The sequence below is a fragment of the Nocardioides nanhaiensis genome, assembly GCF_039542785.1.
Taxonomy (GTDB): domain Bacteria; phylum Actinomycetota; class Actinomycetes; order Propionibacteriales; family Nocardioidaceae; genus Nocardioides; species Nocardioides nanhaiensis.
In genome coordinates, this window is record NZ_BAABIM010000001.1 from 1,313,141 (window position 1) to 1,426,600 (window position 113,460).

Consider the following 113,460-nt stretch of genomic DNA (forward strand, 5'->3'; position numbering starts at 1 on the left):
ACCGCTCGGTGAAGTCCTGGATCAGCCCCACGGTCACGTGCGCTCGAACCGCAGCGATGGTGAAGGTGTGCAGTCGAGTCAGTCCCCAGCTCAGACGGAAGTCCGAGCGTCGGGCGACCAGCACGTCATACCCCGGGACAGTCGCCCGCTGCGTGCTGCATCCGTCGGCCAGCAGGCGCTGTTCGAGGCCCTGCACGTAGCCCTCGAGGTCTGTGGTCACCCGGAGATCTTGCCAACCGCGGTCAGGCAGGTCGTGGCCACGTCGCCGGGTCGACCTCGAGGCGACCGTCGCGCAGGGTGACAGGTGTGTCTTGACGCGGGTGGGCGAGGCGTTGCAGCGGTGCGGTGCTGTGGTCGCCGGTCTGGCCGGGTGGTCCGTTGCGTTCGTGCGGGACGACGTGGTCGAGGTCGGGTGGTCGACCGGTGCGGTGGGTCCTGCGACCGGATCGTCCATTCCGCCGTGCGCGTCGGTGAGCGCGGTTACTGTCCGGTCAGCCGACCGAGGAGCCCTGCGTTGAACCGTCCGCTGACCCTGCGCCTGGCGGGAGCCGCCGTCGCGTCGGCCCTCGCAGTGACGCTCGTCCCCGTCACAGCCTCCGCCACGATCGGCTGGGAGCCGGGCGCGTTCGCCTTCCCGGAGGGCACGCTGAGCGAGCACATGAGCCGGATGGTCGTCGACGACGACGGCGACCGCCACGTCGTGTTCCGCGACGCCGCCTTCGACCTGAAGCTCGTGGAGATCCCCGCCACCGGCCAGGCCGAGCCGCCGGTGACGCTGTCGGACTCCGACGTCAGCGGCAGCGCCATCTACCCGGAGCTGGTCGTCGACGCCGAGGACCGGGTGACGGTCGTCTGGCAGGCCAACGACCGAGGCGCAGCGTCGGTCATGGCGCGCACCGTCGCCCCCGACGGCACGCTCGGCGCGCTGCACACGCTCTCCCGGGCCGGCGAGATGGCCTACCGCCCCCAGGTCGCCCTCGACACGGCCGGGGTCGCGACCGTGGTCTGGCCCGTCGAGGGCGGGTTCCAGGCCGCCGACGACACCCTGCAGATGCGCCGGCTCGACACCACGGACGACACGGCGCCGGCCCCGGTCGTGGTCCTGGACGCGCCGCAGGGTCCGGCTCCCGACTACGCCTACGTCCGCAGCCCCGCCCTGGCCGTGGACGGCGAGGACCGGGTGACGGTGACGTGGGTGCGCGACGCCGGTGGGAAGGAGCGGCAGGCCTCGCTGCGTGCCCTGCGGGTCGCCGCCGACGGGACGCCGGGTCCGACCGCGACGGTCTCGGACGCAGCGACCACGAGGCTCGACCTCCCCGAGGTCGCCGTGGCTCCGGACGGCACCGCCACGGTCGTCTGGACCGGCTTCACACCCTCGCCGCGCACGTGGGTCAACCGGCTGGCGCCCGCTGACGGGAGCCCCGGGGAGCCCGTCGTGGTCTCGGCCGCCGGCACCACCAGCGTCGACGACGCCGTCGTGACCGTCGATCCGCAGGGGCGCGCCACCGTGGCGTGGCAGGCCCTCGACGCAACCGGCGTGACCATGCTGCACACCCGCAGGCTGGCCGCCGACGGTGCGCTGGAGGCCGTCCGCCCGACGCTCGGACCCATCGCCCTGACCACCGGGCGCTTCGGGATGTTCGACGCCGCTGCAGACGCCGCGGGTCGGGTCACGGTGGGCTTCGTAGGGGCTGAGAGCGCGGGCCCCCGCATCCACGCCGTGCGGATCGGTGAGGACGGCACCGCCAGCACGACGCACCGCCTGGGGCGCACGGGCACCTTCGGAGGCTTCGACGAGTTCCTCGACGTGGGCGTCGACGCGGGCGGGCGCGCCTCGGTCGCCTGGGTGCTGGACGGGGCGGTCCGCGTGCGCCGCTCCATGCCGCCCGGCGCGCTCGTGAGCGCCGACACCCTGGTCCTGGCCGGGCCCGCCGAGGGCGGCGCCACGACCGACACCACACCGACCTTCGCGGTCGAGGGCGACACGGTGCAGTCGACGCTGGAGTGCCGCATCGACGCCGCCGCCTGGGGGCCGTGCTCCTCGCCGTGGACCTCGCCGGCCCTGGCGCTCGGCCGGCACCTGTTCGAGGCGCGCGCCACCGATGCGGACGGCACTGCCGCGGACGCCACGCCGGCCGCACGTACGTTCACGGTGACCCGGGCGACCCCTCCGCCGGGGCCCAGCCGCGCCTGCCGCGAGGCCCGCGCCGACCTGGCCCAGGCACGCAAGCGCGTGCAGCGGATCAAGCGCAGCGACCTGCCGCCCCGGGTCAAGCGAGCCCGCCTCCAGACCGCCCAGCAGAAGGTGGTCCGGGCCCAGCGCGCCGTCCGCCGGGCCTGCTGAACGGCAGGACGCCGCCGAGCTGACCTGGACCGTGATGTAGACATCCGGCATGCCTGCCGAGCTCGCCGACCTGACCCGTGACCGCCTGACCGAGCTCGCGCGTGAGCACGACGTGCCCGGTCGCTCGGCCATGACCAAGGCCGAGCTGGTGGATGCCCTCGTCGCCCGCGGGGTCACGGGCGACGTCGAGGCCGACGAGCCCCAGCCGTTCTCGCGGATGGCCGCGTTCCGCGACCTCGCCCAGCAGCGCGCGGCCGGCGCCATGGTCTTCCTGCCGCGTCACCTGACCGGGCACGAGCGACGGCGGCACGTGCGCCAGACGATCCGCGAGGACCACGAGACCCGCATCTCGAGCCGCAGCCACGACGCGGAGGCGAAGTTCGAGAAGCTGTACGGCTCCTGCTTCTCCTTCTTCCGCGGCACCGGCCTGCTGTTCTACCGCGACATGGCGGGCGAGGACGCCGAGATGCCGACCGTCCTGACCCTCGGCGACGTGCACCCGGAGAACTTCGGGGTGATGCCGAGCCGCGACAACGTGCCGATCTTCGGCGTCAACGACTTCGACGAGGCCTACTACGCGCCCTTCACCTGGGACCTCAAGCGTGGCGCCGTGGGCTTCGTGCTCGCCGCCGAGGAGGAGGGGCAGCTGGGGGAGAAGCAGCAGCGCAAGATCGTCCGGGCCTTCGTGGAGGGCTACATCGAGGCGATGCGCAGCTACGCCACCGACGCCACCGAGCAGGCAGGGCAGATGCGGCTCGACAACGCCCCTGCGATCATCCGCGACCTGATCGAGTCCGCGCTGGAGGATCGCGAGGCCTGGCTGGACCGCAAGTACGCCGACGAGCAGCGCCGTGGCTTCCGGGCCGACGACGAGCACGTGCCGATCACCAGCCGCGTGCCGCAGTTCCAGGAGGTGCTCGACCGGTTCGTCGCCGAGAGCGGCCTCGAGGTGCCCGAGCGCGCTGCGGGGATGCGGGTCAAGGACGTCTGCGAGCGGCACGGGCAGGGCACCGCCTCGCTCGGCCTCCCGCGCTACTACCTGATGATCGAGGGCCCGGCCGCCGATGGCACCGACGACCTGCTCATCGAGTTCAAGCAGGCTCGTCGCTCGGCCCTGGCCGGCCTGGTACCGCCGTCGGACTTCGAGGTCGACGGCAACGCCGAGCGCATCTCGCACGCCCAGGGCGTGCACCTCGTGCGGGGCGACCGCTTCTACGGCGCCGTCGAGATGGACGGGTTGAGCTTCATGACGCGCGAGCGCGCCCCCTACCGCGACAGCATCGACCTCGACGACCTCTCGAAGAAGCAGTGGCGCACCTACGCGCGGGTGTGCGGGGCGTCGCTCGCGCAGTCCCACGCCCTCTCCGACGAGGCGGGGCTCGTCGACCACGACATCGAGCCCGACATCCTGGCCGCCATCGGCCCCGAGGAGCTCTTCGTCGAGGACCTGCTCGGCTTCGCCGTGGAGTCGGCCGCCCGGGTGCGCGCCGACCACGCCCACTTCCGCGCTGACCACGAGCTCGGTGCCTTCCGCTTCGTCGACCGGTTCTACCGGTGAGCCCGGTGAGCCGGCCCCTGCGTCGCGACGACGCCGTCGAGGCCTCGGTCGTGGTGCGCGCCGCCCCCGCCGCGGTCCGCGCGGTCGTGGCGGACCCGCTGCGCTTCCCCGAGTGGAGCCCCGAGTGCGTCCGGGTCACCTGGCTCGATGCCCACCGCTTCCGCGGCTGGAACCGACGGGGGCTGGGGGTGTGGTGCACGACGGCGCGAGTCGTGGCCCGCGAGCCGGACGAGTTCGCCTTCGTGGTGCGGCTGCTGGGTCGCGACTTCACCCGCTGGAGCTACCGCACGCAGCCGCACCCCGACGGGACGCTGCTGACCGAGGAGGTGCGGATGTGCCTCGACCTGCCCGTCCCCGTGCGCGCCTTCGAGGTGGCGCTGATGGGCGTGCGCGACCGGCGGGCCGACCTGCAGCGCAACCTGGAGCAGTGCCTGCGGCGGATCCGCGACGTCGTCGAGGGCTCTCAGGCCTCGGCGAGCACCGCGGCGAGCTCGGGGGAGTCGTAGAAAGGCGCCAGCCGCGCGCGCACGATGCGCTCGAGGTCACCGCTCTGCTCCGCGGCGGAGAGCACCCGCGGCACCAGCGACTGCGCGCGGGCCACGAGGTCGTCCCGGGTGAGGTCGAGGTCCTCGACCAGGGTCGCCACCGGCAGCTCGCCGTAGGTCTCCCACAGGCCGGCCACGACGGCGTCGACGAGCGCGAGGACCGGTGCCGAGACGGCGGCGTCGATGACGACGTCCTGCACGGTGCCCGCCACGGCCAGCACCTCCTCGCGCTCGGCGACCTCGTGCGCGCCCCGGACCGGCCGGTCGGCGTAGCGGTCGTAGGCCTGCAGCACCGCCTCGCGCGTGGTCGGGTGGCGCAGCGTCTCGACGACCACGACGTTGAGGCGGCGCATCGCGAACCCGGCGCCCTTGCCTGCCGTGTCACCGAGGACCGACTCGATCTGCTTGTCGGCGGCACCGAAGACCTTGCCGGCGGCACCGGCGCCGAACGAGACGAGCCCGCCGACACCGGGGATCTTCTCGGCCGCCGCGCGGTTGGCCTGCAGCACCCCCGTGGCCACCTGGACCACGAACCGCGCGGCGAGCCCCGCCACCAGCGGGTTGTGGCTCAGGTCGTCGAGCAGTGCGTGCACGAGGTCGGTGCGGGCCAGGCCCGCGTCCACCAGCGCCGCCACGTGGTCGCGGTCGACCACCTCGGCCAGCGTGAACGACTCCTCGGGCCCGGCGTGGGCGCGGTCGGCCAGCACCTCGACCAGCGTGGCGGTCAGCGTGCTGGGCGGCACGCGCTGCGCCAGCAGCCGCGTCACCTCGCCCACCTGCTCGACCCCGACCAGCTCCTCGAGGCGGATCCGGGTCCCGGCGTCCAGCAGCTCGTCGACGACGTCGGCGGTCAGGTCGGGCAGGCCGGGCCCGGTCATCTGGCCCACCGTCCAGGCGACCTGGGCGTCGAGCAGGCGGGCGGCGAGCGGGGAGGCGGGCACGGCGCCAGTGTGCGACACCCGGCGTGACTACAGTGAGCCGGACCCCGACCCCAGAGGACCCCACCCGTGCCCACGCGAGTCCCGAGCTCCGCCCAGAGCAGCCCCGTCAGTGTCATCGTCCTCGCCGCCGGGGGCGGCACGCGGATGCGGTCGAAGACCATGAAGGTGCTGCACCGCGTGGCCGGCCGCAGCATGGTCGAGCACGTCCTGGTCGCCGTCAGCGCGCTCGAGCCGGCCCGCGTCGTCGCGGTGGTCGGGCACGGCCGCGAGCAGGTGGGGCCGCACATCCAGCAGGCGGCCCCGCACGCGCTGCTCGCGGTCCAGGAGGAGCAGCACGGCACCGGTCACGCCGTCCGGGTGGCCGTCGAGGCGGTCACGGCCGTCGACGAGCGGCTCCAGGGCACGGTGCTCGTGGCCTACGGCGACACGCCCCTGCTCACGGGGGAGTCGCTGAGCGCCTTCGCCGCCGAGCACGAGGCGGCGCAGTGCGCCGTCAGCATCCTCTCCGGCGAGGTGCCCGACCCCACCGGCTACGGCCGGGTGGTCCGCGACGAGGACGGCGAGGTGCTCGCCATCGTCGAGGAGAAGGACGCCGACGCCGACCAGCGCCTGATCCGCGAGATCAACTCCGGGATCCTCGCCTTCGACGCCGAATTCCTCGCCGAGGCCCTGCCGCAGATCGGCAACGACAACGCCAAGGGCGAGTACTACCTCACCGACGCCGTGCAGCTGGCGCGCGACGCCGGCCTGACCGTCGGTGCCTACCCGATCGAGGACTGGCTGCAGACCGAGGGCGCCAACGACCGCAAGCAGCTGGCCGACCTGGGCCGGATCATGAACCAGCGCATCGTCGAGCGCTGGATGCGGGAGGGCGTCTCGGTGATGGACCCCGCCACCACCTGGATCGACGCCGACGTGGTGCTGGCGCAGGACGTGACGATCCTGCCGGGCACCCAGCTGCTCGGTGCCACCGTGGTCGGCGAGGACGCCGTCGTCGGGCCCGACACCACGCTGCAGGACTGCGAGGTCGGCGCCGGCGCCCGGGTGGTGCGCACCCACGGCGAGCTGGCCGTGGTGGGGGAGGGGGCGACCGTCGGTCCGTTCTCCTACCTGCGTCCGGGCAGCGTGGTGGGGGCCGCGGGCAAGATCGGGGCCTTCGTGGAGACCAAGAACGCCACCATCGGCGAGGGTGCCAAGGTGCCGCACCTCTCCTACGTGGGGGACGCCGAGATCGGCGAGGGCGCCAACATCGGCGCCGGCACGATCTTCGCCAACTACGACGGCGTGGCCAAGCACCGCACCCGTATCGGTCGGCACGCCAAGACGGCCTCCAACAACACCTTCGTGGCGCCGGTCGAGGTGGGCGACGGCGCCGGCACGGGCGCGGGGACCGTGGTGCGCCGTGACGTGCCGCCGGGCGCGCTCGCCGTGAGCAGCGGCCCCCAGCGCAACCTGCCCGGCTGGGCGCAGACCCGGCGCGCCGGCACCCCCCAGGCGGAGGCCGCCGAGCAGGCGGCCTCGCATGACCGATCTCACGATGGCGACGGCGGATTGGGCTGATCGGCACTCCGGCGGCAGAATCGGGCGACGACCCGCCCGGCGACCTCAGGAGCAGCACGTGACCGGATGGAAGAAGACCACCGAGAAGAACCTGATGGTCTTCAGCGGGCGGGCGCACCCGGTGCTGGCCGAGCAGGTGGCCGAGCTGCTCGACACCGAGCTGGTGCCGCAGTCGGCCTACGAGTTCGCGAACTCCGAGATCTACGTGCGCTTCGAGGAGTCGGTGCGCGGCTGCGACGCCTTCGTGCTCCAGAGCCACACCGCTCCGATCAACGAGTGGATCATGGAGCACCTGATCATGGTCGACGCCCTCAAGCGGGCCAGCGCCAAGCGGATCACCGTCGTCATGCCCTTCTACGGCTATGCCCGCCAGGACAAGAAGCACCGCGGCCGCGAGCCGATCACGGCCCGGTTGATGGCCGATCTGTTCAAGACCGCGGGTGCGGACCGGCTGATCGCGGTCGACCTGCACGCCGACCAGGTGCAGGGCTTCTTCGACGGTCCGGTCGACCACCTGATGGCGATGCCGATCCTCGCCGACTACGTGCGCGAGAAGTACGGCGACCAGAGCCTCGCCGTGGTCTCGCCCGACGCCGGTCGCATCAAGGTCGCCGAGCGCTGGTCGGCCCGGCTCGGCGGCGCACCCCTGGCCTTCATCCACAAGAGCCGCCGCACCGACCGGCCGAACGAGACGGTCGCCAACCGCGTGGTCGGCGACGTCGAGGGCCGCATGTGCGTGCTGGTGGACGACATGATCGACACCGGCGGCACGATCGTGAAGGCCGCCGACGCCCTGATGGAGGAGGGGGCGGCGGGCGTCGTCATCGCGGCCACCCACGCCATCCTGAGCGACCCCGCGGTCGACCGGCTCAAGAACTGCTCGGCGGCCGAGGTGATCGTCACGAACACGCTGCCGATCCCCGCCGACCGGGAGTTCGACAAGCTCACCTGCCTGTCCATCGCGCCGCTGGTCTCCCGCGCGATCCGCGAGGTCTTCGAGGACGGCTCGGTCACCAGCATGTTCGACGGCCATGCGTAGCGGGAGCTGAGCAGTCCCGATTGGCGTACCACCCGACCCGAGCCGTAGGCTTGGGAAGTTGCCTCGGCGAGGGGCCCCGCAGTGCGGGAGCCCGTGATCGACTGGGCGGGCTCTCGTGCCCACCGGATCACGTCGTGGCGCCACCGACATCCGATCCGCAGCCCCAGCACGAGGAGAGCACCACCATGTCGACCGAGAACATCAAGGCCGAGACGCGCACCGAGTTCGGCAAGGGTGCCGCCCGCCGGATCCGCCGCGAGCACAAGGTGCCGGCGGTGCTCTACGGGCACGGCAACGACACCCGTCACGTCACCCTGCCGGGTCACGAGACCATGATGGCGCTTAAGCACGGCGGCACCAACGCCCTGCTGGAGCTGGAGATCGACGGCGAGAAGCAGCTGGCGCTGACCAAGCAGGTCCAGGTCGACCCGATCCGCCGCACGCTGGAGCACATCGACTTCGTGGCCGTGCGCCGTGGCGAGAAGGTCACCGTCGAGGTGCCCGTCTCCATCGTCGGCGACGCCGCCCCCGAGACCCTCGTGGTCGTCGACACCAACGAGATCGAGCTCGAGGCCGAGGCCACCAACATCCCCGAGACCATCGAGATCGACATCGAGGGCTTCGAGGTCGGCACCCAGGTGCTGGCCGGCCAGCTCACGCTGCCCTCCGGCTCGACGCTCCTGCTGGACCCCGAGACCCTCGTGGTCAACGTGACGGCCGCCCCGACCGCCGAGGAGGTCGAGGCCGAGCTGGAGGAGGCCGAGGCCGAGGCCGGCATCGAGCGCGACGAGTCCGACGAGGAGAAGGCCGAGGCCGCCGAGGGCGCCGAGGACGAGCAGGGCGACGACGACAAGGGTGGCGACGAGGAGTGATCCTCGGCCGGCTCAGGTGGTTCCTGGGCCGAATGGTCTCACCGGCGTCCGCGGGCGCGGCGCCGGTGGGACACCCCGACCCCGCAGGAGAGCAGGAGGTTGACGTGGCCGACGTCTGGGTCGTCGTGGGGCTCGGCAACCCCGGCCCCGGCTACGCCGGCCACCGCCACAACGTGGGGTACCTGGTGCTCGACGAGCTCGCCTCGCGACTGGGCAGCGGGTTCCGGGCCCACAAGTCCGGCCGCGCCGACGTCGTCGAGGGTCGCCTCGGTGCCCCCGGCTCCGCGGAGGCCCCGCGCGTGGTGCTGGCTCGTCCTCGCTCCTACATGAACGAGGTCGGCGGACCGACCAAGGCGCTCACCACCTTCTACAAGGTGCCCGTGGAGCGCGTGGTGGCCATCCACGACGAGCTCGACATCGGCTTCGGGACGCTGCGGGTCAAGCGCGGGGGTGGCGACAACGGCCACAACGGGCTGAAGTCGCTGCGCTCCTCGCTGGGCAGCGGCGAGTTCTACCGGGTGCGGGTGGGCATCGGCCGCCCGCCAGGTCGCAAGGACCCGGCGGACTTCGTGCTCTCCGACTACTCCGGCGCCGAGCGCAAGGAGCTCCCCTTCCAGGTGGACCGGGCAGCGGACGCCGTCGAGTCGCTGCTCGAGCACGGGCTCGAGCGCACCCAGCAGCAGTTCAACAGCTGACCCCCGCTGACTCCCCGCCTGGATCTGCCCAGGTCACAGGCCCTGTGAGGCCTGCGTCACCCTCGTAGATGCCAGGGCTGGTATTCGTTACCCAGGCTTGTACCAAGTGTGGAGGAACGTGACGGTTCGCTCGCCGTCCCGTGGGCCGCTCCTGCGTAATGTCGTCCTCGTTCCCAGCCGGCCAGTCAGGGCCGCTGCGGGGAAGAGGACATGGGGTCCTCGGTGATCACACAGGGGGTCGTGCAGGCATGTCGCACGTGGCACACGGGCACTCGCCCGCCGAGGTCGAGGTGGCTGCGGCCCCCGTGACCCTCGGGTCGCCCCTCGTGCGCGTCGCGACCCCCGTCCAGGCACCTACCCAGGCTCCCACCCAGGCACCGGCACCCGCCGGCCTCGTGGCGCGCCTGGCTCGTCGGCTGCCCCTCGAGGCCCTCGCCATCACGCTGCTCGGCGTCACGGCGCTCGCGCTGTTCCGTGGCACGACGCCCGTGCTCGCCGCCCTGGTCGCGGCGGTGCTCGGCGTGCAGGTGCTGCGCTCGGTGCCCCCGGCCGGTGTCCGACTCGGCGCCGCCTTCGGCCGCGTCGCCCGCTCGCTGCTGGTGCCCGTCGGCGTGCTCGCCCTGGCCCTGCACGTGCTGACCGCGCCGCGCCGCCTGATCGACGACGTGCTGCTGCTCGGCGTCCTGGGAGCCGTCGTCGCGGGCCTGGTCGCCGCGCTGGTGTCGCTGCGCTCCGTGCCGCCGCGCGTGGTCGTCGTCGGCGACCTGCCGCAGGTGCGTGGGCTGGTGGCGCGGTGGATCGATGAGCGCAGCGTGCACGTCGTCGGCGGTCTCGTGGTCGGCTCGCCGGCCGAGCTGGCCGAGGCGGGGCTCTCGGACCTCGGCATCGTCGCCGTCCCCTCCGTGGCCGAGGTGGTGGGTCACGTCGAGCGCTACCAGGCCGACCTCGTCGTCGCAGCCCCCGGTCCGGCGGTCAACGCCGACGCCGTCCGCGAGCTCTCGTGGGCACTGGAGGCATCCCCGGCCCGCCTGGCCGTCATCGGTGCCACCGAGCACGTCGCCCCGCACCGCATCGACCTCGACCTGATCGCCGGCTCCACCATGTCGGTGCTGGCCCCGCCCCGCGCCTCGCGGGCTGCGGCCCTCGGCAAGTCCCTGGTCGACCGGGTGCTGGCCGGGCTCCTGCTGCTGGCCGTCTCGCCGCTGCTGGTGACGTTGGCCCTGCTGATCCGCCTCGACTCGCCCGGGTCGGCGATCTTCACCCAGCAGCGCGTGGGCCGTGGTGGACGCCTGTTCCGCGTCTACAAGCTGCGCACCATGCGCGCCGACGCCGAGTCGCTCAAGGCCGAGCTGCAGGTGCTCGACGAGGGCAACGGCGTGCTGTTCAAGATCCGCGAGGACCCCCGGGTCACACGACTGGGTCGGCTGCTGCGGCGCAGCTCCCTCGACGAGCTGCCGCAGCTGCTCAACGTGGTGCGGGGCGAGATGTCGCTGATCGGCCCCCGCCCCGCCCTGCCGGAGGAGGTCGCCCGCTACACCCAGCTCGAGCGCCGTCGCCTCGCCGTGCGCCCCGGCATCACCGGGCTGTGGCAGGTCAGCGGTCGCTCCTCGCTCAGCCGCGAGCGCTCCATGCGGCTCGACAGCTCCTACGTCGACAACTGGCGCGCCCGCGGCGACGTCGCCATCGCGCTGCGCACCGTGCACGCCGTCGTGAGCAAGAGGGGCGCGTACTGATGGGCGCACTCGACCACGGCCGGACCACCTCCGGTCGTCCCTCCGTCGTGCTGGTCGTGCTGGCCGCACTGGTGCTGGTGCTGAGCTCCTGCGGTGGTGACGCCGAGACCGACGCCGGCCGCGACCCGCTGCTGTGGCCCTACCCGGCCGACTCGATCTGGAACCACCCGCGCGGCGACGCCGCCCGGCTGGTGCCCTTCGCCCTCGACCCGCGCGCGTCCACGCTGAGCGCCGAGGAGGACGTGATCATCGCCGAGCCCGACGCCGAGGGCCGCGACGTCGTCTCCACCACCGCGGGCTGGCAGCCGGGTGCCTCGCGCTGCAACGAGGCCACCGGCGAGGTGCTCGTGGAGGACTTGCCGATCCCCGAGGACTGGTACACCGACCCGGGCTACCGGGGGAAGACCCCCAACCAGGCTGCCGCCATCGTGATGCCCGACATGACGCTGGTCGAGACCCAGCCGCTGCACGTGTGCGAGGACGGCACCGCCGTCTCCCAGGAGGCCCAGCCGGCCTGGCAGGGCAGTTCGCTGCTCACCGGCGCCACGGCCGAGGAGCCCGGCAGCGGCGCCCACGGCGGCTCGGGCATGACCGCCTTCGGCGGCACGATCCGCGTCGGCGAGTGGGTGCCCGGTGGCGAGATCCCGCACGCGGTCAAGATGACCGTCGACGCCACCACGCTCTCCTCGTTCGCCGGCGGCTTCCGCTGGCCGGCCACCAACGCCGACCTGTACGCCGACGACCCGGTGCGCGGCTACCAGGGCTCGGTGCCCGCGGCCCGGATGGGCAGCCTGCTCACCCTGCCGCCGTGGTTCCAGATGGACAAGATCGAGACCGAGCCCGCGCGCATCCTGGCCGAGGCGCTGATGGAGCACGGGGCCTACGTCGTCGACGACACCGGCTGGAGCACCGTCGGCCTCTCCGTGGAGTGGGGCCCGAACGGTCGCGTCACCGACGAGTTCGAGCAGGAGTGGGGCTTCCCCATGACCGGTCACATCGGCAACGTCGGTGGCGAGCAGCTGCAGTTCCTCGAGGACCTCAAGCTCATGTACTCCGTCATGCACGTGGTCGACGACAATGGCCCCGACGCCGTCGGCGGTGCCGGCGACCCGATGGCGCCCTTCGCGCCGCCCCTGGCCGGTGCCTGATGAGGATCCTGCACGTCAACAAGTTCCTGCACCGCCGCGGCGGTGCCGAGGCCTACATGCTCGACCTGGCGCAGGCACAGCGCGCCGGCGGCCACGACGTCGAGTTCTTCGCCATGCAGCACCCGGAGAACGACGCCGACCCGAACCAGGACCTCTTCCCGGCGCGGATGGAGCTCAACCCGCCGCCGTCCGGTGCCCGGGCGCGCGTGCGCACCGCGGCACAGATCCTGCACCGCCCCGACGCGCGGGCCGGCATGCGCGAAGTGCTCGACCGGGTGCGTCCCGACGTCGTGCACTTCCACAACATCTACCACCAGCTCTCGCCGTCGGTGCTCAAGCCGGTGCACGAGCGCGGCATCGGCTCGGTCATGACGCTGCACGACTACAAGCTGATCTGCCCCACCTACCAGCTCCTCGACGACGGCAAGATCTGCGAGGCGTGCCTGCCAGGTCGCTTCGGCCAGGCCGTCAAGCGACGCTGCAACCGCGGCTCGCTGGTGGGCTCGGCGCTCTCGGCCCTCGAGCTCACCGTGCACACCCGCACCGGCGCCTACGACGGGATCGACGCGCTGCTGTGCCCCAGCGAGTTCCTCCGCGCCAAGATGGTGCAGGGCGGGATCGCCGAGGAGCGGCTGGTCCACCTCACCAACTTCTGCGACCTCACCAGCGTGCACCCGGCCACGGGCCCGGGTCACGGCGTGCTCTACGCCGGACGGCTCTCGCCCGAGAAGGGCGTCGACGTGCTGGTCGACGCCGTCGAGCACCTGCCCGAGGGGCTGCCCGTCACGGTGGCCGGTGACGGCGCCGAGCGCGCCGCCCTCGAGCAGCGCGCCGCCGACCGCGGCGTCGCGCACCGGATCAGCTTCCTGGGCCGGGTGCCGGCCGATCAGCTGCACGCCCTGATGCGGGCCTCGAGCGTCGTGGTGGCCCCGTCGCGCTGGTACGAGAACCAGCCCATGACTGTCCTCGAGGCCTTCGGCTGCGCCCGCCCGGTGGTGGCCTCCGACCTCGGTGGGCTGCCCGAGCTCGTCACCGACGGCGTCTCGGGTGCGCTGGTGGCGCACGAGGACCCCCGGGCCCTCGCCGCAGCCATCACCGCGCTCACCGCGGACCCCGCCGCCGCCCACCGGATGGGCCTGCGCGGGCGCGAGGACGCCGTGCGCCGCCACGCCATCGACGCCCACCTCGACCAGCTGCACGCCGTCTACGCGCGTGTGGTCCGCTCCCGGCAGGAGACCTTCGCGTGAACCGCCGCACCCCCCACACCTCCGGCTCGACCAGCCGCACCGGCCTGCGCATCGCCATGCTCGGCAGCCGTGGCGTGCCCGCCACCTTCGGCGGCGTCGAGCACCACGTCGAGCAGATCGGCAGCCGCCTCGTCGAGCGCGGCCACCAGGTCACGGTCTACTCCCAGAGCCGCTACGTCGGCTCGGACCGCACCAGCAAGCACCTCGGCATGGACGTCGTGACGCTGCCCTCGCTGCCGGTGCGCGGCGCCGAGGCACTGGCGCACGCGGGCCTGAGCACGGTCCACGCGCTGGGCCGCGGGCACGACGTGTTCCACTACCACGCAGTCGGCCCGGGCCTGGTGGCCCCGCTCGCACGGTGGGGCTCGCGGGCCGCGGTCGTGCAGACCGTGCACGGCCTCGACGCCGACCGTGCCAAGTGGGGCGGGGGAGCGCGGACCGTGCTCAACCTCGCCACCTGGATGAGCGCCCGGGTGCCGCACACCACCGTCACCGTCTCGCAGGCGCTGGCCGACCACTACGCCGTGCGCTACGGCCGCGAGGCCGTGCACGTGCCCAACGGGATCAACCCCAAGCCGGCCCGGCAGGCGCGCCTGATCACCCAGCGCCACGGTCTGCAGGGCGACGACTACCTGCTCTTCGTGGGCCGTCTGGTCCCCGAGAAGCGCCCCGACCTGCTGCTGGAGGCCTTCCGCGGCCTGAAGACCGACCTCAAGCTGGTCCTCGTCGGCGGCTCGAGCCACACCGACGAGTACGTCGCCGAGCTGCACCGCCTGGCCGAGGACGACCCGCGCGTGATCATGCCCGGCTACGTGTACGGCGACGAGCTCGACGAGCTCTTCACCAACGCCGCCGGCTTCGTGCAGCCCTCCGCGCTCGAGGGTCTGCCGCTCACCCTGCTCGAGGCGATGGGCGCCGACCTGCCGGTCGTGGTCAGCGACATCGACCCGCACCTGGAGGTCGTGGGTGCCGACCGCCCCGGCGCCCGGGTCTTCGCCGACGGCGACGTGGAGTCGTTGCGCGCGGCCGTGCGGCGCCTGCTGGAGGACCGCGGTGCCGAGGTGACCGACCTGGCCACCGCCCGCGCCGGTGCTCGCACCCTCGGCTTCTACGACTGGGACGCGGCCACCACGGCCCTCGAGTCCGTCTACCTCTCCGCCCTGCGCCGCCCGCGCGGATCGCGGATCACCGCCATCGACACCGCGGGGACCCCCGTCGGTGCTCACCACCACCAGAGGATCCCAGCATGACCAGCCTGACCCGCAGCACTGTGCTCCCCTCCTCGCGTCCGCGCCTGCGGTCCGGTCTCGCCGGCCTCGCCGCTGCCGCCATCGCGGTGTCCGGCCTGGCCCTGGTGACCACCGCACCCGCCGCCCAGGCGGCCCAGGACGTCGTCGTCAGCCCGACGCCGGCCCCGCAGGCGCCGCGGGTGGCCAACGGTCGCGTGTACGCCATCGACACCTACGGCGACCTCGTCGTCGTCGGCGGCAGCTTCACCAACCTGCGCCCCGGCGCCGGCGGCGCCGACATCCCGCGCCAGTGGATCTTCATGTACCGGGCCAGCACCGGCCAGCTGGTCGACTCCTTCCAGCCGCAGCTGGGCGGCCCGACGCCGGAGCCCACCAACGGCCTGGTCAGGGAGCAGCCCGGCGTCGAGGCGGTGCAGTTCGCGCCCGACGGGCAGTCGGTCTACGTGGGCGGCTGGTTCACCACGGTCAACGGCACGGCCCGCAACCGGATGGTGCGCCTGAACCTCGACGGGTCGCTCGACACCCGGTTCAACGCCAGCTTCAACAACACCGTCATGGACGCCGAGCTGGTCGACGGCCGACTGGTGGTGGGCGGTCGCTTCGGCCAGGTCAACAACCAGCCGAACCGCGCCCTGGTGGCGCTCGACCCCACGACCGGTGCCCGCCAGACCGACTTCAACCTCCCCGCCACCGAGGCACGCAACCAGTACGGCTCCTTCGTCCGCGAGATCGACTCCTCCGACGACGGGCGCCTGATGGCCGTCTCGGGCAGCTTCAAGCAGGTCGGCACCGCGGCGCGCAACCAGCTGGCCGTCCTCGACCTCACCGGCACGCCGAGCGTCGCCAACTGGTCGACCGACCAGTACGCGGCCAACTGCAGCGGTGCCTCGACGGACGCGGGTGACTACATCCGCGGCCTGGCGTTCTCGCCCGACAGCTCCTACCTCGTCGTCAGCACCACCGGCGCCTACTTCGGTGAGGACCGGCTCTGCGACACCGCCACCCGGTGGGAGATGCCGCCGGTCGCCACGGGCGACAACCAGACCTTCACCTGGCGCGACCACACCGGTGGCGACACGTTGTGGGCCGCCGAGGTCACCGACGCGGCCGTCTACGTCGGTGGGCACCAGCGGTGGATGAACAACCCGCGCCCCTCGCCCGGCGGCGACAACGACGGACCGGGCTCGGTCTCGCGCCCCGGCATCGCGGCGCTCGACCCGCTGACCGGCGTCCCGCTCTCCTGGAACCCCGGCCGTGACCGCGGCCGTGGCGCCGAGGCCATCCACGCCACCGACGACTACCTGTTCGTCGGCCACGACACCGACCTGTGGGGCGGCGCCATCCGCCAGCGCCTGGCCCAGCTGCCCGTCGCGGGCGGCAGCACCAACACCCAGCCGACGACCGTCGACCTGCCGGTGACCCTGTACATGAACGACGGCGCGACACTGCGCCGGGCCGCGTTCGACGGCGCGACCGTCGGGGCCCCCAGCGCCGTCTCCAGCACGGAGAACTGGTCCACCGCCCGTGGCGGCTTCGTGCAGGACGGCAAGCTCCACTACTTCGGGCCGAGCAGCAACTTCTACTCCCGGCCCTTCAGCGACACCACCATCGGGAGCGCGACCAACCTCTCCGAGACCGTGGGCTACCTCGACACCAACTACAACCTGACCCCGGACGACCAGCCGTACGGCATCGCCGAGACGGTGGCGGCCGCCTACCAGCCCGACACCGGCAACATCTTCTACCTCAAGCAGGGCGACAGCCGGCTCTACCAGCGCGGCTACTCGCTGCAGAGCGGGATCATCGGCGCCTCCGAGTACGTCGCCTCGACGGCCGACTGGAGCGGTGCCCGGGCCCTGACCTTCATCGGCGACTGGCTCTATGCGGCCTGGAGCGACGGCCGCCTGTACCGGTACTACGCCCCCGAGGGCCGGGTCCGCGTCGGCACGCGCACCCAGGTCGACGGCGGCGCGCAGGTGAACTGGGCCAACGCGCGGACCCTGTTCGCCACCCGCGGCACCGGCACGGCCGTGCCGCCCACCGCACCCGACGCCGTCACGTGCTCGGGCTCCACGCCCTGGCGCGCGGCCTACTACGCCAACAGCACGCTGGCCGGCACGCCGAACCTGGTGCGCTGCGAGGCCGAGATCGCCAACGACTACGGCTCCGGCGCCCCCGCGGGCACCGGCCTGCCGGCCGACAACTTCTCGGTGGAGTGGCGCCGCCAGGTCGACCTGACCGTCGCCGGCTCCATCCGTGTCGACGCCACGACCGACGACGGCGTGCGCGCCTTCGTCGACGGCGAGCGCGTGATCGACCGTTGGATCGACCAGGGCCCGACCGCCTCCACGGGCACCTCCTCGGCCCTGCAGCCCGGCGCGCACACCGTGCGCATCGAGTACTACGAGCGCGGCGGCGGGGCCGTGGCCCGTGCCACCACCACGGTGGTCGACGCGGCGCCTCCGACCCCCGAGCCCGACAACATCGCCCCCGACACCGCGATCGACACCCCCACGCAGAACGAGGTCCTGCGCAGCGGGGCGCTGACCAGCACCGGAACCGCCACCGACAACGTGGGCGTCACCGAGGTGCACGTGGGCATCTACAACCGTGACGACGCCACCAACCGCTGGCTGCAGCCCGACGGCAGCTGGGGCCCGGGCTACGCCTACCGCCAGGCCACCGTCGCCGCCTCGGGCGCGGCGTCGACCGGGTGGACCCTCTCCGGCGTCACCCTGCCCGAGGGCAACTACGCCCTCGACGCGCGCTCCTTCGACGCCCGCGGCAACGAGGACCCCGACCGGGCCTGGCGGCCGTTCTCGGTGAGCACCGCCCCGGCGGACACCCAGGCACCCACGGTGGGCATCACCTCGCCGGCCAAGAACTCCACGGTCACCACCAACGCGTTCACGGCCAGCGGCTCTGCCACCGACGACCGCGGCGTGCGACAGGTGCGGGTCGGGATCTACAACCGCGCCACCCCCTCCACCCCGTGGTTGCAGGCCGACGGCACGTGGGGTGCGCGCTACGCGTTCCGCACCGCCGACCTCGGCTCGGCCGACTCCGCCAGCAGCCCGTGGTCGATCGGCGAGAACCTGGGCAACGGCCTGTACGCGCTCGACGTCAAGGGCGTCGACACCGCGGGCAACGTGAGCGGCTCGACCTGGTGGCCCTTCACCGTCAACGCGCCGACGGCCGGATCGGCCCCCACGGCGCGGGCGGCGCGCAGCGCCACCACGGTGTCGGGTTCCACGGTGCGCCTGCAGGGCACGGCGTCCGACGACCGTGCGGTCTCCTCGGTGCTGGTCTCGGTGCAGCGCAAGGGTGCGCCGGCGGCTCGGCGGTGGTTGGCCTCCGGTCAGCGCTTCGCCGACCGCGAGACCTTCCGCGTGGCGCGCCTGGCCGAGCCCGGCAAGCGGGTCACCGGCTGGAAGCTGGCGCTGCGGCTGCCGCGCGGGCAGTACGTGGTCACGGTGCGCTCGCTCGACCACCGCGGCACCGTCTCGCGGTCGGCCTCGCGGCTGACCGTGCGCGTCACCCGGTGACGTAGGCAGTGCGCCGATCCCCCCGTCGGGGCACCGCTGTCGCCCGACAGACCGACCGACAGGCCGACCAGCCCAGCCTGGCCCGTGACGGGGGCCGGGCGGTGCTGGGCTCGGTGGTGAGCAACGCCTGCAACGTGCTCGTCATCCTGGTCCTGGCGCGGCTGCTGGGCGGCGCGGAGGTGGGTCAGTACACGATCGCGTTCGCCGTGCGCGCCCTGCTCCTGCTGCTGTGCGGCCTGGGCATGCGCACGGCGCTCACGCGCTTCGTGGCCCACTACCTCGCGCACGGGCAGCCGGGCACGGTGCACGGGTCGGTGCGCACCGGGCTGCTCCTGCCGGGATTGCTGGCCGTGGGTGTCGCAGGGGTGTGGATGCTGCTGGCGGAGCCCATGGCCACCCACGTGTTCCGCGACGCCTCCCTGACCCTGCCGCTGCAGCTGTTCGCCCTGAGCCTGCCGTTCTTCGTGGTCACCGACACCGCGCTGGCCGCGACCCAGGGCTTCCAGACGATGCGCGCCTACACCTGGGTGGGGCAGGTGCTGGAGCCGACGCTGCGCCTGGTGCTGACGACGGCGGCCGTGCTGCTCGGGGGCGGCATCGTGGGTGCGTCGCTGGCCTTGCTGGCGAGCAGCGTGTTCTCCAGCCTGGCCGCGCTCGCGGCGCTCAACCGGCTGCTCGGCACCCTCGCCGACGAGCACCGGCGCACGCCGTGGCGCGAGCTGGGCTCGTTCGCCGCGCTCAGCTGGGTGGCCTCGATGGCGACCCAGGGCCTGCTGTGGGCGGACGTGGTGATCCTCGGGGCGATGGTCTCCTCCGGCGAGGTCGGTGCCTACCAGGTGGCCGCCCGGGTGGTGCTGATCGCGATGTTCGTGATCACCCCGCTCACCGCCTCGATGGCGCCCCGGATCGCGCACGCCTGGGCGCACGAGGACCGCGCGCTGGTGACCAACCGCTACTCCGCGGTGGTCCTGTGGACCTCGCGCCTGAGCTTCCCGCTGCTCGCGGGCCTGCTGGCGGTGCCCACCGCACTGCTCAACGTCTTCGGCGACGACTTCGGCGGCGCCACCGCGGTGATCCTGATCCTGGCGGTGGGAGCGGTGGCCGAGGCGGTGGGCGCGCCGTCGTCGGTGCTGCTCAACCAGATCGGCCGCAACCGGCTCAACATGGTCGTCAACGTCTCGGCGCTGGTCCTCAACATCACGCTGAACGTCGTGCTGATCCCGGTCTACGGCATCGAGGGCTCTGCGGTCGCCTGGGCGGTCACGCTGGTGGCCGGTGCGCTCGTGCGGATCGTGCTGGTGCGTCGGGTGGCCACCGACCGCTGGCCCTTCTCGCGTTCGTTCCTGGTGGCCGTGGTCGCCGCGGTGCTGGCCTGGGCGGCCGCCGCGGGCCTGACCCTGCCGCTGAGCGACGCCCCCTGGCTCGAGCTGCTCGTGGCGGCACCGGCGGTGCTGCTGGTCTACCTCGCCGCCCAGCTGGTGCTCGGCGGGCTCGACCGCGAGGAGCGCACCGCGCTCTCGCGCACGATCAGCCTGCGGCTGCCGTTCCTGCGGCGCTGGGTGCTCGGCTGGCGGCAGCGCGGAGCCCCCGGGCAGGGCGCCGAGCTGGTCATCGACGAGCTCGTCGCGCCCTACCGCTTCGACATCTGGGCCCGCGCCGACCTCTTCCGGCTCGCCCGCGAGCACGCGGAGCTGCGGCGTCGTGACCCCGCGGCCTTCCTCGCGCTGGCTGGTGAGAGCCGTTACCGCGACTGGTTCGACCACGTCCTGGTGCCGCGCGGGCACGTGCCCGCCCAGCCCGGGGCGGCGCAGGAGCGGGCCTTCCGCGACATCGTCACCGCGAGCCTGCAGCTGATGGACCGGCACGACCGGCACGGACGCGAGTCGCTGGGTCGGGTCTCCGTGGCCCTGGTGCCGGCGGGCACCGACGTCGGTGGGTGGACCCTCGCGCAGGACCGGTGGGCGCTCCTCGACGGCGGCCACCGCACGGCCCTGGCGCTGCTGGCGGGCCAGACGACGTTGGGCCCGGGCGACTACGTCGTCGAGCGAGGCGTCCTGCCGCCCAACAACACCCGGGCACTCCTCGACGCCGGCGTCGTCGAGCCCCGTGAGGCGCTGGCCTTCCTGGCGCGCGGACTCACCGGCTCGGCGACCACCGAGCAGGTGGTGCCGGCGACCTGGGAGGAGCTCTGCGAGCGCATCGAGGACCCCGACCAGCGCGCGGCGGCGGCCGCGTGGCCCGGGCTCAGGAACGGGTCGGCCACCGCACACCCGTGAGGGACTCCAGGTGCGGGAGGTCGTCGGCGATCCCGGCCAGCACGGTGGCGCGGAACGCCTCGGGGATCGCCTCCTCCTGCAACGCCTTGTGCGGCCGGTAGTCGGCGGAGGTGTGCGCGGGCAGGCCCAGGTGCTCGAAGACGCGCGCCATGACCGCCGCGGGGTCGGCGAAGAGCTGCTCGCTCTGCAGCACCAGCACCTGCTCGGGGTCGAAGTGCTCGTGCAGGCGGCGCAGCTGCTCGGCGTAGCGGCTGCGGCCCACGTAGCTGAAGTGCCGGTGGTGGTACCAGCGGGTCGTCTCGTCGGGGTCGGCCAGCCGCTGCGCCTCGGCGGCCAGGGCCTCGTCGGCCGGGAGCGACTCGAACCCCCGGGCCACCTCGTAGCGGTAGTGCGACCAGGCCCGCTCCACCGGGTCGCGCAGCATCAGCAGCAGCCGCGCGTCGGGGACGTCGGCGGCGATCCGTCCGGGGGCCTCGGGGTGGTAGCAGTAGTACGGGCTGGACTCGCCGACGATCGGGCGGGCTCCCAGGCGTGCCTCGGCGCGGTCGAGCGCGGCGCTGCGCGGCAGGTGGGAGCGGAACCACGCCGGCCCCCGGTGGTAGTTGACGTCGTAGTACCGGCAGCCCTTCTCCACGAGGCCGCGCAGCACGAGCGGGTGGTCGACCACGTACTCGTCCAGCGAGGTGGTGCCGCCGCGCTTGACGCCCACCACGAAGTAGCGCGGCAGCTCGCGCTCACCGGGACGCAGCGCCTGCACCCGGCGACGCACCAGGTGCGCGGCGCGCCGGCTCACGGGCGGCAGCAGCGAACGCGACGACACGGGGGTCCTCCGGAGGGTGTGGGGGTGGTGGTGCGGGTCGGGTGTGGTCAGGTGGTGGGTCGGGCGAGGGTGAGCTGCTCGGGCTCGGCGCGCAGCGCCCAGCCGGCGGCGGCGAAGAGGGGCAGCGCGGTCCACAGGAACGTGACGTTGTCGATCAGGTTCTCACCCGCTGCCGCGGCTGCGGCGGCCAGCGCGTAGGCGAAGATGCCGGCGAAGAGGGCCTCCACCCAGGGGTGCGCGGCCGCGGCGTCGGGGTCGCTGCGGGCCAGGCGCCGCACCCGGCGCAGCGCCCGCCACGCGACGACGATCGCGCCGATCACGAACACCAGGTAGGCGGCGAGGCCGAGCACGCCGGTGTCGACCAGCATCTTCATGTAGTCGTTGTGCGCCTCCTTGCCGGTCAGGAGCACCGCCGTGCCCGGGCCGCTGCCCAGCACGGGGGAGTCGTCGGCGGCCGGCCACAGGCGCGCCCACTGGTCCAGGCGCCAGGTGAGCGAGTTCTCGGCGTAGGGCTGGTCGGAGTCCGGCTCCAGGTCGGCGAGGCGGGTGTTGACCTGGGGCACGAAGAGCCCGGCGAGCACCACCCCGGCCAGGCCCACGAGCAGCAGCTTGCGGTTCAGCAGCACGCACACGACCAGGACGCCGACCAGCGCACCCAGCCATGCGCCGCGCGTCTGGCTCAGGATCAGCTCGGCGCCCACCAGGGCGCAGAAGGCGAGCGCGAGCACCCGGTCGCGCCCCTGGCTGCGCAGCACGTAGGCCGCGCCGATCACCAGCAGCGGCACGAGGAAGTGCGCGAAGTTGTTGGAGAGGTAGAACACCGACTTCAGCGCCGTGAAGCCGTCCTTCTGGTGGGTCACCTGCACGCCGAGGACCCCCAGGAAGGGGTAGAGGAGCGGGATGGCCGCGACGGCGAGCACCAGCTGGACGACGTCGCGCAGGCTCAGGCGCCGGGTGACCAGGAGCAGGTCGACGACGAAGAACACCGCGATGCCCGCGGTCATCCGCAGCGTCGAGCCCAGCCCCTCACCCAGGTCGGGGCTGCCCAGGGTGGAGAGGGTGAAGATCGCGATGATGGCGAGCAGGGCGAGCGGCAGGGGCGCCACGACCCGCTCGACCAGCAGGCGCCGCTGGGTGAAGAGCCACAGCAGCATGACCGCGAGCACCGCGATCCCGAAGATCTCGGTGACCGACACCCCTTGGCCGCGGGGCCCGGCGGTCAGGTCGACCAGCGGTCGCAGCAGGCAGGCGGCGACGAAGAAGTGGACGAAGCGGCGGAAGCCGGTGGCGATGGCGATGACGCCGAAGGCACCCGCCACGAGCAGGGCCACCAGCACCCCGAAGTCACCGGTGGTGGAGGCCAGGACGACCGAGACGCCGAGCGCCACCGATCCCGCGACCACGGCGCGGCGGCTGACCGGGTCCCCGGGCGCGACGGGTCCGGGCGGCTCCGCGGGGATGAGCGGCTCCTCGGAGCCGGTGTGGTCGGCGCGGCGGCGCGCGGTGGTCCGGTCGGGCAGGTCAGTAGCCATGCGAGCGCCTCCGAGGGGCGGTGATCATCGAGACCAGACGTCGTTGGCCGGCGGGCATCCGCCGCGACCACTCGTCGTCGCGCCGCAGCTGCACCGGTCCCGAGCGCACGCGGTTGGGGTTGCCGGCGGCGGCGTGCGAGGGGGCGAGGTGCAGGCCGTCGGCGTGCACCAGCGACCCGGCAGCGGGCACGGGGAGGTCCGCGAAGGCGGCGACGCCGGCGAGCACGCCGGCCGGGTCGTCCACGAGGTCCTCGTAGCGGACCACGTGCGCGCGGCGCCCCCCGCGGGCCGAGAGGGCCGCCACGCTGGCGGTCGACTCCAGCCACATCAGGGAGGACTTGACCGGCGAGAAGCGCTCCATCTCCTCCTCGAAGCCGCTGACCTGGCCCGAGGCCTGGGCGCGCTGCCAGGACCAGGCGACCGCCCGGGGGTCGCGGACGAGCTGGACCGGGCGCACGTCGAGCAGGTCGCTGCGGGCCACCAGGGCGCCGAAGGGGGCGAGCTTGGAGGAGTCGACGACGACCTCGGCCCCGGCGACGTCGGCCAGCGAGGCGAGCAGGGTGCCGAACACGGTCACCAGCTCCTCGACCTCCGGGGACGTGCGCCCGGCCAGCCACCAGGCGGTGCGGCGCGTGCGGACGGCGTCGGTGAGGCGACGGTCGAGCGCGGCCGCCTCGGCAGGCGTCGGGAGGTGCCCGAAGGTGCGCTCGAGCGCGGGGACCCACACGGGGCACTCGCGCACGGGCCGGCGGCAACCGCAGAAGCCGTCCTCGGCCAACCCGCGCCGCATCGCCAGCTTCACCTCGCCGACGTGCAGGGCGCCGGGCAGCGAGCCGAGCGCGTTGCCGAGCAGGGTGGAGCCGCTGCGGCCGGTGCCGGCGACGTAGACCACCCGCGTCGTGCCCCGCGTCCCCATCCGTGCGCCCACCTGTCGCCGTCGTCCACCGCTCGGCCGAGGAAGGCCCGTGTGGCCGTTGTGTCGTCTCGGGCCCGGTGCTGGCCCTATCCTAGGCGGTCGCGGCCGTGGTGGCCCGATCTGACTCGAACCACTCCGGCCACCGGTGCCGGCACAGGGGGAAACGGCACTGATGAAGGTCTGGAACAGGTCCTGGGGCTGGCTGGACCCGGTGCGCAGGCTGCTGTGGCTCCCGATCGTGGTCGGCGTCCTGGCGGGCGTCGCCGTCGCCGCCACCACCGAGGCGTCGGTCGAGGAGACCACCAGCGCGGTCGTCAACACCCGCGCCGCCTCCGCGCTGCCCAACGACCGGCTCGACCTGATCAACGACCTGGTGGCGGTGGCCGGCCTGACCACGGTCACCAACCCCGTGGCGCGCGAGAACGGCCTGAGCGGTCCCGCGCTGCGCGCGGGTCTGAGCGTCGAGCGCGTCGAGGCCTCCACGCTGACCCGCCTGACGCTCTCGGCCCCCGGTGACGACGAGTTCCGCCGCCAGGTGCTGAGCGACTTCCTCGCCGCCGCGCAGGACTACCTGACGCCGGAGACCCCCAGCCCCTCGCTGGTGGCGGCCCGCGCCGAGGAGCGGGCGGCGATCACCGCCTACTACGAGGCCCTGGCCGAGAACAACGGCCAGAACCCGGTCGAGACCTTCGACCGGCTCAGCCAGCGCATCGTCGACGCCCAGGTGGCGGGCAACACGCAGCTGCAGAACAGCCTCGAGTCCTTCGTCCCCCGCGCCACCCGCCGCGCCTCGGAGTTCGCCACCATCACCGCCCGCCGCAGCACCGCCGAGGCCACCGTGCGCAACCTCGCCACCTCCGAGGCCACCCAGACCCGCGGCGGACCGGCTGCGCTCAGCCTCAGCTTCATCGCCTCCACCGCCGAGCCCGGCCTCACCGACTCCGTGCCGCTGCGCCGCGGCCTGGCCGCGGGCCTGGCGGCCGCCCTCGTCGTCGCCGGTCTGCTGCTGCTGCTCGCCCGGGGACGCCGCCTGCGGTGAGCCGGACGGCGGACGGGTCGGTAGGTTGACGCCCGTGACCGACATCTCCGCCGCACCTCCCGTCGACGCCGACGACCACACCCTCGCCGCCTGGCTGGCCCAGGTGGCCGGGGCGCGCCTGCTCGAGGTGCGCGCGCAGGGCTTGGAGGGCCGTGCGCTCAAGGACGCCGGCGACGCCGCCGCGCAGGCCGTGCTGGCGCAGCTGCTGGCCGAGCACCGGCCCGCCGACGCCGTCCTGAGCGAGGAGGCCAAGGACGACAAGCTGCGCCTCGAGGCCGACCGGGTGTGGATCATCGACCCGCTCGACGGCACGCGCGAGTTCTCCGAGCCGCCGCGCGACGACTGGGCCGTGCACGTGGCGCTGTGGGAGCGGCACGCCGACGGCGCCGAGGGCCCCGGTGGCGCCGGCGACCTCACCGCGTGCGCCGTCGCCCAGCCCGCGCTGGGCGAGGTCTTCACCACGGGTCGCCCGCCCGTCGTCCCGGCCCGCACGGCCCCGCGCCCGCGCATCGCCGTCTCGCGCAGCCGGCCGCCGGAGTTCGTGCACGCCCTGGCCGCCGAGCTCGACGCCGAGCTCGTGCCGATGGGCTCGGCCGGCGTCAAGGTGCTCTCGGTGGCCCGCGACCTCACCGACGCCTACGTGCACGCGGGCGGTCAGTACGAGTGGGACTCCGCGGCCCCCGTGGGCGTGGCCCGCGCCGCCGGCCTGTTCACCAGCCGCGTCGACGGCTCGCCGCTGCGCTACAACCAGGACGAGGTGTACCTGCCCGACCTGATCGTGTGCCGGCCCGAGCTGGCCGAGCAGATCGTGGCCTTCACCCGCGCCCACGGCGTCGGCTGAGAGCTGGCGCGGTGGAGTCGCCGCAGCAGCTGCTCCTGGACGCCGACGGCGTCCTGCAGCGCCACCCGGACGCGGTGACCGACCTGGTGCGCCGCGTGGTGGGCAGCGGACCCGACGAGTGGCTGGTGGCCCGCTACGCCGACCGGGCACCGGGCCTGGCCGGCGACGGTGACCTGCGCCTGCCCTGGCGGGAGCGGGTCCGGGTGCTCGGACCCCGCGCCCTGCCGCTGGAGGTCCACCGGCGGGTCTGGCTGCGGGTGCACACCCACACCGAGGTGCTCGACCTGGTGGCGCAGCTGCGTCGTGGGGGTCTACCGGTGCACCTGGCCACCAACCAGCGCGCGCACCGCGGTGCGCACATGCGCGAGGTGCTGGGCTACGACGCGCACTTCGACTCCTGCTGGTACTCCCACGAGCTCGGGGTCGCCAAGCCCGCCCCTGCCTACTTCGAGGCCGTGGCGGCCGGGATAGGGGCGCGCCCCCGGGACTGCCTGCTGGTCGACGACAACGCCGCCAACGTGCGATCCGCCGCCCGACTGGGCATGCGCACCGTGCGGTGGACCACGCGGGAGGGTGTCCCGGCGCTGCGCGCCCGGCTCGCGGCCCACGGAATACCCGTCGACAGCCGGGCCTGAGCCGCGGCAGGCTGCCGCGATGGCCTCCCTCGTCTCGCACACCTCGATCGACTGCGCCGACGCCTACGCCCTCTCGGAGTGGTGGCGCTCCACGCTGGGCTACACCGACGACGCGGGGGATCCCAACGATCCAGGCGACGAGGAGTGCCTGATCCTGGACCCCGACTCCGGGCACCGGCTGCTGTTCATCGAGGTGCCCGACGCCGCCGCGGCCAAGCGCGGCAAGAACCGGCTCCACCTCGACCTGCGCCCACGCGAGCGCCGTCGCGACGACGAGGTCGGGTGGCTGCTGACCCGGGGCGCGACGCTGGTCGCCGACCACCGCGGCATCCACGGCCTCGGCACCGGCTGGGTGATCCTGGCCGACCCGGAGGGCAACGAGTTCTGCGTGCTGCGCTCGCAGCGGGAGCTGGACCGGCAGGACGATGACGACGAGGTCGTCGCTCCCTCCGGCCCGTAGACTCGACACGTAGGCACCCACCCCTGTCCGAGTCGGGCAGGGGTGCTCGTGCGTGCCGCCCCACCCACCGGTCCTCACCGATCACGGAGCTCTCGTGCCACTCACCGGTCTCGTCGACACCGTCCTCGCCGACCCCACCCTCGCGAGCCTGAGCCGTCGCGCCCGCGAGGGGGCGGCCCCCACCCTGGAGCTGACCGGTCCGGAGGCGCTGCGGGCGTTCCTGGTGGCCGGGCTGGTGCGGGCGGGGCGTCCGGTGCTGGCGGTCACGGCCACCTCGCGCGAGGCCGAGGACCTGGTGGGCGCGCTGGGGGAGCTGATGGACCCCGAGGTCGTGGGCTACTACCCGAGCTGGGAGACGCTCCCGCACGAGCGACTCAGCCCGCGCAGCGACACCGTGGGCAAGCGCCTCGCGGTGCTGCGGCGGCTGTGCCACCCCGGCACGCAGCCCGGCACCGGACCGCTCTCGGTCGTGGTCGCCCCGGTGCGCTCGGTGCTGCAGCCGCAGGTGCCCGGGCTGGGCGAGCTGGAGCCCGTCGAGCTGGTCGCCGGCGACACCGCCCCGCTCGAGGAGCTCGTCGAGCGGTTGGCCGACGCCGCCTACACCCGGGTCGACCTGGTCGAGAAGCGCGGCGAGTTCGCGGTGCGCGGCGGCATCCTCGACGTCTTCCCGCCCACCGAGGAGCACCCGCTGCGCGTCGAGCTGTGGGGCGACGAGGTGGAGGAGATCCGGTGGTTCGCGGTGGCCGACCAGCGCACCCTCGAGAAGGCCGAGCGACTCTGGGCGCCCCCGTGCCGCGAGCTGCTGCTCACCCCCGAGGTGCGTGAGCGGGCCGCCGCGCTGGGCCGCGAGCACCCCCAGCTGCTGGAGCTGACCGACAAGATCGCCGCGGGCATCGCCGCCGAGGGCATGGAGTCGCTGGCGCCCGCGCTGGTCGACGGCATGGAGCTGCTCGTCGACCTGGTGCCGGCCGACACCCACGTGCTGGTGCTCGACCCCGAGCGCGCCCGCAGTCGCGCCCAAGACCTGGTCGCCACCTCGGAGGAGTTCCTCGGCGCCTCGTGGGCGGCCGCCGCCGGCGGCGGCTCGGCGCCCATCGACCTCGGCGCCGCCTCCTACCGCAGCCTCGGCGAGGTGCGCGAGCACTCCCGCGAGCGCGGCCTGGCGTGGTGGACGCTCAGCCCGTTCGGCCTCGACGACGCCGATGAGGTCGGCGGGGCCGAGGGCTCCGGCGAGGGCACCGCTCTCCCGCACCGCCCCGTCGACCTCTACCACGGTGACGTCGAGCGGGCCATGACCGACCTGGAGCGGTGGCGCAGCGACGGCTACCGCACGCTCGTCGTGCACCCCGGGCACGGTCCCGCGCAGCGGATGGTCGAGGTGCTGGGCGAGCGGGACGTGCCGGCGCGCCTCGAGGAGACCCCGGGCACCGAGCCCACCGGCGTCGTCGAGGTGACGTGCGGTCGGCTCACCCACGGCTTCGTCGACGACGTCAACCGCCTGGTGCTGGTGACCGGCGAGGACATCTCGGGGCAGAAGGCCTCGACGCGCGACATGCGCGCGATGCCCGCGCGCCGCAAGAAGCAGATCGACCCGCTGGAGCTCAAGACCGGCGACCACGTGGTGCACGAGCAGCACGGCGTCGGGCGCTTCGTGGAGATGAAGCAGCGCGAGGTGCAGGGCGCCATCCGCGAGTACCTGGTGCTCGAGTACGGCGCCAGCAAGCGCGGCGGACCGCCCGACCGCCTCTACGTGCCGGCCGACGCACTCGACCAGGTGACCCGCTACGTGGGTGGCGAGCAGCCCAGCCTCGACCGGCTCGGCGGCGCCGACTGGACCAAGCGCAAGGCCCGTGCCAAGAAGGCCGTGCGCGAGATCGCCGCCGAGCTGATCAAGCTCTACGCGGCCCGGCAGGCCACCAAGGGCCACGCGTTCGGGCCCGACACGCCCTGGCAGCGCGAGCTCGAGGACGCCTTCCCCTTCACCGAGACCATCGACCAGCTGACCACCGTCGAGGAGGTCAAGTCCGACATGCGCCAGACGGTCCCCATGGACCGCCTGGTGTGCGGCGACGTCGGCTACGGCAAGACCGAGATCGCCGTCCGGGCGGCGTTCAAGGCGGTCCAGGACGGCAAGCAGGTCGCCGTCCTGGTGCCGACGACGCTCCTGGTGACCCAGCACCTCTCGACGTTCACCGAGCGGATGAGCGGCTTCCCCGTCGTCATCAAGGGCCTGAGCAGGTTCCAGACCGACGCCGAGGCCGCCGCGGTGATCGAGCAGCTGCGCGAGGGCAGCGTCGACATCGTGGTGGGCACCCACCGCCTGCTCAACCCCGACATCCGGATCAAGGACCTCGGGCTGATCATCGTCGACGAGGAGCAGCGCTTCGGCGTCGAGCACAAGGAGCAGATGAAGAGGCTGCGCACCTCGGTCGACGTGCTCAGCATGAGCGCGACGCCGATCCCGCGCACGCTCGAGATGGCGATCACCGGCATCCGCGAGATGTCCACGATCACCACGCCCCCCGAGGAGCGCCACCCCGTGCTCACCTACGTGGGCGCCTACGAGGACCGGCAGGTGACCGCCGCGGTGCGGCGCGAGCTGCTGCGTGACGGCCAGGTGTTCTACATCCACAACCGGGTCAGCTCGATCGAGAAGGCGGCGGCGCGGATCAAGGAGCTGGTGCCCGAGGCGCGGGTGGCCACCGCCCACGGCCAGATGGGCGAGCACCAGCTGGAGAAGGTGATGCTGGACTTCTGGGAGAAGCGCTTCGACGTGCTGGTGTGCACCACCATCGTCGAGTCCGGACTCGACGTCTCCAACGCCAACACGATGCTGATCGAGCGCGCCGACACCCTGGGCCTGAGCCAGCTGCACCAGCTGCGCGGCCGCGTCGGCCGCTCGCGCGAGCGCGCCTACGCCTACTTCCTCTACCCGGCCGAGAAGCCGCTGACCGAGACCGCGCACGAGCGGCTGGCGACGCTGGCCCAGCACTCGGACCTCGGCGGAGGCATGGCGATCGCCATGAAGGACCTCGAGATCCGCGGCGCCGGCAACCTGCTCGGCGGTGAGCAGTCCGGCCACATCGCCGACGTGGGCTTCGACCTCTACGTGCGCCTGGTCGGGGAGGCCGTGCAGGACTTCCGCGGCGACGCCGAGCCGGAGCTCGCCGAGGTGCGCATCGAGCTGCCGGTCGACGCCCACCTGCCGCACGACTACATCACCAGCGAGCGGCTGCGGCTGGAGATCTACAAGCGCCTCGCCGAGGTGCGCACCGACGCCGACGTCGACGCGATCGGCGAGGAGCTGCAGGACCGCTACGGCGAGCCGCCGCAGGAGGTCACCTCGCTGATGCTGGTGGCACGGTTGCGGGCACGGGCCCGTCAGGCGGGGCTGGGCGAGCTGACCATCGCGGGGCGCAACGTGCGCTTCGCGCCGGTCGACCTGCCCGAGTCGCGGGTGGTGCGGCTGCAGCGGCTCTACCCGAAGTCCATCGTCAAGACCTCGGTGGGCACCGTGCTCGTGCCGCGGCCCGGCACCCCCGGTGCGACCGGGCGCCCGCTGGCCGGCGTCCCCCTGCTTGAATGGGCGCGCGGTGTGATCGACACGATCATCGACCCGCGCGATCCGTCCAGCACAGGCAGTGCAGCCAGCTCGTCCAGCTCGTCCAGCAAGGAGTCCGCGTGAACCCGGTGTCCCGTTCCTCTCGTCTGGTCCGCCTCCCGCTCGTGGCGGCGACCGTGCTGGGCCTGGTTCTCGTCTCCGCGTGCGGTGTCGGGCCGGAGGTGCTGGCGCCGACCACGGCCGCCCAGGTGGGCGACGACCGGATCTCGGTCGACGAGGTCGACCAGGCCACCGACGACCTGTGCACGATGCTCGGCCAGCTGGTCGAGGCCGGCAACGACGCGGCGGTGCCCGGCGGGGTCGCCCGACAGGACATGGTCTCGGCGCTGAGCCTGCGCTCGCTGGCCGACCAGCTCTCCGCGGAGTACGACGTCGAGGTCGGCGAGGCCGTGGCTGCCGCGGCGGACGCCCAGGAGCAGCAGCTCAGCGGCGCCGGGGTCGACGCGGACGCCATCGAGGCCGTGCTGCCGCAGATCACCGCGGGGGCCTACTTCGCCGAGGTGCTGGTGGCCATCGGCCGCGAGGAGCTCGGCCTGCCCGACACCGACGACAACGCGAGCGAGGCGCTCGACGCCGGGCTGGAGACCGCGGTGGCCTGGCAGGAGGAGAACGGCTTCGAGGTGAACCCGCGCTTCGGCACCATCGAGCTCGCGGTGGGGGAGCAGGGCCTGGTCCGCGGCCTCTCCGAGACCTCGGTGGCGGTCAGCATCGAGGCGCAGGCCGGTGTCGACGGCGAGACCAACGTGGGCGACCTGCCCGCGTCGCAGCGCTGCGGCGCATGACCGCAGCGGGCCCGCAGGGCTCGTCGGGATCCTCGCTGGAGGAGCTGGTGCGGGTGATGCGCCGGCTGCGTGCCGAGTGCGCGTGGAAGGCCGAGCAGACCCACACCTCCCTCGTGCCCTACCTGCGCGAGGAGACCGAGGAGCTGGTCGAGGCGATCGCCGAGGGCGACCCCGCCCACGTGTGCGAGGAGCTCGGCGACGTGCTGCTGCAGGTGGTCTTCCACGCCGCCGTGGCCGAGCAGGCCGGGCAGTTCACCATCGACGACGTCGCCGCCGGGCTGGTCGCCAAGCTGCGCCGTCGCAACCCGCACGTCTTCGACCCCGCCTCGCTCGGCCGCACCCCGGACTCCCCACCCCTCAGTCCCACCGAGATCGACGCCATCTGGCAGCAGGTCAAGCGCACGGGCGGCTGAGCCCGGACGTTGGTCGGGTGCGCGACGCGGCGACCGGGCGGCCCTGCTGGTTGAGCCGTGCGAGCGTCAGCGAGTGCGTGTCGAAACCCGGGGCGATTCAGGGCGCCTCACGGCTCAACCCGCGATGGGGGTGGTTCGACCAGCGGGAAGGTCAGGAGGTGACGATGAGCGACTCGTCCTCGCAGCCGTCGGTGCGGCAGGGGACGTCGGCCCAGCGCTGCGCGGGGCCCAGGCGGCCGTCCTCGGCGAGCATGACGTCGACGGCCCAGCTGTCGGGTTCCATGTCGCCCGTGAACCAGTCTGGGTTGCGCAGCAGGACGAGGTCGTCGTCGCCGTCGCCGTCGACGTCGGAGATGGAGGGGGTGCTCTGGGTCGAGGTGTCGGCGCGGTGCGACTCGGTGCCGATCACGGTGCCCTCGCCGATCACGCCGTCGACGACGTCGTGGACGAGCACCTCGAACCCGGCGCCCTTGACGCCGCGGTATCCCAGCAGCTCGTCGGTGCCGTCGCCGTCGACGTCGGCGGGCACGAGCTGGGCGTCCCAGTTGCCGATCCTCGTGGGCGGTACCTCGAAGACGTCGGCGTCGGGGGCGAACTCCCGACCCTCCTCACCGTCCTCGGAGATGGCGATCTGGGTGCGCTCGGTCGGGGCGAGGGCGCTGACGGAGATCACCAGGTCGTCGTCCCCGTCACCGTCCACGTCACCACCGAGCACGGGGTGGAACTGGCCGATGGAGATGTCGTCGCTGGTGAGCCACGCCGTCGGGACCGTGCCGGGCTCGAGCGCGAGGCCGTCGGGACCACCCGGGACGACCGTGAATCCGGTGCCCTCGGCCACCTCGGGCCTGAGCAGCACGTCGCCGTAGCCGTCGCCGTCGAAGTCGCCGCCCTGGGCGATCGGGTCGCTCAGGTAGCGACGGATCACACCCGTGCGGGGGATGTCGAGCTGCTCGGTGCGGCCGTCGGCGTAGACGACGTCGACGACGACCTCGCGCTCGTCGTCGTCGTCGTAGGCGGCGATGCGGTCCAGCGCGCCGTCGCCGTCGATGTCGCTGAGGCTCTCGCTGGTGCCGGGCAGCCTGCGGCTCGTCGTCGGGGCGGCGAAGCTCTCGCCGTCGGAGGTGAGCAGCCACGACTGCGAGGCGCTGGAGTCCAGGGAGAAGTCGAGCCAGCTCAGCGTGAGGTCGCCCAGACCGTCGCCGTCGGCGTCGCCGGTGACGAGCTCGACCGGTCCGCTGGGCGCCGCCGGCGCCGGATCGTCACCGGCGCCACGGCCCTCCCGGATCCACCAGCCGACGCCCGCCAGCAGCGCCAGCGTGAGCGCGACGGCGCCCGCGGCCAGCAACGGGCGAGAGCGGCGCTCTCTGTCGGTGGCTCGACGGCCGGGACCGGGTGGCTCCTCGACCGCGGAGGGTGCCGTGGCCACGGGGACGGGGGTGCCGCCGCGCAGGCGCGTCACCTCGCGCGGTGTGACCGCGGACGCGGAGACGGCGCGCGGACGGAAGGTCGGTGGCGGCGAGCCCAGGTCGAGGAGTGCGGCCTGCAGCTCGGCGGCGTCCTGCCAGCGGTCCTCGGGGGTCTTGGCGAGGGCGCGGGCGAGCACGGCGTCGAGTCGGCGCGTGAAGTCGTCGTCGCCCTCCAGGTGGGGCACGGGCTCGGAGACGTGACCCATCACCACCTCCGCGTCGGAGCCGGTGTAGGGCGGGGCGCCCGTGAGGCAGGCCCACAGCAGGCAGCCGACGGCGTAGAGGTCCGAGGCCGGGGTGGCGGGCGCGCCGCGCAGCCGCTCGGGGGAGAGGTAGGCCCAGCTCCCGGCGGCCGAGGAGGTGTGGGTGGCGGCGCCGTCGCTGAGCGCGATGCCGAAGTCGGCCAGGTAGACGTGGGGGCTCGCGCCCGCGTCGCCGATCTGGCGGCTGCGCAGCAGCACGTTGGCCGCCTTGACGTCGCGGTGCACCACGCCGGCGCGGTGGGCGTCGGCCAGGGCCTCGGTCACCTGCGCGGCCACCTGGAGCCCGACGGCGGGCGGGAGCGGACCGCTGGCCTCGAGCAGGTCGCCGAGGTCGCCGCCGGCCACGTACTGCGTGGCGATGAACGGCACGCCGTCGTGCTCGCCGTGGTCGTAGATGGCGATCACGTGCGGTGAGTCCAGCCGCGCCAGCACCCCGGCCTCGCGCTGGAAGCGACGACGGAACTCGTCGTCGCCGGCCAGCTGTCCCGCGATCACCTTGAGCGCGACCAGCCGGTCCAGCACGGTGTCGCGCGCCGCGTACACCACGCCCATGCCGCCCATGCCCAGGCGCCGCTCGATGCGGTAGCGGCCGAAGTCGGCCCCCGCACCGGGGGGCTGGCGACGCACGGGATCCAGGTTCTCCATCAGGGCTCCATCATCACCCACCCGCCCTGACCTGCGGCCGGCGGACGCGGTCCCGGTTACCCGTGGGTCGCCACTAGGGTGCGGGCATGGCATCGATCGAAGCAGTCGGAGCCCGCGAGATCCTGGACTCGCGCGGCAACCCCACCGTCGAGGTCGAGGTCGCCCTCGACGACGGCGCGTTCGCCCGGGCCATGGTGCCCAGCGGCGCCTCCACCGGCGCGTTCGAGGCGGTGGAGCTGCGCGACGGCGGCGACCGCTACCTCGGCAAGGGCGTCGGCAAGGCCGTCGACGCGGTGATCTCGCGGATCGGCCCCGCCGTCGAGGGTCTGGCGGCCGACGACCAGCGCGTCATCGACCAGACGATGCTCGACCTCGACGCGACGCCGAACAAGGCCGAGCTGGGCGCCAACGCCATCCTCGGCGTCTCGCTGGCCGTGGCCCGCGCCGCCGCCGACTCCGCCGGCCTGCCGCTCTACCGCTACGTGGGCGGGCCCAACGCCCACCTGCTGCCCGTGCCGATGATGAACATCCTCAACGGAGGCTCGCACGCCGACTCCAACGTCGACGTGCAGGAGTTCATGATCGCGCCGATCGGCGCCCCCACCTTCCGCGAGGCGCTGCGCCAGGGTGCCGAGGTCTACCACTCGCTCAAGTCGGTGCTGAAGAAGCGCGGCCTGGCGACGGGGCTGGGGGACGAGGGCGGCTTCGCTCCCGACCTGGAGTCCAACCGCGCGGCGCTCGACCTGATCGCCGAGGCCGTCAGCGGCGCCGGGCTGCAGCTGGGCACCGACATCGCGCTGGCCATGGACGTGGCGGCCAGCGAGTTCTACAGCGACGGCTCCTACGCCTTCGAGGGCGGCTCCAAGTCGGCCGAGGAGATGACCGCCTACTACGCGACGCTCTGCGAGGACTTCCCGATCGTCTCGATCGAGGACCCGCTGGACGAGGACGACTGGGAGGGCTGGAAGGCGATGACCGACCAGCTCGGCGGCCGCATCCAGATCGTCGGCGACGACCTGTTCGTCACCAACGTGGAGCGACTGCAGCGCGGCATCTCCGGTGGCCAGGCCAACGCGCTGCTGGTCAAGGTCAACCAGATCGGCTCGCTCACCGAGACCCTCGACTCCGTGGACCTCGCGCACCGCAACGGCTACCGCTGCATGATGAGCCACCGCTCCGGCGAGACCGAGGACACCACCATCGCCGACCTCGCGGTCGCCACCAACTGCGGTCAGATCAAGACCGGCGCTCCGGCGCGTTCCGAGCGCGTGGCCAAGTACAACCAGCTGCTGCGCATCGAGGACGAGCTGGGCGAGGCGGCACGCTACGCCGGTGCGGCCGCGTTCCCGCGGTTCGGCGCCTAGAGCGGGCAGACTGGGGCCCGTGCCTGCCGACCGCCCCCACGCTCCGCGCCCCGGCCGGGCTCCCCGACGTCGTCCGGGAGCCGGCCCGGGGCAGGGACGACCCCGAGGTGCCCGTGGCGCGCGTCCGCGCACGACGTCCGCCGGCGCGGCGGCGGCAGCCGCCCCCGAGAAGACCTCGACGACGCCCCGCCGCCTGCGCCTGAGGCCCCGGATGACCGGCCGGGCCGCCGTGCTCGTGGTGGTGCTGGCGGTGCTCGCCGTCAGCTACGCCTCCTCGTTGCGCGCCTACCTGCAGCAGCGCTCCCACATCGGCGACCTCAAGGCGCAGATCGAGGAGCGCCAGGAGGGCATCGCCGACCTGCAGCGCGAGAAGGAGCGGTGGAACGACCCCGCGTTCGTCGCGGCCCAGGCGCGCGAGCGCTTCGGTTACGTCGAGCCCGGCCAGACCTCCTACGTGGTGCTCGACGAGGACGGCGAGCCGCTCGAGCCCGAGGCCGAGCTGGGTGACCCGAGCGCGGTCGACCCCGAGGAGCCGACCGCCGTCTACGAGGACCTGTGGACCTCGGTGCAGCTGGCCGGCAACCCGCCGGCCCCCGGGCGCCCTCCGCGCAGCGAGATCGGCGCCGTCGAGGGCGAGACGGGCGAGAGGTCCGCGGAGTGATCTCTCCCGAGGACGAGTCGGTGGTGCACCGCCAGCTCGGGCGGCCCCCGCGCGCCATCGCGGCGGTGGGACACCGCTGCCCCTGCGGCAACCCCGACGTGGTGACCACCCAGCCGCGGCTGCCCGACGGCACGCCGTTCCCCACGACCTTCTACCTCACCTGCCCGCGTGCGGCCTCGATGATCGGGACCCTCGAGGGGTCGGGCCTGATGAAGCAGATGCAGGCGCGCCTGGGCGAGGACGAGGAGCTGGCGGCGGGCTACCGCGCCGCCCACGACGCCTACCTGGCCGCCCGCGCCGAGCTCGGCGAGGTGCCCGAGATAACCGGCGTCACCGCCGGGGGCATGCCCGACCGGGTCAAGTGCCTGCACGTGCTGGCCGGCCACGCGCTCGCGGCCGGGCCCGGCGTCAACCCGCTGGGCGACGAGGTGCTCGACCGGCTGGGCGCGTGGTGGGCCGAGGGTCCCTGCGTGCCCGCCGACGAGCCCGCCGACGAGCAGACGGAGCCCGGCGCCCCGTGAGCGGAGCGGTGGCCGCGATCGACTGCGGCACCAACACGATCAAGCTGCTGGTCGGCGAGCCGCCGCACGCGGTCCTGCGCGAGATGCGGATGGTCCGGCTGGGGGAGGGGCTCGACGCGTCGGGTCGGATCGGCGAGGCCGCCCTGGGGCGGGCCTTCGCCGCCATCGACGAGTACGCGGCGATCATCGCCGAGCACGACGTGCCGACCGAACGGATCCGCTTCTGCGCCACCTCGGCCTCGCGCGACGCCGAGAACGCTGCGCAGTTCGTGGCCGGGGTCCGCGCGCGGCTCGGCGTGGCGCCCGAGGTGCTCAGCGGCGCCGAGGAGGCAGCGCTCTCCTTCACCGGCGCCGTGCGCCACCTGCGCGCAGAGCCCGCGTGGCCGGTGCTGGTGGTCGACATCGGCGGCGGGTCCACCGAGCTGGTGCTGGGGGACCGGTCCGGTCCGCAGAGCGCGCACTCCATGGACATCGGCTCGGTGCGCCTGCACGAGCGGCACCTGGCCGACGACCCGCCCACGGCCGCCCAGGTGGAGGCGCTGCTGGCCGACGTCGACGCCGCGCTCGCAGCGTGCCCGGTGCCGGCCGCAGAGGCGGCCACGGTGGTGGGGGTGGCCGGCACGGTCACGACGGTCGCGGCCGCGGTGCTCGACCTTGCGGCCTACGACCGCGCGGCGCTGGACCAGCAGGTGCTCGATGTCGACGACGTGCACGCGGCGGTGCAGCGCCTGGTGGGCCTGAGCGTGGCGGAGCGCCGCGAGCTGCCCTACCTGCACCCGGGCCGTGCCGACGTCATCGGCGCGGGCGCGCTGATCTGGTCGAGGGTGCTGGAGCACGCGGGCGTGCGACAGGTCGTGGTGTCCGAGTGCGACATCCTCGACGGGATCGCGGCCAGCATCGGCTGAGACGTCGGGGGCGTGCGGGTTTCGACGACTCCGCGGTGGCTACCGGGGGCTCATGAGCGAGACCACCACGACCAGCGGCGCGCCTGCGTCCCGACCGCCCTCGGAGGAGACGCTGGGTGGCCTGGTGCACCAGCTCTCCACCCAGGTGCCCGAGCTGATCCGCAGCGAGCTCCGGCTGGCCCAGGCCGAGGTGACCCAGAAGGGTCGCGACGCCGGCAAGGGCCTGGGTGCCTTCGGCGCAGCCGGGCTGCTGGCGCTGTACGGCGTGGGTTGCCTGCTGGCCGCCGCGATCCTGGCGCTGGCCCTCGCGCTGCCGGCCTGGGCCGCTGCCCTGGTCGTGGGCGGTGTGCTGCTGGCCGTCGCGGGGATCGCCGCTCTGCTGGGTCGCAACGCGGTCGCGAAGGCCACCCCGCCGGCGCCCGAGCGGGCGATCGCCGGCCTCAAGCAGGACGTCGAGACGTTGAAGGGCGGCAACCGATGAGCACCTCCGAGCCCGAGCGGCTGGCCGCCGAGGTGGAGGCCCAGCGCGAGCAGCTGGCCGAGACCGTCGACGAGCTGCAGGCACGCCTGGACGTCAAGGCGCGCGCCCACGAGACAGCGCACGACGTCGCCGACCGGTTGACCACCGACCAGGGGCGGCCGAGCCCCGCGGTGATCGCTGCCGGCGCGGGAGCGCTGCTGCTGGTCGGTCTGCTGGTGTGGCGACGACGCCGCTGAGCGACCCCGCGCCGCTGCCGCACCCCGGCACCGGGCAGCCGTTCGACTCTCCGGTGCCACCGGGCGCTGGGTGGCCGGGGGATCCGGTCGACGTCGCGGAGCAGGAGCCCGGCGACCGTCTGGCCGCGCTCGGTGCCCGGATCAGCACGTGTCGTCGCTGCCCGCGACTGGTGCGGTGGCGCGAGCAGGTGGCGGCCGAGAAGCGTGCCGCCTACGCGGAGGAGCCCTACTGGGGGCGGCCGATCGCCGGGTGGGGCGACCCCGAGCCGGCCGTGCTCGTGGTGGGTCTGGCCCCGGCCGCCCACGGCGCCAACCGCACCGGCCGGGTCTTCACCGGCGACCGGTCCGGCGACTGGCTCTTCGCCTCGCTGCACCGGGTCGGGCTCGCCAACCAGCCCACCAGCGTGCACGCCGCCGACGGGCTCGCCCTGCGCGGCACCCGGATCGTGGCCGCCGTGCGCTGCGCGCCGCCAGACAACAAGCCGACGACGGCGGAGAAGGCGCGCTGCGCCCCGTGGCTCGACCGCGAGCTGGCTCTGCTGGCGCCGCACGTGCGCTGCCTGGTGGCGCTCGGCTCGATCGGGTGGGACGCCACGCTGGGGGCGGCACGCCGCGCCGGCTGGGAGGTGCCGCGGCCCAAGCCGCGCTTCGGCCACGGTGCCGAGTCCGTGCTGGGCGGCCCCCACGGGGAGGTGGTGCTGCTCGGGAGCTTCCACCCCAGCCAGCAGAACACGTTCACCGGGCGCCTCACCGAGCCGATGCTCGACGCCGTCCTGGGTCGGGCGGCCGGGTTCGTCGACCGCTGAGCCGAGCGGCGTCAGCGGGACTACGGTGAGTCGCGTGTACCTGGAGAACATCGTCCTCGACGCCGTGGACCCGGGGCGTCTGGGCCGCTTCTGGGAGGCGGCGCTGGGCGGGGAGCGGCTGACCGACGAGCCGGCCGGCTTCGAGACGCACCTCGACCTGGGTGGTGGGCTGGGGCTGGACCTGTGCCTGCAGAGGGTGCCCCTGCCGCCGAGCGAGCCGCTGCGCCTGCACCTGGACCTGCTGGGGAGTGAGGCCGCACAGCAGGCCGCGGTCGTGGATCGCCTGCTGGGGCTGGGCGCCCGCCACCTCGACATCGGCCAGCACGCGGGCGACGGGGTGCCGTGGGTGGTGCTCGCGGACCCCGAGGGAAACCCGTTCTGCGTGATGGAGGAGCGCGAGGCCTACACGGACACCGGGCCGATCGCCGCCCTGCCCTTGGACTCCGCCGACCCGGACGCCGACGCCGAGCTGTGGCGCTGGCTCACCGGGTGGGAGGACGTCGAGGGCTACGCGCCGCGGTCCCTGCGGGCTCCGTCGCGGCGCGGCCCGCTGCTCGAGCTGTGCCCGGAGCAGGAGCCGGCCGCCGGCAAGAACCGGCTGCACCTGGACCTGCGACTGGAGAGCGGTGATCTCTGGGACGAGGTCGAGGAGGGGGTGCTGGCACGTGGTGGACGGCGCGAGCACCCGGCCTGGGAGTCCGAGGTGCCGTGGCGGATGTACGCCGACGGCTCCGGCAACCACTTCTGCCTGCTGCCCGCCCGCGGCTGACCGGGGCGGGAGAGTGCGAGGATGGTGCCGTGAGCCTGCACGCCATCACCGTCCTGGGGCACGACCGCCCCGGCATCATCGCCGAGACCACCGAGCAGCTGGCCGGGCTGGGCCTCAACATCGAGGACTCCACGATGACGCTGCTGCGCGGGCACTTCTCGATGATGCTGCTCTGCGCCGGGGACGCCGAGGAGCACGCCATCGCCGCGGCGCTGCAACCGCTGGAGACCGACGGCACGCTGTCGGTCGCGGTGCGCGCCGTGCCGGTCGAGGACCGGGTGCCGCCGCGGGGGAGCGCCTGGGTGCTCACCGTGCACGGAGGTGACCGCTCCGGCATCGTCTCGGGTGTCATGGCCGCCGTGGCGGGAGTCGGCGGCAACGTCACCGACCTCACCACCCGTTTGGCCGGCGGTCTCTACCTCCTGGTGGCGGAGATCGACCTGCCGGCCGACGGCGGCGCGGCGTCGCTGCAGTCGGCGGTCGACGACGCCGCCGGACAGCTCGGCGTCCGCGCGACGCTGCGAGCGGCCGAGCCCGACGAGCTGTGAGCAGCGCTCTCTCGGCGGCGCTGGAGGTGCTGCCCGCGGGTCGGGTGCTGCCGGTCGTCCGCGCACCCGCGGAGGTGCTCTCCACGCCGTCGCCCCACGTGGACCCCACCGATCCCGCGGTGCTGCAGCTGGCCGCCGACCTGGTCGCCACGATGCGGGTCAGCCCCGGCTGCGTCGGGCTCGCCGCGCCCCAGGTGGGCGTGGCGGCCCACGTGTTCTGCGTCGACGTCACCGAGCACCCCAAGACCCGCACGCAGCACGGCACCTTCGTGCTCTGCAACGCGGTCGTGGTCGAGGCCTCGCGCAACGAGCGGGCCCGCGAGGGCTGCATGAGCGTGCCCGACCTGACCGGCGACGTGAAGCGCGCCAGCCGCCTGACCGTGCGCGGGGCGCTGCCCGGCAGCGGCGAGGAGGTGACGGTCACGACCGACGCCTTCGAGGCGCGCGCGCTCCAGCACGAGATCGACCACTGCGAGGGCTTCCTGTTCGTCGACCGGGTGGCGGGTGCCCACGCCATCCACGCCCGCAAGACCTACCTTTAGTGCCGGCCCCCGTATCCCAACGGCAGAGGAAGGCGCCTTAAAAGCGCTGCAGTGTGGGTTCGAGTCCCACCGGGGGCACCACCGGGGGAACCGCCGGGCCGAACCGCGAACCAGGTGGCCGCTCGGAGCGTCACACCCGACGACGTGCCACACCGACTGACCGGAGACGACATGCCGCACCGCTCGGGAACCCCGACCCACTCGCCTGACTCGACCGACTCGACGCGTCGGGGGGTGCGCGCCCTGCTGCTCGTGGTCGCCCTGCTGCTGCCGCTGGCCCTCGCCGCGCCGGCCTCGGCCGACGGCGACGTCGTCCGCGACGACTCCTACTACAGCGGTCTGCGGCTGATGAAGGTGGACCGTTCCCCCGAGGGGATGAGGGTGCTCACCTACTTCTCGACGCCGTACGACAAGCACCTGCTGCGGGTGCGCGAGCCGGGCCGGAAGGGACCGACCTTCACGATCACCTGGCGCACCGACGGCACCTCGGGCCGGTACGTGGTCGTCCGGACGGCCCGCTTCACGGCGCTGGGTCCGGCCCGGACCGTGGCCTGCCGCACGCGCGCCGTGCCGGTGGAGGGCAGGGAGAACCGCCGGATGGTCTTCAGCGTCCCCGCGGAGTGCCTGCGCCTGCGTACCGGCGTCGACCTGCCGCGCCTGGCTGTCGACCAGCGGGCCTACGAGGTCACCGGCACCCGCGAGCAGCTGCTCGACTCGATGCCGTTCACCCGGCCGTTGGTTCCGTAGGCAACCGCACCGGCCCTCGGTCGGGCAGGATGGCGCCGTGCGCCCCCACCCCGTCCCGGTCGTGATGGCCGTGGTCTTCGGCACCGTGCTGTTCCTGACGAGCTGCGGAGTCGTGCTCACGGCGTTCTACGTCGCGGGCTGGATGGGCCTCGTCGCGCTCTCGGCCGCGGTGGGCGGCGCGCTCTGGGTGGCCCGGGAGTGGCACCTGTTCGCCAGCTCGCGGCGCTGATCACCCCACGGTGCCCGTCGGGGTCGGGTCCCAGGTGCCCAGCGCCCGGGCGCGCTCGACGGCGCCGAGCCCGGCCGGCGTCATCAGTCCGGCCGCGGTCAGCCGTGCGACGCGCTCGCGGTTGCTGGCGCTCCACGTGCTGCGCCGGCGGCGCGGCGAGAAGCGCATCACCGAGGCGTGCTCGTCGTGGCGGCGCCGCGTGGAGTCGATCCAGCCGACGCACAGCGCGTGCTCGACCGCCTCGACCATGCCGATGCCGGGGCGGGGGCTGTCGCGGTGCTCCAGCACCAGCCAGGCCTCGGGCTCGGTCGTGGCGTGGGCGAGCAGCCAGGTGCGCCAGGCACCGGCGTCGGACGCCCGGACCAGACTGCCCGTCACCGCGCACCCACCATCGCGAGGTAGTGCTCGTTGTACATCACACCGAGCACGTTGCCGAAGGGGTCGAGGACCGAGGCGGTGACGAAGCCCGGCCCCTGCTCGGTCAGGGGAAGGTGCTCGGTGGCGCCGAGCGCCAGCAGCCGCGCATGCGCTGCCTCCACGTCGTCCACCGCCCAGTAGGTGACCGCGGTGCCGGGGCCGCCGTCGGGCACGTGGCGCCGGTCGAGCAGGCCGAGCTCGGCCTGGTGGTCGCCTACCCGGAACTCGACGTAGGCCAGGGCACCCTCGTGCTCCTTGGCGAAGTAGGCCTCGATGCCGAGCACCTCGGCGTACCAGTCGCGGGCGGCCGGGACGTAGTCGACGGCGTAGGTGATGGTGGTGAGTCCGCGCAGCACGGGTCCTCCTGGGTGGGTGAGCGGGTGGGTGGTGCGTGTCGGGTCACGACGATGCCGCCTGAAGTGCTCACCGAGTGATCACTTTGTGTGGCAGATTTCCTCCGGTGAGAGCAGACCGACTCGTCGCCGCGCTGCTGCTGCTCCAGCAGCGCGGCCGGGTGACGGCCGCGGAGGTGGCCGACGAGCTGGAGGTCTCGGTGCCCACCGCCCGCCGCGACCTCGAGGCGCTGGCCGCCTCGGGGGTGCCGGTCTACCCGCAGCGCGGCCGCGGTGGGGGCTGGCAGCTGGTCGGGGGCGCCCGCACCGACCTCAGCGGCCTCACGGCCAGTGAGGCCGAGGGGCTGCTGTGGCTGCTGGGTCCGGCCGCGGGCGGGTCGCCGGCCACGCGCACCGTGGTGCGCAAGCTGCTGCGCGCCCTCCCGGCACCGCTGCGCGAGGGGGCCGAGGCGGCCGGCCGCGCCGTCGTCGTCGATCCGCGGCGCTGGGGCGGCGAGGACGAGCTGGCGGAGCCGGCCGCGCTCGGTGCCTGGCGCGAGGCCGTGCTGCGACGTCGCCGCGTGCGGCTGCACTACCGCGACGCGCGGGGGCGGGTCAGCGAGCGTGCGGTGGACCCCTGGGGCGTGGTGGAGAAGGACGGCACCTGGTACCTCTTGGGGGGCACCGCCGCGGGGCGACGCACGTTCCGGCTCGAGCGGGTGCAGGAGATCGAGGTCACCGACGAGCAGGCGCAGGTGCCCGCCGACCTGGACCTGGCGCGAGACTGGGCCGCGACGGTCGAGGAGGTCGAGCGCCGACGCAGCGGCGTCCGGGCCGTGCTGGAGACCGAGCAGCGCTGGCTCGGCGTCCTGCGCACCCAGTTCGGCCGTCACCTCGAGGTGCTCCAGGAGCAGGCGGGCGAGCCTCGCGACCGCCACCCCGAGCGCGTGCGGGTGCGCGTGGCGGCCTCGAGCACGCTGGACCTCGCCCGGGTCCTGGCGGGCTGGGGGAGCGACGTCGTCGTGCTGGAGCCGCCCGAGCTGCGCGACCACCTCCTGCGGATCGGCCGCGCACTGGTGGCCGCTAACGTTCACGACGACACGAAGGAGTAGGACACGACCATGCACGACGACGAGCAGTCCCCGACCGCGGACGGGTCCACCGACTCCGCCGACGAGCTGGCGCACCTCTACACCCAGGAGGCGTGGGACGCCCGCTACGACGAGTCCGGGCAGTCCGGCGGCATCTGGAGCGGGGAGCCCAACCAGCGCCTGGTGGAGCAGGTCGCCGACCTCGAGCCGGGCGACGCCCTGGAGATCGGCGCCGGCGAGGGCGCCGACGCCGTCTGGCTGGCCCAGCGGGGCTGGCGGGTCACCGCGCTGGACGTCTCGGTGATCGCGCTCGGCCGGGCGGTCCAGCACGCCGCGGAGGCGGGCGTGGGTGACCGGGTCTCGCCGCTGCACCTGGACCTGATGACCTTCGGCGGCTCGCTGCCCGGCGGGTACGACCTGGTCTCGGCCTCCTACATGCACGTGCCTCGCCCGAAGTTCGCCGAGTTCTGGAACCGGGTCGGCGCCTCCGCCCAGCCCGGCGGCGGGCGGTTGCTGGTCGTCGGGCACCACCCCGACGACATCGCCACCGGCGTGCGGCGCCCGCACGGCCCCGATCTGCTGTTCACGCACGACGACGTCGTCAGCGCCCTCGACCCGGACGCCTGGACCATCCGGCACGCAGATTCGCCGACGCGCGAGATCGACCGTGACGGCGAGCGCGTGACCGTGCGCGACGCCGTGGTGCTGGCCGAGCGCAAGCGGATCTGACCCCCGGCCGGGAACGATCCCCGCCACCGCGCGGGCCCCTGGCCGAGCCTGCCTGAACGCCGCCTGAGAAGGGGCCTGATCGGGAACGAACCGGCCGGGTCCGGCGTTGTGATGAGCGAGGCTCGGTAGGGTGGGCCTCACCACGGTGATCGTCAAGGCGACGGTCGCTGACCCCGGCCTCCAAGGAGAGACCAACCATGCAGAGCAACAACCCGGTGTTCCGCCGCTCGGAGGAGTTCAACCGCAGCGGTGCGGGCGCCCACCAGTACGGAAACCAGACCGCAGGCGGCGCGGCCTACCCGGGCTACGGCGAGCCCTCCCAGTGGGGCACCGGCGAGCCCGGCCACGGCGCGCCCACCCACGCTCCCGCCTCCAGCGGGCCCATGACCATCGACACGGTCGTGCAGAAGACGGCGATGTCGCTCGGCGTCGTCATCGTCTTCGCGCTCGCCACGTGGATCCTGACCCCCGAGGTCAACCAGTTCAGCCAGCCCGAGGACATCAGCCCCCTCATCGCGGCGGCCACCATCGGCTCGCTGGGTGCCTTCGCGCTCTCGCTGGTCAACTCCTTCAAGCGCATCATCAGCCCCGCGCTGGTGCTCGGCTTCGCCGCGCTCGAGGGTGTCGCGCTCGGTGGCCTCTCCAAGCTGTTCAACATCATGTACGGCGACGGCGTCGTCCAGGGCGCCGTCATCGGCACCTTCGCCGCCTTCGCCGGCACGCTGGCCGCCTACAAGGTGCTCAACATCAAGGTCGGCGACAAGTTCCGCAAGTTCGTCGTCGCCGCGGTGTTCGGCATGATCGGCCTCTCCGTCATGGAGCTGGTCCTCAGCCTCTTCGGCGCGCAGATCGGCCTCTTCGGCGTCAGCGGCCTGGGCATGGTCACCGCGGTGGCCGGCCTGGTGCTCGGTGTGTTCATGCTGATCATGGACTTCGACTTCGTCGAGCAGGGCATCGCCAACGGCCTGCCCGAGCGCGAGTCGTGGCGTGCCGCCTTCGGCATGACCGTGAGCCTGGTCTGGATCTACACCAACCTGCTGCGCATCCTGGCCTTCTTCAGCCAGGACTGACCCCAGCACCCTCGCAGCACCCGCACGACAGCGAAGGCCCCCGGAGCGATCCGGGGGCCTTCGTCGTTCGTCAGGGGGGCGGGGATCAGGCGACGGGGTGGGGGCCGGCCTCGTCGCGCTCGGCGGGGGCCTGCTCCTCGGCCTGCGGACGACGACGGCGGTGCCTCAGCTCGACCCAGCGTCCGCGCAGGCCGCGCTTGGCGCCGGCGACGTCGGTGCCGTCGAGCTCGGTGCCCGGCTCCTTGACCGCCTGGACGGCGGCGCGGGTGATGGGCAGCACGCCCTCGCCGCGGAAGGGCTCGGGCAGCGCCTCGTCGTCGGGCGCGAGGCCGGCCGCGGCCACCACGGAGGGGATCAGCACCGCACTCATGTGCAGGTAGCCCTCCGCGGAGGGGTGGAACTGGTCGGGACCGAAGAGCAGCGCCGGGGCGGCGTCGAACTCCGGGCCCAGGATGGAGCCGAGCGAGACGGTGCGCCCACCCTCCTCGATGACGGCGATGGTCTGCGCGGCGGCCAGCCGGCGCGACCACGAGCGGGCCACCTGCTTGAGGGGCGGCGCGATGGGCTTGATGGTGCCGAGGTCGGGGCAGGTGCCCACCACCACCTCGACGCCGGCCTCGCGCAGGCGCCGCACGCCCTCGGCCAGATGGGCGACCGACTGCGAGGGCGGCACCACGTGGGTGACGTCGTTGGCGCCGATCAGGATGATCGCGACGTCGGGCTCGATCATCAGCGCCCGGTCGACCTGGCCCGCCAGGGCGGACGTCTGGGCGCCGACGACGCAGAACTCCTTGAGGTAGACGCGACGGTCGGCGTGCACGGCGACGCCGGTGGCCAGTCGGGCACCCGGCGTCTCCTCGACGCGCTCGACGCCGTAGCCGGCGGCGCTGGAGTCGCCGAGCAGGGCCAGGCGGATGGCGGGGCCGGGGAGGCCGCGGCCGTACCAGCCGCTGGCGTCGGGCGTGGGGTCGTCGAGCGGGCCGCCGATGGTGCGGCGGGCCAGCTTGGCCTCGGCGACGAGCACGCCGTACAGCCCGGCACCGATCACCGAGAGACCGCCGCCGCCGTACGCCGCGGCGGCCGCCAGCCGTCGCGCCGCACTCGCTCCACCCACGCGGCGATACTAGGGCGGGGCCGGGGGGCACGACGGGGCCGGGGTTGTGCGGGGAGTCCGTCCGCGGCCTAGTCTCAGTACGTGGACTACGTGGACTCCGTGATCGACCTCATCGGCAACACCCCGCTCGTGCGCCTGGGCCGCACGCTCGACCTCCCGGGCACGGGTCAGGAGGGGGAGCAGGCCAGCGGGCCGCTGGTGCTGGCGAAGGTCGAGTACCTCAACCCGGGCGGCTCGGTGAAGGACCGGATCGCGACCCGGATGATCGAGGCGGCCGAGGCCTCGGGCGAGCTGCAGCCCGGCGGGACGATCGTCGAGCCCACCTCCGGCAACACCGGCGTCGGCCTGGCCATGGTGGCCCAGCAGAAGGGCTACCACTGCGTGTTCGTGTGCCCCGACAAGGTGAGCGAGGACAAGCGCAACGTGCTGCGCGCCTACGGCGCCGAGGTCGTGGTCTGCCCGACGGCGGTCGCGCCCGAGCACCCGGACTCCTACTACAACGTCTCGGACCGCCTCGCCTCGCAGCCCGGCGCCTGGAAGCCCAACCAGTACGCCAACCAGCACAACCCGCGCTCGCACTACGAGACCACCGGCCCCGAGATCTGGGAGCAGACCCAGGGTCGGATCACCCACTTCGTCACCGGCATGGGCACCGGCGGCACCATCTCCGGCGTCGGTCGCTACCTGAAGGAGCAGAACCCCGGGGTCCAGGTGATCGGGGCCGACCCGGCCGGCTCGGTGTACTCCGGCGGCACGGGCCGCCCCTACCTGGTGGAGGGCGTGGGCGAGGACTTCTGGCCCGAGACCTACGACCGCACCGTGGCGGACCGTGTCATCGAGGTCTCCGACGCCGACTCCTTCGCGTTCACCCGACGCCTGGCGCGCGAGGAGGCCCTGCTGGTGGGCGGTTCGTGCGGCATGGCCGCGTTCGCCGCGCGGACGCTGGCCCACGAGCTGGCCGGCACCCCCGAGGGTCGCGACGCCGTCGTCGTGGTGCTGCTGCCCGACTCCGGGCGCGGCTACCTGACCAAGATCTTCAACGACGACTGGCTGGCGCAGTACGGCTTCGCCACCGGTCAGGAGCGGCCCACGCGCACGGTGGGCGAGGTGCTGCGCGGCAAGTCCGGGCAGCTGCCCGACCTGGTGCACACCCACCCCGGCGAGACCATCGCCGAGGCCGTGCACATCCTGCGCGAGTACGCCGTCTCCCAGATGCCCGTGGTGCGCGCCGAGCCGCCCGTGGTGGCGGCCGAGGTGGCCGGCTCGGTCTCGGAGCGGGCGCTGCTGGACGCGCTCTACGCCGGGCAGGCCCGGCTGACCGACCAGGTCGAGGACCACATGTCGCCGCCGCTGCCCACGATCGGCTCCACCGAGGACCCCCGCGAGGCCGTGGCGCTGCTCGAGAAGGCCGACGCCGTGCTGGTGCAGGAGGACGGCAAGCCCGTCGGCGTGCTGACCCGCCAGGACCTGCTGGCGTTCCTCGCGGTCGGCTGAGCCGGGCCGCCAGGATCACCCGGGATCGAACGGTGAGCACAGGGGTCGGCATCGAGGAGCTGCGTGCGGCGGAGCGGGCCAGCGAGCGCCAGCGTGCCCTCGAGCACCGGTTGCGTGCCGCCGAGGCGCACGGCCGGACCTGCGCGAGCGCCGTGCGGGAGGCCGAGGCGGCGCTGGGCGCCGAGCAGGCCGACGTCGAGAAGCTGGAGTCGCTCTCGATGGGCAGGGTGATCGCGGCCCTGGCGGGCCGCCGCAAGAGCGACCTGGCGCGGGAGCGGGCCGAGGCGCAGGCCGCCGAGCTGGTGGTCGCCGAGGCACGCGAGCGGCTGCGCGTGGCCGAGGGGCAGGTCGACGAGGTGCGCGCGGAGCTGGCTGGGCTGGGCGACGTCGCCGAGCAGGAGCGCGCGGCGCGCGAGCTGCGCGAGCGGGCGTTGCGCGCGGTGCCGGGCGAGGCCGGCGAGCGGCTCACCCAGGTGGCACGGGCCAGTGGCGAGCTGGAGGCGCGACTGCGCGAGTACGAGGAGGCGCTCGAGGCCGCGAGGGTGGCGCACGGGGCGCTGGCGGCCGCGGCCGACCGCCTCGGGCGCGCCTCGGACTGGGCGGGCTGGGACACCTTCGGCGGCGGGGGCCTGCTCACCGACGCGCTCAAGTACCAGCGCATCGACGAGGCCACCGCGCGGTTGCGCGACGCCGACCGCGCGCTGGTGCACCTGGCCCGCGAGCTCTCCGACGTCGAGGTCGGCCCGGTACAGCGACTGGAGGTGCCCGAGCTGACCCGGGCGATGGACGTCTGGTTCGACAACATCGTCAGCGACTGGGGTGTGCGCTCGCGCGTGCGCGACGCCCTCGCGCGCGTGCAGGGCCTGCTCGGGCAGGTGAACCGGCTCGGCGACGACCTGGCGCGCAGCCGCAACGGCGTGACCGAGCAGCTGGCGCGGGCCGAGGAGGAGCGGCTGCGGCTGCTGGAGTTCTGAGGACGGATCCGCGTACCGGCGCGCCGTCGGACGTGCGATGATCTGGAACACGTTCTAGTTCTGACGCGACCTTGCGTCGTCCGGAGGTGGCAGTGGTGCAGACGGTTCCCGCGATCCAGGGGTGGTTCACGCAGGGTCACGCGGAGGGGGAGCAGCCCGCGCTGCTCGGCTCGCGCTGCACCACGTGCGCCACCGTGTTCTTCCCGCCCGTGGCGGCCGAGGGCTTCTGCCGCAACCCGGCGTGCTCGGGCGAGCGCTTCGAGCAGACCGAGCTGGGACGGCGCGGCACCGTGTGGAGCTACACCGACGCGCAGTACCAGCCGCCGGCGCCGTACGTGCCGGCGAGCGACCCCTACGAGCCGTTCGCGCTGGCCGCCGTCGAGCTCCCGGAGGGGCTCGTGGTGCTCGGGCAGGTGGCGCGCGGCTTCGGGGTCGCGGACCTGCAGGTGGGCGCCGAGGTGGAGCTCGTCGTCGAGACGCTCTACACCGACGACCAGGGTGAGCGCACCGTGTGGCGCTGGCGGCCGGTCCCGGCCCTCGGGGCGACGGGGTCCGCGGCAGGGGGCAGCCGGTGAGCGGGCGCGAGGACGTCGTCGTCGCGGGCGTGGGCATGCACCCCTGGGGCAAATGGGGGCGCAGCTTCGTGACCTACGGCGTGCACGCGGCACGAGCGGCGCTCGACGACGCCGGCGTGCCGTGGGCCGACGTCGACCTGGTCGTGGGTGGCGAGACCGTGCGCAACGGCTACGGCGGCTACGTCGCCGGCGCGACCTTCGCCCAGGCGCTGGGATGGAACGGCGCCCGGGTCGCCACCTCCTACGCCGCGTGCGCCACCGGCGCCCAGGCCCTCGACACCGCCCGCGCCCGGATCATGGCCGGCCTGGCCGAGGTGGCGCTGGTGGTGGGCGCCGACACCACGCCCAAGGGGTTCCTGGCCCCGAACGCCGGCGAACGGTGGGACGACCCGGACTGGCTGCGGTTCCGGCTGCTGGGCATGACCAACCCCGCCTACTTCGCCATGTACGCGCGTCGCCGGATGGACCTGCACGGCGCGACGCCCGAGGACTTCGCGCTGGTGAAGGTGAAGAACTCCCGGCACGGCCTGGCCAACCCGAACGCGCGGTACCGCAAGCAGGTGGGGGTCGGCGACGTGCTGGGCAGCGCCGTCGTGTGCGACCCCCTGCACCTGCTCGACATCTGCGCCACCTCCGACGGCGCCGCGGCGGTGGTGGTCTGCAGCGCTGATTACGCACTGCGCCACGGGGTCGCGAACCCGGTGCGGGTGCGAGCGGTCTCGACGGTCACCCCGACCTTCCCGAACACCGTGCTGGACATGCCGAACCTCTCCACCGACGCCGCGGGTGCCGGCGCCGCGCCCGAGCGGACCTTCAAGGAGTCGATCGCGCACGCCGCCTACGAGGAGGCCGGGATCGGGCCGGAGGACGTCAGCCTGGCCGAGGTCTACGACCTCTCCACGGCGCTCGAGCTGGACTGGATGGAGGACCTCGCGCTCTGCAAGCCCGGCGAGGCCGAGTCGCTGCTGAGGGCGGGGGAGACCACCCTGGGCGGCCGGATCCCGGTCAACCCCTCCGGCGGCCTGGCCTGCTTCGGCGAGGCCGTGCCCGCCCAGGCCATCGCGCAGGTCTGCGAGGTCACCTGGCAGCTGCGCGGGCAGGCCGAGGGCCGCCAGGTGGAGGGCGCCCGGGTCGGCATCACCGCCAACCAGGGGCTCTTCGGCCACGGGTCATCGGTGATCCTGTCGGTGTGACCCGGCCGCCCCTCAGCCGCGCTGCCGCACCGCCTCGTACACGCAGACGGCAGCGGCGGTGGCGACGTTGAGGGAGTTGACGCGTCCGGCCATCGGCAGTCGCACCAGCTGGTCGGCGGCGTCGCGCAGGCCCTCGGTGACGCCCTCGTGCTCGGTGCCGACCGCGATCGCGACGGGGCCGGTGAGGTCGACCTCGGTGACCAGCGCGTCGGCCTCGGGCGTGGCCACCACCAGGCGCACCTGACGCCGGCGCAGCCAGGCCACCACCTCGGCGGCGGGCGCGTCGGCCACGGGGACGGCGAACAGGGTGCCCTTGCTGGCCCGGACGACGTTGGGGTTGGCCCAGTCGGTGAGGGGCGAGGCGGCCACCACGGCGTCCACCCCGGCGGCCTCCGCGGTGCGCAGCATGGCGCCCAGGTTGCCGGGCTTCTCGATGCCCTCGGCCACCAGCAGCAGCGGGTCGGTGGGCAGCTGCAGCGCCGCCAGCGCGCGGGCGGGGTCGGGCAGGACGGCGAGCAGGCCGTCGGGGGAGTCGCGGTAGGAGATCCGCTCGAAGGCGGCCCTGCCCAGGCGCAGCACCTCGGCGCCGGTGGCCTGCACCTGCTCCACGAGGCCGGCGCGCTCGGGCGTCACCAGGTCGGGGCAGGTGAACAGCGTGGTGGGCACGGCGCCGGCCTCGAGCGCGAGCGACAACTCGTCGTGACCCTCCACCACGGTGACGCCGGCCTCGCGCCGGCTGCGTCGCCGGTGCAGCCCGGTCAGCGCCTTGAGCCGCGGGTTGCCCGGGCTGGTGATGTCGAGGGCCTCGGTCACCCGTGGAGGCTATAGCGCCGTCACCGGCCGAGCGCCGTACGGTACGGGCCATGACCGTGGTGCCCCCACCTCACGTGCTCGACCTGTTCGCGGTGCCCGCCGACGTCCAACCCCTGGAGGGCGGCCAGGGCGGCAGCGTCCGCGCGGGCGACCTGGTGCTCTCGCCCGGCCGAGACCCGGAGGGGGCGGTGTGGCTCAACCCGCTGCTGGCCCGGCTCGCCGTCGAGCTGGACGAGCGCCCGGGCCTGCGCCGCGGGTTGCGCGTCGCGATGCCCATCCCGGCGCGCGACGGGTCCTGGGTGGTGGAGGGGTGGGGCGCCAGCCGCTGGGAGCCCGGCACCACGATCTGTGACGACGCCTCGGTCGTGGTGGCCACCGGGCGACTGCTGCACGCCGAGCTGGCGGTGGCGGTGCCCGTGCGGCCGGCCGGGCTCGAGCGGCGCGAGGACCGCTGGGCGCTGGCGGAGCGGCTGGCCTTCGGCGAGGACGACTGCGTGCGCGAGGCCGTGCACGACCACCCGGCTCGCGAGCTGGTGGAGCGGCTGGTCCTCGCGCGCTCCCGCGCGGCGCACGCCGAGCTCGGCGACGACCAGCTGGTGCACGCCGACCTGGCGGGCAACGTGCTGCTCGACCCGGCCGGGAGTCCCGTCGTGATCGACGTCGCGCCGGCCTGGCGCCCCGCCCTGTGGGCGGAGGCCGTGTGCCGGCTTGACCTGGCCGTCCGCGGTCCCGGGGGGCGGGACGTCCACCGCCACCTCGACGACCTGAGCGAGGACGCCCGAGGTCGCTCCGCCCTGGCGAGAGCGGCGCTCTTCCGGTTGCTGAGCGACCGCCCGGTCGACCCGGCCGGCTACGAGCGGGCGCTGGCCCCGCTGCTGGGCACGGTCAGCTGAGCACCTGGCCCTGCACGGCCTCCACGTAGACCCACTGCCCGCGTCGCTGCTCGAAGCGGCTGCGCTCGTGCAGCACCCGGGGTGCGCCGAGGTGCTCGTGGTGCGCGCGGAACTCCACCTCGTCGTCGACGGCGTCGAGCACCTCCAGGCGCAGCCAGCGTGTCTCGGGGTCGGGCGTCAGCGTGAGCGGGCGGGTGCGGGGGTGCCACGTGCGGAACACGTGGTCGAGCTCGCCCACGGCGTAGCCGGTGAAACGCGAGCGCATCAGCTCCTCGGGGCTCGCGGCGGTGCGCTGCCGCTGCAGCAGCGGGCGACAGCACTCGCCGAAGGCACCTGCGCCGCAGGGGCAGGGGTCCTCAGGCCCGGGCATCGGGATCGCCATCCGCCACCACCTCCTCGGGGGCGCCCAGGGCCGCGGCCGGACGACGTCGCTCCACGCGCCACAGCCGGTGCGTGCCCGGCAGACCCTTGAGCGAGACCTCGTCGCCCTCGAGCAGCACCACCGCGGCGTCGTCGTCGAGGGCGTCGCGCACGGCGGTGCTGGCGAGCACCTCGCCGCCGCGTGCGTGGGAGGCCACCCGCGCCGCCATCGCGACGTTGCTGCCGAAGTAGTCGCCGTCACGGGTGACGACGCGCCCGGTGTGGATGCCGATGCGCACCCGGACCGGGCTCAGCCACAGGCGCGGGTCGCGGTTGCGGCGCAGGTCCTTCTGGATCTTCAGGGCCGCCCGGCAGGCGGCCTCGGCGTCGCGGAAGGCCACCATGAAGCCGTCGCCGGCGGTCTTGACCACCCGGCCGCGGTACTGCTCCACACGACCGCGCACCACGGCGTCGTGGCCGGCCAGCACGCGGACCCAGGCGGCGTCGCCCAGCTTGGCGTTGATCGCGGTCGAGTCCTCGATGTCGGAGAAGAACAGGGTGACGGTGCCGTCGGCCGCCGCGATGTTGAGGATGTCGCTGCGCTCGGTGGCCGCCCACGCCGAGAGGTCCTCCAGCGAGGCCTGCAGCAGCCCCGAGACGCCGTGGCTGCGCACCTTGTCGACCGTGCGCACGACGCGACGCACCAGCCGGTCGGCGGGGCTGACCGGCGCCGGTGGGCGCAGCGCGGCCGCGAGGTCGCGCTCGAGGGCCAGCGTGGCCTGCTTGCTGGCCTCCAGGCGGCGCTGCGTGCGCACCAGCAGGGCGGTGAGCACCGCCACCGCGACGACGAGCGCGCCGCAGAGCAGGGAGAGCGCCAGCACCACGGGACCGAGGATACGGGGGTCGGTCAGGAGAGCGCCGACTCCAGGCGCTCGAGCTCCTCGCCGGAGTAGACCGCGATCCTCTGCAGGCTGGGCACCGAGTCGCGGCAGCCGGTGTAGCCGATGTTGAACCCGCCGCCGTAGGAGACGCCGGTGATGTTGAGCGCCTGGCCGTTGAAGAGCAGCGAGACCGGGAAGAGCTCCTCCATCGGGGAGCCGTCGAGGTAACGGGTCTCCGCGGGCCCTGGCACGTTGCTGAGCACGAGGTTCCACGCGGGCCGGGTGCGACCACCGAGACCCAGCACCGACTGGCCCACGAACGGCAGCATCAGCGCCGCCGTGTAGACGTCCATGGCGGCCTGACCCACCTGGGGCAGCCGCTCCTTGCCCAGACGCGTGGAGGCGCGGATGGCCTGCAGGCGCTCGACGGGGTCGGCGACGTCGGTGCCCAGGCGCGCGTAGAGGAACGTGATGGCGTTGCCGACGCCGGCCTCGGTGCCGGTGCGCACCGAGACCGGCACGTTGGCCACCAGGTCGGTGGAGGGCAGTGCGTGCTGCTCGGTGAGGTAGCGCCGCAGCGCCCCGCCGCACAGCCCGAGGAAGACGTCGTTGAGGCTGACGCCGGCCTGGCGGGCCAGTCCGCGCAGCCGGTCGGTCTCGTAGTGCTGGGTGGCGAAGCGTCGCGGCGTGTGGATGCGGCCGTTGAACATGGTGTGCGGCGCCCGGTAGGGCACGGCACGGCCGGGCTCCACGCCCAGGCCGGTCACGCTCTGCCCCCAGGTGCGGGCCAGGGAGCCCGCCACCGCGGTGCCGGCGCCCAGGCCGGCGCCCACCGCGGACCCGAGCCGCTCGAGCGCTCCCGACGGACCGGAGCCACCTGAGCCCCGACCCACCGGCTCGACGGCCTTGCTCGGCCGTTCCTCGCGCGGCACGCCGGACTGGTCGGGGCCGCGGGTGCCGATGGCCCAGGGAGGCAGCATGCCGCGGGCGTCGGGGTCGACCGAGAGCGCGCGACGCAGCAGCCGGATGCCGCCCACGCCGTCGACCTGGGAGTGGTGAGCCTTCATGTACAGCGCCCAGCGGTCCTCCTCGAGCCCCTCGATCACGTGGCACTCCCACAGCGGGTAGCGCCGGTCGAGCTTGGCCGAGTGCAGCCGCGAGACCAGGACGCCGAGCTCGCGCTGGGAGCCGGGGGCCGGCAGCGCGGAGTGCCGCAGGTGGTAGTCGAGGTCGATCTCGTCGGGGTCCAGCTCCGACCAGCTGGGCACCGGCAGCGAGCGGTAGAGGTAGCTGAACGGTGGCGCGAACGTGCGCTGCTCGCGCCAGCGCGCCACCAGGTCGGCCACGAAGGTGGGCCGGTCGGCCGGCACCCGGAAGGTGGCCAGCATGCCCACCTGCATGGGCGTGCGGTGGCTGTCGGTGAACAGCCACGCCGTGTCGTTGGTCTTGAGCAGCCTGCGCGCCACGCGGCACCCCTGTCCTCGGTGGACCCTCCCCATCGGGTCCTGGCGGGAGCGTAGGGCGTGACCAGGTGTCGGTGGTCACAGGTCCACGGTTGGAGGCGGGGTTAGCGTGAGGAGGTGACCTCCGCAACCGAGTCCGCGGCCCCCGCCATCAACACCCTCGGCGAGCTGCGCGCCGCCGGGCACGAGCCCAAGCCCCTGCGCACCGAGCTGCGCGACAACCTGCTCGCCCGGCTGCGCGCCGGCGAGGACCCGTGGCCGGGTCTGCACGGCTTCGAGAGCACCGTCATCCCGCAGGTCGAGCGCGCGCTCATCGCGGGCCACGACATCGTGCTGCTGGGCGAGCGCGGCCAGGGCAAGACCCGGCTGCTGCGCTCGCTCGTGGCGCTCCTCGACGAGTGGACGCCGGTGATCGCCGACGCCGAGCTGGGCGAGCACCCGATGGAGCCGATCACCACCGAGTCCCGGCGCCGCGCCACCGAGCTCGGCGACGACCTGCCGGTCACCTGGCGCCACCGCGACGAGCGCTACGCCGAGAAGCTCGCGACCCCCGACACCTCGGTCGCCGACCTGATCGGCGACGTCGACCCGATGAAGGTCGCCGAGGGGCGGTCGCTGGGCGACCCCGAGACCATCCACTTCGGCCTGATCCCGCGCAGCCACCGCGGCATCGTGGCCATCAACGAGCTGCCCGACCTGGCCGAGCGGATCCAGGTGGCGATGCTCAACGTGATGGAGGAGCGCGACATCCAGATCCGCGGCTACGTGCTGCGGCTGCCGCTCGACCTGCTCGTGGTGGCCAGCGCCAACCCCGAGGACTACACCAACCGCGGTCGCATCATCACCCCGCTGAAGGACCGCTTCGGCGCCGAGATCCGCACTCACTACCCGGCCGAGCTCGAGGCCGAGGTGGCCGTCATCCGCCAGGAGGCCGACCTGGTGGCGCACGTGCCCGACCACCTGGTCGAGGTGCTGGCCCGCTTCACCCGCAACCTGCGGGGCTCCTCCTCGGTGGACCAGCGCAGTGGCGTCAGCGCCCGCTTCGCCATCGCCGGGGCCGAGACCATCGCCGCGGCCGCCCTGCACCGGGCCGCCCGTCAGGGCGAGGAGCGGGCAGTGGCGCGCGTGGTCGACCTCGAGACCGCCGTCGACGTGCTGGGCGGCAAGATCGAGTTCGAGAGCGGCGAGGAGGGCCGCGAGGAGGAGGTGCTCACGCACCTGCTGCGCACCGCGACCGCGGAGGTCGTGCGCGCCCACCTGCGCGGGCTCGACCTCGGGCTGCTGGTGCAGGCCATCGAGAACGGCGCGATGGTGGCCACCGGCGAGCAGGTCACCGCGCGCGACTTCCTCACCGGGCTGCCGGTGCTGGGGGAGTCGGAGCTCTACGACGACATCTGCGAGCGCCTGGGCGCCACCGACGACGGCGAGCGTGCCGGCGCCATCGAGCTCGCGCTCGAGGGGCTCTACCTCGGGCGCAAGATCGGCAAGGACTCCGACGGCTCCGAGACCGTGTACGGCTGATCGGCGGACCAGATGCCCCGCAACCGCACCCGCTTCCGCCGCTACGACGGCGGCGACCCGCTCGCACCGCCGGTCGACATCGCCGAGGCGCTCGACGCCATCGGCGAGGACGTGATGGCCGGCTACTCGCCCGAGCGCGCGATGCAGGAGTACCTGCGTCGCGGCGGCCAGGACCAGCGCGGCCTGGACGACCTGGCCCGCCAGGTGGCCGAGCGACGCCGCGACCTGCTGCAGCGCCACGACCTCGACGGCACCATGCGCCAGGTGCAGGAGCTCCTGGAGCAGGCCGTGCTCGAGGAGCGCAAGCAGCTGGCCCGCGACGCGATGATGGACGACGCCGACCGCGCGTTCCGCGAGATGCAGCTGGAGAACCTGCCCAGCAGCCCCGCGGCCGCCGTCTCCTCGCTCAGCGACTACGACTGGGCCTCCCAGGAGGCGCGTGAGACCTACGAGCAGATCAAGGACCTGCTGGGTCGCGAGCTGCTCGACCAGCGCTTCGCCGGGATGAAGCAGGCGCTCGAGGGTGCCACCGAGGAGGATCGCGCGGCGGTGCAGAAGATGCTCGCCGACCTCAACGAGTTGCTCGAGAAGCACGCCCGCGGCGAGGACACCAACGAGGACTTCGACCAGTTCATGGACGAGCACGGGGACTTCTTCCCCGAGCGGCCCGAAAACATCGACGAGCTGCTCGACGCGCTCGCGCAGCGCGCCGCCGCCGCCCAGCGGATGATGAACTCGATGACGCCCGAGCAGCGCGAGGAGCTGATGGCGCTCTCGCAGCAGGCCTTCGGCAGCGCCGAGCTGCAGCAGCAGCTCTCCCAGCTCGACGCCAACCTGCAGGCCCTGCGACCCGGCGAGGACTGGGGCGGGTCCGAGCGCTTCGACGGCGAGCAGGGGCTTGGGCTGGGCGACGGCACCGGCGTGCTGCAGGACCTCGCCGACCTGGACTCGCTCTCCGAGCAGCTCTCGCAGGGCTACCGCGGCGCCCGTCTGGACGACGTCGACCTCGACCTGCTGGCCCGCCAGCTGGGCGACCAGGCCGCCGTCGACGCCCGCACGCTGCAGCAGCTGGAGAAGGCGCTGCGCGAGAGCGGCACGCTGCGGCGCGACTCCTCGGGCCAGCTCAAGCTGACGCCGAAGGCGATGCGGCAGCTGGGCAAGGCGCTGCTGCGCGACGTCGCCCAGCGCATGTCGGGGCGCCAGGGGCAGCGTGACCTGCGCCAGGCCGGCGCGGCCGGCGAGCGCTCGGGAGCCAGCCGGGCCTGGGAGTTCGGCGACACCGAGCCCTGGGACATCCCGCGCACGGTGCTCAACGGCGTCCAGCGCCGGGTGGCCGACGGCGAGGGCGCCCCGGCTGGGCCGCTGGTGAGCATCGAGGACATCGAGGTGTCCGAGACCGAGGCGCGCACCCAGGCGTGCGTGGCGCTGCTGGTGGACACCTCGTTCTCGATGGCGATGGACGGGCGCTGGGTGCCCATGAAGCGCACCGCGCTGGCGCTGCACACGCTGATCCGCTCCCGGTTCCGCGGCGACGCGCTGCAGTTGATCGCGTTCGGGCGCCAGGCCCAGGTGATGGACATCGAGGAGTTGACCGCGCTCGACGCCATGTACGAGAAGGGCACCAACCTCCACCACGGCCTGCTGCTGGCCAACCGCCACTTCCGCAAGCACCCCAACGCCCAGCCGGTGCTGCTGATCGTCACCGACGGCGAGCCCACCTCGCACCTCGAGGCCAGCGGGCACACCTACTTCGACTACCCGCCCAGCCCGGTGACGATCGCCTACGCGGTGCGCGAGCTCGACAACGCCCGCCGCCTCGGCGCCCAGACCACGTTCTTCCGGCTCGGGGAGGACCCCGGCCTGGCGCGGTTCATCGAGTCGATGGCGCGACGGGTGGACGGCCGGGTGGTGGCGCCCGAGCTCGACGACCTCGGCGCTGCTGTCGTCGGCTCCTACCTTGGCTCGCGCGGTCCGGGCGGGCTCGGCGGCCCGGGAGGCGCGGGCGGGTACGGCGACTGGTTCGGTGGCGGCCGGGGGTTCTGGGTCGGCTGACCCACCCCGCGCTCCGGATGCGGGACGGGCGGCGGGGACCGCATACGATGCGCCGTCCTCATCGCTCGAACCTCTCGGGAGTCCTGGTGCGCGTGCGCCGTCTCGTCCTGACCACCGCGCTCCTGGCTGCCGCTCCCGTGCTGTCACCGGCAGGTGTCCCCTCCGCCGCGGCCGCCGACGAGCCTCCCGCCATCCCGGTCGTCACCGGGATGGTCGCCGACGACGCCCGCGGCCGGGTGTTCGTGACCCGGCCCGCGGCACCGCTGCAGGTGTGGAGCACCGCCGGTGTGCAGCAGGGCGAGGTGGCCGCGCTGGCAGGGGCTCAGGGACTCGCCCGGGCCGCCGACGACGGACTGTGGACGGCGCTGCCCGACGAGGGCTCCGTGGCCCGCCTCGACCCGGCGACCCTGGCGGTGCAGGAGTGGTCGCTGGGCGAGGGCTCCTGCCCGGCCCAGGCGGCCCCGTCAACCGTCGGTGTCTGGGTGGTCGACGACTGCCAGGACGGCGACCCGGGCCTGGTCCTGCTCGACCCCGAGGACGGGTCGCTGACGCCGCTGCCCGAGGTCCTCCCCGCCCCGCAGGCCCCCGAGGATCCCCAGCAACCGGTCCCGACGACCAGCTGGCGCATCGCGGTGGATCCCACCGCGCCCACGCGCGTGGTCGCCCTCGAGCTCGCCCGACCTCAGCGGCTGCTCGACCTCCGCCTCGACGTCGACGCGTCCTCCGCGGAGGTCGTGGGGCAGCGGAGCCTGGTTCCACCCGGCGTCTACGGAGGCTCCTACGTCCGCCACCTGACCGTGGGCGTGGACCGCCGGGTCCTGCTCGACGACGGGTGGCGGTCGGACCCGGGCACGGTGGAGAGCGGCGCCTACCTGCCCTACTCGAGCGCGGTCGGTCCGGCGATGGCCACGGCGAGCCGGGCCGACGCCGCCCTCGCGGTCGTGTCGCTCCGCGCCTGGTACTTCCTCGACGGCGCCGGCCAGCGGGCCGAGGCGACCGGACCGGTCACGCCTGCTGGCACGGTCTTCGTGCGGAACGCCGTGGCGTGGGGTGGCGGCGCCTGGCACGCCTTCAGTCGCGACCGCGAGAACGGCCTGCACCTGACCAGCTTCGCCCCGAAGCGCCGCGCCGAGGTCGAGCTGTCCCTGCGCGGTCGGCCGCCCTTCGGCAACAAGCAGAGTCCGTACAACTACGGCGAGACGATCGAGCTCCGGGTGGGACTGGACACCACCGCCGCGCAGCGCACGGTGTCGGTCTACGCGACGGCGAACGGGCGCCGTCAGCTGATCGGCCAGGTGCGACCGGCCCAGCGCCGGCCCGCCGTCCTCCGCTACCGGATGCTCGCGCCCACCACCGTCGAGGCGGTCTACGCCGGCGACGCCTCCACCCGCTCCGCGACCGCGCGACAGCAGGCCGAGGTGGAGCCCGTGGGCACGCTCAAGGGCGTGGGGTTCATCCGTCGCCACCGCACCGGCGAGGTGTTCTTCCGCGCCGACCAGCTGGCCAGGTTCGCCTCGGTGCTCAAGCCGGCGCTGCCCAAGTACCGCACCGTCTTCGAGGTGCGCGACCGCAGCACGCTGGTGGCCTCCACCGACCTGCTGCGCACCGACCGGTACGGCCGCAACCGGATCCGCTACGCCATGCCGGGGCCGCTGGCCGTCGGCGTCACGTTCACCCTGCGCATGTCGTGGGTGCAGCAGGGCAACGGCAAGCGCCACGTGGTGGCCGAGCAGCCGTTCCGGTTCGTGAGGGGTTGAGCGATGCGACTGCGTGCCGTCGCGCTGCAGCGATCCACTCAATCAGGCCGGGCAGCCGTCGTCGCAGCCCTGGTCGTCGCGCTCACCCTCGTGCTCGACGGCGCGACCGTGGCGGCGGCCGATCCTGACGTCTCGTCGGACTCGGCGGGTCGGCAGGGAGCACCGGCCTTCGTCGACCTCGTGGCCAGCGGACCCGAGGAGGTGTTCCTGCTGCGCGAGGACGGGCTGCACGTCGACGAGGGGACCTTCCGCGGCGTGGTGGGGTTCACCGACGCCGTGGGGTTCGCGGGGGCCACGGACCTGGCCCTCGTCCGCGCGGACGACGACGTGCTGCTGTCGTTGCCCGGGGAGCAGGCGGTGCAGCGCTACGACCCGGTGCTCGGCGCCCAACGTCGCTGGGACCTCGGTGCCGGGACCTGCCCCACCCGCGCGGCCGACCTGGGGAGCGCCATGCTGCTGGTCTCGCGTTGCGAGGCCGACCAGGTCGCGGGCCTGGTGCTGCTCGACCGGGACAGCGGGCAGGTCACCCCCCTCGCGGGCGCCTGGACCGACCCGGAGCTCGTGCCCGACGCGGTCGATGCCGCCGTGGTGCACGTCGTCGAGACGGCCGCGGGAGCGGGGCGTGCCGTGCGGTACCGGCTGGGGGAGCAGGACGGCCTCCTGGTCGAGCTTGCTCGGCGGGACGTACCCGGGCAGGTCGTCGAGGCCGTCGGTGACGCGGCGCAGGGCGGCCGGCTCCAGATCGTGACACGTGGCCCCGACGCCGTGCTGACGCTCGACGCCCGGACGCTGGAGCAGGTGGCACGCACGGCCGTGCCGGACGTCCACGGCGTGGCCGCCGACGGTGACCTCACCGTGGTGGCCCACGGGGACTCGGCGACCCTGATGGCGCCGGGCTACCGCGCGCCGCTGCACCTGCCGCGTCCCGGCGGCGCCGAGCGGCTCGCGACCGTCGTCCGGGGCGGGTCGCTCTACCAGGCCCTGCTCGACGCGCCGAACGACGCGCTGTGGGTCGAGCGGTCCACGGCCCGGTTCGGCTCGCAGGTGCGCCTCAGCAGCTCCCTGGTCGGCCCGTACACGAGCCCCGAGTGGGGGCGTCCGGTGACCTTCGACGTCGGCCTCAACTCGCTGTCCCTCGAGCGCACGGTCGAGGTCTACGCGAGGAGCGAGGGCGTGCGGCGGCTGCTGGGCACCGTCGAGGTGCCACCGGGGCGGGCGGGGCACCTGACCACGCGCCTGCGTGGCGCGACCGACGTGGAGGCTGTGTACACGGGCGGTGCCCACTCGGAGCCGTCGCGGGCCGAGCTCGCGGTGCCGTCGCTGCGCGCCGCGCTGTCCACACGGCTCTCGGGCCACGTGGGCCGGCGCGGTCGGACCTACCTGTACCGGGTCGGCTCCGTGGCGGTCACGCACACCCGCGTGGGACCCGCCCGGGACGGGCGCTGCGTGCGCCACCAGGCGCAGTACTTCGACCGCGGCCTGTGGGAGACGTTCTCGAGGACGACGTGCCTGCGGACGAACGCGCGGGGCGTGGCGACCTCGCGGCTCGGCAGCAACGAGAGCTACCTGGGCCACCGCATCCGCATCCAGATCGAGGTGGGCAGCGACCGGGTGACGCAGGGCAACGGGCTCGTCCGCCACCTGCGCTACCTGCCGGCCAGGCCGCGCTGACGCTCCCAGTTGGCGCAGGGGTGCGTGGAGGTGCGACGCACCCCCGCGCAGTCCGGCTGCTCGGCCGGTGCCTCGAGCTCGTCGGTGGCGAGGTCGCGCACGCACAGGTGTCGGGCGAGGCGGTAGGCGTTCAGCAGCAGCTCGCAGTCGCAGAACCCGCCCATCCCGCCCAGGCGCCGGGCCAGGCCGGTGGCGGTGGGGGAGCGGGCGTCACGGAAGCGCAGCGACCAGCGCAGGCTGGTGTCGCACCCGTGGTCCTCGAGCATCCGCGCCACGTAGCAGAGCAGGCACTCGCGCGCGGTGGGCAGCGTCGGGTCGTCGGGCGGGAAGGGGCCGGTGGCGGCCGGCGTCGTCACGGGGATCATGGCCCGTGGTCTACCGGCCGCCACCGACACCGGAGCGCTCAGCGCGGGTGCAGCACCCCGGCGAGCTCCTCGACGCCGTCGACCAGCCGGAGTGCCGGGCGCGCCCAGGAGGCATTGGCGTCCACGGCGTGCACGCGCACGCCGTCCGGGAGCCGACCGGCGGCCACGAGCGCGTCGGCGTGCTGCTGGCAGGTCGCACGGTCGTAGCCGCAGGGGGCGACGACGACCACCTCGGGCGCCGCGGCGTGCAGTGCCTCCCACGTGGTGCGCACCGACTTCCGCCCCGCCTCACCCAGCACGGGGGTGCCGCCGGCGGCGGTGATCATCTCGGGGATCCAGTGCCCGGGCGCGTAGGGCGGATCGGTCCACTCCAGGAAGGCCACGGGCACCGGCGACCGGCCGGCGACGCGCTCGCGCACCGCGGCCAGGCGCGCGCGCTGCTCGGCCACGATCCGCGCGGCGGCCTCCTCGCGGCCCGTGGCCCGTCCGATCGCGGCGACGCTGCCCCACACCTCCTCGAGCGTGTGCGGGTCGCAGGTGAGCACCTCGGCGCGGCAGCCCAGGTGGGCCAGGGCGGCGTCGACGGTGGCGACGTCGACGGCACACACCGCGCACAGGTCCTGGGTCACCACCAGGTCGGCGTCCAGCTCGGCCAGGGCGCCCTCGTCGAGGCGGTAGAGGTCCTCGCCGCGGGCCATCGCCGCCGAGACCCACGCGTCGATCTCGCCCGGCTCCAGACCCTCGGGCATGGCGGAGGTGGAGACCACCCGCCGCTCGCGCGCCCGGGGAGGGAAGTCGCACTCGAAGGTCACGCCGACCACCTCCTCGCCCGCCCCGAGGGCGAAGAGGATCTCGGTGGTGGAGGGGAGCAACGACACGATCCGCACCCCACCTAGGGTGGCACGGTGCAGCACACGTCCGGGGGTCCGCCGTCACCCGGCGGCTCCTTCCGGCGGGGCGTGCGCATGGGGGCACCCTTCTCCGCAGTGGCCTTCCTGCTCTCCACCTCCTTCGGCGTCGTCGCGGTGCAGGCCGGGTTCACGCCGCTGCAGGCGGTGGTGATGTCGGCGGTCGTGCACGCGGGGTCCGCCCAGTTCGCCACCGTCGCCATCGTGGGCGCGGGTGGTGGCCTGCTGACGGCGGTGACCGCCGCCGGCCTGATGAACGGGCGGTTCCTGGCGATGGGGGTGGCCTTCGCGCCGTCGCTGCCCGGCCGCCCGGTCAAGCGCTGGTTCCAGGGGCAGACCGTCGTCGACCCCTCGTGGGTGATGGCCAACCGCGGCGACGGCACCTTCGACCGGCACCTGCTCTTCGGCGCCACCGTGCCGCAGTACCTGGGCTGGGTCGGCGGCACCTGCCTCGGCGCGTTCGGGGGCGACCTGCTCGGCGACACCGAGGCCCTCGGGCTCGACGCCGTCTTCCCCGCCTTCTTCCTCGCGCTGCTGGTGGGCGAGCTGCGCACGCCGGGCACGCGCGGCGTCGCGCTGGTGGGGGCGCTGGTCGCGCTCGCCCTCGTCCCGTTCACCCCGGCGGGCGTCCCGATCCTGGTGGCCGCCGTCGTGGCGCTGGTGGGTCTGGGGCGCGTGCCCTCCCCTCCGGCCCGTCCCGGGGAGGAGCCGGCGTGAACATCTGGCTGATGATCGTGCTGGTGGCGGTGGTGACAGCCCTGATCAAGGGCGCCGGCCCGCTGCTGCTCGGTGGCCGGGAGCTGCCGCCGCGCGCGGCCGGCGTCATCGCGCTGATGCCGGCGGTGCTGCTCGCGGCGCTGGTGGTCACCTCCACGCTCGCCGACGGACGACGTCTCGGGGTCGATGCCGCCACGGCCGGCGTCGCCGTCGCCGGGGTGCTGCTCCTGCTGCGCGCCCACGTGCTGGTGGCCGTGGTGGCCGCCGCCGTCGTCACCGCGCTGCTGCGGGCGGTGGCCTGAGCCGTGGAGGACCCGACACTGCTGGTGCTCGCGCTGCTGGGGCTCGCCGGGCTGACCGCCGGGTTCGTCGACGCCGTCGTGGGTGGTGGCGGCCTGGTGCAGCTGCCCGCGCTGCTGCTCGGGCTGCCGAACGCCTCCCCGGTGCAGATCCTCGCCACCAACAAGCTGGCCTCGTTCTGCGGCACCACCGTCAGCTCGGCCACCTACTACCGCCGGGTCAGACCCGACCCGCGCACGTTCCTGCCGCTGATGCTGTTCTCCCTGCTGGGCTCCGGGCTGGGAGCCGGGATCGCGTTCCTGATCCCCAAGTCGGCCTTCGACCCGATCGTGCTCGTGGTGCTGCTGCTCGTGGGCGCCTACGTGCTCCTCCGTCCCGACCTCGGCGGCGTGACCTCGCTGCGGTTCGCCGGACGGCGCCACACGCTCGCCGCCGTGGGCGTCGGGCTGGCCATCGGCCTGTACGACGGTGCCCTCGGCCCGGGCACCGGCAGCTTCTTCGTGGTCTGCCTGGTGGCGCTGCTGGGCTACTCCTTCCTCGAGGCCTCCGCCAAGGCGCGGCTGGCCAACTGGGCCACCAACCTGGGCGCGCTGGTGGTGTTCGTGCCGCAGGGCGTGGTGCTGTGGAAGGTGGCGCTGGTGATGGGCGCGTGCAACCTGGTGGGCGGCTACCTCGGAGCCCGCACCGCGGTCGCGCGGGGCTCGGGCTTCGTCCGGGTGTTCTTCGTGCTGGTGGTCGGCGCCTTCGTGGTGCGCATCGGTGGCGACGTCGTCGGGCTGTGGTGAATCCTCGATGACGGGGGTGAGCCGTTACCTGACCGTCGCCGGCTCCACCGGGGCGGAGATCGAGGTGACCCGCTCGCGGTTCCTGTGCACGCTCGAGCGGGTGCCCGACGAGGCCGCGGCCCGCGCCGTCGTCGAGCGCCTGCGTGGCGCGCACCGCGACGCGCGCCACCACTGCTCGGCGTTCGTGCTGGGGCCGCCGCCGCAGCCCGTGGAGCGGGCGAGCGACGACGGTGAGCCCGCCGGCACCGCGGGTGCGCCGATGCTCGAGGTGCTGCGCGGTGCCCACGCTGGGCAGGGCCTCAGCGACGTCGTCGCGGTGGTGACGCGCTGGTTCGGCGGCACGCTCCTCGGAGCCGGTGGTCTGGTGCGGGCCTACGGCGACGCCGTCCGCGCCGCGGTCGAGGCGGCCCCGGTGGTGGAGCGGCAGCTGCTGCACGAGCTGCGCCTGGTGCTGCCGCACGCGGAGGCAGGACGGGTGGAGACAGCGCTGCGGGGGAGGGGGATCGCGGTGCTGGGCACCGACTGGGGTGCGGAGGTGACGTTGCGTCTGGGCGTGGCGCCCCCCGAGGCGGCCGACGTCGACCGGTGGGCCGCGGAGCTGACCTCGGGCGCCGCCCGGACCGAGAAGCTGGGTGAGCGGTGGGTCGACCGGGCGTAGCCTCGGTGCCATGAGCGTTCCGGTGGCGATCGGTGACCTGCAGGAGGCGCTGGAGGGCTTCGGCGCCGGCTACCTGCTGAGCAACAGCGAGGGTCGGGTGAAGGCGGTGACCGTCGAGCCCGAGGTCTCCGACGACGGCATGCTGATGGTGCGCGACCCGGGCGGCGGCAGCCGTCGCAACGTGGCTGCCAACCCGGTCGTGACCCTGCTGTTCCCGCCCCTGCAGGAGCGCGGCTACACGCTGCTGGTCGACGGCACCGCGAGCGTCGAGGGCGACGACGTGCGGGTGACGCCGTCGGGCGCGGTGCTGCACCGCCCCGCCGCGCACGCCGACGGTCCGGTGGAGGGGGACGGCGGCTGCGGTCACGACTGCGCGCCGGTCGGGTGAGCTCGGAGCGGTCGGGGGGTGATCCCACGTCCACGTGGGATCACGGAACAGGAGGGCCAGAATTCTGGCCGCCAGGTTCCGCGACTGGCCCTCCGGTCGGTCGTGAATCAGCCCATCATGCGTCCACAGGCGACCCCAGCGACCGGGGCTGAGCCGTCGGGCCGCGGGCGCGAGCGTCCGGTGACTGCTCAGCGCGGTGCGGAGGCCCGCGTCTCGCGGGCCGCCAGTCCGCCCAGCGCGAACCCGAGCAGCACGAACCCGGCAGCCACCGCGGTCGCTGCCGGCCAGGTGCCGTCGTCGGCGCCGGACGCCGTCGCGAGCGCGGCTCCCACGAGCGCCACGCCCACCAGGGCGACGCCGAGCCGCGTGAAGAGTGGGGTGCCGAAGGCGCGGGCGAACGGCAGGAAGTGCAGGCCGACGACGAGCACCACCCACACCCGCACGAGCTGCTCGAGGTCGGCCGCGGTCAGCAGCCGCGCGCCGAGCGGCACGGCGAGCAGCATGGCCACCACGCAGACGCCGTAGAGGCGCAGTCCCTCGCGAGATGGCGGTGGGGGAGCGGGCGCCGTCGTGCGCCACACCGCGACCAGCACGGCGACGCCGAGCGCGGCCGCGACCAGCTGCCACAGCAGGGTGGCCGGCACCCCTCCCGCGCTGCCGAGCACGAAGCCCAGCCCGCCCGTGGCTCCGACGATGCTTCCGAGGCGACGTCCGTCCATCCCGCCATCAGATCACGGCGCGCACCCTCAACCGGTCCGGGCGGGGTCCCCGTCGTCGACCGGCCTGGTGAAGCCGGGCAGGTACTCCTCGCAGATGGCCTTGAACGGCGCCTCGGCGCCGAGCTGGCTCAGCACGCCGAGCGCGCCGGTCCAGCTGCGGTGGATGAGCATGTACGAGGGCGGCAGGTTGAGCTTGATCGCGACCGTGTAGCCGGGCTCGCGCGGGTTGTTGATGCGCTGGAACTGCGCCCGCATCCAGTCCCGGCTGAACCGGAACCGCTCGACCTTGGTGGGCTCCACGAACGGGGAGAGGTAGTCGAGCACGAGCTCGGGGTCGACCGTGATGTTCGGCTTCACGAACCCCTCGCGGCGCAGGCCCTCCATCAGGTCCTCCGCGTCGGCGAGCTTGGCCAGACGCATCAGGCTGCCCATGGCGCTGGGCAGCGTGCCCTCGGGCAGCCGGGCGACGGCGCCGTAGTCGAGCACGCCGAGCCGGCCGGGGGTGCCGTCCTCGTTCGGGATGACGCGGTAGTTGCCGGGGTGCGGGTCGGCGTGCAGCATCCCGGTCCTGCCGGGCGAGGCGAACAGGAAGCGGGTGTACAGCTCGCCGTAGTGGTCGCGCTCCTGCGTGGTGCCCTCGGCGATGATGGTCGCCAGCGAGCCGGCCGAGTCCAGCCACTCGGTGATGATCACGGTCTCGCCGTGCTCGACGACGTCGGGCACCACGAAGTCGGGGTCGTCGGCGTAGGCCACCGCGAAGGCGTGCTGGGCCTCGGCCTCGAGGCGGTAGTCCAGCTCGTCCTCGTAGCGTGCCTGCACCTCCTCGACCAGCGGCTTGATGTCGATGCCGGGGAAGACGGGCCCGATGGTGCGCGCCAGGCGCGAGAGCTGCTTGAGGTCCGAGCGCAGGGCCTCGCCCGCGCCGGGGTACTGCACCTTGACGGCGACCTCGCGGCCGTCGTGCCAACGGCCCTTGTGCACCTGGCCGATGCTCGCCGCGGCGGTGGGGCCGCCGTCGAGCCAGACCAGGCGCTCCTTCCAGTCCGCGCCCAGCTCGCGGGCGAGGATCTCGCGCACGGTGGAGGTGGGCATCGGCGGCGCCGAGTCCTGCAGCTTGGTGAGGTTGTCGCGGTAGGGGGCGGCCACATCGTCGGGCAGCACGGACTCGAAGATCGAGAGCGCCTGCCCGAACTTCATCGCCCCGCCCTTGAGCTCGCCGAGCGTGCGGAAGAGCTGCTCGGCGGTGCGCTGCTGGATGTCGGTCATCACGGCCTCGGCGGGGGCGCCGCCGATCCGCTTGCCGAACCCCAGCGCGCTGCGCCCGGCGTAGCCGAGCGGCAGAGCGGCCAGGCGAGCCGTGCGACGTGCTGCCTTGCGGGGAAGGTCGGCCATACCTCCATTCTTCCAGGCTGGCGGTCATCGCCCGAGGAACCGCGGCGTGGGGAACCCCACGCGCGATGATCACGCGCGATGATGCCGCAGGAACCGCGGCAGCCCAGGCGCCGGGTGCGAGGTCGGGGTCGCGGCCGTCGAACCTATGAACAAACGAGCCCTCGACGTGGCCGCGCAGGCGTGGTGGACCCCTCCGCAGTGCCGTTCGCTCATGGGTTCGGCCACTACTGGGGGTAACTGGGGACGCGACACGGCCCCGCACCGATGGGTGCGGGGCCGTGCGTGCTGGTGTGAGGCGTCAGGCGGTCTCGGGGAATCGCACGCCGGTGTTGGCGTGGCAGCGGTAGCCGAAGGGGTTCTTCGCCAGGTACTGCTGGTGCACGTCCTCGGCGTAGTAGTAGGGCGTCTCGCTGGCGGGCCGGATCTCGGTGGTGATCTGTCCCAGCCGGCGCCGGGCGAGCTCGTCGCCGTAGACCTTGGTGAGGTCGCGGGCCACCTGCTCCTGCTCCGGGGTGGTCCAGTAGATCGCCGAGCGGTACTGGGTGCCGACGTCGTTGCCCTGGCGGAAGCCCTGGGTGGGGTCGTGGACCTCGAAGAACTTCTTCACCAGGTCGGCGTAGGAGACCTGGGCCGGGTCGAAGACGACCCGGACGGCCTCGGTGTGGGCGGTGCGGCCCGAGCACACCTCCTCGTAGGAGGGGTTCGGGGTGTGGCCGCCGGCGTAGCCCACCGAGGTGGACCAGACGCCCTGCATCTGCCAGAAGATCTCCTCGGCACCCCAGAAGCAGCCGAGGCCGAAGATCGCGACCTCGTAGCCGTCGGGGGCGGTGTCGGTGACGACGGGCGCGTCGAGCACGACGTGCTTGTCGGCCAGGCGCCAGGGGCGCTCGGTGCGGCCGGGCAGGGCCTGGTCGGCCTCGACGAGCTGGCTCTTGGTGCGGGAGAACATGGGCTACCTCCGGATCGGGTGGTCTCACCAGTCTGCAACACCGTCGGGTGCCTGGACGTTCCCTGGTGAGGCACCCGTGCTGGTACCGAACTGGTATCACTCGCAGTCCGCTGGCCGACATGGCCTTCACCCTGCGCACCGACCCGGAGCTGGACGCGGCACTCACGGTCCTCGCAGAGCGTGACGGCGTCTCGCGGCAGGAGGCGGTGCGTCGTGCCGTCCTCGAGGCTGCGGACGGTTCACGGCACCGCGGTCAGGTGGCCGCGAGCTCCGAGCGCCAGCGCGAGCGCTGGGGTGACGTGCTGGACCGCCTCGGGTCGGTGTGACCGAACGTGGCGGGGTCGAGTACCTCGACTTGGAGGACCTGCTCCGACTGACGCGCGACCTGGGAGCGGGTCCGGTGCGTGATCCCGGCCTGCTGGAGTCCGCGAGCGCTCGCCCGCGCACGACGGTGTTCGGGGAGGACGCCTACCCCGGCCTTGTGGGCAAGGCCGCCGCGCTGCTGCACTCGGTGTGCGGCAACCATGCGCTCGTCGACGGCAACAGGCGACTCGGTTGGCTCGCCACCGTGGTCTTCCTGGACCTGAACGGGCTCGAGGACACACTCGATGACGACGCCGCGTTCGACCTGGTGATGGGCGTGGCCGGTGGCCGCCTGGACGTCGACGACATCGTGGCCGTCCTCGAGGCGGGGACTGTCCCACGCGTGCCCTAACCTGCCGGGATGAGCGAGCAGCAGCAGAAGGCGGGCTTCGAGACGCGTGCAATCCACGCCGGCTACGAGCCCGACCCCACGACCGGCGCGGTGATCCCGCCCATCTACGCCACCTCCACCTACAAGCAGGACGGCGTGGGAGGCCTGCGCGGCGGCTACGAGTACAGCCGCTCGGCCAACCCCACGCGCACCGCCCTGGAGGGCAACATCGCGGCGCTGGAGGAGGGGGAGCGCGGGTTCGCGTTCGCCTCCGGGCTGGCCGCCGAGGACACCCTGGTGCGCGCCCTGTGCACCCCGGGCGACCACGTGGTGTTCCCCAACGACGCCTACGGCGGCACCTTCCGGCTCTTCGACAAGGTGCAGCAGCGCTGGGGTGTGGAGTACACGCCCGCCGGCCACGACGTCGAGGCCGTGCGGGCGGCGATGCGCCCCGGCAGCACGAAGCTGGTCTGGGTCGAGACGCCCACCAACCCGCTGCTCGGCATCGCCGACATCGAGGCGCTGGCCGGCGTGGCGCACGAGGCCGGTGCGCTGCTGGTGGTCGACAACACCTTCGCCAGCCCCTACCTGCAGCAGCCGCTCACGCTCGGCGCCGACGTGGTGGTGCACTCCACCACCAAGTACGTGGGCGGCCACTCCGACGTCGTCGGCGGAGCGCTGGTGGTGCGCGAGCACGGCATCGCCGAGGCGGTGGAGTTCCACCAGAACGCGATGGGCGCCGTCGCCGGGCCGTTCGACGCCTGGCTCACCCTGCGCGGCATCCGCACGCTGGCGCTGCGCATGGAGCGCCACAGCGACAACGCCGAGCAGGTGGTGGACTTCCTGACCACGCACCCGCAGGTGCAGCACGTGTACTACCCGGGGCTGCCCGATCACCCCGGTCACGCCGTCGCCGCCAAGCAGATGCGCCGCTTCGGCGGCATGGTCTCCTTCCGCGTCACCGGCGGCGAGGCGCAGGCCCTCGCGGTGTGCGAGCGCACCGAGGTGTTCACGCTCGGTGAGTCGCTGGGCGGCGTCGAGAGCCTGATCGAGCACCCCGGCCGGATGACGCACGCCAGCGTGGCCGGCACCGAGCTGGAGGTGCCGGCGGACCTGGTGCGCATCAGCGTGGGCATCGAGACCGCCGAGGACCTCGTCGCCGACCTCGACCGTGCCCTCGGCTGAGGCGGGGACGGACGGCGTAGCCGGCGCCACGGTGATCTGCCTCGACGTCGGCTCGACCTTCACCAAGGCCCTCCTGGTCGGCCTCTGCGGCGCCGAGGAGGGCCAGGTGCTGGCCACGGCCGAGCACCGCACCACCGTCGAGGGCGACGTCATGGACGGCGTCGACGCCTGCCTGGCGCAGCTGGCCGCCGCGGACCCGCGGGCCCGGGACGCCGAGGTGCTGGCCTGCTCGAGCGCCGGTGGCGGACTGCGGATCGCGGTGCTGGGCAACGAGGAGTTCGTCACCGCCGAGGCCGGCCGCCGGGTGGCGCTCAGCAGCGGCGGCACGGTGGTGGCCGTCGTCGCGGCGGCCGGGCGCAGCGCCACCGACCTGGAGCGCCACCTGCGCGACGCGGTCGCGGAGGCGCGGCCCGACGTCGTCCTGCTGACCGGCGGCACCGACGGCGGCAACGCCGAGGTGCTGCTGACGGCGACCGCGGCGCTCGTGGCCGCCGGCTGGCGGGGACCGGTCGTGGCCGCCGGCAACGTCGACGCCGCGGAGCAGGTGGGCGACCTGCTGGCGGCCGGTGGCGTACCGCACGTGCTGGCACCCAACGTGGTGCCGCGCATCGGCGTGCTCGCCCCCGAGGGCGCCCGCGCCGCGGTGCGCGAGGTCTTCCTGGCCCACGTGATCGGGGGCAAGCACCTCAGCGCGCGACCCGACTTCGCGGCGCTCGTGCGCGGCGCCACGCCCGACGTCGTGCTGACCGGCGTCGAGCTGCTGGCCGGCCGGGCCGGCGACGTGGTGGTCGTCGACGTCGGCGGCGCCACCACCGACGTGCACTCGGTGGTGGAGATCGACCCCGAGGACGCCACGCTGGCGCGCGACGTGGTGGCACCCACGCGGGTGACCCGCACCGTCGAGGGCGACCTCGGCATGCGCTGGTCGGCGGTCTCCACGCTCGAGGCGGCCGGCCTGGACGACGACCCGGTGCTGCTCGACGCCGCCCGGCAACGCCGCGAGCGGCCCGGCCTGCTGCCCGGGGACGAGACCGACCCGGAGGCCGCTCACGCGGTGGAGGAGCGGCTGGCCCGCGCCGCCGTCGGGCTGGCGCTGCGGCGCCACGCCGGCCGGTCGCGTGTCGTCGTCAGCCCGGAGGGGCGTGTCGTCGAGCGCACCGGGCGCGACCTGCGCGAGGTGGCGCTGCTCGTGGGCTCCGGCGGCGTGCTGCGGCACGGGCGCCCCGGCGTGCGGGAGCGGGTGCTCCGCGGTGCTCTCGCCGACGACGGCGGGGGATGGCAGCTGCCCGAAGGGGGACAGGTGGCCGTGGACGACCGTTACGTGCTCGCCGCCGTGGGCCTGCTGGCCGGACGGCACCCCGGCGCGGCCACCCGGCTCGCCGACTCGTTGCTGGCGCAGGCCCCGGCCGCCCTTAGTGTGGAGGCGTGACCAGCGAACCCCCCACGCCGGGCGCGCCCGTCGTCGAGGGCGGCGACGAGGGCAGCGAACGACGTTGGCGTCGGCGCTGGTCGCGCGAGGTCGAGGGCAGCGGCGACGCCGAGCCCGGCGCCGAGGCACCCATCACCCGTCGTCTGGCCGGCCAGTGGTCGACGCTCTCGCAGCTGCGCGACGAGCGGATGGCCGAGCGTCGCGCCGCCCCCGCGCCCATCACGCACGGGCCCAGCAACACCCGCCCCGCCGAGGTGCCCTGGGGCATCGACCTGGCCGCGGCCTGGGGCTGGCGGCTGCTCGTCATCGCGGCCGCCGGCTACCTGCTGCTGCGCGGTCTCGCCTTCTTCGCCGTGCTCACCATGCCGCTCGCCATCGCCCTGCTGCTGACCGCGCTGCTCTCGCCGCTGGTCGCCCTCCTGCGTCGCGCGCACGTGCCGCGGAGCCTCGCCTCGATCGTCACGGTGATCGGGGCGCTGGGGGTGGTGGGGGCCCTGCTCACCTTCGCGGGCCAGCAGGTGGCCAACGACGCGCAGGACCTGGCCACCTCCGTGGTCGCCGGTCTCGATGACATCCGTACCTGGCTCAAGGACGGGCCGCTCAACGCCAGCGACTCCCAGATCAACGACGCCATCAAGTCGGTCCAGGACGGCGTCCAGGCGCAGACGGCCGACGACGGCGTCGTGCGGCAGGTCACCGAGATCGGCGCCGCGCTGGGCAACGTCGTGGCCGGCTTCTTCATCGTCCTGTTCGCCTCCTACTTCTTCCTCTACGACGGCGGCCGGATCTGGGCCTGGGTCGTGCGCCTGGCCCCGCGCGGCGCCCGTCGCCGCATGGACAGCTCGGGCCGCATCGCCTGGATCTCGCTCACCCAGTTCGTGCGGGCCACGGTGCTCGTCGCGCTGGTCGACTCGATCGGCGTGATGACCGTGGCGCTGCTGCTCGGCGTGCCGCTGGTGCTGGCGCTCGGCGTGCTGGTCTTCCTGGGCGCCTTCGTGCCGCTGGTCGGCGCCACGGTGGCCGGCAGCGTCGCGGTGCTGGTGGCCCTGGTGGACCAGGGCCCGGTCGACGCCCTGCTGATGCTCGGCGGCGTCATCCTGGTGCAGCAGATCGAGAGCCACCTGCTGCAGCCGTTCCTGATGGGGCGCTTCGTCTCCGTGCACCCGCTCGGGGTGATCCTCGCGCTCGGCGCCGGCATCGTCGTCGGCGGTGTGGCCGGCGCGCTGGTGGCGGTGCCGCTGGCCGCGGCGCTCAACGCCGTCGTGCTGCACCTGGCCGGCGGTGGTCCCGACGTGCCGGGCTCGCCCGCCCCTCCGGACGAGGGGCCACCCGACGAGCAGGAGCTCGAGGCGGTCGTGGAGAAGGTCGACGACGAGGCGCCGCTGGCCTCGGACCCCCGGAAGGGACGCGATGACTGACGTCGACACGTTCTCGCCCGAGGCGCTGCGCGCAGCGCAGACCGAGCTCGAGGGCGTCGCCATCCGCACGCCCATGGAGGACTCCCGCTGGCTCTCGGCGCTCGTGGGCGGACCGGTGCTGCTCAAGTGCGAGAACCTGCAGCGCACCGGGTCCTTCAAGATCCGCGGTGCCTACGTGCGGATGTCACGGCTCAGCGAGGCCGAGCGCGCCCGCGGCGTCGTCGCTGCCTCGGCCGGCAACCACGCCCAGGGGGTGGCGCTCGCCGCCTCGCTGCTCGGCATCCACTCCACGGTCTACATGCCCGAGGGGGCGCCGATCCCCAAGGAGAAGGCGACCCGCGCCTACGGCGCCGAGGTGGTCTTCGAGGGCACCTACCTCGAGCAGTCGCTGGCGGCCGCGCGGGCGCACGCCGAGCGCACCGGTGCGGTGCTGATCCACCCCTTCGACTACAGCGACATCGTGCTGGGGCAGGGCACCGCCGGCCTGGAGATCCTCGAGCAGTGCCCCGGCGTGCGCACCGTGCTGGTGCCCACCGGCGGGGGAGGGCTGCTGGCCGGCATCGCTGTCGCCATCAAGGCCGTCGACCCGAGCGTGCGCGTCATCGGCGTCCAGGCCGAGGGCGCCGCGGCGTTCCCCGGCTCGCTTCAGCAGGGGCACCCGGTGGCTCTGCAGGCCATGAAGACGATGGCCGACGGCATCGCGGTGGGGCTGCCCGGGGACGTCACCTTCGCCGCCGTCCGCGACCACTGCGACGAGGTGCGCACCGTCTCCGAGGACTCGCTCTCGCGAGCACTGCTCGCGCTGGTGGAGCGCGCCAAGATGGTGGTGGAGCCGGCCGGGGCGGCCGCCGTCGCGGCCCTGCTGGACGACCCCACCTCGGTGGAGACGCCCGCCGTCGCGGTGCTCTCCGGCGGCAACGTGGACCCGCTGCTGCTGGGCAAGGTGATCCGCCACGGCATGGCCGCTGCCGGTCGCTACCTCAACCTGCACGTGCTGATCCCCGACGCCCCCGGTGGCCTGGCCCGCCTGCTCGGCGAGGTGAGCGGCGCCGGCGGCAACGTGCTCGAGGTCGTGCACGAGCGGATATCGCCCTCGCTGCACCTCGACGAGGTCGAGGTGCAGCTGCAGCTGGAGACGCGTGGTGCCGAGCACGCCGAGCGGCTCGTGACGCGCCTGCGCGAGCAGGGCTACCGGGTGGACTGACACGAACGCCCTCCGACGACCGGGAGGTCGCGGGAGGGCGCTCGGGCCGGCGTGCGGCCCTCGGGCGAGGGCAGTCCGCTCAGGCGGAGTAGGGCACCGCCGAGACGACCTCGACCTTGTTCTTGCGACCGTTGGGGCCCTCGAACTCCACGACCGTGCCGGCCGCGGCGCCGAGCAGCGCCGCGCCGAGCGGGGCCTGCGGGGAGTAGACGTCCATGTCGACGTACGCCTCGTTCTCGCGGGCGCCCAGCAGGAAGGTCTCCGCCTCGTCGTCGGAGTCGCCCTCGAACTTGTAGGTGACCACCTTGCCGGGAGCCACGACGCCGTCGTCCTCGGGCACCGTGGTCTCGGCGAGCTTGAGGATCTCCTTGAGCTGGAGGATCTCGCCCTCGAGGCGACCCTGCTCCTCCTTGGCGGCGTGGTAGCCGCCGTTCTCCTTCAGGTCGCCCTCGTCGCGGGCGGCGCTGATCTCGTCGACGATCTCCTGACGGCGCGGGCCCTCGAGGTGGGCGAGGCGCTCGCTCTCCTTGGAGAAGGCGAGCTCCGTGAGCCAGATGCTGTGCTGCTCGGGCGTCTGCGTCATGGGAGTACTCCTGTGCGTGCGATGACCCCCCTGGTGGAGGCCGGGATGGTGCCGGGGCCGGGCATCCACGTACCCATCGGCGGGTGCGTCAACCGGGGTCGACGTGGGTGTGGCCTGTGGCATGACCGCCGGTTCACCGTGGGGCGACCCGGTCGGAAAGAGAGAGCCTAACAAGTCCGGCCAGCGTCTGCTGGGTCAGCGGTGCGCCGGCCGTCAGCGGGGGCGGGGCTGTCCCTCGGTGGTGCAGCCGAGGCTCTCGGCGGAGGTGGCCCGCCGGTCGGTGCGGATGGTCTGCTCGATGCGGCCCGAGGCCGGAGCCGGGGTGAAGGCCAGCTCGCCGACCACGAGGTGGTCCTCGGCGCCCGCCCGCAGCGTGCAGGTGGCCGTGCGCGTGCCCGAGCGCAGCCCCTCGACCAGCTCGTCGTCGAGGTCGAGCTGCACGACGACGGTGACGGTCTGGTCGTCGACGACGTCGAAGGAGACCAGTTGCGAGGAGATGTCGGGACTGGCGTGCACCAGGCTGGTCCACGCGAGCCAGCCGCCGAAGGCGGCCACGACGACGGCGACGGCCGCGAGCAGCGCCGTCCTGCGCCCGCGGCGCGGGGTGCCGTAGCGCTGTGCGAGGTGGTCCGGTGCGCTCACCCTCCCAGCGTGCCACCTACCATGAAGCCGTGTCGCAGCACCCCGAGACCTCCTCCCCGTCGCCCCCCACCGGCAGGCCCCGCGAGGGCTACCGCCTGATGCACGTGCACGCCCACCCCGACGACGAGTCGAGCAAGGGCGCTGCCTCGACGGCGCGCTACGTGACCGAGGGCGTCGAGGTCACCGTCGTCACCTGCACGGGGGGCGAGCGCGGCTCGATCCTGAACCCGAAGATGGACCGGCCCGACGTGCTGGCCAACATGTCGGAGATCCGGCGCCAGGAGATGGAGCGGGCCCGGGACATCCTGGGCGTGCGGCAGGAGTGGCTGGGCTTCGTCGACTCCGGGTGGCCCGACGGCGACCCCAAGCCCCCGCTGCCCGAGGGGTGCTTCGGGCTGGTGCCCACCGAGGAGGCCGCCGAGCCCCTGGTGCGCCTGATCCGCGAGCTCCGGCCGCACGTGCTCACCACCTACGACGAGCGCGGCGGCTACCCGCACCCCGACCACATCAAGTGCCACGAGATCTCGGTGGCGGCGTTCGAGGCCGCGGGCGACCCCGAGCGCTACCCCGACGCGGGCGAGCCCTGGCAGCCGCTCAAGCTCTACTACCACCACTCGTTCAACCGCCCGCGGATGCAGGCGCTGCACGACGCGGTGCTCGCCCACGGGCTGGAGTCACCGTGGGCCGAGCGCCTGGAGAACTGGGAGCGCGAGCCCGAGTGGGACGCCCGGATCACCACGAAGGTGGCGTGCGGGGACTACTTCGGCGTCCGCGACCAGGCACTGCTGGCCCACGCCACCCAGATCGACCCCGACGGGTTCTGGTTCGCCATCCCCCGCGAGATCCAGGTCGACGTCTGGCCCACCGAGGACTACGAGCTCGTGGTGAGCCACGTCGCCAGCCAGATCCCCGAGGACGACCTGTTCGCGGGCATCCTCGACCCCGCCTGAGAGACTGACGACATGGATCTGCACGTGCTCGCCCTCGTCCGCCTGGCCGAGCTGGCCCAGCAGGAGGGCCCCGAGCCGGAGGACGTCAAGGCCGGCTGGGTCGCCTTCGGCATCTTCGGGCTGCTGATCCTCGCCGTCGTCGTGCTCGGCCTGAGCCTGGTCAAGCGGCTCAAGAACGTCGACGCCGCCGAGCAGGGCGGCCTCTACGACCCCAGCAGGAAGAAGCCGCGCCACCAGATCCCGAACGACCCCGGCAACGAGCGACCCTAGCCGCGCGGGCTACTCGCCCTGCTGGGCCTGCTGCCCGGCCTGCTGCTGGGCCTGCTGCTCGGCCACCTTCTGGTGCACCTCGGCCATGTCGAGACCGCGGACGCCGTCGATGACCTGCTGCAGCCCCTGCGGCGGCAGGGCGCCGGGCTGCGCGAACACCAGCACCCCCTCCCGGAAGGCCATCAGGGTCGGGATCGAGGAGATGCCGGCGGCGGAGGCGAGCTCGCGCTCGGTCTCGGTGTCGATCGAGCCGAAGACGATGTCGGTGTGCTGCTCCGAGGCCGCCTCGTAGGTGGGGGCGAACTGGCGGCACGGGCCGCACCAGCTCGCCCAGAAGTCCACCAGCAGGATGTCGTCCTCCTGCACGTGGGTCTCGAAGTTGGCGGCGGTCAGCTCCACGGTGGCCATGTCTCGACGGTAACCCGTCGTCGGGTGGCGAGGCGCTGGTGGTGCTGGTGGTGCTGGTGGTGCTGTGCCGACGTGGGAGGTGATCCCACGTCCACGTGGGATCACGGAACCGGAGGGCCAGAATTCTGGCCCTCCAGTTCCGCGATCACCCCTCCGGCGTGACGCATGGGGCGCATGTGACACCGAGGAGGCGATCCCACGTCCACGTGGGATCACGGAACCGGAGGGCCAGTCGCACCCCGTGCGGCCGGACACCTAGCGAGGCAGCGTGACGGCGAACGTGGTGCCGCCGCCGGGGCGGGGGGCCGCCTCGACGCGACCGTCGTGGCGCTCGACGATGGTGCGGCAGATCGCCAGGCCCAGGCCGGTGCCGGGGTAGTCGGCGTGCGCGCGGTGGAAGGGCGCCCAGATCAGGGCCAGCTGGTCGGGGGGGATCCCGACGCCGCGGTCGTGCACGCTGATCGTGGTGGTGGCGGCGTCCTGGGTGCCGCTGACCTCCACGTGCGGGTCCTCGCCGGGCACCACGTACTTGACGGCGTTGGCGAGCAGGTTGGCGAAGACCTGCCGCAGCTGGGCGCGGTCGCCACGCAGGGTCGGCAGCGGACCGCGCACGGTGAGCGGGGCGCCGTGGATCTCGGCCAGCTCGCGCAGCATCGCCTCGGTGTCGAGCGTGACGACCTGCAGGCTGCCGGCGTTCGCCTGGGCGTGGACGAGCAGGTCCTCGATCAGCTCGCCCATCTGCGCCGCCCGCCCGGCGATGCGCTCGAGGGCCCGGCGCACGGTGGCCGGGTCCTCGAGGTCGTCCAGTGCCGCCTCGGTCCAGCCGGCGACGCTGGCGAGCGGACCTCGCAGGTCGTGGGCGACGACGCCGGCGAAGCTCTGCAGCTCGCGGCGCGCGGCGTCGTCGGCCGTCACGTCGCGCATGAGCAGCACGGCGGTGGCGTGGTGGTGGTTCTCGAACCCGCCCAGGCCCGCGGCGCTGACCGAGAGCACCACGCGTTCGCCCTCGGCGCCGCCAGGGCCCGCCACCAGCCGCTCGTGGGTGACCACCTCGCCCGCGAGCGCCCGTCGGTGCGGCAGCTGGTGGGGTGCCAGTGGCTGCCCGTCGAGGTCGGCCAGGCGCCATCCCGCGGCGCTGCCGGCCCCCGGGAGCAGCCGACGCGCCGGGCGGTTGCTCCACACGACGGCGTCGTCGCTGTCGATGACGGCGACCGCGTCGGGTGTCGAGGCGGTGAGCGCCTCGAAGAGCTGCAGGCGCTCCTGGGAGCGACGGGCGCTCGCCTCGAGCGCCTCGGTCAGCCGGCGCTGCTCGGTCGATCCCAGTGCCAGGAGCACCGAGAGGACCACGCACATGAGGCAGAAGGCCTGCACCAGCAGCGCCTGCTGCACCGGGTTGCCGACTTCGGCGAACGGGCCGCGGCCACCGACGCTGGTGACCAGCGTGAGCAGGATGAGCGTGAGGGAGAAGTAGCCGGCGACCAGGGTGCCGAACCGGTAGCCGCCCCAGGCGGAGGCGACCACGAGCAGGAACGCGGAGGGCATGCCGACGCTGGAGAGGAAGACCAGGTAGCAGCTGACGACGGTGAAGCCGAGCAGCAGCGCCAGCTCCAGGCTCGCGCGGCGGCAGGTGGGGAAGCCCGGCCACGGGCGGTCGTCCAACCGTGGCCGCAGCCGGGGGGCGGACAACGCGACGAGGACCACGGTGGCCAGCAGGATCGCCGACGAGGCGTTGCGCACGCTCCAGGTGAGGGGCGCCAGTGGCTGCCAGCGTCCGGCGTCCAGGGCGGCTGCCAGGCCGGCGATCGGGGCTCCGAGCAGGGCACCGGTGCCGACGGCGACGAGCAGGCGCAGGAAGCCGGTCTGGGAGGAGAGCCGGAAGACGGGGCGGGGTGTGGGTGCCGGCACCCCACGTGCCAGGAACCCGGTGACGGCGGCCGCCACCGCGTGGGCGAGCGCGAAGAGCAGGGTGGGCAGGAGCGGCGCTGCGACGGCCAGGCCGACGGCGAGGCTCCCCAGCGCCACCGCCACAGGCACCCACCAGGTGAGCCAGGTGGGGGAGAGCAGGATCCACACGACCGCGAGGCCGGCGGCCGGGTAGAACAGGGCGACGCCGAACTCCGGCAGGACGGTGAGCCTGCCCACGGCCACGAGGGCTGCGTAGCCCAGCGCCGTCAGGACGAAGCGCGCCAGCACGAGGCGGTCGTGCGCGGGACTGCGTGCGCCGGGGTCGGACACGTGGCGGGGCGCCGAGCGCCCGGCACCCGGCGCAGCCGGCAGGCGGGCCTCGAGGTCGCTGGCCGACGGCACAGCGGCGGCACTCGCCGAGCGTGCGCGCGATGGCATGACCAGCTGACCCTCCTCGCCGGCCGGCGCCCGGTCACCGGTGTGCGGACCCCGGCCGCGGCGGACCGGGGGTGCAGGACCGAGCGTAGGGGGCCGCGACGGTGGCGCGCCACGGATCTGCCGGGCCGGACGGCGGCCGCCGCTGGATGCTGGCCGGTCGGTCGCCGGGGGATGGCCCGGACGGGTACCCCTGTCACCGCCGAACGGCTAGGTTCACGGCGTGACCGCCGACACGTACGACTACGTCATCGTGGGGGCCGGCAGCGCCGGCGCCGTCCTCGCCGCCCGGCTCTCCGAGGACCCCGGTCTGGAGGTGCTGCTGCTGGAGGCGGGGGGCGAGGCCGAGGCCGACGAGATCTCGGCGCCGCTGGCGTTCTCCTCGCTGTTCCGCACCAAGTGGGACTGGCAGTACGAGACCACCGAGCAGAAGCAGCTGGAGGGGCGCCGCGCCTACTGGCCGCGGATGAAGGCGCTCGGCGGCTGCTCCTCGATGAACGCGATGATCTACATCCGTGGCAACCGCGCCGACTACGACGGCTGGCGCGACCACCACGGCGCCGTCGGGTGGGGTCACGACGACGTGCTGCCCTACTTCGTGCGCTCGGAGGGCAACACCCGCCTCGGGGCGCCGCTGCACGGTCAGGAGGGGCCGCTGCACGTGGAGGACCGCGCCTACACCCACGAGCTCTCCCACGCGTGGGTGGCGAGCGCCGTGAGCGCCGGTCTCAAGCCCACCGACGACTTCAACGGCGCCGAGCAGTGGGGCGCCGGGCTCTACCAGGTCACCTGCAAGAACGGGAAGCGCTGGTCCACCGAGCGCGGCTACCTCGCGCCGGCCCGGCAGCGCCCGAACCTGACGGTGGCCACCGGCGCCCACGCCACCGGCCTGCGCCTGGAGGGAGAGCGGTGCACCGGCGTCGACTTCCGCCAGGCCGGCGCCGCCCACACCGTGCACGCGCGCCGCGAGGTGCTGCTGTGCGGCGGCGCCGTCAACAGCCCGCAGCTGCTGATGCTCTCGGGCATCGGCCCGGCCGCCCACCTGGCCGAGCACGGCATCGAGGCGAAGGTGTCGCTCGAGGGCGTGGGGTCCAACCTGCAGGACCACCCCGCCGTCGGCCTGCTCTGGCACACCCGCGGCACCACCGACATCGTCGACGCCAACACGCCGCTGAACCTGGTGCGCTGGAAGCTGCGCGGCACCGGGCCCTTCAGCAGCAACGTGGGCGAGGCCGGTGGCTTCTTCGCCACGCGGGAGGGGCTGGCGGCACCGGACCTCCAGATCCACGTGGCGCCTACCGGCTTCTACGACAACGGCATGCACGAGCCCACGAGCCGGATGGTCACCGTGGCCCCCACCCTGGTGGAGGTCCACAGCCGCGGCTCGGTCCGGCTCCGCTCGGCCGACCCGCTGTGGCACCCCGCCATCGACGCCGCCTACCTCGACGACCAGCGCGACCTCGACACGATGGTCGCCGGCATGCGCCGCGCCTGGGAGATCAGCACCCAGGGCGCGCTCGCGGGCTTCCTCGACCGGCCCTGGATGCTGCCCGAGAACCCCACCGACGGCGACTTCGAGCAGCACCTGCGCACGAACCTGCAGACCCTCTACCACCCGGTGGCCACGTGCGCGATGGGCACCGGCGAGGACGCCGTGGTGGACCCCTCGCTGTGCGTGCGCGGCGTCGAGGGCCTGCGCGTCGTCGACGCCTCGGTGATGCCCACCGTGCCGCGCGGCAACACCAACGCCCCCACCGTCATGGTCGCCGAGAAGGCGGCCGACCTGATCAGGAGCAGCCGATGACCGCCCTCCCCGCCGACCTCTCCACCGAGCCCGACCCCGGCACGGGTGCCGGCACGACGGGCGGCCCGAGCGAGCAGCAGGAGACCTTCGACAGCCTCTCGCCGATCACGGGCGACGTCGTGGGCACCCACCCGGTGCACGACGAGGCGGCCGTGCGTTCCGCCGTCGCCCGGGCGCGCGAGGAGGCCGCCTGGTGGGGCGGCCTCACCTTCGAGCGACGCGCCGAGCTGCTCAGCACCTGGAAGTCGGTGATCACCCGCCGCGTCGCGCAGCTGGCCGACCTCATGCACCGCGAGACCGGCAAGCCGCACGGCGACGCGCTGCTCGAGGCCGCGCTGGCCATCGACCACCTGGCGTGGGCGGCCAGCAACGCGGCCAAGACGCTGCGCCGTCGCCGGATGCCCTCGGGCCTGCTGATGGCCAACCAGGCGGCCACGCTGGAGTACAAGCCGCTCGGCGTCGTCGGCGTGATCGGGCCGTGGAACTACCCGGTCTTCACGCCGATGGGCTCGATCGGCTACGCCCTGGCCGCCGGCAACGCGGTGGTCTTCAAGCCCTCCGAGTACACGCCCGGCGTGGGGGAGTGGCTGGCACGCACCTTCAGCGAGGCGGTCGGCCGGCCGGTGCTCCAGGTCGTGACCGGGCTCGGCGACACCGGCGCGGCGCTGTGCCGCGCCGGCGTCGACAAGGTCGCCTTCACCGGCTCCACCGCCACGGGCAAGCGGGTCATGGCGGCCTGCGCCGAGACGCTGACGCCGGTGGTGATCGAGGCCGGGGGCAAGGACGCCGTCATCGTCGACGTCGACGCCGACCTCGAGGCCGCCGCCGAGGCGGTGCTGTGGGGCGCGTGCGCCAACGCCGGCCAGACCTGCACCGGCGTCGAGCGCGTCTACGTGCACGAGCGCGTCTACGACCGCTTCCTCGGCGAGCTGACCGCGCAGGCACGGCTGCTGCGCGCCGACGAGACCGCCGGCGCACAGCTGGGCCCGATCACCATGCCCAAGCAGCTCGACGTGATCCGCGGGCACATCACCGACGCGCTGGGCCGCGGCGGGCGCGCGCTGGTGGGCGGAGCCGACGCCGTCGGCGAGCGGTTCGTGCAGCCCACCGTGCTGGTCGACGTGCCCGAGGACTCCGAGGCCGTGCAGGAGGAGACCTTCGGCCCGACCGTCACCGTCACCAAGGTGCGCGACATGGACGAGGCGATCGCCCGCACCAACGGCACCCGCTACGGGCTCGGCTCCACGGTGTTCTCCAAGGGCCAGGGGCCCGAGATCGCCGAGCGCATCCGCAGCGGGATGACGGCGATCAACGGCGTGATCAGCTTCGCCGCGATCCCCTCGCTGCCCTTCGGCGGCGTCGGCGACTCCGGCTTCGGTCGCATCCACGGGGCCGACGGGCTCAAGGAGTTCACCTACGCGAAGGCGGTCGCCCGTCAGCGGTTCAAGCCGGTGATGCCGCTGACCTCCTTCCGCCGCACCGAGAAGCACGAGCAGCAGCTGGCCGCCATGATCACGATGCTGCACGGCCGGACGCCGACGCTGCCGAAGGCCGACAAGCCGGGGCGCTGAGCCGGGTCGTCGACCAGGTCGTCACTCGCCCAGGCACTCCCGGGGTGCGCCCGCGGCCTCGAGGTCGCGGCGCAGCTCCTCGGCGCTGCGCAGCTGTCCGGCGCTGTCTCCGAGGGCGGCGGCGCAGCGGCGCTCGAGTCGCGCCAGCTGCTCGGGGTCGGTGAGGTCGAGCTGCTCGCCCTGCTCCGAGGTCCCCGACGGCTCCGACGGCCCGGCGGGCCCCTCGCTCGCGGGGGAGAGCGGAGCGGGGGAGTCGCCCCCGGGCAACGAGGTCACCACGGCACCGGCGGTGACGACGACGGCGGCGGCGGCCGCGACACCGAGGGCGGTGGTCCAGCGACGGCGTGCGCGCAGCCGGTCGGTGCGTCGCGCCACCAGCTCGTCGGCACCGTAAGGCGCCTCGTAGGCGGTGCTCAGCCGCGCGAAGGCGCGGGCCAGCTCGGGGTCGTGGGAGTCGAGCAGGTCGGGGGTCTCGTGCTGGTTCATCGGGTCTCCTCGGAGTTCTGGTGGAGGGCGCCGGCTGCCCGCGCGTGCTCGCGCAGGCGGGCGGTGCCGCGGGTCAGGTTGCTGCGGGCGGTGCCCTCGGGCACTCCCATGCGGTGGGCGATCGAGCGGGTGTCGAGGTCCTCGACGTAGCGCAGGGCCAGCGCGGTGCGCTGGTCGGCACTCAGCGTCGCGAGACCCTCGAGCAGCCAGGCGTCGACCTCCCCGACCAGCCGGGGCTCGTACCCCGGCTCGCGGCCGGCCTCGACCCCGGCGGGGTCCGCGCTGGGCCGCTCCCTGCGCCAGCGGCGCCAGGTGTCGGTGTTCAGCCGCACCATCGTGGTGCGGGCGTAGGCGCCGGCGTCGTCGATGCGCCGCCAGCGGGCGGCCACGCGGGCCAGCGTCTCCTGGGTCAGGTCCCAGGCGTCGTGCGGGTTGCCGGTCAGGGCGTGCGCCAGGCCGAGCAGTCGCCGCTGCTGGGCGGTGGCGAACTCCTCGAAGCCGGGGTGTGTGGCTGGTCTCGCTGGTGTGGTGTCCATGAGCACCTCCTCGTCACCATGACGGGGCAGACACCGATTCTGCTGCAGGGTCTTGCGACGACCTCGTCAGCGCAGGCTGTAGGTCGCCAGCGAGACGCCGACGTAGTGGCTGGCGAAGGCCAGGATCGTGAAGCTGTGGAACACCTCGTGGAAGCCGAACCAGCGGGGCGAGGGGTTGGGGCGCTTGATGCCGTAGACGATGCCGCCCAGCGTGTAGAGGGCGCCTCCGGTGGCGATCAGCACGAAGACGGCGATGCCGACGGCCGTGCCCAGCTCGAGCGCACCGCGCAGGAAGGCGGGCAGGAAGAACACCGCGGCCCACCCGAGCGCGATGTAGATGGGGGTGTAGAGCCAGCGGGGCGCCCCGGCCCAGAAGACCCGGAAGAGCACGCCGGCGATCGCGCCGCTCCAGGCCAGCCACAGCATGGTCTTCTGCTGGGCGCCCTCGAGCAGGATCAGCGAGAACGGCGTGTAGGAGCCCGCGATGAGCAGGAAGATGTTGGCGTGGTCGAAGCGCCGCAGGAACGCCCAGACCCTCGGTGACCACGTGCCGGTGTGGTAGATCGCCGAGACGCCGAAGAGCAGCACCGCCGTGCCGGTGAAGAGCGCCGAGCCGAGCTTGGTGGTGGGGGTCGGGCTCAGCACCACCAGCACGATCCCCGCGGCGAGCGTGAGCGGCGTGACGCTCAGGTGCAGCCAGCCCCGCAGCTTGGGCTTCACCTCGGCGAGGGTCTCGCTCACCCGGTCGCCCAGGTGGTCGAGGCCGGCGCGGATCCCGTCGTTCATGCGCCGAACGTAGCGGACGGCGGCCCGGGCGGTGCAGTCCGCGGGGCGCACGCGGCACCCGCCCGTCGTGGTTACGATGAGCGCCGTGGCGGACTGGAAGCGAGGACTGCGTCGGGTGCTCTACCCGGCCTACGAGTCCCGGATGCTGCGCCGCATGCCCGACCACCTGCCGCGGCACGTCGGCGTCATGCTCGACGGCAACCGCCGGTGGGCGCGCGCGGTCGGTCGCGACACCGCGCACGGGCACCGCGCCGGCGCCGCCAACATCGAGCCGCTCCTGGGCTGGTGCGACGAGGTCGGCATCCAGGTCGTCACGCTGTGGCTGCTCTCCACCGACAACCTCAACCGGCCCGAGCCCGAGCTGGCGCCGCTGCTGCAGATCATCGAGGAGGCCGTCGCCTCCCTGGCCGACCAGCGGCGCTGGCGCCTGCACCTGGTGGGGGCCCTCGACCTGCTGCCCGCCGCCACCGCCGAGCGGCTCAAGCGGGCCGCCGAGGAGACCGCCGACGTCGACGGCATGCTGGTCAACATCGCGGTCCCCTACGGTGGCCGCCGCGAGATCGCCGATGCCGTCCGGTCGCTGCTGCTCGAGCACGCCGAGAAGGGCACCTCGCTGGAGGAGCTGGCCGGGACGCTCGACGTCGAGCACATCGCCGACCACCTCTACACCAAGGGCCAGCCCGACCCCGACCTGGTGATCCGCACCTCCGGCGAGCAGCGGCTCGGCGGCTTCCTGCTCTGGCAGAGCGCCACCTCGGAGTTCTACTTCTGCGAGGCCTACTGGCCCGACTTCCGCCGCGTCGACTTCCTGCGCGCGATCCGCGCCTACGCGCTGCGCGAGCGGCGCCACGGCACGTAACACGAGGTTCATCCCGCGTTCGGGCGTGTCGCTCCGGACGGGCACGGAGCCGGGCGTAGGTTCGCGCCAATGACGGGTGGGGAAGCCCGTCACGTCGGGAGGCCCGCTCGTGACACGTCACGACCTGATCGTCGGTCCAGGTGCTCACCTGGCCCGGCGGGGACGCCGGCACTCCGGCGTGCAGGCCCGGCTCCTCCACGGGCCGGGTGCCCGTGTCGGCGTCGGCTCCCGGTCCACCTGCTGTGACTGAAGGGCCGGGCGAGGAGTGCGCGCGCGGTTCGTGAGGAGCCCACCGTGCGCGAGACCCAGAGCCGGACCCCGCTTCGCACCTACGTGCTCGACACCAGCGTCCTGCTGGCCGACCCGGGGGCGCTGCGGCGCTTCGCGGAGCACGAGGTGGTCCTGCCCGTCGTCGTGATCACCGAGCTCGAGGGCAAGCGTGACCACCCCGAGCTCGGCTTCTTCGCCCGTTCCGCCCTGCGCATGCTCGACGAGCTGCGCGTCATCCACGGCCGCCTGGACCAGGCGGTCCCGGTGGGGGAGGAGGGCGGCACGGTGCGCGTCGAGCTCAACCACACCGACGCCACCTCGCTGCCCTCGGGCTTCCGCCTGGGCGACAACGACACCCGTATCCTGGCGGTCGCGCGCAACCTCGCCGACGAGGGTTTCGACGTCACGCTGGTCTCCAAGGACCTGCCGCTGCGGATCAAGGCCTCCGCCGTGGGCCTGGACGCCCAGGAGTACCGCGGCGAGGCGATCGGGGAGTCCGACACCGGCTACAGCGGGATGGCCGAGCTGGAGGTGCCGGCTGCCGACCTCGACGACCTCTACGACGCCGGCGTGCTCGACCTCGACGAGGCGCGCGACCTGCCCTGCCACCAGGGACTGGTGCTGCTCTCCGAGCGCGGCACAGCGCTGGGTCGGGTGGGTGCCGACAAGCGGGTGCACCTGGTGCGCGGCGACCGCGAGGCGTTCGGCATCCACGGTCGCTCGGCCGAGCAGCGCGTGGCGCTGGAGATGCTGCTGGACCCCGAGGTCGGCATCGTCTCCCTGGGTGGGCGCGCCGGCACCGGCAAGTCGGCGCTCGCGCTGTGCGCGGGCCTCGAGGCGGTGCTCGAGCGGCGTCAGCACCAGAAGGTGGTGGTCTTCCGCCCGCTCTACGCCGTCGGCGGCCAGGAGCTCGGCTACCTGCCCGGGTCGGAGTCGGAGAAGATGTCGCCCTGGGCGCAGGCGGTCTTCGACACCCTCGGTGCCGTGACCTCCCGGGAGGTGATCGAGGAGATCCTCGAGCGCGGCATGCTCGAGGTGATGCCGCTCACCCACATCCGCGGCCGCTCGCTGCACGACTCGTTCGTGATCGTCGACGAGGCGCAGTCCCTGGAGCGCAACGTGCTCCTGACGGTGCTCTCGCGCATCGGTGCCAACTCCAAGGTGGTGCTCACCCACGACGTCGCCCAGCGCGACAACCTGCGCGTGGGGCGCCACGACGGCGTGGTCGCCGTGATCGACAAGCTCAAGGGCCACCCGTTGTTCTCGCACGTGACCCTGACCCGCTCGGAGCGCTCGCCGATCGCGGCACTGGTGACCGAGATGCTGGAGCACGTCACGGTCGGCTGATCGCGTCCGGGAACGGCGACTGAGACACCTCTCGGGGCGGGTGAACCCTGCCGTGACGCGTGTGACGTGGGGGACGACCGACACGCGGTCGTTCGGTTTGCAACCACCTCGGGCGTCCGGCAGGGTGACCCGGGACCGCGCCGCGACCTCGGACCGCGACGCGACCACGACCTGCCCTCGACCTCCAGGATCTGCCACCTCGTGTCCAAGCACGTCAAGCACGTCCCCAAGCACAAGGCCGCGCCCGCGCGCAGCACCCGTCTGCCGATGTCGGTGCCCCGCGGTGCCCTGCGCACCTCCCTGGTCGTCTCCTCGGTCGCCGTGGCCGCAACCGGCGCCACGATCGGCGGCGGGGTGCTCGCGACGCCGGCGAGCACCAGCTCGGCCGACGGCGCCTCCGCGGTCTCCGAGCAGGACGGCGGTCGCCTGACGGCCCGCCTAGCCGGCACCGTCGTGCCCCCCAGCGCCGAGGACGCCGCCGCTGCGGCCGCCTCCGCCGTCGACCTGCAGGCTCGCGACCAGGCCGTCTCGCGCTCCGCGGACCGCCGCGCCGAGGCCGACCCGGCCAAGGAGGCCGCCCTCGCCGTCGAGGAGGTCGCCGCCGTCTCGGGCGAGCAGAAGCTCTCCGACGCCGACCCGCGCGACATCGCCCGCGCGCTGCTGGGCGAGTACGGCTTCTCCTCCGACCAGTTCGGCTGCCTGGACTCGCTGTGGACCCGCGAGTCCAACTGGAGCGTCACCGCCGACAACCCCACCTCGAGCGCCTACGGCATCCCGCAGTCGCTGCCGGGCGAGAAGATGGCCTCCGAGGGCGCCGACTGGGCCACCAACCCGGTCACCCAGATCCGCTGGGGCCTGGGCTACATCCAGGACCGCTACGGCAGCCCCTGCGGCGCCTGGGGCCACTCCGAGTCCGTCGGCTGGTACTGAGTCCGGCCCCCGACCCGGGGGACCGAACCAAATCCTCGGCCCATCGCGTCCAGGTGGGCATGAGAGCACGAGCACGGCGCGACCCGGCGGACTTCGCCGCCTTCGTGCACGCCCGATCTGCCGCCCTGCACCGGGCCGCCTACCTGCTCGTCGGGGAGCGGGGCCTGGCCCAGGACCTCGTGCAGGAGGCGCTGACCAAGACCTACGTGGCCTGGCCGCGCCTGCGTGACCCGGCTGCGGCCGAGGCGTACACCCGCAAGGCCATCACCACGACGGCGATCGGCTGGTACCGCCGCAAGGGCTGGCACGGCGAGCGCCCGGTGGCCGACACCCCGCTGAGCGCCGGCTCCGTGGCCGGCGACCACGCCGACCGGGTGGCCGAGCAGGACGCCGTCTGGTCGGTCGTGCAGTCCTTGCCGCCCCGCCAGCGGGCCGCCGTCGTGCTGCGCTACTACGAGGACCTCACCGAGGCCCAGACCGCCGAGCGGCTCGGGTGCGCCGTCGGCACGGTGAAGAGCCAGGTGTCGGCCGCGATGGCCACCCTGCGCCGTGAGCTGGGGGACCTCCCCGACCTGCTCCCCGCACCCGCCCACGACGACCAGGTGGTGACCCGATGACCGACCGACTGACCTCCACGCTGCACGAGCGCGCCGACGCCGAGCAGTTCGCCGTCCCCGACGTCGAGGCCCTGGTGCGAGCCGGCGACCGACGCGTGCGACGACGCCGCACCGCGCTGGCCGCTGGCGGCGCAGCGCTGGCCGTCGTGGCCGGCGTGGCCCTGGGCCAGGCGCTGCCGGGTCGCGGCGAGGCGCCCCAGCCGGCGCCTGCCCCCGAGCAGGTCGACATCTACCCGGTGCAGGAGCGCGACCTGCCGCCGATGGTCGTGGTCGGTGGCGACGTGGCCTGGGTGGACGGAGTCACCGAGAAGCTGCGCGCACCGGCCGACGAGCTGGTGCGCACCAGCGTGGGCTGGGTCTACGCCTCCTACGAAGGTGTCTTCTCCCGCACCGACACCGGCACCCGTCGCGTGCCGGGTGTGACGGGGGACCTGCTGGTCTCCGACGAGGACGGGGTGCTGGTGGGTGTGTACGACCTGCACGAGGGCGGCGCGGTGCTGAGAGTGCTGGACCAGCGCACCGACGAGCTGCGCGTCGTCGTCGACGACCTGCCGGAGGAGTCCGGGGTGCTGGCGCTCGACGGCGACCGCATCTACTGGTATGACACCGCCGGCACCTGGGTCCAGGACCTCTCCACCGGGGAGCGCGAGCCGGCACCCGAGGGCCTGTCCTCGGTCGAGGCCGGCACCATCGTGTCCAACCCCGGCGCGGACCAGGGGTTCACGACCGCCATCGAGACACGCGACGGGGTCGAGCGCGGGTTGGAGTGGTCCGGCGACGTCGGCGCCCTCTCGCCCGACGGCGCCTGGTACGCCTCCGACGACGCCGTCGGGTTCCCCGGCGCGCCGGGCGCGGTGCTGGTGGAGACCGGACGCCGGGTGCGGCTGCAGACCGGGACCGAGCGCGGGGACCTGGTGCTCATCAACGGCTGGCTGGACGCCACGACCCTGCAGGTCGGCATCTCGCCGATGGCCGAGGCCGAGCCCAACCGGTTGCTCACCTGCACCGTCCCCGACGGCAGGTGCGAGGTGGTGCTCGCCGACGTCTTGTCGGTCGTCCCGGGTGCGCAGTTCCGGCAGTTCGTCGGGCCGGCCGCCCCCTGACCGTCGTGCCGCTCAGGAGCGGCTGACCACCAGGTAGCGCTCGTCGGAGATCGGCCCGCCCCACAGCGCGGGGTCGGTCAGCGCGACGACGTCGGCCTGTCGGCGGTGCTCGAGCACCAGGCGGCGGCACTCGGCGCCGGTGAGCCCGGCGCCGGTGTGCCAGCTGCCCTCCACTAGCAGCAGGCGCCCGCCGGGGCGCAGCAGCCGCACCCACCGCGCCAGCGCCGCCGACGGGTCGGGCAGCGCCCACAGCACGTGCCGGCACAGCACGAGGTCGGCGGAGCCGGGCTCGCCTGGCGGGTCGGCGGCGTCGCCGACCGCGAGGCTGACTCGCTCACCGACCCCGTGCGCCTCGACCTTGGCCCGGGCTTGCTCGACCATGGCGGGGGAGAGGTCGAGGCCGCGCACGCGGTGGCCGGCCTCGGCGAGCAGCACCGCGAGCGAGCCGGTGCCGCAGCCCAGGTCGACGACGTCGAGCCCCTCCGCGGCCGCGAGGAGGTGTGCGGTGAGCAGGGCCGCCCAGGCGGCGCGCACGTCCGGGTCGCGCAGGCCGTGGTCGGGCTCGTCGTCGAACGCGTCGGCCTGCGCGTCCCAGAGCTCGCGTACCTCCTCGGTCACGGGTTCCTCCGGCTCAGCGGGCGGCGTCGCAGGCCTGCGCGGCCAGCGAGCGCCGCAGGTCGTCGGCCCCCTCGCGCACGTAGCGCAGCGCGCCCGCGTTCGCCTGGGCGGTCTCGAGCCAGGTGTCGACCGCCTCGAGCGTGGCCGGGGTGGCCAGCGTGCGCGGGAAGATCGAGTTGAGCGCGACCGCGCCCTTGTGCGCGCCGAGCAGCTCCCAGGTGGTGGCGACGACGTCGAGGTAGCGCTGCACGTAGGGCTCGAGCACGTCCTCCTGCCCGCTGCGCATGAACGCACCCACGATGCTGCGGCTGGTCTCGTTGGGCGTCTCGGGGTCGAGCATCGCCCGCTGCCAGGCCGCGGCCTTGGCCTCCGCGGTGGGCATCGAGGCGCGCGCCGCTGCCCCGTGCTGCTGGCCCGAGATCGTGCCGTCGCGCTCCACCTCGGCGTCGATGCGGGCGTCGTCGACGCGGCCCAGGCGCGCGAGCTCGACGAGCAGCACCCAGCGCAGGTCGTCGTCGACGGCGAGGCCCTCGAAGGTCAGGCCGCCGTCGAGAAGGGCCTCGAGGTCGTCGCCGCCGGCCTCGGTGACGACGGCACGGGCATAGGACTGCGCGAAGGTCAGCTGAGTGTCGCTGCCGGGCTCGGCCTCGCCGAGCAGGCGGCGCAGGCCGTGCTCCCAGGTGCGGGCCAGCACGTCGCGCCCGGCGGGGTCGGAGTACACCGAGACGGCCTGCTGGGCGCACACCGGCACCCGGCTCACGCCCCACGCGTCGGTCTCCTGGCCGATGTTGCCCAGCACCAGCTGCACGTAGTGCGTGGCGGCGAGCTCGGCGTCGCGGGTCATGTCCCAGGTGGCGCCCCAGACCAGGGCGCGGGCGAGGGAGTCCTCGAGCCGGGCGAGCCCGGCGATCGCGGTGGCCTGTGAGGTCTCGTCCAGGCGGATCTTGGCGTAGGCCAGGTCGCCGTCGTTGAGCAGCAGCAGCGCGGGGCGCGGGCGCCCGACGGCGGCGGGCACCTCGGTGCGCTCGCCGACGACGTCGACCTCCTCGTAGTGGCTGCGCACCAGGCGGCCGTCCTGCTCGTCGTACCAGCCGATGCCGAGCCGGTGACGGCGCAGCGTCGGGTGGTCGGCAGGCGCCGTCTGCCGGACGGCGAAGGTCGTGTAGGCGCCGTCGGCGTCGACCTCGGACTCCAGCGAGAGCGTGTTGACGCCGGCGGTCTGCAGCCACTCCTGCGCCCAGGGGGCCAGCTCGCGGCCCGAGGCCTTCTCGAGCGCGGCGAGCAGGTCGCCGAACTCGGAGTTGCCGTACTCGTGGTCGCGGAAGTACTGCCGCAGCCCGGCGAGGAAGGGCTCGAGGCCCACCCAGGCCACCAGCTGCTTGAGCACCGAGGCGCCCTTGGCGTAGGTGATCATGTCGAAGTTGACCTCGACGGCCTCGAGGTTGTGGTTGTCGGCGGCGATGGGGTGCGTGCTGGGCAGCTGGTCGGCACGGTAGCCGGTGAGCTTGCGGGCGTTGGCGAAGCCGGTCCAGGCGTCGGTGAACTCGGTGGCCTCGGCCTCGCACCAGTAGCAGGCCCACTCGGCGAAGGACTCGTTGAGCCAGAGGTCGTCCCACCACTTCATGGTCACGAGGTCGCCGAACCACATGTGCGCCATCTCGTGGGTGATCACCGAGGCGCGGAACTCGTAGAACGAGCGGGGCTGGCGGCTGCGCGGCAGGTACTCGTCGCGCAGGGTCACGCACCCGGCGTTCTCCATCGCGCCCATGTTGTACTCCGGCACGTAGAGCTGGTCGTACTTCTCGAACGGGTAGGGGTAGTCGAACTGCTCCTCGAAGAAGGCGAAGCTGCGGCGGGTCAGGTCGACCAGCACGTCGCGGTCGAGGTGCTCCACCAGGCTCTGGCGGCAGTAGTGGCCGAGCGGGATGGTGCCGTGCGCGCCCTCGTAGACGTCGTGGACGGCGTGGTACTCACCGGCGACGACGGCGGTCACGTAGGTGGAGAGCGGCTTGGTGGGGGCGAACTCCCAGACGCCGTGGCCGGCGCGGCCCTCGGCCTCGAGGGGACGCGGCTCGGGCGTGGGGGCGTTGGACACGACGACCCAGTGCGCGGGTGCGGTCACGCGGAAGGTGAAGGGGGCCTTGAGGTCGGGCTGCTCGAAGGTGGTGAACACCCGGCGCGCGTCGGGCACCTCGAACTGGCTGTAGAGGTAGACCCGCTGGTCGACGGGGTCCACGAAGCGGTGCAGGCCCTCGCCGGTGTGGGAGTAGCGGCCCTCGGCGCGCACGACGAGCTCGTTCTCCGCCGCGAGGTCGTCGAGCGTGAGCCGGTTGTCGGCGTAGACCGTGGCGGGGTCGAGGGTGCGTCCGTTCAGCGTCACCTCGTGCACGCGGGCGTCCACGAGGTCGGCGAAGGTGGAGGCGCCGGGTTCGCGACAGCTGAAGCGCAGCGTGGTGGTGGTGCCGAAGTGGGTCTCGCCGGTCGTGAGGTCCAGGTCGATGGCGTACGACGCGACGTCGAGGAGGGCGGCGCGGGTGGCGGCCTCGTCCCGGGTCAGGTTGGTTCCAGGCATGCGGGCGATCATGTCACCGCTCCGCGCGCGGTGCGCTCCGGGGTGCGACCTGGGGATTCGGAACTACGGACTTGTAGTTCAGATTTGTCAAGCGTGACACGCCTGTGACTGGTGGGTTTTTTGGGGTTTTTGTTGCTTGTGGGCCCCTCTGTCCCCCAGAGTGGTCGCCGTGCCCCCCGAGCTCACCTCTTCCACGCGTGCCCGGCGCGCGGTCGCCCGGACGGTGGTCGGCGGCCTCGCCGGCGTCCTCACCCTGGGTCTGACCACCGCCACGGCGCCCCTCGCCCACGCCGACTCCACCTACCTGTGCACCGGCTACTCCGGGTGCGCCAACGCCGGCTACGGCAACGGCGGGTACGCCCAGGTCAACAGCCGCATGTACTGGCGGATGTACTCCGGGCACAACTGCACCAACTACGTGGCCTACCGGATGATCAAGGCCGGCATGTCCAGCGAGCGGCCGTGGTCGGGCAGCGGCATGGCCTACAACTGGGGCCTGGCCAACAGCAGGATCACCGACCAGAAGCCGACCGTGGGGTCGGTGGCCTGGTGGAACCGCGGCGTCGGCGGGATGAGCTCCAGCGGCCACGTCGCGATCGTCGAGCGGGTGGTCTCCAGCACCGAGATCATCATCTCCGAGGACAGCTGGGGCGGTGACTTCTCCTGGCGCCGCATCACCAAGAGCGGCCGCGGCTGGCCCTCCGGCTTCATCCACTTCCGTGACGCCCCCACCACGCCGACGCCGCCGCCCCCGCCGCCCGCGCCGGCCAAGGTGCTCGCCAACACGGCGCCGCCCACCGTCGCCGAGGCGCCGACCGTGGGCACGATGGTCGTCGCCGACGTCGGCACCTGGTCGGGCGGTCCGCGGGCCTACACCTACCAGTGGTTCGCCGCCGGGGTCGCGATCCCGAACGCCACCTTCCGCGGCTACACGCCCACCGCCGACGTCGTCGGCAAGCCGCTGACCCTCGAGGTGACGGCGACGCGCCCCGGCTGGACCTCGGCCACCGCACGCACCGCCGCCACCCCGCCGGTGGCCGCGGCCGGCTACGCCGTGGCGACGCCGACCGCCCTCAGCGGCGAGCCCGTCGTCGGGCAGAGCCTGACGATGACGCCGGGGACCTTCGCGCCCCAGCCCGAGAGCACGGTGCTGCAGTGGCGCGCCGACAACCGCATCATCGAGGGCGCCCAGGCGCCCACGCTGACCCTGGACGAGTCGCTCGTCGGCAAGAAGATCACCGCCCTCACGATCGCGCGCGGCACCGGCTACACGCGCACGCACTCGATGGTGGCGGCGCCCGGTCCGGTGCTCGCCGGCACCATCGAGGTGTCGACACCCTTCGCCGTCGCGGGTGCGCCCCGCTTGGGCGAGACGCTGAGCCTCACGCCCGGCAGCTACACCCCCGCGGACTCCGCGTTCTACTACCGCTGGATGCGTGACGGCGTCGAGATCCCCGGCGGGCACCTGGCCACCTACCGGCTGACCGCCGAGGACCTCGGCCACGACGTGTCCGCGCAGGTGACGCTGCGCAAGGGCAACTACGCCGAGCGCGTCGAGACCGTGCCGGTGGGGCTCGTGCGCACCACCTCGGCGCTCGTCGTCCGGGCCGCGGGCCGCAAGCGCGGCGCCGTCGTCACGGTGCGCGTGGGTGCCACCGGAGCCGGACCCGCGACTGGCGAGGTGCGCGTGCAGGTGGGCAAGCAGAAGGTGACCGTGCCGCTCGAGCAGGGCCGCGCCCGGGTGACGCTGACCCGGCTCCAGCCGGGCCAGAAGAAGGCCGTGGTGCGCTACCTCGGGTCGAGCTCGGTGGAGTCCGGCTCGGGCTCGGACGCCGTCAAGGTCAAGCAGTAGCCGGCGCCGTCCCCCTGGTGCGGGAATCGCGTGACCGGGTGCGGGGTTGACTGGAGTCATGACGACCACCAACGCCGACTTCTGGTTCGACCCGCTGTGCCCGTTCGCCTGGATCACCTCGCGGTGGATCCTCGAGGTGGAGCAGGTCCGCGACATCGAGGTGACCTGGCACGTGATGAGCCTGGCCTACCTCAACTCCGAGAAGGACCTCCCGCAGGAGTACAAGGACCTGCTGGCGCCGGCCTGGGGCCCGGTGCGCGTGTGCATCGCCGCCGAGCAGAAGCACGGTCGTGAGGTGCTGCTGCCGCTGTACACCGCGCTGGGCAGCCGCATCCACAACGAGGGGCGCGCGCTGCACGAGCAGGAGGACCGTGGCCGCACGCTGATCAGCGAGGCGCTGGCCGAGGCCGGTCTCGAGCCGGAGCTGGTGGAGGCGATGGACGACTCCTCGCTCGACGAGGCCGTCGCCGCCTCGCACCACGAGGGCATGGACCAGGTGGGCGACGACGTCGGCACGCCGACGATCGCCTTCGAGGGCGCCGCCTTCTTCGGTCCGGTGCTCTCGAAGATCCCGCGGGGCGAGGAGGCCGGCCAGCTGTGGGACGGCTGCGTCGCCGTCGCCAAGGTGCCCTACTTCTACGAGCTCAAGCGCAGCCGCACCGGGGACCTCGACTTCTCCTGACCCGCTCCGCACCGCTCGACCGAGCACGGCGTCTCCGCCCGGCGGAGGCGCCGTGACTTGTCTTCGTGACAGGTGTGACGCATGGTGTAGGTGATGCATCTGTGGGGGATGAGGTTCCTGTTGCTCGCTGCTCTGATGGCGGGTGTGCTCGCGACGCCGCTCGGCGGCCCGGTCGAGGACGGCGTGGGCGCCCCGGCGGCCGCGGCCTCCGCCCCGGCGCCGCGCCCTGTCGAGCGGGTGGTGCTGAGAGCGGACGGTCCGGGTGTGCAGGCGCGCGACCTCGCGCTGACGACGGCGCGGCTGCGCAGCACGCTGAGCGTGCAACCGGGCGTCGACCTCGTGGCCCTGACTTGGCGCGGCAGCGCGCCGGCGGTCCAGCTGCGTGCCCGCACGGCGGGACGCTGGGGCACCTGGCAGACCCCCGAGGTGCTGCCCGACGCCCCGGACCGCGCCAGCGGCGAGGGGTCCCGGCAGGGCACCGACCAGGTGTGGACCCCCGGCGCCGACGCACTCCAGGTGCGGGCCGCCGGTCCGGTGCCGCGCAGCCTGCGGCTGAGCCTGGTCGCCGTCGAGGAGACGCCCGCGGACCTGCGCACCGCCCGCCTGGGTCGCAGCGCCGCCGCGGCACCCGACGCCTCGGCTGCGGCCTCGGCGCGCAACAAGTTCCGCCCCGCCCTGCGCGGACGTGGTGCCTGGGGAGCCGACGAGCGCTGGCGCAGCGGCAGCCCCACCTACAACCGGACCGTGCAGCAGGTGCACGTGCACCACACGGTCAACAGCAACGACTACCGGCCCGGCGAGGTGCCCGGCCTGATCCGCGGCATGTACCGCTACCACACCGGCAGCCTGGGCTGGTCCGACCTCGGCTACAACGCCGTCGTCGACCGCTTCGGCCGTACGTGGGTCGGGCGGGCCGGCGGCATCACGCGACGGGTCCGCGGTGCCCACACCCTGGGGTTCAACAGCACCTCCACCGGCGTCGCGGTGCTGGGCAACTTCGAGACCGCGCGCCCCTCCAGCAAGGTCGTGACTGCGATCGTGCGCTTCGCGGCCTGGAAGCTGCACAAGGACGGCCGCAACCCGCGGGGGCGGGTCACCGTGTTCTCGCACGGCAGCGACCGCTTCCGCTACGGCGCCAAGCCCCGGCTCCCGGTCATCGACGGGCACCGCGACACCAGCGAGACCGCCTGCCCCGGCGAGTACCTGTACCGCAAGCTGCCCGTGATCAGGCAGCGCGCGGCGGCGCGCGTCGCCCGCATGCGCTGATTCCTGCCGCTGGTCAGGTGCTGGTCAGCTGCTGACCGCGACCGCGGTGCTCGCGGTGATCGCGGCGGTGGTGGCGGCCGTCGTGGCGGCGATGGCATCGCGGACCGCCTTGGTGGCCCACTCGCCCTCCGAGCCCTCGCCCAGCGCCTTGGCGCGCTTCTTGACCTGCTTGGCCGGCACGTCCCCGCGCTCGACGACCTTGTGCGCCTGGTCGACGGCGGCGAGCAGGCCCGCGAGCGCCGCGGTGCGCGGGTCCGGTGTGAGCCCCTGCACCAGCACCGCCGTCAACCGCTCGCGCACCTGCCGCTCGTGCTCGACGTCGGCCGCGGGCCACGTGGTGCGCGGGAAGAGCCCGAGCACCTTGCCCTCGCGCCGCTCCAGCAGACCGCGCTCGGCGAGCCGCTCGCGCAGCGTGTCGGGCAGGTTCTTGCCCAGCCGGGTCACGAGGTCCTGCGCGCTGCGCGGCTTCTCCGCGACGACGGCGAGCGCCTGCGCCAGCTGGGGATCCTCGTGCGCGCCGTCGGTGACGGCGACCGTGCTGCGCCGCCAACGGCTCGCGGCCGGCTCCACCTCCACTTCACCGGCCATGGCCAGCTCGGCCAGCAGCGCGCCACCCAGAGGGGCGGGCAGCTGCACGCCCGAGGGCGGGGTGCCCTTCTCGTCGTCGAGCAGGAGCAGCAACAGGTCCTCGGCCAGCAAGGTGAGCATGGTCCGACCCTACGCTTGGCCGGTGAGCACGATGCTGAGCGAGATCTGGCGCTACCCGGTCAAGTCGATGCGCGGCCACCAGCTGACCGAGGCGACCGTCGAGCCGTGGGGACTGGCGGGCGACCGACGGTGGATGGTGACCGATGCCGACGGGAGCTTCCTCACCGCTCGGGAGCTGCCCCGGCTGCTGCTCGGGGTGCCGACGCCGGGTGCGGACAACGGCCTGCGCCTGCACGCCGACGGACTCGGGGACCTCGTCGTCCCGGCACCGGGAGCCGACGCCCGCGAACGGACCGTGCAGATCTGGAGCTCCAGCGTGCGCGCCCGCGACGCCGGCGACGACGCGGCGGCCTGGGTGGCCGAGCTGGTGGGGGCCGACGTCCGCCTGGTGTGGCTCGCCGACCCCACGCAGCGCCCGCCCAACCCGGCCTTCGCCCGGACCGACGACCGGGTCTCGCTCGCCGACGGCTACCCGCTGCTGGTCACCACCGAGGCGTCGCTGGAGGCGCTGGGCGGCGGCTTCTCGATGCGTCGCTTCCGGCCCAACCTCGTGGTCACCGGCAGCAAGGCGTGGGCCGAGGACGACTGGCGGGTCGTCCGCGTAGGCGGGCCCGGCGGCGCGGTGTTCCGCGCCGTCAAGGGCTGCCCGCGCTGCGTGATGACCACCCGCGACCCCGACACCGCCGAGGGCGGGCGGGAGCCGGTGACGACGCTGGCCCGGCTGCGCCGCTTCGACGGCGCCACCTGGTTCGGCACCAACCTGGTGCCCGACACCCCCGGCGCGGTGGTGCGCGAGGGCGACGTCGTCGAGGTGCTCGAGGAAGTCGAGCCCGGGGCGGGTCCCCTCCGGTAGGGCTGGACCCTCGGTAGGAAAGGAATGGCGCGGGCTCACTAGGCTCGACCCATGAGCCACGTCCTGTCCGCCGTCGCCTGGCCCTACGCCAACGGCCCCCGCCACATCGGCCACGTCGCCGGGTTCGGGGTGCCCTCCGACGTCTTCAGCCGCTACATGCGGATGGCCGGCCACGACGTGCTCATGGTCTCCGGCTCCGACGAGCACGGCACGCCGATCCTGATCGCCGCCGACGAGGCCGGACTCTCGCCGCAGGAGCTCGCCGACCGCAACCACCGGCTGATCGCCGAGGACCTGGTCTCGCTGGGTCTCAGCTACGACCTCTACACGCGGACGACGACGCGCAACCACCACGCGGTGGTGCAGGAGCTGTTCCTCGGCGTCTACGAGAACGGCTACTTCGTCGAGCAGACCACCTACGGCGCGATCTCGCCGAGCACCGGGCGCACCCTGCCCGACCGCTACATCGAGGGCACCTGCCCCATCTGCGGGGCGGAGGGCGCGCGCGGCGACCAGTGCGACAACTGTGGCAACCAGCTCGACCCGGCCGACCTGAAGAACCCGCGCTCGCGGATCAACGGCGAGGTGCCGGAGTTCGTCGAGACCCAGCACTTCTTCCTCGACCTGCCCGCGTTGGCCGAGGCACTCACCGAGTGGCTCGACGAGCGAGAGGCCTCCGGCACCTGGCGCCCCAACGTGATCCGCTTCAGCCAGAACATCCTCAAGGAGATCCGGCCGCGCGCGATGACGCGCGACATCGACTGGGGCATCACCGTGCCGCTGGAGGGCTGGCGCGAGAACCCGACCAAGAAGCTCTACGTCTGGTTCGACGCCGTCATCGGCTACCTCTCGGCCTCGATCGAGTGGGCGCGCCGCAGCGGCGACCCCGACGCGTGGCGCCGCTGGTGGAACGACCCCGAGGCGCTCAGCTACTACTTCATGGGCAAGGACAACATCACCTTCCACTCCCAGATCTGGCCCGCCGAGCTGCTGGCCTACTCGGGGCGGGGGAGCAAGGGTGGTGAGCCGCGCGAGTACGGCCAGCTCAACCTGCCCACCGAGGTCGTCAGCTCGGAGTTCCTTACGATGGAGGGCCGTAAGTTCTCCTCCTCCAAGCGCGTGGTCATCTACGTGCGCGATCTGCTCAGCCGCTACCAGCCCGACGCGTTCCGCTACTTCGTGGCGGCCGCCGGCCCGGAGAACCAGGACTCCGACTTCACCTGGTCGGAGTTCGTGCGCCGCACCAACGACGAGCTCGTCGCCGGCTGGGGCAACCTGGTCAACCGCACCGCCAACCTGGTGGCCAAGAACTTCGGCGAGATCCCGCCCGCGGGCGTGCTCGACGCCGAGGACGAGCGGGTGCTCGCCGTCGCCGAGCAGGCCTTCACCGTGGTGGGAGACCTGATCGGCCGGCACCGCCAGAAGCAGGCCATCGGCGAGGCGATGCGCGCCGTCGCCGAGGTGAACAAGTACGTCTCCGACTCCGAGCCGTGGAAGCTCAAGGGCGAGGAGCAGCGCGAGCGGCTCGGCACGATCCTGCACGTGATGACCCAGTGCGTCGCCGACCTCAACCTGGTGCTCTCCCCGTTCCTGCCGTTCTCGGCCAACGCCGTGCACACCGCCCTGGGCGGCACCGGCGAGCTGGTCCCGATGCCGCACCTCGAGGAGGCCGAGGACCTCGACGGCGGGGCCGGCTACCCGGTCATCACCGGCGACTACAGCACCTTCCCCGCGTGGCGCCGGCACTCGATCGAGGCGGGCACCGCCGTCGTCAAGCCGACCCCGGTCTTCACCAAGCTCGACCCCGCCGTCGTCGACGAGGAGCTCGAGCGGCTGGGCTGACGGGCCGAGGTTCCGCGTCGCCTAGCGCAAACGGACTCGCACCGGCTGTGAGACCGGTGTGACGAGCCGAGCGGGGCCGGGTCTGGCCGCCTCGGGGAGGACGACGGTCCAGGCGACGTCGCCTTCCTCTCGCGCGTCTGTCGCGGCGAGCCGCCAGCGGCGGTCGCCCTGCACCAACGTCAGCGGCACCCCGATCAGCGGGGCCACCTCCTCGCTGGCCTCGTGCACGCATCCGGAGCAACCCGGCGACCCCGGGCAGGTGCCCGCGTCGTCGCAGCCGTCGACGAAGCCGTAGCCCATCACGGTGGTGGTCGTGCCGCGCTGCAGGAGCGTGGCCGAGTCGACGTCGATCTCGGGTGCGGCGCAGCTCGCGGAGGCGCTCTGGATCGGCGCAGGGACTGACGCGACGCCGAGGAGGACCCGGCCGAGGCAGAGGTGACTGGGGCGCACCGTGACCTCCTACCTCTCGTCCACGCGGTCGAACACCAGGTCGACGCCGGAGCTGCGCAGGTGCAGCCGGTTGTCCTCGACCTCGACGGTGCCGGCCTCCAGCAGTTGGAAGAACGTCTCCTCCGCGCGCACTACCGGCGGCGCGCACCCCATCGCCGTACTCAGCAGTTGCGATGCACCGGCGTCCGGTGACCACGAGGCCGAGAAGCCGTTGCATGGCCCCTCGCCGGTGACCTGGTCGCCGTCGATCTCGATGGCGAGCCCTGCGGGGACGCCGTGCTCGCCGGTCCGCAGCTCCCAACGACCTTCGGTGCGCTGATCGCGCACCACGCTCCACAGCCACGGGCCGAGGACGACGCAGGCGAGCAGGCTCGCAGCCACGGCTCCCGCGACCAGGTGCGGGTGACGTGCAGCGGTGCCTGCCGTGGCAGGAGTATGCGCGCGTCGGTGACTCATCGTGTGTCGAGCCACGGGAAGGTGAGTCCGTAGCCGTCGTCGCTGCGCATGACGGTGCCGCACTGCGAGTAGAGGATGGTGACCGTCCGGCGCGTGCCCGTCTTGTCCTCGACCACCGCGGAGTGCGTGGGCCGCCTGCTCTGGGCGCAGTCGACCACGCCTCCCGGGATGGCATGCAGCCCGATCCGAACCCGCTCGGCCTCATCCGGGCCGAGGTGGCGTGCCGTCGGGGTCCCGGCTCCGTACTCCCAGGTGCAGGCGATGCCGCGCACGGCGCTGAGGGGCATGGTCATCGGCTCGCGAGCACCACGCAGGAAACCGGTGTCCAGCCCGGCCGAGGCGCCGTCGGCATCGGAGCGATCGGGGGTGAACGGGTTGTCCGGGCACGTCATCGGATCGTCGATCTCGGCGGTGGTGAACTGGTCGGCGTACTGCTGTCCGAACGCAGTCATCACCGTGCCGTAGACACCGAGGTCGGGGGGCCCGGTGATGGTCGACCCGTCGGGTGTTCGACCGGAGCAGAGCGGGTGGGTGTCGCCTCGAATCTCCGTCACGCTGCCGTCCTCGAACCCCATCTGCAAGCGATAGGTGCGGCCGCCGAACTCGGCACACCGCGAGTTGGTTCCCCACGGCGTGGGGGCGCGGATGAGTCCCTCGAGGAGGTCGAGGTGCGTGGTGAGGGCGTCCGAGGGCACCTCGGCCGGCGCGGTCCGGCCCTGCCCGCCGGGGCAGAACAGGACCCACACGGCGGATCCCGCCAGCTCCCGTCGGCTCGCGCTCGCGGAGGGGACGCACTGCTCGGGAGCGGCAGTCCCTGCGGCGCGAGTCGTCGCCGAGCCGCCCGACGGCGGTCGGTCGTCCGCACCGCATCCCACGACCGCGACCGAGACAGCCACGATCATGGCAGCGGCCGGGACGGCGAGCACTCTCATGCCTTGAAGACGGCGGTGGGCCGCCGACGGTTCCTGCTCGTGCCGGCGCCCAGGTCCGTAAGACGGCCCTAACACGACGGCTCGTGGCTACGTGATCACCGGTACGAAGGCGCTCAGTCGAAGACGGGGTCGTCCGGTGGTTCGATGTCGAACTCGTCGGGGGGTGGGGGCTTGGGCCAGACCGGTGGGTGGGTGCCGAGGTGGTCGCGGACGACGGTCATCCCGGTCTGGAACTCCCACTCGTAGGCACCCGGCCCGATCCTGCGGTAGGTGACGGCGCCGTGGGTCTTGAAGCGGTGATGCCGACGGCACAGGGGCGCGAGGTTGCAGGTGCAGGTCGCGCCGCCCTCGTCGTAGGGCTTCAGGTGGTCGCAGTCGCAGCGATCCGCGGGGCGGTTGCAATGCGGGTAGACACACCGCGGGTCGGTCCACCGGAGCTGTTGCTTGATCCGGTCGGGGACCTCGTACTGCTCCACGTGCACTGCGCCGTTGAGGTCGATCACGGGCCGCACGGTGATGCGGCCGGCGGTGCGGCACCAACCACGGACCACGTCCGCGCTCACCGGGCTCTGGTTGTTCTCGAGGCGGCCGACCATGAACCCCGCGGCGGTGAAGGCCTCGTCGGAGAGGTGCACGACCAGCTCGATGGCGCGGCCGTGGTGGTCCGATGGCTCGGTGATCTCGCCGGTCTCGAAGTCGAGAGCGAGCTGGTTGCGGGCGAGCTCACCGACGGCGGCGGCCCGGCGGACGTCCAACGAGTCCTCACAGCCTGCCTTGCCCAGGGCGCGAGCGGTGTGGCGGATCGCGGCTTCGAGATCGGCGGCGTCGGCGGCGTCCAGGCACCCGGCGACCGGCACAGTCCCGGCCAGCGACTCCAGGGTGCCGGCGTCGCTGTCAGTGCGGCGGGACTCGCCGATGTCGAAGAACCGCCGCTCCCGCTTCTCCTTCTCGGCCTGGACTGCGGCGTCGGGGTCGAACCGGGCCTGGGTCTCGGCGACCAGCCGCTCCATCTGGCGCTTGCCGATCTTCCCGGCAACGGCCTCGACCTGCCGGTCCACGTGGTCCGCTGCTTCGGCGGGCAGGGGCTGGGTGAGGTCGGCGAGCTCGAAGGCCTTCCACACCGGGAGCTGCAGCTCCTCGACCCGCCGGTAGAGCCGCGGGAGGCGGTACTTGAGCTCCAGGACCCGTCCGACCAGGGCGAGGCCGGCGTCGGTGCTCATGTTCAGGGTGCTGGCCAGCTCCATCACCGCGAACTCCGACACCACCGGCGCACCCGTACCGGCCACCGACAGCCAGCGGTCGCAGAACCCCTGGTCACCCAGCGCGGCCTCGAGCTCCTCGACCTGCTCGTCGCTCATCACGGCGTCGGGGTCGGGCTCACCCTCGAGGTGGTCGGCGTCCAACCGGTTGACCTTGGCCCACTCAACGATCATCCGCAGCTTCGCGACCTCGGCGCTCATCAGCTGGGACTGCACCGCCCGCACCATCCGCAGCGCGTGCTCACGCTCGCCGCGCTCGCGGTCCTCCCGTGCGAGGACCTCGGCGAGGTCGGGAGCGGTGGTGGTCATGTGTCTACTCAAGCACCGACCACCGACACTCAAGGGCCTGATTCGGGGTTATCCACCGGACGCTGAGGAACAAACTAGTAACAGTTTTCCGCAACCATCCGAACGACTCTCGCGTGTGAGCGGCAAGGGCGCGGGCGACCAATCGACCACCAGTGGGTGGTCCGCGGGCCGTGACCCAGAGCGGCGCTCTCGCCGTTGTCGCTGTCGGTACGGACCAGCGACCGCCCGTTACTGGCGATGCCGGTCCCGAGGCTGCTTCTCACCTCGCTGGGTTTCGAGGCTCGTCGCTGGCGCTCCTCGCGCCTCGACCAGCAGCAGGTCGCTGCGCCGACCGACCGTACGTTCGCTGAGACCGCGAACCAGATCACTGGTCGCGGCATCACACCGGGCATGACACCTCGCCGCGCCGGTCTGCTCTCGTTCGTCCTCGCCTGCTCGGCGCTGCCGGCGCTGGCCGGCACCGCCAGTGCCGCGCCGCCGACCTGCGGGGGAGAGCTGGCCACGATCGTCGGGACGGCGGGCGCGGACGTGCTCACCGGCACCCCGGGGCCTGACGTGATCGCCGGGTTGGCCGGGTTCGACCGGATCGACGGCGGGGGAGGTGACGACGTGATTTGCGGGGGCGACGGCGCCGATCGGCTCACCGGGGGCGAGGGCGACGACACGCTGCTGGCGGGTGCGGCCCGCTACGTCTCCGACCGCGGGGGCGATGGCTACCGTCCCGACGTGCTCGAGGGCGGGCCGGGTGACGACCTGCTCGACATCGGCCCGGTCGAGCCGAACTCGGTCGGTGACTCGACCGGCGTCCTGCGCTACGACCGGGCTCCCGGCCGGGTGGTCGTCGACCTCAGTGCCGGCCAGGCTTCGGGGGAGGGCGCGGACCGGATCGTGGTGCGGCCGGGCACGCGCATCCTGGGTTCCCCGTTCGACGATCGGCTGGTCGGCGGGGTCCACGGCGACCAGATCTACGGCGGTCCGGGCTCCGACGTGGTGCTCGGCAACGGGGGGAACGACGTCCTGTACGGCGACCCCGAGATCGCGGGCGACCCGGCCGCTGCCGGGCAGGACGACGACGTGGCCGGCGGGCCGGGCAAGGACGTCCTGTTGGGTTCCCAGGGCAGCGACACCCTGCGAGGAGGGCCCGGCATCGACGACCTGCAGGCGTACGGCGCCGGCGCGCAGCAGGTGCTGGGCGGACCCGACCAGGACTTCGTGTACGTCAACGTCGACGCCTCCACGGGCTGGCGCCTCGAGGGAGGTGGCGCCGTGGGTGACTCGCTGACCGTCTACCTGCCCGGGCAGCGGCCGGGCAGGCAGCCGGTGGTCGGCGTCGACCTGCTCCGCGAGCGGCTGTCCCTGGGCGGTGTCGCGATCGGCTCGGTGACCGGCTTCGGTCGGGTCGCGGTGGGGGAGAGGGTGCCGCTCCGCCTGGTCGGCACCGACGGTCCCGAGGTGGTCGCCGGCAGTGTGGACGCACCGCTGGTCGCACGGACCCGCGGAGGGAACGACCGCGTGCTGGGCAGCCATCGCGCGGACCTGATCGACACCGGCGCCGGCCGCGACGAGGTCGACGGCAGCCTCGGGCGCGACACGTGCCGGCGCGCCGAGGTGGTGCGCCGCTGCGAGACCCGGTGACCTCGCGGGCGATCCCTCAGCGCGTGCGCTGCAGGGCGGTGACCAGGTCGGGGTCCAGGGCGCCGTAGCCCGTGGACACCCATGGCTCGACGCCGGTGTCGAACCAGTGGGTGGGGGTCCCCCGTTGCGCGACGTCGAGGATGTCGGGCGTGCGGCTGCGCCTCAGGTCGCTGCGGCACCGCTCGCACAGCGGCACCTCGAGGGGCCGGCCGCCGACCTCGACCCGACGCGCGGCCGCGGCCCGCCCGTGCAGCGGGTTGAGGTAGCAGTCCGGCTCGGGCTCGTAGCCGCGACCCTTCCGGGCGGCGGCCAGCGCATCGCGACCGCGACCCAGCAGCACCAGGGCCCCGACGACGTGCAGCACGTCGAGCTCGTCGTCCTGGCGCTCGGTCATGGCGAGGACGCGCCGCGCCGCGTCGTAGTGGTCGAGCGCTGCCTGCCAGGAGGTGCGCTCGTCGCGCTGGCCGATCTCGATCGAGTCCAGCTGCTCGCCGAGCGCCAGCAGCTCGCGCTGGGCGCGCTCCTCCAGCCGGCGGTCGTGCGCTTCGCGGATCCGCTCGACGGCCGACGGCGGCAGCACCGCCGGCGCGCTCTCGCGGGCGGGGGCGGCCGCACGGCCGTGACGACGTCGCACGACCGACCGCGCGACGGCGAGGACCGTCGCCGCGACGAGTCCCGCGATCAGCAGCCCGGTGAGGTCCACGCCGTCGCCGTCGCCACCGAGGGGCGAGGAGCCGCGCTCCTCGCGCTCGGCCTCGCGCTGCTCCTGGCGCTCGCGGTAGCCCTCGCTCACCGCCTCGCGGCCCTCGACCACGAGGTCGGCCGCGGTCTGCAGCGACTGGTCGAGGTCGAAGTCCCCGTCCGGGTCGCGGCTCTGGACGGCGTCGGCCAGCTCGTACCACTCCTGGCCGTCGTAGCCGCCGGGGCCGCCCCACTGGAAGGCGTCGAGGCGGATGTCGGAGTACTCGTCGTTCACGAGGCCGTAGCTGCTGGTCGTGATGAAGGTGCCGGGCAGCTCATCGCGGGCCTGCAGCCGGGTCAGCAGGTCGGACGCGCTGCCACCGAACTCGTCGTTGCGCGCGAAGGGGTAGGCCACCACGAACGCGGGCTCCTCGGCCTGCGCCAGCGTCTGCGCGATCTCCGCCTCCTCGGCGGGCGAGACGACGCTCGCCAGCGAGGGGTGCACGTAGACGCCGTCGTCGGCCAGGGCCTGCGCGACGTCGGCGAGCACCTGGTCGGCGCTGCCGGCCGCAGGCGGGGTGTCGTCGTTCGGCGTGCTCACGGGCTCATCCTCCCCAACGCCAGCGGCCGGGCAGCAGTGGGCGTCCGCGCGCGGCCCTCACGATCCACCCGGCCAGGACCAGCCCGCCGAGGCCGAGACCGCCGAGCAGCAGCGCACCGGCGATGCCGCCACCCGTGCCCTCCCAGGGGTCGTAGCGCGTGTCGCCGACCTCGTACCACTCGTCGGGGTCGCCGAGCCCGGCGATCAGCGGAGGCAGGGCGGTGCCGGGGTCGCCCACCAGGTCAGAGGCGGAGACCGAGGCGAAGGTGCGTCCGCCGAACACCTCGCTCTCGCCGGACTCAGGACCCGACCAGATGATCAGGGACCCCCGCTCCACGCCGAGCTCGGCACCGATGCGGTCGGTGAGCTCGACGGACCACAGTCCGACCTGCTGCTCGGCGGGCCAGACGATCACGTAGACCGGCAGCTCGGCGTCCGCCACGGCCTGCACGACCGCGGCCTCGCCCTCCTCGCTGATCAGCCTGCGACCGTCGGACGGCACGAACACGCCGTCCTCGCGCAGGGCGGCGACGGCCTCGTCGACCCGGTCGCTCCGGCTGGCGAGGAGCGCGGGGACGCCGTCGGGGGCGCGCGCCGCCCGCAGGTCGTCCTGGAAGATCCCGACGACGACGGCCGCGACCACGCCCAGCAGCAGCGCGACCAGCAGGTTGAGCGCGCCGCGCACCACCCCGATCCGGGACCGGCTCACGACCGTCCCCCGCGCTCGCGGCCCAGCTCGCGCCACAGCTCGTCGCCCAGCGCGCCGAACCCGGTGCGGGCCCACACCGAGTCGACCTCGTAGTAGGGGACCGGCCGCGAGCGGGCCCACCGGCGCAGCCCGCCCGCGGGGGAGGTGAGCAGGGTGTTGGTCTCGCGGCCCTTGCGGATCCGTGCGGCGCACTGCTCGCAGACCGGGACGTCCAGCCCCCCGCCGACCGGTGCCCGGGTCCTGCCCTCGCCGTGGGTCGGGTTGGTGAAGCACGGCACCCAGTGGCCGTCTCCGCGACGGCGCACCACCGACCAGGCGGTCTCGGCCAGCACCCAGGCGCCGACGGCGGCGAGGTCGTCGCCGGTCTCGACCGCCCGCTCGTCCGGCCCGGCGTCCAGCAGCCGGCGGGCCTCCTCGATGCTGCCGCGGGCGAGGTCGACCGACTCGTCCGGCAGGTGTCGCACCAGGGAGCCCGACAGCTCGGTGTCGGTGCGCTCGAGCCGGTCCGCGGCGCGTCGTCGCAGGCTGGCCGGGTCGTGCCGGTAGCCCAGAGCGGTCCAGGGCTCGTCGGCCTTCTCGGACCTCTCGGGCTTCTCGCCCCTCGTGCTCGGCCGAGACGCCGGCGCGGTGACGGCGGCCGGCCCCGCGCGCCACGCCGTCACCGCCTGGAGCAGTCGGTAGCCCAGCGCAGTGACCAGGAGCAGCGTCAGGGTGACGGCGAACGACGCCTCGCCGGGAGTCGCGGGACTCCAGGACTGCTCGGCGTCGTAGTCGGGTGTGGCGTAGGCCCAGGTGCTGCTGGCGTAGGAGTCGGCCTGCTCGGTGCTCAGCGGCTCCGGGCGGTCGATCGGCTCGTTGCGCTCGTTGTACTCCCGGTCGGGGAACGCGCCGTCCTCGGCCACCCGTGCGGCTGCCTCGAGCGCGGAGGCCAGGTCGGTGACCGAGGCGAGGCGCGCGTCGTCCTCGCCCCACCGCTCCTGGGCGGCCTCCTCCATCTGCGCGTGCGCGTCGTAGCTCAACAAGGAGAGGTCGGTCTCGGTGTTGGTGGAGTCGGTGCCCAGGTCGCCGTAGACCTTGAGGGCGCCGATGCCCAGGTTGGTCTCGACGACGTACACACCGGGCACGTCCAGCTCGTCGTGCAGCAGGACCGCCAGCTGCTCGTCGGCGTTGGACGGGTCCAGCCCCACCGGCGTGGTGGTGGCCACGGCGAACACGGGCACGCCGCCGGCCTCGGCCCGCTCGGCCAGCCCGAGGAGGTGCTCGCGCACCTGCTCGGTGTGGCCGTTGCCCATCGTCGACTCGACGACGACGGGGCTCTCCCGCAGCGCCGCCACCATCTCGGGGAGGGTGTCGACGTAGCCGGGCGTGCCGCCGTCGTCGGTCTCGCTGGTCACGCCGGCCAGCCTTCCCCGAGAGGCGTCAGGTCAGTCCTTCAGCTCGCAGATCACGGCGCCGTTGGTGACGGTCGCGCCCACCTCGGCCTGCAGGCCGGTCACGGTGCCGGCCTTGTGCGCCTTGAGGGGCTGCTCCATCTTCATGGCCTCGATGACCACGACGGTCTCGCCCTCGGTGACCTGCTGGCCCTCCTCGACGACGACCTTGACCACGGTGCCCTGCATCGGGCTGGTGACGGCGTCGCCGCTGGCGGCCGCGCCGGCCTTCTTGCCGGCCGCGCGCTTGGGCTTCTTCGCCCCGCCCCCGCCGGGTGCGGCCACGCCGCCGCCGAGTCCGGTTGGCAGCACGACCTCGAGCCGCTTGCCGCCGACCTCGACGACCACGCGCTGGGTCTCCTCGCGCTCGGCGGCCTCGCCGGCCTCGCCGTCGTAGGGCTGGATCTGGTTGTCGAACTCGGTCTCGATCCACTGCGTGTACACGGTGAACTCGCCCTCGCCGGTGGGCGTGGAGGCGCCCACGTAGGCGGGGTCGTCGAGCACGGCGCGGTGGAAGGGGATCACGGTGGGCATGCCGTCGACGCCGAACTCGGCCAGCGCGCGCCGCGAGCGCTCGATGGCCTGGGTGCGGTCGCGGCCGGTGACGATGAGCTTGGCGATCAGGGAGTCGAACGAGCCGGGGATGGTCTCGCCCTTCTCGTAGCCGCCGTCGACGCGGACGCCGGGGCCCTGCGGCGGCGACCACTCGGTGAGGGTGCCGGGCGCGGGCATGAAGTTGCGGCCGCCGTCCTCGGCGTTGATCCGGAACTCGATGGAGTGACCGCGGATCTCGGGGTCGCCGTAGCCGAGCTCCTCGCCGGCGGCGATGCGGAACATCTCGCGCACGAGGTCGATGCCGGTGACCTCCTCGGAGACGCAGTGCTCCACCTGCAGGCGGGTGTTGACCTCGAGGAAGGAGATCGTGCCGTCCTGGGCCACGAGGAACTCGCAGGTGCCGGCGCCGTAGTAGCCGGCCTCCTGCAGGATCCGCTTGGAGGACTCGTAGAGCTCGGTGAGCTGCTCCTCGCTGAGGAAGGGCGCGGGCGCCTCCTCGACGAGCTTCTGGTTGCGACGCTGCAGCGAGCAGTCGCGGGTGGAGACCACGACGACGTTGCCGTGCTGGTCGGCCAGGCACTGGGTCTCGACGTGCCGCGGCTTGTCGAGGAACTTCTCCACCAGGCACTCACCGCGACCGAAGGCGGTCACGGCCTCGCGCACGGCCGAGTCGTAGGCGTCGGGGATCTCCTCGATCGTGCGCGCCACCTTCAGACCGCGGCCGCCGCCGCCGAAGACGGCCTTGATGGCCACCGGCAGGCCGTTGGCCTCGGCGAAGGCGACGACCTCGTCGGCGTCCTTGACCGGGTCCTTGGTGCCGGGGGCCAGGGGCGCGTTCGCCTTGTCGGCGATGTGCTTGGCCTTCGCCTTGTCGCCCAGCGCCTCGATGGCGGCGGGCGGGGGGCCGATCCAGGTCAGCCCGGCGTCGATGACGGCCTGGGCGAAGTCGGCGTTCTCGGCGAGGAAGCCGTAGCCGGGGTGCACCGAGTCGGCGCCGGAGCGCTCGGCCACGGCGATGATCTTGGCGATGTCGAGGTAGGAGTCGGCCGGCGTGGCGCCCTCGAGGGAGTGGGCCTCGTCGGCGAGTCGCACGAACAGCGCGTCGCGGTCGGGCTCGGCGTACACGGCGACGCTGCCGATGCCGGCGTCGCGGCACGCCCGGATCACCCGGACGGCGATCTCGCCACGGTTGGCGATGAGGACCTTCTGCAGCGGCCTGACCTGCGACTCGGGCAACGGGACTCCTGGGGTGCTGGGACAGTGCTGGTACGTGGAACCGCTCGGACGGTACTCCGTCCCGCAGGGTAGCGCCCGCCTCCCTCGGGCGTGAGGTGCGGACTGCGCCCTGGGACGACCATGACCGACGTCACAGTGGTGGGGGTGCGCGGCTCGGCCGTGGGGCCCGGGCCGCCTATGCTCGGTCGACGTGGGCGGACTGGTGGAGTACACGCAGGAGCGCAAGGGGTTCTGGCACGAGCCCGACGGGCAGCCGACCTCGGAGAGCAATGCCCTGGCGGCCTGGGTGCCGCGCGCGCACCTGATCCTCACCGACCTGGCCGGCACCTACCACGGCGTGGTGGGCGAGGCCGAGCTCGCCGCGCAGCTGCAGGAGCAGAGCGGCATCCACACCACCCGGCCGCACGCCAGGTGGATGGAGAAGGTGCTGACGCCGGTCGCCACGCTGTGCGAGCACGCGGGCGAGCCGCCGCTCACCTCGCTGGTGGTGACCCCCGAGACCGACGACCTCCCGGCCGCCCGGCTGCGCCTGGAGTGCTACCGCTGGGCCGGGTCCGCGCCGGCCGACGGCGGCGAGCCGAGGCCGCTGCGGCCCTCGAGCGCCCGCGCCCCCCGCGCCCGGGCCACCACCGGCGGCACCCGTGCGCCGCGCGAGCCGCGAGCGCCGCGCGAGCCGAAGCCGGTGGCCCCCAAGCGGGTGGCCAAGACCGACCGGCCGGTCACGGTCTGCCCCACCTGCTACATGGCGATCCCCGCCACCGGCGTCTGCGACAACTGTGGCTGACGCCGGTCGGCTCTGCGGTTAACAACCGTTAACCCAGCGGGTAGCATGGGTCACATGACCTACGAGCTGTCCCGTGAGCACGAGGAGTTCCGCCGCAGCGTCCGCGACTTCGCGGAGGCCGAGATCGCGCCCCACGCGGCGCAGTGGGACCGGGAGCACCACTTCCCGGTCGACGTCGTCCAGAAGCTCGGGGGTCTGGGGCTCTTCGGCCTCACCGCTCCCGAGGAGTACGGCGGCGCCGGCGAGGACGGCGACTTCACCAGCCTGTGCGTGGCCATCGAGGAGCTCGGTCGCGTCGACCAGTCGGTCGGCATCACGCTCGAGGCCGCCGTCGGCCTGGGCGTCAACCCGATCCTCACCTTCGGCAACCAGGCGCAGAAGGACACCTGGCTCCCCGACCTGGTGGCCGGTCGCCGCCTGGCCGGCTTCGGGCTGACCGAGCCGGGCGCGGGGTCGGACGCGAGCGCCACCCAGACCAAGGCCGAGCTGGTCGAGGGCGAGTGGGTGGTCAACGGCGCCAAGCAGTTCATCACCAACTCCGGTTCGGAGATCACCAGCCTGGTCACCGTCACCGCCCGCACCGGCGTGCGCGAGGGCGGCAAGCCCGAGATCAGCACGATCATCGTGCCCAGCGGCACGCCCGGGTTCACCGCCGAGAAGGCCTACGACAAGCTCGGCTGGCACGCCTCCGACACCCACCCGCTGACCTTCGAGGACGTCCGCGTCCCCGAGGCCAACCTGCTGGGCGAGCGAGGCCGCGGCTACGCGCAGTTCCTGGCCACGCTCGACGACGGTCGCGTCGCCATCGCCGCGCTCGCCGTCGGCGCGATCCAGGCCTGCGTCGACCACTGCGTCGCCTACGCGGGGGAGCGGCAGACCTTCGGCGGCCCGATCGGGCGCAAGCAGGGGGTCGCCTTCCAGATCGCCGACCTCGAGGTGATGCTGCACGCCAGCCGGCTGCTCACCTACCGCGCCGCCGCCATGAAGGACGCCATGGACCGCGCCGCGCGCGGCGAGGGCA

At 73.6% G+C, this 113,460-nt stretch carries 108 protein-coding genes and 1 tRNA gene (2 of these 109 only partly in view); 73 read left to right on the top strand and 36 right to left on the bottom strand.

The window, feature by feature from the left end:
• Nucleotides 1-220, bottom strand: the 5' portion of a protein-coding gene (locus ABD948_RS06245; RefSeq protein WP_345263744.1) for a hypothetical protein. Its footprint begins 275 nt before the window's first position; the window shows 220 of its 495 coding nt (coding positions 1-220); the start codon lies at nt 218-220; its stop codon lies off the left edge, out of view.
• A gap of 294 nt (nt 221-514) precedes the next feature.
• On the opposite strand from ABD948_RS06245, the gene ABD948_RS06250 reads away from it, so the two are divergent.
• The 3 genes from ABD948_RS06250 to ABD948_RS06260 are packed head-to-tail and all read left to right on the top strand — an operon-like array spanning nt 515 to nt 4,408.
• Complete coding sequence (locus tag ABD948_RS06250; protein ID WP_345263746.1) at nt 515-2,344, top strand: hypothetical protein; 1,830 nt, start codon at nt 515-517, stop codon at nt 2,342-2,344.
• A gap of 49 nt (nt 2,345-2,393) precedes the next feature.
• Nucleotides 2,394-3,902, top strand: coding sequence for a DUF2252 family protein (locus ABD948_RS06255; protein WP_345263748.1), 1,509 nt, complete (start codon nt 2,394-2,396; stop codon nt 3,900-3,902).
• Between the two features lie 5 nt (nt 3,903-3,907).
• Entirely contained in the window at nt 3,908-4,408 is a 501-nt protein-coding gene (locus tag ABD948_RS06260; RefSeq protein ID WP_345263750.1) for an SRPBCC family protein, read from the top strand.
• Here the strand turns inward: ABD948_RS06260 and ABD948_RS06265 are convergent.
• Entirely contained in the window at nt 4,366-5,388 is a 1,023-nt protein-coding gene (locus ABD948_RS06265) for a hypothetical protein (RefSeq protein ID WP_345263752.1), read from the bottom strand. The two genes, ABD948_RS06260 and ABD948_RS06265, sit on opposite strands and share 43 nt — an antisense overlap.
• Nucleotides 5,389-5,454: 66 nt before the next feature.
• Here ABD948_RS06265 and glmU point away from each other — a divergent pair, with 66 nt between their 5' ends.
• From glmU to ABD948_RS06315, 10 genes are all read left to right on the top strand, one after another.
• Nucleotides 5,455-6,948 (top strand): bifunctional UDP-N-acetylglucosamine diphosphorylase/glucosamine-1-phosphate N-acetyltransferase GlmU, encoded by a 1,494-nt coding sequence (gene glmU, locus ABD948_RS06270; RefSeq protein WP_345263754.1) that lies wholly within the window; start codon nt 5,455-5,457, stop codon nt 6,946-6,948.
• Between the two features lie 58 nt (nt 6,949-7,006).
• On the top strand, nt 7,007-7,987 hold the full coding sequence (locus tag ABD948_RS06275) for a ribose-phosphate diphosphokinase (RefSeq protein WP_345263756.1): 981 nt from the start codon (nt 7,007-7,009) through the stop codon (nt 7,985-7,987).
• A 185-nt stretch (nt 7,988-8,172) separates the two neighbouring features.
• The gene (locus tag ABD948_RS06280; protein WP_345263758.1) at nt 8,173-8,859 is read left to right on the top strand and encodes a 50S ribosomal protein L25/general stress protein Ctc; all 687 of its coding nucleotides are present in this window, start codon (nt 8,173-8,175) and stop codon (nt 8,857-8,859) included.
• 104 nt (nt 8,860-8,963) lie between these two features.
• Nucleotides 8,964-9,554 carry an aminoacyl-tRNA hydrolase gene (pth, locus tag ABD948_RS06285; protein WP_345263759.1) on the top strand — a complete coding sequence of 197 codons (591 nt, stop codon included), beginning with the start codon at nt 8,964-8,966 and terminating at the stop codon, nt 9,552-9,554.
• Between the two features lie 248 nt (nt 9,555-9,802).
• A complete protein-coding gene (locus tag ABD948_RS06290) occupies nt 9,803-11,287 on the top strand; it encodes a sugar transferase (RefSeq protein WP_345263760.1) in 1,485 nt (494 codons plus the stop codon).
• Nucleotides 11,287-12,435 carry a hypothetical protein gene (locus ABD948_RS06295; protein WP_345263762.1) on the top strand — a complete coding sequence of 383 codons (1,149 nt, stop codon included), beginning with the start codon at nt 11,287-11,289 and terminating at the stop codon, nt 12,433-12,435. The genes ABD948_RS06290 and ABD948_RS06295 overlap by 1 nt, the downstream gene beginning before the upstream one ends.
• A complete protein-coding gene (locus tag ABD948_RS06300; protein ID WP_345263764.1) occupies nt 12,435-13,682 on the top strand; it encodes a glycosyltransferase in 1,248 nt (415 codons plus the stop codon). Before ABD948_RS06295 ends, ABD948_RS06300 begins: the two co-directional genes overlap by 1 nt.
• Complete coding sequence (locus tag ABD948_RS06305; RefSeq protein WP_345263766.1) at nt 13,679-14,932, top strand: glycosyltransferase family 4 protein; 1,254 nt, start codon at nt 13,679-13,681, stop codon at nt 14,930-14,932. The genes ABD948_RS06300 and ABD948_RS06305 overlap by 4 nt, the downstream gene beginning before the upstream one ends.
• Nucleotides 14,929-18,477, top strand: a complete 3,549-nt coding sequence (locus tag ABD948_RS06310) for a PA14 domain-containing protein (RefSeq protein ID WP_345263768.1) — start codon at nt 14,929-14,931, stop codon at nt 18,475-18,477. Before ABD948_RS06305 ends, ABD948_RS06310 begins: the two co-directional genes overlap by 4 nt.
• A gap of 8 nt (nt 18,478-18,485) precedes the next feature.
• Entirely contained in the window at nt 18,486-20,753 is a 2,268-nt protein-coding gene (locus tag ABD948_RS06315; protein WP_345263770.1) for an oligosaccharide flippase family protein, read from the top strand.
• On the opposite strand, the gene ABD948_RS06320 is transcribed toward ABD948_RS06315, so the two are convergent.
• From ABD948_RS06320 to ABD948_RS06330, 3 genes are read right to left on the bottom strand one after another with little or no spacing between them, the layout of a single operon-like run.
• Nucleotides 20,722-21,573, bottom strand: a complete 852-nt coding sequence (locus ABD948_RS06320) for a sulfotransferase family protein (protein ID WP_345263772.1) — start codon at nt 21,571-21,573, stop codon at nt 20,722-20,724. The two genes, ABD948_RS06315 and ABD948_RS06320, sit on opposite strands and share 32 nt — an antisense overlap.
• A 47-nt stretch (nt 21,574-21,620) precedes the next feature.
• Nucleotides 21,621-23,105 carry an O-antigen ligase family protein gene (locus ABD948_RS06325; protein ID WP_345263774.1) on the bottom strand — a complete coding sequence of 495 codons (1,485 nt, stop codon included), beginning with the start codon at nt 23,103-23,105 and terminating at the stop codon, nt 21,621-21,623.
• Nucleotides 23,095-24,021, bottom strand: coding sequence for a sulfotransferase (locus ABD948_RS06330; RefSeq protein WP_345263776.1), 927 nt, complete (start codon nt 24,019-24,021; stop codon nt 23,095-23,097). The genes ABD948_RS06325 and ABD948_RS06330 overlap by 11 nt, the downstream gene beginning before the upstream one ends.
• A 172-nt stretch (nt 24,022-24,193) precedes the next feature.
• Here ABD948_RS06330 and ABD948_RS06335 point away from each other — a divergent pair, with 172 nt between their 5' ends.
• The 7 genes from ABD948_RS06335 (at nt 24,194) to ABD948_RS06365 (ending at nt 31,813) form a co-directional block, all read left to right on the top strand.
• The gene (locus ABD948_RS06335; protein WP_345263778.1) at nt 24,194-25,060 is read left to right on the top strand and encodes a hypothetical protein; all 867 of its coding nucleotides are present in this window, start codon (nt 24,194-24,196) and stop codon (nt 25,058-25,060) included.
• A 34-nt stretch (nt 25,061-25,094) separates the two neighbouring features.
• Nucleotides 25,095-25,901, top strand: a complete 807-nt coding sequence (locus ABD948_RS06340; protein ID WP_345263780.1) for a 3'(2'),5'-bisphosphate nucleotidase CysQ — start codon at nt 25,095-25,097, stop codon at nt 25,899-25,901.
• Nucleotides 25,902-25,912: 11 nt separating this feature from the next.
• The gene (locus ABD948_RS06345; RefSeq protein WP_345263782.1) at nt 25,913-26,536 is read left to right on the top strand and encodes an HAD family hydrolase; all 624 of its coding nucleotides are present in this window, start codon (nt 25,913-25,915) and stop codon (nt 26,534-26,536) included.
• Nucleotides 26,537-26,555: 19 nt separating this feature from the next.
• Nucleotides 26,556-26,996: a VOC family protein gene (locus ABD948_RS06350; RefSeq protein ID WP_345263784.1), complete on the top strand. Its 441-nt coding sequence runs from the start codon at nt 26,556-26,558 to the stop codon at nt 26,994-26,996.
• Nucleotides 26,997-27,090: 94 nt separating this feature from the next.
• Nucleotides 27,091-30,681, top strand: coding sequence for a transcription-repair coupling factor (mfd, locus tag ABD948_RS06355; RefSeq protein WP_345263786.1), 3,591 nt, complete (start codon nt 27,091-27,093; stop codon nt 30,679-30,681).
• The gene (locus ABD948_RS06360; protein ID WP_345263788.1) at nt 30,678-31,400 is read left to right on the top strand and encodes a hypothetical protein; all 723 of its coding nucleotides are present in this window, start codon (nt 30,678-30,680) and stop codon (nt 31,398-31,400) included. Before mfd ends, ABD948_RS06360 begins: the two co-directional genes overlap by 4 nt.
• Nucleotides 31,397-31,813 carry a MazG nucleotide pyrophosphohydrolase domain-containing protein gene (locus ABD948_RS06365; RefSeq protein WP_345263790.1) on the top strand — a complete coding sequence of 139 codons (417 nt, stop codon included), beginning with the start codon at nt 31,397-31,399 and terminating at the stop codon, nt 31,811-31,813. The genes ABD948_RS06360 and ABD948_RS06365 overlap by 4 nt, the downstream gene beginning before the upstream one ends.
• A 151-nt stretch (nt 31,814-31,964) precedes the next feature.
• Here ABD948_RS06365 and ABD948_RS06370 read toward each other — a convergent pair whose 3' ends face one another.
• Nucleotides 31,965-34,187 (bottom strand): serine/threonine-protein kinase, encoded by a 2,223-nt coding sequence (locus ABD948_RS06370; protein WP_345263792.1) that lies wholly within the window; start codon nt 34,185-34,187, stop codon nt 31,965-31,967.
• Between the two features lie 86 nt (nt 34,188-34,273).
• Here ABD948_RS06370 and eno point away from each other — a divergent pair, with 86 nt between their 5' ends.
• From eno to ABD948_RS06435, 13 genes are all read left to right on the top strand, one after another.
• Entirely contained in the window at nt 34,274-35,551 is a 1,278-nt protein-coding gene (gene eno, locus ABD948_RS06375; protein ID WP_345263794.1) for a phosphopyruvate hydratase, read from the top strand.
• 19 nt (nt 35,552-35,570) lie between these two features.
• Nucleotides 35,571-36,212 (top strand): FtsB family cell division protein, encoded by a 642-nt coding sequence (locus ABD948_RS06380; protein ID WP_345263796.1) that lies wholly within the window; start codon nt 35,571-35,573, stop codon nt 36,210-36,212.
• Nucleotides 36,209-36,733, top strand: a complete 525-nt coding sequence (locus ABD948_RS06385) for a DUF501 domain-containing protein (protein ID WP_345263798.1) — start codon at nt 36,209-36,211, stop codon at nt 36,731-36,733. The genes ABD948_RS06380 and ABD948_RS06385 overlap by 4 nt, the downstream gene beginning before the upstream one ends.
• Nucleotides 36,730-37,638 carry a Ppx/GppA phosphatase family protein gene (locus tag ABD948_RS06390; RefSeq protein WP_345263800.1) on the top strand — a complete coding sequence of 303 codons (909 nt, stop codon included), beginning with the start codon at nt 36,730-36,732 and terminating at the stop codon, nt 37,636-37,638. The genes ABD948_RS06385 and ABD948_RS06390 overlap by 4 nt, the downstream gene beginning before the upstream one ends.
• A 52-nt stretch (nt 37,639-37,690) precedes the next feature.
• A complete protein-coding gene (locus ABD948_RS06395; protein WP_345263802.1) occupies nt 37,691-38,119 on the top strand; it encodes a phage holin family protein in 429 nt (142 codons plus the stop codon).
• A complete protein-coding gene (locus ABD948_RS06400; RefSeq protein WP_345263804.1) occupies nt 38,116-38,355 on the top strand; it encodes a DUF3618 domain-containing protein in 240 nt (79 codons plus the stop codon). Before ABD948_RS06395 ends, ABD948_RS06400 begins: the two co-directional genes overlap by 4 nt.
• A complete protein-coding gene (locus ABD948_RS06405; RefSeq protein ID WP_345263806.1) occupies nt 38,337-39,161 on the top strand; it encodes a uracil-DNA glycosylase in 825 nt (274 codons plus the stop codon). The genes ABD948_RS06400 and ABD948_RS06405 overlap by 19 nt, the downstream gene beginning before the upstream one ends.
• A gap of 34 nt (nt 39,162-39,195) precedes the next feature.
• Complete coding sequence (locus tag ABD948_RS06410) at nt 39,196-39,930, top strand: VOC family protein (RefSeq protein ID WP_345263808.1); 735 nt, start codon at nt 39,196-39,198, stop codon at nt 39,928-39,930.
• A gap of 29 nt (nt 39,931-39,959) precedes the next feature.
• Nucleotides 39,960-40,478 carry a glycine cleavage system transcriptional repressor gene (locus ABD948_RS06415; protein WP_345263810.1) on the top strand — a complete coding sequence of 173 codons (519 nt, stop codon included), beginning with the start codon at nt 39,960-39,962 and terminating at the stop codon, nt 40,476-40,478.
• Complete coding sequence (gene def, locus ABD948_RS06420) at nt 40,475-41,020, top strand: peptide deformylase (RefSeq protein WP_345263812.1); 546 nt, start codon at nt 40,475-40,477, stop codon at nt 41,018-41,020. The genes ABD948_RS06415 and def overlap by 4 nt, the downstream gene beginning before the upstream one ends.
• Before the next feature lie 5 nt (nt 41,021-41,025).
• Nucleotides 41,026-41,101 (top strand) — tRNA-Leu (locus ABD948_RS06425).
• 153 nt (nt 41,102-41,254) lie between these two features.
• The gene (locus ABD948_RS06430; RefSeq protein ID WP_345263814.1) at nt 41,255-41,767 is read left to right on the top strand and encodes a hypothetical protein; all 513 of its coding nucleotides are present in this window, start codon (nt 41,255-41,257) and stop codon (nt 41,765-41,767) included.
• 37 nt (nt 41,768-41,804) lie between these two features.
• Nucleotides 41,805-41,996: a hypothetical protein gene (locus ABD948_RS06435; RefSeq protein WP_345263816.1), complete on the top strand. Its 192-nt coding sequence runs from the start codon at nt 41,805-41,807 to the stop codon at nt 41,994-41,996.
• Here ABD948_RS06435 and ABD948_RS06440 read toward each other — a convergent pair whose 3' ends face one another.
• Both ABD948_RS06440 and ABD948_RS06445 read right to left on the bottom strand, forming a co-directional pair.
• Entirely contained in the window at nt 41,997-42,374 is a 378-nt protein-coding gene (locus ABD948_RS06440; protein ID WP_345263818.1) for a YdeI/OmpD-associated family protein, read from the bottom strand.
• Entirely contained in the window at nt 42,371-42,769 is a 399-nt protein-coding gene (locus ABD948_RS06445) for a VOC family protein (RefSeq protein WP_345263820.1), read from the bottom strand. The genes ABD948_RS06440 and ABD948_RS06445 overlap by 4 nt, the downstream gene beginning before the upstream one ends.
• Before the next feature lie 104 nt (nt 42,770-42,873).
• Here ABD948_RS06445 and ABD948_RS06450 point away from each other — a divergent pair, with 104 nt between their 5' ends.
• The 3 genes from ABD948_RS06450 (at nt 42,874) to ABD948_RS06460 (ending at nt 45,635) form a co-directional block, all read left to right on the top strand.
• On the top strand, nt 42,874-43,857 hold the full coding sequence (locus tag ABD948_RS06450; RefSeq protein ID WP_345263822.1) for a helix-turn-helix transcriptional regulator: 984 nt from the start codon (nt 42,874-42,876) through the stop codon (nt 43,855-43,857).
• Between the two features lie 9 nt (nt 43,858-43,866).
• Entirely contained in the window at nt 43,867-44,565 is a 699-nt protein-coding gene (locus ABD948_RS06455) for an SAM-dependent methyltransferase (protein WP_345263824.1), read from the top strand.
• Between the two features lie 197 nt (nt 44,566-44,762).
• Complete coding sequence (locus tag ABD948_RS06460) at nt 44,763-45,635, top strand: Bax inhibitor-1/YccA family protein (protein ID WP_345263826.1); 873 nt, start codon at nt 44,763-44,765, stop codon at nt 45,633-45,635.
• Nucleotides 45,636-45,720: 85 nt separating this feature from the next.
• On the opposite strand, the gene ABD948_RS06465 is transcribed toward ABD948_RS06460, so the two are convergent.
• On the bottom strand, nt 45,721-46,749 hold the full coding sequence (locus tag ABD948_RS06465; RefSeq protein ID WP_345263828.1) for an SGNH/GDSL hydrolase family protein: 1,029 nt from the start codon (nt 46,747-46,749) through the stop codon (nt 45,721-45,723).
• Nucleotides 46,750-46,830: 81 nt separating this feature from the next.
• Here ABD948_RS06465 and ABD948_RS06470 point away from each other — a divergent pair, with 81 nt between their 5' ends.
• The 4 genes from ABD948_RS06470 (at nt 46,831) to ABD948_RS06485 (ending at nt 50,985) form a co-directional block, all read left to right on the top strand.
• Nucleotides 46,831-48,243, top strand: a complete 1,413-nt coding sequence (locus tag ABD948_RS06470) for a cystathionine beta-synthase (RefSeq protein ID WP_345263830.1) — start codon at nt 46,831-46,833, stop codon at nt 48,241-48,243.
• Nucleotides 48,244-48,275: 32 nt separating this feature from the next.
• Nucleotides 48,276-49,217, top strand: a complete 942-nt coding sequence (locus ABD948_RS06475; RefSeq protein WP_345263831.1) for a coiled-coil domain-containing protein — start codon at nt 48,276-48,278, stop codon at nt 49,215-49,217.
• A gap of 95 nt (nt 49,218-49,312) precedes the next feature.
• Nucleotides 49,313-49,792 (top strand): Zn-ribbon domain-containing OB-fold protein, encoded by a 480-nt coding sequence (locus ABD948_RS06480; RefSeq protein ID WP_345263833.1) that lies wholly within the window; start codon nt 49,313-49,315, stop codon nt 49,790-49,792.
• Complete coding sequence (locus ABD948_RS06485; protein WP_345263835.1) at nt 49,789-50,985, top strand: lipid-transfer protein; 1,197 nt, start codon at nt 49,789-49,791, stop codon at nt 50,983-50,985. Before ABD948_RS06480 ends, ABD948_RS06485 begins: the two co-directional genes overlap by 4 nt.
• A 12-nt stretch (nt 50,986-50,997) precedes the next feature.
• On the opposite strand, the gene ABD948_RS06490 is transcribed toward ABD948_RS06485, so the two are convergent.
• The gene (locus tag ABD948_RS06490; RefSeq protein ID WP_345263837.1) at nt 50,998-51,798 is read right to left on the bottom strand and encodes a TrmH family RNA methyltransferase; all 801 of its coding nucleotides are present in this window, start codon (nt 51,796-51,798) and stop codon (nt 50,998-51,000) included.
• A gap of 50 nt (nt 51,799-51,848) precedes the next feature.
• Between ABD948_RS06490 and ABD948_RS06495 the strand changes: the two genes are divergently transcribed.
• On the top strand, nt 51,849-52,691 hold the full coding sequence (locus tag ABD948_RS06495; protein ID WP_345263839.1) for a hypothetical protein: 843 nt from the start codon (nt 51,849-51,851) through the stop codon (nt 52,689-52,691).
• Here ABD948_RS06495 and ABD948_RS06500 read toward each other — a convergent pair.
• The 3 genes from ABD948_RS06500 to ABD948_RS06510 are packed head-to-tail and all read right to left on the bottom strand — an operon-like array spanning nt 52,684 to nt 55,398.
• Nucleotides 52,684-53,073, bottom strand: a complete 390-nt coding sequence (locus ABD948_RS06500) for a YchJ family protein (protein ID WP_345263841.1) — start codon at nt 53,071-53,073, stop codon at nt 52,684-52,686. The two genes, ABD948_RS06495 and ABD948_RS06500, sit on opposite strands and share 8 nt — an antisense overlap.
• On the bottom strand, nt 53,048-53,935 hold the full coding sequence (locus ABD948_RS06505; protein WP_345263843.1) for an adenylate/guanylate cyclase domain-containing protein: 888 nt from the start codon (nt 53,933-53,935) through the stop codon (nt 53,048-53,050). Before ABD948_RS06505 ends, ABD948_RS06500 begins: the two co-directional genes overlap by 26 nt.
• A gap of 23 nt (nt 53,936-53,958) precedes the next feature.
• Complete coding sequence (locus ABD948_RS06510; protein ID WP_345263845.1) at nt 53,959-55,398, bottom strand: wax ester/triacylglycerol synthase family O-acyltransferase; 1,440 nt, start codon at nt 55,396-55,398, stop codon at nt 53,959-53,961.
• Nucleotides 55,399-55,512: 114 nt separating this feature from the next.
• Here ABD948_RS06510 and ABD948_RS06515 point away from each other — a divergent pair, with 114 nt between their 5' ends.
• Genes ABD948_RS06515 through ABD948_RS06530 form a run of 4 tightly spaced genes read left to right on the top strand, consistent with a single transcriptional unit; the run spans nt 55,513 to nt 62,396 of the window.
• Nucleotides 55,513-56,916, top strand: coding sequence for a magnesium chelatase ATPase subunit I (locus tag ABD948_RS06515; protein ID WP_345263847.1), 1,404 nt, complete (start codon nt 55,513-55,515; stop codon nt 56,914-56,916).
• Between the two features lie 12 nt (nt 56,917-56,928).
• Entirely contained in the window at nt 56,929-58,968 is a 2,040-nt protein-coding gene (locus ABD948_RS06520) for a vWA domain-containing protein (RefSeq protein WP_345263849.1), read from the top strand.
• Nucleotides 58,969-59,015: 47 nt separating this feature from the next.
• Nucleotides 59,016-60,725, top strand: a complete 1,710-nt coding sequence (locus tag ABD948_RS06525) for a hypothetical protein (RefSeq protein WP_345263851.1) — start codon at nt 59,016-59,018, stop codon at nt 60,723-60,725.
• Between the two features lie 3 nt (nt 60,726-60,728).
• The gene (locus ABD948_RS06530) at nt 60,729-62,396 is read left to right on the top strand and encodes a C2 domain-containing protein (protein ID WP_345263854.1); all 1,668 of its coding nucleotides are present in this window, start codon (nt 60,729-60,731) and stop codon (nt 62,394-62,396) included.
• Here ABD948_RS06530 and ABD948_RS06535 read toward each other — a convergent pair.
• A complete protein-coding gene (locus tag ABD948_RS06535) occupies nt 62,372-62,761 on the bottom strand; it encodes a DUF2695 domain-containing protein (protein WP_345263856.1) in 390 nt (129 codons plus the stop codon). The two genes, ABD948_RS06530 and ABD948_RS06535, sit on opposite strands and share 25 nt — an antisense overlap.
• A 38-nt stretch (nt 62,762-62,799) precedes the next feature.
• Nucleotides 62,800-63,639: an ABC transporter substrate-binding protein gene (locus tag ABD948_RS06540; RefSeq protein WP_345263858.1), complete on the bottom strand. Its 840-nt coding sequence runs from the start codon at nt 63,637-63,639 to the stop codon at nt 62,800-62,802.
• Nucleotides 63,640-63,666: 27 nt separating this feature from the next.
• On the opposite strand from ABD948_RS06540, the gene ABD948_RS06545 reads away from it, so the two are divergent.
• From ABD948_RS06545 to ABD948_RS06565, 5 genes are read left to right on the top strand one after another with little or no spacing between them, the layout of a single operon-like run.
• Nucleotides 63,667-64,386 (top strand): AzlC family ABC transporter permease, encoded by a 720-nt coding sequence (locus ABD948_RS06545; RefSeq protein ID WP_345263860.1) that lies wholly within the window; start codon nt 63,667-63,669, stop codon nt 64,384-64,386.
• Entirely contained in the window at nt 64,383-64,688 is a 306-nt protein-coding gene (locus ABD948_RS06550) for an AzlD domain-containing protein (RefSeq protein WP_345263862.1), read from the top strand. Before ABD948_RS06545 ends, ABD948_RS06550 begins: the two co-directional genes overlap by 4 nt.
• A gap of 3 nt (nt 64,689-64,691) precedes the next feature.
• Nucleotides 64,692-65,471 (top strand): sulfite exporter TauE/SafE family protein, encoded by a 780-nt coding sequence (locus ABD948_RS06555; protein WP_345263864.1) that lies wholly within the window; start codon nt 64,692-64,694, stop codon nt 65,469-65,471.
• A gap of 7 nt (nt 65,472-65,478) precedes the next feature.
• Complete coding sequence (locus tag ABD948_RS06560; RefSeq protein ID WP_345263866.1) at nt 65,479-66,129, top strand: IMPACT family protein; 651 nt, start codon at nt 65,479-65,481, stop codon at nt 66,127-66,129.
• A gap of 10 nt (nt 66,130-66,139) precedes the next feature.
• Nucleotides 66,140-66,517, top strand: a complete 378-nt coding sequence (locus ABD948_RS06565; protein WP_345263868.1) for a pyridoxamine 5'-phosphate oxidase — start codon at nt 66,140-66,142, stop codon at nt 66,515-66,517.
• Nucleotides 66,518-66,705: 188 nt separating this feature from the next.
• Here the strand turns inward: ABD948_RS06565 and ABD948_RS06570 are convergent, their stop codons facing one another.
• From ABD948_RS06570 to msrA, 3 genes are all read right to left on the bottom strand, one after another.
• Complete coding sequence (locus tag ABD948_RS06570; protein WP_345263870.1) at nt 66,706-67,236, bottom strand: hypothetical protein; 531 nt, start codon at nt 67,234-67,236, stop codon at nt 66,706-66,708.
• A gap of 27 nt (nt 67,237-67,263) precedes the next feature.
• Nucleotides 67,264-68,628: an ABC1 kinase family protein gene (locus tag ABD948_RS06575; protein WP_345263872.1), complete on the bottom strand. Its 1,365-nt coding sequence runs from the start codon at nt 68,626-68,628 to the stop codon at nt 67,264-67,266.
• 298 nt (nt 68,629-68,926) lie between these two features.
• Entirely contained in the window at nt 68,927-69,577 is a 651-nt protein-coding gene (gene msrA, locus ABD948_RS06580) for a peptide-methionine (S)-S-oxide reductase MsrA (protein WP_345263874.1), read from the bottom strand.
• 119 nt (nt 69,578-69,696) lie between these two features.
• Here msrA and ABD948_RS06585 point away from each other — a divergent pair, with 119 nt between their 5' ends.
• The 6 genes from ABD948_RS06585 to ilvA are packed head-to-tail and all read left to right on the top strand — an operon-like array spanning nt 69,697 to nt 75,507.
• Nucleotides 69,697-69,903 carry a ribbon-helix-helix domain-containing protein gene (locus ABD948_RS06585; protein WP_345263876.1) on the top strand — a complete coding sequence of 69 codons (207 nt, stop codon included), beginning with the start codon at nt 69,697-69,699 and terminating at the stop codon, nt 69,901-69,903.
• Complete coding sequence (locus ABD948_RS06590) at nt 69,900-70,292, top strand: type II toxin-antitoxin system death-on-curing family toxin (protein ID WP_345263878.1); 393 nt, start codon at nt 69,900-69,902, stop codon at nt 70,290-70,292. Before ABD948_RS06585 ends, ABD948_RS06590 begins: the two co-directional genes overlap by 4 nt.
• A 9-nt stretch (nt 70,293-70,301) precedes the next feature.
• On the top strand, nt 70,302-71,456 hold the full coding sequence (locus ABD948_RS06595; protein ID WP_345263880.1) for a cystathionine gamma-synthase: 1,155 nt from the start codon (nt 70,302-70,304) through the stop codon (nt 71,454-71,456).
• A 31-nt stretch (nt 71,457-71,487) separates the two neighbouring features.
• Nucleotides 71,488-72,885 carry a glutamate mutase L gene (locus ABD948_RS06600; protein WP_345263882.1) on the top strand — a complete coding sequence of 466 codons (1,398 nt, stop codon included), beginning with the start codon at nt 71,488-71,490 and terminating at the stop codon, nt 72,883-72,885.
• Nucleotides 72,882-74,303, top strand: coding sequence for an AI-2E family transporter (locus tag ABD948_RS06605; RefSeq protein ID WP_345263884.1), 1,422 nt, complete (start codon nt 72,882-72,884; stop codon nt 74,301-74,303). The genes ABD948_RS06600 and ABD948_RS06605 overlap by 4 nt, the downstream gene beginning before the upstream one ends.
• Nucleotides 74,296-75,507 carry a threonine ammonia-lyase gene (gene ilvA, locus ABD948_RS06610; RefSeq protein WP_345263886.1) on the top strand — a complete coding sequence of 404 codons (1,212 nt, stop codon included), beginning with the start codon at nt 74,296-74,298 and terminating at the stop codon, nt 75,505-75,507. Before ABD948_RS06605 ends, ilvA begins: the two co-directional genes overlap by 8 nt.
• Before the next feature lie 79 nt (nt 75,508-75,586).
• Here ilvA and greA read toward each other — a convergent pair whose 3' ends face one another.
• On the bottom strand, nt 75,587-76,090 hold the full coding sequence (greA, locus tag ABD948_RS06615; protein WP_345263888.1) for a transcription elongation factor GreA: 504 nt from the start codon (nt 76,088-76,090) through the stop codon (nt 75,587-75,589).
• A gap of 213 nt (nt 76,091-76,303) precedes the next feature.
• The gene (locus ABD948_RS06620; protein ID WP_345263890.1) at nt 76,304-76,732 is read right to left on the bottom strand and encodes a DUF4307 domain-containing protein; all 429 of its coding nucleotides are present in this window, start codon (nt 76,730-76,732) and stop codon (nt 76,304-76,306) included.
• Nucleotides 76,733-76,830: 98 nt separating this feature from the next.
• On the opposite strand from ABD948_RS06620, the gene mca reads away from it, so the two are divergent.
• Both mca and ABD948_RS06630 read left to right on the top strand, forming a co-directional pair.
• Nucleotides 76,831-77,682: a mycothiol conjugate amidase Mca gene (gene mca, locus ABD948_RS06625; protein ID WP_345264478.1), complete on the top strand. Its 852-nt coding sequence runs from the start codon at nt 76,831-76,833 to the stop codon at nt 77,680-77,682.
• A gap of 12 nt (nt 77,683-77,694) precedes the next feature.
• On the top strand, nt 77,695-77,952 hold the full coding sequence (locus ABD948_RS06630; RefSeq protein ID WP_345263892.1) for a hypothetical protein: 258 nt from the start codon (nt 77,695-77,697) through the stop codon (nt 77,950-77,952).
• A gap of 9 nt (nt 77,953-77,961) precedes the next feature.
• Here the strand turns inward: ABD948_RS06630 and ABD948_RS06635 are convergent, their stop codons facing one another.
• Nucleotides 77,962-78,360, bottom strand: coding sequence for a thioredoxin family protein (locus ABD948_RS06635; RefSeq protein ID WP_345263894.1), 399 nt, complete (start codon nt 78,358-78,360; stop codon nt 77,962-77,964).
• Nucleotides 78,361-78,615: 255 nt separating this feature from the next.
• Nucleotides 78,616-80,703, bottom strand: a complete 2,088-nt coding sequence (locus ABD948_RS06640; RefSeq protein WP_345263896.1) for an ATP-binding protein — start codon at nt 80,701-80,703, stop codon at nt 78,616-78,618.
• A 220-nt stretch (nt 80,704-80,923) separates the two neighbouring features.
• On the opposite strand from ABD948_RS06640, the gene ABD948_RS06645 reads away from it, so the two are divergent.
• Both ABD948_RS06645 and ABD948_RS06650 read left to right on the top strand, forming a co-directional pair.
• Nucleotides 80,924-82,504, top strand: a complete 1,581-nt coding sequence (locus ABD948_RS06645; RefSeq protein ID WP_345263898.1) for a GMC family oxidoreductase — start codon at nt 80,924-80,926, stop codon at nt 82,502-82,504.
• A complete protein-coding gene (locus ABD948_RS06650; protein ID WP_345263900.1) occupies nt 82,501-84,075 on the top strand; it encodes an aldehyde dehydrogenase family protein in 1,575 nt (524 codons plus the stop codon). Before ABD948_RS06645 ends, ABD948_RS06650 begins: the two co-directional genes overlap by 4 nt.
• Nucleotides 84,076-84,096: 21 nt before the next feature.
• Here ABD948_RS06650 and ABD948_RS06655 read toward each other — a convergent pair whose 3' ends face one another.
• From ABD948_RS06655 to trhA, 3 genes are all read right to left on the bottom strand, one after another.
• Nucleotides 84,097-84,561 (bottom strand): hypothetical protein, encoded by a 465-nt coding sequence (locus ABD948_RS06655; RefSeq protein ID WP_345263902.1) that lies wholly within the window; start codon nt 84,559-84,561, stop codon nt 84,097-84,099.
• The gene (locus tag ABD948_RS06660; RefSeq protein WP_345263904.1) at nt 84,558-85,097 is read right to left on the bottom strand and encodes a sigma-70 family RNA polymerase sigma factor; all 540 of its coding nucleotides are present in this window, start codon (nt 85,095-85,097) and stop codon (nt 84,558-84,560) included. Before ABD948_RS06660 ends, ABD948_RS06655 begins: the two co-directional genes overlap by 4 nt.
• A gap of 66 nt (nt 85,098-85,163) precedes the next feature.
• Complete coding sequence (trhA, locus tag ABD948_RS06665) at nt 85,164-85,883, bottom strand: PAQR family membrane homeostasis protein TrhA (RefSeq protein ID WP_345263906.1); 720 nt, start codon at nt 85,881-85,883, stop codon at nt 85,164-85,166.
• 85 nt (nt 85,884-85,968) lie between these two features.
• Between trhA and ABD948_RS06670 the strand changes: the two genes are divergently transcribed.
• The 5 genes from ABD948_RS06670 (at nt 85,969) to ABD948_RS06690 (ending at nt 91,009) form a co-directional block, all read left to right on the top strand.
• Nucleotides 85,969-86,742: an isoprenyl transferase gene (locus ABD948_RS06670; protein ID WP_345263908.1), complete on the top strand. Its 774-nt coding sequence runs from the start codon at nt 85,969-85,971 to the stop codon at nt 86,740-86,742.
• Between the two features lie 294 nt (nt 86,743-87,036).
• Nucleotides 87,037-88,359, top strand: a complete 1,323-nt coding sequence (gene phoH2, locus ABD948_RS06675) for an RNA 5'-3' helicase PhoH2 (protein WP_345263910.1) — start codon at nt 87,037-87,039, stop codon at nt 88,357-88,359.
• A gap of 201 nt (nt 88,360-88,560) precedes the next feature.
• Nucleotides 88,561-89,289, top strand: a complete 729-nt coding sequence (locus tag ABD948_RS06680; RefSeq protein WP_345263912.1) for an aggregation-promoting factor C-terminal-like domain-containing protein — start codon at nt 88,561-88,563, stop codon at nt 89,287-89,289.
• Between the two features lie 59 nt (nt 89,290-89,348).
• Nucleotides 89,349-89,906 carry a SigE family RNA polymerase sigma factor gene (locus tag ABD948_RS06685; protein WP_345263914.1) on the top strand — a complete coding sequence of 186 codons (558 nt, stop codon included), beginning with the start codon at nt 89,349-89,351 and terminating at the stop codon, nt 89,904-89,906.
• Complete coding sequence (locus ABD948_RS06690; RefSeq protein WP_345263916.1) at nt 89,903-91,009, top strand: hypothetical protein; 1,107 nt, start codon at nt 89,903-89,905, stop codon at nt 91,007-91,009. The genes ABD948_RS06685 and ABD948_RS06690 overlap by 4 nt, the downstream gene beginning before the upstream one ends.
• A 12-nt stretch (nt 91,010-91,021) precedes the next feature.
• Here the strand turns inward: ABD948_RS06690 and ABD948_RS06695 are convergent, their stop codons facing one another.
• Both ABD948_RS06695 and pepN read right to left on the bottom strand, forming a co-directional pair.
• On the bottom strand, nt 91,022-91,627 hold the full coding sequence (locus tag ABD948_RS06695) for a class I SAM-dependent methyltransferase (protein WP_345263918.1): 606 nt from the start codon (nt 91,625-91,627) through the stop codon (nt 91,022-91,024).
• Between the two features lie 13 nt (nt 91,628-91,640).
• Nucleotides 91,641-94,199 (bottom strand): aminopeptidase N, encoded by a 2,559-nt coding sequence (pepN, locus tag ABD948_RS06700; RefSeq protein WP_345263920.1) that lies wholly within the window; start codon nt 94,197-94,199, stop codon nt 91,641-91,643.
• 169 nt (nt 94,200-94,368) lie between these two features.
• On the opposite strand from pepN, the gene ABD948_RS06705 reads away from it, so the two are divergent.
• The 3 genes from ABD948_RS06705 (at nt 94,369) to ABD948_RS06715 (ending at nt 97,999) form a co-directional block, all read left to right on the top strand.
• Nucleotides 94,369-96,051 (top strand): CHAP domain-containing protein, encoded by a 1,683-nt coding sequence (locus tag ABD948_RS06705; protein WP_345263922.1) that lies wholly within the window; start codon nt 94,369-94,371, stop codon nt 96,049-96,051.
• A gap of 58 nt (nt 96,052-96,109) precedes the next feature.
• Complete coding sequence (locus ABD948_RS06710; protein WP_345263924.1) at nt 96,110-96,733, top strand: mycothiol-dependent nitroreductase Rv2466c family protein; 624 nt, start codon at nt 96,110-96,112, stop codon at nt 96,731-96,733.
• Nucleotides 96,734-96,841: 108 nt separating this feature from the next.
• Nucleotides 96,842-97,999 (top strand): N-acetylmuramoyl-L-alanine amidase, encoded by a 1,158-nt coding sequence (locus tag ABD948_RS06715; protein WP_345263926.1) that lies wholly within the window; start codon nt 96,842-96,844, stop codon nt 97,997-97,999.
• A 24-nt stretch (nt 98,000-98,023) separates the two neighbouring features.
• On the opposite strand, the gene ABD948_RS06720 is transcribed toward ABD948_RS06715, so the two are convergent.
• Nucleotides 98,024-98,707, bottom strand: a complete 684-nt coding sequence (locus tag ABD948_RS06720) for a GOLPH3/VPS74 family protein (protein ID WP_345263928.1) — start codon at nt 98,705-98,707, stop codon at nt 98,024-98,026.
• Nucleotides 98,708-98,738: 31 nt separating this feature from the next.
• On the opposite strand from ABD948_RS06720, the gene ABD948_RS06725 reads away from it, so the two are divergent.
• Together ABD948_RS06725 and metG are read left to right on the top strand one after the other, a co-directional pair.
• Nucleotides 98,739-99,560 (top strand): MOSC domain-containing protein, encoded by an 822-nt coding sequence (locus ABD948_RS06725; protein ID WP_345264479.1) that lies wholly within the window; start codon nt 98,739-98,741, stop codon nt 99,558-99,560.
• A 51-nt stretch (nt 99,561-99,611) separates the two neighbouring features.
• Entirely contained in the window at nt 99,612-101,402 is a 1,791-nt protein-coding gene (metG, locus tag ABD948_RS06730) for a methionine--tRNA ligase (RefSeq protein WP_345263930.1), read from the top strand.
• 21 nt (nt 101,403-101,423) lie between these two features.
• Here metG and ABD948_RS06735 read toward each other — a convergent pair whose 3' ends face one another.
• The 4 genes from ABD948_RS06735 to ABD948_RS06750 form a co-directional block, all read right to left on the bottom strand.
• The gene (locus ABD948_RS06735) at nt 101,424-101,852 is read right to left on the bottom strand and encodes a hypothetical protein (protein ID WP_345263932.1); all 429 of its coding nucleotides are present in this window, start codon (nt 101,850-101,852) and stop codon (nt 101,424-101,426) included.
• A 9-nt stretch (nt 101,853-101,861) separates the two neighbouring features.
• The gene (locus tag ABD948_RS06740) at nt 101,862-102,182 is read right to left on the bottom strand and encodes an META domain-containing protein (protein ID WP_345263934.1); all 321 of its coding nucleotides are present in this window, start codon (nt 102,180-102,182) and stop codon (nt 101,862-101,864) included.
• A gap of 122 nt (nt 102,183-102,304) precedes the next feature.
• Nucleotides 102,305-103,054 carry a hypothetical protein gene (locus ABD948_RS06745; protein ID WP_345263936.1) on the bottom strand — a complete coding sequence of 250 codons (750 nt, stop codon included), beginning with the start codon at nt 103,052-103,054 and terminating at the stop codon, nt 102,305-102,307.
• Between the two features lie 299 nt (nt 103,055-103,353).
• A complete protein-coding gene (locus ABD948_RS06750) occupies nt 103,354-104,808 on the bottom strand; it encodes an HNH endonuclease signature motif containing protein (RefSeq protein ID WP_345263938.1) in 1,455 nt (484 codons plus the stop codon).
• Nucleotides 104,809-105,198: 390 nt separating this feature from the next.
• Between ABD948_RS06750 and ABD948_RS06755 the strand changes: the two genes are divergently transcribed.
• Nucleotides 105,199-106,443, top strand: coding sequence for a calcium-binding protein (locus tag ABD948_RS06755; protein ID WP_345263940.1), 1,245 nt, complete (start codon nt 105,199-105,201; stop codon nt 106,441-106,443).
• Nucleotides 106,444-106,459: 16 nt separating this feature from the next.
• Here the strand turns inward: ABD948_RS06755 and ABD948_RS06760 are convergent, their stop codons facing one another.
• Genes ABD948_RS06760 through ABD948_RS06775 form a run of 4 tightly spaced genes read right to left on the bottom strand, consistent with a single transcriptional unit; the run spans nt 106,460 to nt 111,655 of the window.
• On the bottom strand, nt 106,460-107,725 hold the full coding sequence (locus tag ABD948_RS06760) for a hypothetical protein (protein WP_345263942.1): 1,266 nt from the start codon (nt 107,723-107,725) through the stop codon (nt 106,460-106,462).
• A 4-nt stretch (nt 107,726-107,729) separates the two neighbouring features.
• Entirely contained in the window at nt 107,730-108,434 is a 705-nt protein-coding gene (locus ABD948_RS06765) for a hypothetical protein (RefSeq protein ID WP_345263944.1), read from the bottom strand.
• On the bottom strand, nt 108,431-109,828 hold the full coding sequence (locus tag ABD948_RS06770; RefSeq protein ID WP_345263946.1) for a hypothetical protein: 1,398 nt from the start codon (nt 109,826-109,828) through the stop codon (nt 108,431-108,433). The genes ABD948_RS06765 and ABD948_RS06770 overlap by 4 nt, the downstream gene beginning before the upstream one ends.
• Nucleotides 109,829-109,858: 30 nt before the next feature.
• Complete coding sequence (locus tag ABD948_RS06775; RefSeq protein ID WP_345263948.1) at nt 109,859-111,655, bottom strand: acetyl/propionyl/methylcrotonyl-CoA carboxylase subunit alpha; 1,797 nt, start codon at nt 111,653-111,655, stop codon at nt 109,859-109,861.
• 190 nt (nt 111,656-111,845) lie between these two features.
• On the opposite strand from ABD948_RS06775, the gene ABD948_RS06780 reads away from it, so the two are divergent.
• Together ABD948_RS06780 and ABD948_RS06785 are read left to right on the top strand one after the other, a co-directional pair.
• Nucleotides 111,846-112,439 carry a hypothetical protein gene (locus ABD948_RS06780; protein ID WP_345263950.1) on the top strand — a complete coding sequence of 198 codons (594 nt, stop codon included), beginning with the start codon at nt 111,846-111,848 and terminating at the stop codon, nt 112,437-112,439.
• A 54-nt stretch (nt 112,440-112,493) separates the two neighbouring features.
• Nucleotides 112,494-113,460, top strand: the 5' portion of a protein-coding gene (locus ABD948_RS06785; RefSeq protein WP_345263952.1) for an acyl-CoA dehydrogenase family protein. The gene runs 236 nt beyond the window's last position; 967 of the gene's 1,203 nt are visible here — the first part of the coding sequence; its start codon is at nt 112,494-112,496; its stop codon lies beyond the right edge, outside the window.

What these genes read in the sequence shown, in the direction of transcription:
- ABD948_RS06640 (WP_345263896.1), bottom strand. Translation starts at nt 80,703, where the DNA reads ATGCCATCGCGCGCACGCTCGGCGAGTGCCGCCGCTGTGCCGTCGGCC.
- ABD948_RS06755 (WP_345263940.1), top strand. Translation starts at nt 105,199, where the DNA reads ATGACACCTCGCCGCGCCGGTCTGCTCTCGTTCGTCCTCGCCTGCTCG.
- ABD948_RS06535 (WP_345263856.1), bottom strand. Translation starts at nt 62,761, where the DNA reads ATGATCCCCGTGACGACGCCGGCCGCCACCGGCCCCTTCCCGCCCGAC.
- ABD948_RS06370 (WP_345263792.1), bottom strand. Translation starts at nt 34,187, where the DNA reads ATGGAGAACCTGGATCCCGTGCGTCGCCAGCCCCCCGGTGCGGGGGCC.
- ABD948_RS06720 (WP_345263928.1), bottom strand. Translation starts at nt 98,707, where the DNA reads ATGCTCACCTTGCTGGCCGAGGACCTGTTGCTGCTCCTGCTCGACGAC.
- ABD948_RS06560 (WP_345263866.1), top strand. Translation starts at nt 65,479, where the DNA reads ATGACGGGGGTGAGCCGTTACCTGACCGTCGCCGGCTCCACCGGGGCG.
- ABD948_RS06255 (WP_345263748.1), top strand. Translation starts at nt 2,394, where the DNA reads ATGCCTGCCGAGCTCGCCGACCTGACCCGTGACCGCCTGACCGAGCTC.
- ABD948_RS06570 (WP_345263870.1), bottom strand. Translation starts at nt 67,236, where the DNA reads ATGGACGGACGTCGCCTCGGAAGCATCGTCGGAGCCACGGGCGGGCTG.
- ABD948_RS06330 (WP_345263776.1), bottom strand. Translation starts at nt 24,021, where the DNA reads ATGGGGACGCGGGGCACGACGCGGGTGGTCTACGTCGCCGGCACCGGC.
- ABD948_RS06455 (WP_345263824.1), top strand. Translation starts at nt 43,867, where the DNA reads ATGCACGACGACGAGCAGTCCCCGACCGCGGACGGGTCCACCGACTCC.
- ABD948_RS06280 (WP_345263758.1), top strand. Translation starts at nt 8,173, where the DNA reads ATGTCGACCGAGAACATCAAGGCCGAGACGCGCACCGAGTTCGGCAAG.
- ABD948_RS06525 (WP_345263851.1), top strand. Translation starts at nt 59,016, where the DNA reads ATGCGCCGTCCTCATCGCTCGAACCTCTCGGGAGTCCTGGTGCGCGTG.
- ABD948_RS06335 (WP_345263778.1), top strand. Translation starts at nt 24,194, where the DNA reads ATGAAGGTCTGGAACAGGTCCTGGGGCTGGCTGGACCCGGTGCGCAGG.
- eno (WP_345263794.1), top strand. Translation starts at nt 34,274, where the DNA reads ATGGCATCGATCGAAGCAGTCGGAGCCCGCGAGATCCTGGACTCGCGC.
- ABD948_RS06715 (WP_345263926.1), top strand. Translation starts at nt 96,842, where the DNA reads ATGAGGTTCCTGTTGCTCGCTGCTCTGATGGCGGGTGTGCTCGCGACG.
- ABD948_RS06500 (WP_345263841.1), bottom strand. Translation starts at nt 53,073, where the DNA reads ATGGCGATCCCGATGCCCGGGCCTGAGGACCCCTGCCCCTGCGGCGCA.
- ABD948_RS06710 (WP_345263924.1), top strand. Translation starts at nt 96,110, where the DNA reads ATGACGACCACCAACGCCGACTTCTGGTTCGACCCGCTGTGCCCGTTC.
- trhA (WP_345263906.1), bottom strand. Translation starts at nt 85,883, where the DNA reads ATGAACGACGGGATCCGCGCCGGCCTCGACCACCTGGGCGACCGGGTG.
- ABD948_RS06635 (WP_345263894.1), bottom strand. Translation starts at nt 78,360, where the DNA reads ATGGCCACCGTGGAGCTGACCGCCGCCAACTTCGAGACCCACGTGCAG.
- msrA (WP_345263874.1), bottom strand. Translation starts at nt 69,577, where the DNA reads ATGTTCTCCCGCACCAAGAGCCAGCTCGTCGAGGCCGACCAGGCCCTG.
- ABD948_RS06630 (WP_345263892.1), top strand. Translation starts at nt 77,695, where the DNA reads ATGGATCTGCACGTGCTCGCCCTCGTCCGCCTGGCCGAGCTGGCCCAG.
- ABD948_RS06460 (WP_345263826.1), top strand. Translation starts at nt 44,763, where the DNA reads ATGCAGAGCAACAACCCGGTGTTCCGCCGCTCGGAGGAGTTCAACCGC.
- ABD948_RS06595 (WP_345263880.1), top strand. Translation starts at nt 70,302, where the DNA reads ATGAGCGAGCAGCAGCAGAAGGCGGGCTTCGAGACGCGTGCAATCCAC.
- ABD948_RS06400 (WP_345263804.1), top strand. Translation starts at nt 38,116, where the DNA reads ATGAGCACCTCCGAGCCCGAGCGGCTGGCCGCCGAGGTGGAGGCCCAG.
- ABD948_RS06290 (WP_345263760.1), top strand. Translation starts at nt 9,803, where the DNA reads ATGTCGCACGTGGCACACGGGCACTCGCCCGCCGAGGTCGAGGTGGCT.
- mca (WP_345264478.1), top strand. Translation starts at nt 76,831, where the DNA reads ATGCACGTGCACGCCCACCCCGACGACGAGTCGAGCAAGGGCGCTGCC.
- greA (WP_345263888.1), bottom strand. Translation starts at nt 76,090, where the DNA reads ATGACGCAGACGCCCGAGCAGCACAGCATCTGGCTCACGGAGCTCGCC.
- ABD948_RS06365 (WP_345263790.1), top strand. Translation starts at nt 31,397, where the DNA reads ATGACCGCAGCGGGCCCGCAGGGCTCGTCGGGATCCTCGCTGGAGGAG.
- pepN (WP_345263920.1), bottom strand. Translation starts at nt 94,199, where the DNA reads ATGCCTGGAACCAACCTGACCCGGGACGAGGCCGCCACCCGCGCCGCC.
- ABD948_RS06575 (WP_345263872.1), bottom strand. Translation starts at nt 68,628, where the DNA reads ATGGCCGACCTTCCCCGCAAGGCAGCACGTCGCACGGCTCGCCTGGCC.
- ABD948_RS06530 (WP_345263854.1), top strand. Translation starts at nt 60,729, where the DNA reads ATGCGACTGCGTGCCGTCGCGCTGCAGCGATCCACTCAATCAGGCCGG.
- ABD948_RS06690 (WP_345263916.1), top strand. Translation starts at nt 89,903, where the DNA reads ATGACCGACCGACTGACCTCCACGCTGCACGAGCGCGCCGACGCCGAG.
- ABD948_RS06660 (WP_345263904.1), bottom strand. Translation starts at nt 85,097, where the DNA reads ATGGACACCACACCAGCGAGACCAGCCACACACCCCGGCTTCGAGGAG.
- ABD948_RS06310 (WP_345263768.1), top strand. Translation starts at nt 14,929, where the DNA reads ATGACCAGCCTGACCCGCAGCACTGTGCTCCCCTCCTCGCGTCCGCGC.
- ABD948_RS06520 (WP_345263849.1), top strand. Translation starts at nt 56,929, where the DNA reads ATGCCCCGCAACCGCACCCGCTTCCGCCGCTACGACGGCGGCGACCCG.
- ABD948_RS06685 (WP_345263914.1), top strand. Translation starts at nt 89,349, where the DNA reads ATGAGAGCACGAGCACGGCGCGACCCGGCGGACTTCGCCGCCTTCGTG.
- ABD948_RS06655 (WP_345263902.1), bottom strand. Translation starts at nt 84,561, where the DNA reads ATGAACCAGCACGAGACCCCCGACCTGCTCGACTCCCACGACCCCGAG.
- metG (WP_345263930.1), top strand. Translation starts at nt 99,612, where the DNA reads ATGAGCCACGTCCTGTCCGCCGTCGCCTGGCCCTACGCCAACGGCCCC.
- ABD948_RS06585 (WP_345263876.1), top strand. Translation starts at nt 69,697, where the DNA reads ATGGCCTTCACCCTGCGCACCGACCCGGAGCTGGACGCGGCACTCACG.
- ABD948_RS06750 (WP_345263938.1), bottom strand. Translation starts at nt 104,808, where the DNA reads ATGACCACCACCGCTCCCGACCTCGCCGAGGTCCTCGCACGGGAGGAC.
- ABD948_RS06725 (WP_345264479.1), top strand. Translation starts at nt 98,739, where the DNA reads ATGCTGAGCGAGATCTGGCGCTACCCGGTCAAGTCGATGCGCGGCCAC.
- ABD948_RS06295 (WP_345263762.1), top strand. Translation starts at nt 11,287, where the DNA reads ATGGGCGCACTCGACCACGGCCGGACCACCTCCGGTCGTCCCTCCGTC.
- ABD948_RS06565 (WP_345263868.1), top strand. Translation starts at nt 66,140, where the DNA reads ATGAGCGTTCCGGTGGCGATCGGTGACCTGCAGGAGGCGCTGGAGGGC.
- ABD948_RS06650 (WP_345263900.1), top strand. Translation starts at nt 82,501, where the DNA reads ATGACCGCCCTCCCCGCCGACCTCTCCACCGAGCCCGACCCCGGCACG.
- ABD948_RS06300 (WP_345263764.1), top strand. Translation starts at nt 12,435, where the DNA reads ATGAGGATCCTGCACGTCAACAAGTTCCTGCACCGCCGCGGCGGTGCC.
- ilvA (WP_345263886.1), top strand. Translation starts at nt 74,296, where the DNA reads ATGACTGACGTCGACACGTTCTCGCCCGAGGCGCTGCGCGCAGCGCAG.
- ABD948_RS06350 (WP_345263784.1), top strand. Translation starts at nt 26,556, where the DNA reads ATGGCCTCCCTCGTCTCGCACACCTCGATCGACTGCGCCGACGCCTAC.
- ABD948_RS06325 (WP_345263774.1), bottom strand. Translation starts at nt 23,105, where the DNA reads ATGGCTACTGACCTGCCCGACCGGACCACCGCGCGCCGCCGCGCCGAC.
- ABD948_RS06395 (WP_345263802.1), top strand. Translation starts at nt 37,691, where the DNA reads ATGAGCGAGACCACCACGACCAGCGGCGCGCCTGCGTCCCGACCGCCC.
- ABD948_RS06495 (WP_345263839.1), top strand. Translation starts at nt 51,849, where the DNA reads ATGACCGTGGTGCCCCCACCTCACGTGCTCGACCTGTTCGCGGTGCCC.